This window comes from Mesorhizobium sp. L2C084A000 (assembly GCF_000502875.1).
Taxonomy (GTDB): domain Bacteria; phylum Pseudomonadota; class Alphaproteobacteria; order Rhizobiales; family Rhizobiaceae; genus Mesorhizobium.
In genome coordinates this window covers 1-93,013 of sequence record NZ_AYWX01000017.1, presented here as the reverse complement: position 1 = coordinate 93,013, position 93,013 = coordinate 1, and the positions used below count along the sequence as shown (strand labels likewise).

The 93,013-nt window shown below is 62.9% G+C and carries 86 protein-coding genes, 2 pseudogenes and 1 riboswitch; of the genes and pseudogenes, 39 read left to right on the top strand and 49 right to left on the bottom strand.

The window, feature by feature from the left end; translation table 11 throughout:
• A partial coding sequence (locus X735_RS139370; protein WP_023813670.1) for an autotransporter outer membrane beta-barrel domain-containing protein occupies positions 1-1,022 on the top strand: 1,022 nt, incomplete at its 5' end.
• Positions 1,023-1,074: 52 nt separating this feature from the next.
• Here X735_RS139370 and X735_RS139375 read toward each other — a convergent pair.
• Both X735_RS139375 and X735_RS1000000170330 read right to left on the bottom strand, forming a co-directional pair.
• Positions 1,075-1,698 carry a LysE family translocator gene (locus tag X735_RS139375; RefSeq protein WP_023813669.1) on the bottom strand — a complete coding sequence of 208 codons (624 nt, stop codon included), beginning with the start codon at positions 1,696-1,698 and terminating at the stop codon, positions 1,075-1,077.
• 96 nt (positions 1,699-1,794) lie between these two features.
• Positions 1,795-1,917, bottom strand: coding sequence for a hypothetical protein (locus tag X735_RS1000000170330; protein WP_023813668.1), 123 nt, complete (start codon positions 1,915-1,917; stop codon positions 1,795-1,797).
• A 238-nt stretch (positions 1,918-2,155) separates the two neighbouring features.
• On the opposite strand from X735_RS1000000170330, the gene X735_RS139380 reads away from it, so the two are divergent.
• The 6 genes from X735_RS139380 to X735_RS139405 all read left to right on the top strand — a co-directional run bounded on the left by X735_RS139380 (position 2,156) and on the right by X735_RS139405 (position 8,227).
• Positions 2,156-2,923: a L,D-transpeptidase gene (locus X735_RS139380; protein ID WP_023813667.1), complete on the top strand. Its 768-nt coding sequence runs from the start codon at positions 2,156-2,158 to the stop codon at positions 2,921-2,923.
• Between the two features lie 99 nt (positions 2,924-3,022).
• Entirely contained in the window at positions 3,023-4,189 is a 1,167-nt protein-coding gene (locus X735_RS139385; RefSeq protein WP_023813666.1) for a diphosphate--fructose-6-phosphate 1-phosphotransferase, read from the top strand.
• Between the two features lie 44 nt (positions 4,190-4,233).
• Positions 4,234-4,953 carry an MBL fold metallo-hydrolase gene (locus X735_RS139390; RefSeq protein ID WP_031213707.1) on the top strand — a complete coding sequence of 240 codons (720 nt, stop codon included), beginning with the start codon at positions 4,234-4,236 and terminating at the stop codon, positions 4,951-4,953.
• A 249-nt stretch (positions 4,954-5,202) separates the two neighbouring features.
• Complete coding sequence (locus tag X735_RS139395) at positions 5,203-6,723, top strand: DegQ family serine endoprotease (RefSeq protein WP_023813664.1); 1,521 nt, start codon at positions 5,203-5,205, stop codon at positions 6,721-6,723.
• A gap of 149 nt (positions 6,724-6,872) precedes the next feature.
• A complete protein-coding gene (locus tag X735_RS139400; RefSeq protein WP_023813663.1) occupies positions 6,873-7,484 on the top strand; it encodes a sulfite oxidase-like oxidoreductase in 612 nt (203 codons plus the stop codon).
• Complete coding sequence (locus X735_RS139405; RefSeq protein ID WP_023813662.1) at positions 7,481-8,227, top strand: FAD-binding oxidoreductase; 747 nt, start codon at positions 7,481-7,483, stop codon at positions 8,225-8,227. Before X735_RS139400 ends, X735_RS139405 begins: the two co-directional genes overlap by 4 nt.
• Positions 8,228-8,267: 40 nt before the next feature.
• Here the strand turns inward: X735_RS139405 and X735_RS139410 are convergent, their stop codons facing one another.
• The 8 genes from X735_RS139410 to X735_RS139445 form a co-directional block, all read right to left on the bottom strand.
• On the bottom strand, positions 8,268-9,743 hold the full coding sequence (locus tag X735_RS139410; protein ID WP_023813661.1) for a nucleotidyltransferase family protein: 1,476 nt from the start codon (positions 9,741-9,743) through the stop codon (positions 8,268-8,270).
• Complete coding sequence (locus X735_RS139415; RefSeq protein WP_023813660.1) at positions 9,740-10,417, bottom strand: glycosyltransferase family A protein; 678 nt, start codon at positions 10,415-10,417, stop codon at positions 9,740-9,742. Before X735_RS139415 ends, X735_RS139410 begins: the two co-directional genes overlap by 4 nt.
• Positions 10,417-11,169 carry a glycosyltransferase gene (locus X735_RS139420; RefSeq protein WP_023813659.1) on the bottom strand — a complete coding sequence of 251 codons (753 nt, stop codon included), beginning with the start codon at positions 11,167-11,169 and terminating at the stop codon, positions 10,417-10,419. Before X735_RS139420 ends, X735_RS139415 begins: the two co-directional genes overlap by 1 nt.
• Before the next feature lie 55 nt (positions 11,170-11,224).
• Positions 11,225-11,959 (bottom strand): glycosyltransferase family A protein, encoded by a 735-nt coding sequence (locus X735_RS139425; RefSeq protein WP_081734970.1) that lies wholly within the window; start codon positions 11,957-11,959, stop codon positions 11,225-11,227.
• A gap of 14 nt (positions 11,960-11,973) precedes the next feature.
• Positions 11,974-13,023, bottom strand: coding sequence for a hypothetical protein (locus X735_RS139430; RefSeq protein WP_023813657.1), 1,050 nt, complete (start codon positions 13,021-13,023; stop codon positions 11,974-11,976).
• Between the two features lie 48 nt (positions 13,024-13,071).
• Positions 13,072-13,503 carry a PqqD family protein gene (locus X735_RS139435; RefSeq protein WP_023813656.1) on the bottom strand — a complete coding sequence of 144 codons (432 nt, stop codon included), beginning with the start codon at positions 13,501-13,503 and terminating at the stop codon, positions 13,072-13,074.
• A gap of 129 nt (positions 13,504-13,632) precedes the next feature.
• The gene (locus X735_RS139440) at positions 13,633-14,733 is read right to left on the bottom strand and encodes a hybrid-cluster NAD(P)-dependent oxidoreductase (protein WP_023813655.1); all 1,101 of its coding nucleotides are present in this window, start codon (positions 14,731-14,733) and stop codon (positions 13,633-13,635) included.
• A gap of 25 nt (positions 14,734-14,758) precedes the next feature.
• Complete coding sequence (locus tag X735_RS139445; RefSeq protein ID WP_023813654.1) at positions 14,759-16,006, bottom strand: aromatic ring-hydroxylating dioxygenase subunit alpha; 1,248 nt, start codon at positions 16,004-16,006, stop codon at positions 14,759-14,761.
• Positions 16,007-16,120: 114 nt separating this feature from the next.
• Positions 16,121-16,323, bottom strand: a riboswitch (cobalamin riboswitch).
• 507 nt (positions 16,324-16,830) lie between these two features.
• Here X735_RS139445 and X735_RS139450 point away from each other — a divergent pair.
• The 3 genes from X735_RS139450 to X735_RS139460 all read left to right on the top strand — a co-directional run bounded on the left by X735_RS139450 (position 16,831) and on the right by X735_RS139460 (position 17,606).
• Positions 16,831-17,028: a DUF680 domain-containing protein gene (locus tag X735_RS139450; RefSeq protein ID WP_013528268.1), complete on the top strand. Its 198-nt coding sequence runs from the start codon at positions 16,831-16,833 to the stop codon at positions 17,026-17,028.
• A gap of 71 nt (positions 17,029-17,099) precedes the next feature.
• Complete coding sequence (locus X735_RS139455; protein ID WP_023813653.1) at positions 17,100-17,300, top strand: DUF680 domain-containing protein; 201 nt, start codon at positions 17,100-17,102, stop codon at positions 17,298-17,300.
• A gap of 69 nt (positions 17,301-17,369) precedes the next feature.
• Complete coding sequence (locus X735_RS139460; protein WP_023813652.1) at positions 17,370-17,606, top strand: DUF680 domain-containing protein; 237 nt, start codon at positions 17,370-17,372, stop codon at positions 17,604-17,606.
• Between the two features lie 77 nt (positions 17,607-17,683).
• On the opposite strand, the gene ugpC is transcribed toward X735_RS139460, so the two are convergent.
• The 6 genes from ugpC to X735_RS0135080 all read right to left on the bottom strand — a co-directional run bounded on the left by ugpC (position 17,684) and on the right by X735_RS0135080 (position 24,465).
• On the bottom strand, positions 17,684-18,796 hold the full coding sequence (gene ugpC, locus X735_RS139465; protein ID WP_023813651.1) for a sn-glycerol-3-phosphate ABC transporter ATP-binding protein UgpC: 1,113 nt from the start codon (positions 18,794-18,796) through the stop codon (positions 17,684-17,686).
• 24 nt (positions 18,797-18,820) lie between these two features.
• Positions 18,821-20,485 (bottom strand): alpha-glucosidase family protein, encoded by a 1,665-nt coding sequence (locus X735_RS139470; protein WP_031213706.1) that lies wholly within the window; start codon positions 20,483-20,485, stop codon positions 18,821-18,823.
• A 4-nt stretch (positions 20,486-20,489) separates the two neighbouring features.
• Entirely contained in the window at positions 20,490-21,644 is a 1,155-nt protein-coding gene (locus tag X735_RS139475) for a carbohydrate ABC transporter permease (RefSeq protein ID WP_023813649.1), read from the bottom strand.
• A gap of 1 nt (position 21,645) precedes the next feature.
• Positions 21,646-22,659 carry a sugar ABC transporter permease gene (locus tag X735_RS139480; RefSeq protein WP_023813648.1) on the bottom strand — a complete coding sequence of 338 codons (1,014 nt, stop codon included), beginning with the start codon at positions 22,657-22,659 and terminating at the stop codon, positions 21,646-21,648.
• A gap of 227 nt (positions 22,660-22,886) precedes the next feature.
• Positions 22,887-23,156 (bottom strand): hypothetical protein, encoded by a 270-nt coding sequence (locus X735_RS1000000170020; protein WP_031213705.1) that lies wholly within the window; start codon positions 23,154-23,156, stop codon positions 22,887-22,889.
• A complete protein-coding gene (locus X735_RS0135080; RefSeq protein WP_245273296.1) occupies positions 23,140-24,465 on the bottom strand; it encodes an ABC transporter substrate-binding protein in 1,326 nt (441 codons plus the stop codon). Before X735_RS0135080 ends, X735_RS1000000170020 begins: the two co-directional genes overlap by 17 nt.
• A gap of 361 nt (positions 24,466-24,826) precedes the next feature.
• Between X735_RS0135080 and X735_RS139485 the strand changes: the two genes are divergently transcribed.
• A complete protein-coding gene (locus tag X735_RS139485; RefSeq protein WP_023813647.1) occupies positions 24,827-25,849 on the top strand; it encodes a substrate-binding domain-containing protein in 1,023 nt (340 codons plus the stop codon).
• Positions 25,850-25,881: 32 nt separating this feature from the next.
• Here the strand turns inward: X735_RS139485 and X735_RS139490 are convergent, their stop codons facing one another.
• The 16 genes from X735_RS139490 to puuE all read right to left on the bottom strand — a co-directional run bounded on the left by X735_RS139490 (position 25,882) and on the right by puuE (position 43,020).
• Positions 25,882-27,321 (bottom strand): S8 family serine peptidase, encoded by a 1,440-nt coding sequence (locus X735_RS139490; protein ID WP_023813646.1) that lies wholly within the window; start codon positions 27,319-27,321, stop codon positions 25,882-25,884.
• Entirely contained in the window at positions 27,311-27,979 is a 669-nt protein-coding gene (locus X735_RS139495) for a hypothetical protein (protein ID WP_023813645.1), read from the bottom strand. Before X735_RS139495 ends, X735_RS139490 begins: the two co-directional genes overlap by 11 nt.
• Positions 27,976-28,542 (bottom strand): sigma-70 family RNA polymerase sigma factor, encoded by a 567-nt coding sequence (locus X735_RS139500; protein ID WP_023813644.1) that lies wholly within the window; start codon positions 28,540-28,542, stop codon positions 27,976-27,978. The genes X735_RS139495 and X735_RS139500 overlap by 4 nt, the downstream gene beginning before the upstream one ends.
• 271 nt (positions 28,543-28,813) lie before the next feature.
• Complete coding sequence (locus X735_RS139505) at positions 28,814-29,653, bottom strand: alkaline phosphatase family protein (RefSeq protein WP_023813643.1); 840 nt, start codon at positions 29,651-29,653, stop codon at positions 28,814-28,816.
• A gap of 98 nt (positions 29,654-29,751) precedes the next feature.
• Entirely contained in the window at positions 29,752-31,341 is a 1,590-nt protein-coding gene (locus X735_RS139510) for an ABC transporter substrate-binding protein (RefSeq protein WP_023813642.1), read from the bottom strand.
• Between the two features lie 183 nt (positions 31,342-31,524).
• Positions 31,525-33,180, bottom strand: a complete 1,656-nt coding sequence (locus X735_RS139515) for an ABC transporter ATP-binding protein (RefSeq protein ID WP_023813641.1) — start codon at positions 33,178-33,180, stop codon at positions 31,525-31,527.
• Positions 33,180-34,004, bottom strand: coding sequence for an ABC transporter permease (locus X735_RS139520; RefSeq protein WP_023813640.1), 825 nt, complete (start codon positions 34,002-34,004; stop codon positions 33,180-33,182). The genes X735_RS139515 and X735_RS139520 overlap by 1 nt, the downstream gene beginning before the upstream one ends.
• Before the next feature lie 10 nt (positions 34,005-34,014).
• Positions 34,015-34,974 carry an ABC transporter permease gene (locus X735_RS139525; RefSeq protein WP_023813639.1) on the bottom strand — a complete coding sequence of 320 codons (960 nt, stop codon included), beginning with the start codon at positions 34,972-34,974 and terminating at the stop codon, positions 34,015-34,017.
• A gap of 16 nt (positions 34,975-34,990) precedes the next feature.
• On the bottom strand, positions 34,991-36,577 hold the full coding sequence (locus X735_RS139530) for an ABC transporter substrate-binding protein (RefSeq protein WP_023813638.1): 1,587 nt from the start codon (positions 36,575-36,577) through the stop codon (positions 34,991-34,993).
• A gap of 154 nt (positions 36,578-36,731) precedes the next feature.
• The gene (locus X735_RS139535) at positions 36,732-38,717 is read right to left on the bottom strand and encodes a CocE/NonD family hydrolase (RefSeq protein WP_023813637.1); all 1,986 of its coding nucleotides are present in this window, start codon (positions 38,715-38,717) and stop codon (positions 36,732-36,734) included.
• Positions 38,718-38,796: 79 nt separating this feature from the next.
• Entirely contained in the window at positions 38,797-39,216 is a 420-nt protein-coding gene (locus X735_RS139540) for a type II toxin-antitoxin system MqsA family antitoxin (RefSeq protein WP_050592750.1), read from the bottom strand.
• Positions 39,213-39,518, bottom strand: coding sequence for a type II toxin-antitoxin system MqsR family toxin (locus X735_RS139545; RefSeq protein WP_023813635.1), 306 nt, complete (start codon positions 39,516-39,518; stop codon positions 39,213-39,215). Before X735_RS139545 ends, X735_RS139540 begins: the two co-directional genes overlap by 4 nt.
• Before the next feature lie 60 nt (positions 39,519-39,578).
• Entirely contained in the window at positions 39,579-40,172 is a 594-nt protein-coding gene (locus X735_RS139550) for a nucleoside deaminase (RefSeq protein WP_023813634.1), read from the bottom strand.
• Positions 40,173-40,239: 67 nt separating this feature from the next.
• Positions 40,240-40,731, bottom strand: coding sequence for an ureidoglycolate lyase (locus X735_RS139555; protein ID WP_023813633.1), 492 nt, complete (start codon positions 40,729-40,731; stop codon positions 40,240-40,242).
• The gene (locus X735_RS139560; RefSeq protein ID WP_023813632.1) at positions 40,728-41,591 is read right to left on the bottom strand and encodes a bifunctional allantoicase/(S)-ureidoglycine aminohydrolase; all 864 of its coding nucleotides are present in this window, start codon (positions 41,589-41,591) and stop codon (positions 40,728-40,730) included. Before X735_RS139560 ends, X735_RS139555 begins: the two co-directional genes overlap by 4 nt.
• A gap of 10 nt (positions 41,592-41,601) precedes the next feature.
• Positions 41,602-43,020, bottom strand: coding sequence for an allantoinase PuuE (gene puuE, locus X735_RS139565; protein WP_023813631.1), 1,419 nt, complete (start codon positions 43,018-43,020; stop codon positions 41,602-41,604).
• A gap of 203 nt (positions 43,021-43,223) precedes the next feature.
• Between puuE and uraH the strand changes: the two genes are divergently transcribed.
• From uraH to xdhC, 4 genes are all read left to right on the top strand, one after another.
• Complete coding sequence (gene uraH / locus X735_RS139570) at positions 43,224-43,598, top strand: hydroxyisourate hydrolase (protein ID WP_023813630.1); 375 nt, start codon at positions 43,224-43,226, stop codon at positions 43,596-43,598.
• A 3-nt stretch (positions 43,599-43,601) separates the two neighbouring features.
• The gene (xdhA, locus tag X735_RS139575; protein ID WP_023813629.1) at positions 43,602-45,083 is read left to right on the top strand and encodes a xanthine dehydrogenase small subunit; all 1,482 of its coding nucleotides are present in this window, start codon (positions 43,602-43,604) and stop codon (positions 45,081-45,083) included.
• Positions 45,083-47,434, top strand: coding sequence for a xanthine dehydrogenase molybdopterin binding subunit (gene xdhB / locus X735_RS139580; RefSeq protein WP_023813628.1), 2,352 nt, complete (start codon positions 45,083-45,085; stop codon positions 47,432-47,434). Before xdhA ends, xdhB begins: the two co-directional genes overlap by 1 nt.
• Positions 47,435-47,495: 61 nt before the next feature.
• On the top strand, positions 47,496-48,434 hold the full coding sequence (gene xdhC, locus X735_RS139585; protein WP_023813627.1) for a xanthine dehydrogenase accessory protein XdhC: 939 nt from the start codon (positions 47,496-47,498) through the stop codon (positions 48,432-48,434).
• 19 nt (positions 48,435-48,453) lie between these two features.
• Here the strand turns inward: xdhC and X735_RS139590 are convergent, their stop codons facing one another.
• The 3 genes from X735_RS139590 to X735_RS139600 all read right to left on the bottom strand — a co-directional run bounded on the left by X735_RS139590 (position 48,454) and on the right by X735_RS139600 (position 51,744).
• Entirely contained in the window at positions 48,454-49,707 is a 1,254-nt protein-coding gene (locus X735_RS139590; protein ID WP_023813626.1) for an LLM class flavin-dependent oxidoreductase, read from the bottom strand.
• Positions 49,704-50,720 carry an LLM class flavin-dependent oxidoreductase gene (locus tag X735_RS139595; RefSeq protein WP_031213700.1) on the bottom strand — a complete coding sequence of 339 codons (1,017 nt, stop codon included), beginning with the start codon at positions 50,718-50,720 and terminating at the stop codon, positions 49,704-49,706. The genes X735_RS139590 and X735_RS139595 overlap by 4 nt, the downstream gene beginning before the upstream one ends.
• A 103-nt stretch (positions 50,721-50,823) precedes the next feature.
• Positions 50,824-51,744 (bottom strand): LysR family transcriptional regulator, encoded by a 921-nt coding sequence (locus X735_RS139600; protein WP_023813624.1) that lies wholly within the window; start codon positions 51,742-51,744, stop codon positions 50,824-50,826.
• A gap of 162 nt (positions 51,745-51,906) precedes the next feature.
• On the opposite strand from X735_RS139600, the gene X735_RS139605 reads away from it, so the two are divergent.
• The 4 genes from X735_RS139605 (at position 51,907) to X735_RS139620 (ending at position 56,428) form a co-directional block, all read left to right on the top strand.
• The gene (locus X735_RS139605; protein ID WP_023813623.1) at positions 51,907-53,124 is read left to right on the top strand and encodes a urate hydroxylase PuuD; all 1,218 of its coding nucleotides are present in this window, start codon (positions 51,907-51,909) and stop codon (positions 53,122-53,124) included.
• Between the two features lies 1 nt (position 53,125).
• Positions 53,126-54,442 (top strand): guanine deaminase, encoded by a 1,317-nt coding sequence (gene guaD / locus X735_RS139610; RefSeq protein WP_023813622.1) that lies wholly within the window; start codon positions 53,126-53,128, stop codon positions 54,440-54,442.
• Positions 54,443-54,662: 220 nt separating this feature from the next.
• Positions 54,663-55,166: a heme-degrading domain-containing protein gene (locus tag X735_RS139615; RefSeq protein ID WP_023813621.1), complete on the top strand. Its 504-nt coding sequence runs from the start codon at positions 54,663-54,665 to the stop codon at positions 55,164-55,166.
• A complete protein-coding gene (locus tag X735_RS139620) occupies positions 55,163-56,428 on the top strand; it encodes a glycerate kinase (protein WP_023813620.1) in 1,266 nt (421 codons plus the stop codon). Before X735_RS139615 ends, X735_RS139620 begins: the two co-directional genes overlap by 4 nt.
• Before the next feature lie 63 nt (positions 56,429-56,491).
• On the opposite strand, the gene X735_RS139625 is transcribed toward X735_RS139620, so the two are convergent.
• The 4 genes from X735_RS139625 to X735_RS139640 all read right to left on the bottom strand — a co-directional run bounded on the left by X735_RS139625 (position 56,492) and on the right by X735_RS139640 (position 62,077).
• Positions 56,492-57,955 carry a UdgX family uracil-DNA binding protein gene (locus X735_RS139625; protein ID WP_023813619.1) on the bottom strand — a complete coding sequence of 488 codons (1,464 nt, stop codon included), beginning with the start codon at positions 57,953-57,955 and terminating at the stop codon, positions 56,492-56,494.
• Between the two features lie 2 nt (positions 57,956-57,957).
• Positions 57,958-59,193, bottom strand: a complete 1,236-nt coding sequence (locus tag X735_RS139630) for a putative DNA modification/repair radical SAM protein (RefSeq protein ID WP_023813618.1) — start codon at positions 59,191-59,193, stop codon at positions 57,958-57,960.
• Positions 59,194-59,279: 86 nt separating this feature from the next.
• Positions 59,280-60,665 carry a glutamine synthetase family protein gene (locus tag X735_RS139635; RefSeq protein ID WP_031213699.1) on the bottom strand — a complete coding sequence of 462 codons (1,386 nt, stop codon included), beginning with the start codon at positions 60,663-60,665 and terminating at the stop codon, positions 59,280-59,282.
• Positions 60,666-60,697: 32 nt separating this feature from the next.
• Entirely contained in the window at positions 60,698-62,077 is a 1,380-nt protein-coding gene (locus tag X735_RS139640) for an aspartate aminotransferase family protein (protein WP_023813616.1), read from the bottom strand.
• A 156-nt stretch (positions 62,078-62,233) separates the two neighbouring features.
• On the opposite strand from X735_RS139640, the gene X735_RS139645 reads away from it, so the two are divergent.
• A complete protein-coding gene (locus tag X735_RS139645; protein WP_023813615.1) occupies positions 62,234-62,686 on the top strand; it encodes a hypothetical protein in 453 nt (150 codons plus the stop codon).
• 6 nt (positions 62,687-62,692) lie between these two features.
• Here X735_RS139645 and X735_RS139650 read toward each other — a convergent pair whose 3' ends face one another.
• The 4 genes and pseudogenes from X735_RS139650 to X735_RS139660 all read right to left on the bottom strand — a co-directional run bounded on the left by X735_RS139650 (position 62,693) and on the right by X735_RS139660 (position 65,723).
• Positions 62,693-63,667, bottom strand: a complete 975-nt coding sequence (locus X735_RS139650) for a WD40 repeat domain-containing protein (protein ID WP_023813614.1) — start codon at positions 63,665-63,667, stop codon at positions 62,693-62,695.
• Between the two features lie 107 nt (positions 63,668-63,774).
• A pseudogene (locus tag X735_RS01000000166365) lies at positions 63,775-64,307 on the bottom strand (GNAT family N-acetyltransferase).
• Complete coding sequence (locus tag X735_RS139655; RefSeq protein ID WP_023813613.1) at positions 64,304-64,582, bottom strand: DUF1778 domain-containing protein; 279 nt, start codon at positions 64,580-64,582, stop codon at positions 64,304-64,306. Before X735_RS139655 ends, X735_RS01000000166365 begins: the two are co-directional and overlap by 4 nt.
• Before the next feature lie 88 nt (positions 64,583-64,670).
• Positions 64,671-65,723, bottom strand: coding sequence for a GTP-binding protein (locus X735_RS139660; RefSeq protein WP_023813612.1), 1,053 nt, complete (start codon positions 65,721-65,723; stop codon positions 64,671-64,673).
• Between the two features lie 200 nt (positions 65,724-65,923).
• Here X735_RS139660 and X735_RS139665 point away from each other — a divergent pair, with 200 nt between their 5' ends.
• Both X735_RS139665 and X735_RS139670 read left to right on the top strand, forming a co-directional pair.
• Entirely contained in the window at positions 65,924-66,655 is a 732-nt protein-coding gene (locus tag X735_RS139665; RefSeq protein WP_023813611.1) for an intradiol ring-cleavage dioxygenase, read from the top strand.
• A 215-nt stretch (positions 66,656-66,870) separates the two neighbouring features.
• Complete coding sequence (locus X735_RS139670) at positions 66,871-67,341, top strand: MarR family winged helix-turn-helix transcriptional regulator (protein ID WP_013528223.1); 471 nt, start codon at positions 66,871-66,873, stop codon at positions 67,339-67,341.
• A gap of 24 nt (positions 67,342-67,365) precedes the next feature.
• On the opposite strand, the gene X735_RS139675 is transcribed toward X735_RS139670, so the two are convergent.
• The gene (locus X735_RS139675; RefSeq protein ID WP_023813610.1) at positions 67,366-68,235 is read right to left on the bottom strand and encodes an AraC family transcriptional regulator; all 870 of its coding nucleotides are present in this window, start codon (positions 68,233-68,235) and stop codon (positions 67,366-67,368) included.
• A gap of 48 nt (positions 68,236-68,283) precedes the next feature.
• Here X735_RS139675 and X735_RS139680 point away from each other — a divergent pair, with 48 nt between their 5' ends.
• The 5 genes and pseudogenes from X735_RS139680 to X735_RS139695 all read left to right on the top strand — a co-directional run bounded on the left by X735_RS139680 (position 68,284) and on the right by X735_RS139695 (position 72,226).
• Positions 68,284-68,691 carry a DUF2000 family protein gene (locus tag X735_RS139680; protein WP_023813609.1) on the top strand — a complete coding sequence of 136 codons (408 nt, stop codon included), beginning with the start codon at positions 68,284-68,286 and terminating at the stop codon, positions 68,689-68,691.
• 192 nt (positions 68,692-68,883) lie between these two features.
• Positions 68,884-69,768 carry a DMT family transporter gene (locus X735_RS139685; protein ID WP_032909476.1) on the top strand — a complete coding sequence of 295 codons (885 nt, stop codon included), beginning with the start codon at positions 68,884-68,886 and terminating at the stop codon, positions 69,766-69,768.
• Between the two features lie 77 nt (positions 69,769-69,845).
• Positions 69,846-70,764: pseudogene (locus X735_RS01000000166360) on the top strand (LacI family DNA-binding transcriptional regulator).
• On the top strand, positions 70,761-71,744 hold the full coding sequence (locus X735_RS139690) for a 2-hydroxyacid dehydrogenase (protein WP_023813607.1): 984 nt from the start codon (positions 70,761-70,763) through the stop codon (positions 71,742-71,744). Before X735_RS01000000166360 ends, X735_RS139690 begins: the two are co-directional and overlap by 4 nt.
• Positions 71,745-71,821: 77 nt before the next feature.
• A complete protein-coding gene (locus X735_RS139695; protein ID WP_032909483.1) occupies positions 71,822-72,226 on the top strand; it encodes a hypothetical protein in 405 nt (134 codons plus the stop codon).
• Here the strand turns inward: X735_RS139695 and X735_RS139700 are convergent, their stop codons facing one another.
• Positions 72,227-73,000, bottom strand: coding sequence for a gamma-glutamyl-gamma-aminobutyrate hydrolase family protein (locus X735_RS139700; protein ID WP_023813605.1), 774 nt, complete (start codon positions 72,998-73,000; stop codon positions 72,227-72,229).
• A gap of 263 nt (positions 73,001-73,263) precedes the next feature.
• Here X735_RS139700 and X735_RS139705 point away from each other — a divergent pair, with 263 nt between their 5' ends.
• A complete protein-coding gene (locus X735_RS139705) occupies positions 73,264-74,373 on the top strand; it encodes a TRAP transporter substrate-binding protein (RefSeq protein WP_013528215.1) in 1,110 nt (369 codons plus the stop codon).
• A gap of 85 nt (positions 74,374-74,458) precedes the next feature.
• Here the strand turns inward: X735_RS139705 and X735_RS139710 are convergent, their stop codons facing one another.
• The 4 genes from X735_RS139710 to X735_RS139725 all read right to left on the bottom strand — a co-directional run bounded on the left by X735_RS139710 (position 74,459) and on the right by X735_RS139725 (position 78,967).
• Positions 74,459-75,487, bottom strand: a complete 1,029-nt coding sequence (locus X735_RS139710; RefSeq protein ID WP_023813604.1) for a zinc-dependent alcohol dehydrogenase family protein — start codon at positions 75,485-75,487, stop codon at positions 74,459-74,461.
• An 18-nt stretch (positions 75,488-75,505) separates the two neighbouring features.
• Positions 75,506-77,290, bottom strand: coding sequence for a TRAP transporter large permease subunit (locus tag X735_RS139715; protein WP_023813603.1), 1,785 nt, complete (start codon positions 77,288-77,290; stop codon positions 75,506-75,508).
• Positions 77,287-77,871, bottom strand: coding sequence for a TRAP transporter small permease subunit (locus X735_RS139720; RefSeq protein ID WP_023813602.1), 585 nt, complete (start codon positions 77,869-77,871; stop codon positions 77,287-77,289). Before X735_RS139720 ends, X735_RS139715 begins: the two co-directional genes overlap by 4 nt.
• 190 nt (positions 77,872-78,061) lie before the next feature.
• On the bottom strand, positions 78,062-78,967 hold the full coding sequence (locus tag X735_RS139725; protein ID WP_023813601.1) for a branched-chain amino acid ABC transporter permease: 906 nt from the start codon (positions 78,965-78,967) through the stop codon (positions 78,062-78,064).
• A 148-nt stretch (positions 78,968-79,115) separates the two neighbouring features.
• Between X735_RS139725 and X735_RS139730 the strand changes: the two genes are divergently transcribed.
• The 11 genes from X735_RS139730 (at position 79,116) to X735_RS139775 (ending at position 92,947) form a co-directional block, all read left to right on the top strand.
• Positions 79,116-79,727, top strand: coding sequence for a CGNR zinc finger domain-containing protein (locus tag X735_RS139730; RefSeq protein ID WP_023813600.1), 612 nt, complete (start codon positions 79,116-79,118; stop codon positions 79,725-79,727).
• The gene (locus X735_RS139735; protein WP_023813599.1) at positions 79,720-80,256 is read left to right on the top strand and encodes a hypothetical protein; all 537 of its coding nucleotides are present in this window, start codon (positions 79,720-79,722) and stop codon (positions 80,254-80,256) included. Before X735_RS139730 ends, X735_RS139735 begins: the two co-directional genes overlap by 8 nt.
• 218 nt (positions 80,257-80,474) lie before the next feature.
• A complete protein-coding gene (locus X735_RS139740) occupies positions 80,475-83,969 on the top strand; it encodes an indolepyruvate ferredoxin oxidoreductase family protein (protein WP_023813598.1) in 3,495 nt (1,164 codons plus the stop codon).
• A 144-nt stretch (positions 83,970-84,113) separates the two neighbouring features.
• Positions 84,114-86,426, top strand: coding sequence for an EAL domain-containing protein (locus X735_RS139745; protein ID WP_023813597.1), 2,313 nt, complete (start codon positions 84,114-84,116; stop codon positions 86,424-86,426).
• A gap of 301 nt (positions 86,427-86,727) precedes the next feature.
• Positions 86,728-87,507 (top strand): hypothetical protein, encoded by a 780-nt coding sequence (locus tag X735_RS139750; RefSeq protein WP_023813596.1) that lies wholly within the window; start codon positions 86,728-86,730, stop codon positions 87,505-87,507.
• A 120-nt stretch (positions 87,508-87,627) separates the two neighbouring features.
• The gene (locus X735_RS1000000168140; protein WP_013528205.1) at positions 87,628-87,777 is read left to right on the top strand and encodes a DUF3096 domain-containing protein; all 150 of its coding nucleotides are present in this window, start codon (positions 87,628-87,630) and stop codon (positions 87,775-87,777) included.
• 209 nt (positions 87,778-87,986) lie between these two features.
• On the top strand, positions 87,987-88,211 hold the full coding sequence (locus X735_RS139755; RefSeq protein WP_013528204.1) for an aa3-type cytochrome c oxidase subunit IV: 225 nt from the start codon (positions 87,987-87,989) through the stop codon (positions 88,209-88,211).
• Between the two features lie 85 nt (positions 88,212-88,296).
• Positions 88,297-89,577: a Re/Si-specific NAD(P)(+) transhydrogenase subunit alpha gene (locus X735_RS139760; RefSeq protein ID WP_023813595.1), complete on the top strand. Its 1,281-nt coding sequence runs from the start codon at positions 88,297-88,299 to the stop codon at positions 89,575-89,577.
• Positions 89,574-90,002 carry a proton-translocating transhydrogenase family protein gene (locus tag X735_RS139765; protein ID WP_023813594.1) on the top strand — a complete coding sequence of 143 codons (429 nt, stop codon included), beginning with the start codon at positions 89,574-89,576 and terminating at the stop codon, positions 90,000-90,002. Before X735_RS139760 ends, X735_RS139765 begins: the two co-directional genes overlap by 4 nt.
• 6 nt (positions 90,003-90,008) lie before the next feature.
• Positions 90,009-91,406: an NAD(P)(+) transhydrogenase (Re/Si-specific) subunit beta gene (locus tag X735_RS139770; protein ID WP_023813593.1), complete on the top strand. Its 1,398-nt coding sequence runs from the start codon at positions 90,009-90,011 to the stop codon at positions 91,404-91,406.
• A gap of 131 nt (positions 91,407-91,537) precedes the next feature.
• A complete protein-coding gene (locus X735_RS139775) occupies positions 91,538-92,947 on the top strand; it encodes a hypothetical protein (RefSeq protein ID WP_245273295.1) in 1,410 nt (469 codons plus the stop codon).
• Positions 92,948-93,013: the final 66 nt, after the last annotated feature.

Sequence of the window (93,013 nt, the reverse complement as noted above, 5' to 3'; positions counted from 1 at the left end):
CCCCCCCGCCGCCGCCGGTGGTGCCAACGGAGGTGCCCGACCTACCGACACCAGCGGCGGGCGAGGAGATCCTGCTCTATCGCATCGAGGTTCCGGTCTATTCGGCCTTGCCGCCGGTCGCCGAACATCTGGCGATGACGACGCTCGGCACCTTCCACGAACGGCGCGGCGAGCAGAGCCTGTTGTCGAACACCGAGCTGTCGCCGGTCTGGGGCCGCATCTTCGGTCAGGACAGCAAGATGGCGTATTCAGGAACGGTATCGCCGTCCTTCGACGGCACCCTGTTCGGCCTTCAGGCGGGCTTCGATCTGTTCGGCCGCGAAACCGCGTCGGGCCAGACCGATCGCGCCGGCCTGTTCGTCGCCTATGCCAGCATGAATGGCGACGTGCGCGGCCAGGCGCTGGGCTGGGACAATCTGTCCGTCGGCAGCATGGATATCAACGGCACCAGCGTCGGCGGCTACTGGACCCGGATCGGTCAGGGTGGCTGGTACCTGGACGGCGTCCTCATGGCCACCTTCTTCGGCGGAAACGCAACATCGTCGCGCGACATCGGCATCGATGTCGGCGGGACCGGCATCACCGCTTCGCTGGAAGGCGGCTATCCCATCGCGCTGGGGCAAGGCTGGACGCTTGAACCGCAGGCGCAACTGGTCTGGCAGCAACTGTCGCTCGACGATGCGTCGGACCGCTTTGCTTCGGTTTCCTTTGATACGGACGGCAGCGTGACCGGCCGGCTCGGCGCACGGCTGCAAGGCGAAACAACGATCAATGGCATGGCGCTGCAGCCGTACCTCAAGGCCAACATCTGGCACGATTTCGGCGGCACGAGCCATGTCAATTTCGACACCACCGATATCTCCACCGAGGGCAGATCGACCTCGTTCGAATTCGGTGGCGGTGTGATCGCCAAGGTGACGGACAAGGTCAGCATCTTCGCCACCGGCGACTACACCACCAATCTCGGCGGCGACGAGCGTCGGATCCTCGAAGGCAATCTGGGGTTCAGCGTCAAATGGTAAGGCCGGTCATGACCCCGAAAAACAGTTTCGGGGTCACGGCCAGACAGAGAGCCTAATTGCTGGAACGCATCGCCACCGTGGCGATGCCGGCGCCAACCAGCAGCGTGCCGCCGGTGCGGTTGAAGATGCGGATCGCCTTGGGATTGCGCACCACGTTGCGTGCGCGTGAGGCGATCAGCGCATAGCCGAAAGCATTGGCGAAGGCGAGCGCCAGGAAGGTCGTCTCGAAGATCAGCATCTGCGTCCAGAAATCGGCGTGCCGGTCGAGGAACTGCGGCAGGAAGGCGACGAAGAAGGTGATGCTTTTCGGATTGAGCGCGGTAACCAGCCAGGCGTGTGCCATCATCTTGGCCGAGGAGACCGCGTCGGTGCGCGGTTCGGCTTTCAACGCGCCGCCTGCGCGAAACAGTTTCACGCCGAGATAGATCAGATAGCCGGCGCCGATCAGCTTCAGGATGGTGAAGACGGTCGCCGAAGCCGCCAGCAGCGCGCCGATGCCCAGCATCGACAAGGTCATCGCGGTGAAGTCGCCCAGCGCCACGCCGACGGCCATCGGCAAGGCGGTACGCCAGCCCTGGCCCAGCGCGTAGGACACGACGAGAAGGATGGTCGGACCCGGAATGATGAGGAGGATCGTCGACGCGGCGGCGAAGGCGGCCCAGTTTTCGAAGGACATGCTCGTCTCCTTTGAGCTTAAAGAAGAGGATAAATCCTTAGACCCGGGAGAATGTAAAGAGGCGATTTCCCTGACTGCGCCAGCGGCAGATCGGTGTCAGTTCGCGCCGTTCAGCGTGCTCACAATATCGGCCAGGCTGACATTGGCACCGAGAGCGGTTGCCGCCGCGACAATGGCAGCGGCAAAAAGCTTGATGTCGGTTTTTAAGGTCTTGCACATGGGGGCCCCTCGCTGATGGTTCGAGGAGTAAAAAACGCCGGCGCCGGGAATATGACCCGACCGAGGTCTTTTTGTGCAGCAGCCTTCGTTCAAGCCCAGGCAAGAAGGTCGGACATCGTCAAGGCCATGCGCAAATGCAGGCTGTGCAAGGTCTTCACGCTTTATCAACCATGAATGATGAAAATGCCCGCTATCCGGCCGGACCGTGCTTCCCGCCGACAGCGTAGGGTCTGGGTATATGCGTGAGTTGCCGCAAGGTCTGACGCCGCCGCGAAATGGCGACGCAATCGAAACCGATCATCATCTTTCCCGCCGTGCCATCCTGTCCGGGGCAGGGGCGCTCGCGCTGCTGAGCGCCGCCGGTTGTTCGACCTCGGGCGGGGTGTTGCCGGCGCTCGAGCTCGACGACGTCACCACGGGTTCCGTGCGGCCGTTCCGGCCAAGCATCAGCGTCGACAAGAACATCACCAGCCCCGGCGTCATGTATGCCGGGCTGACCGACGGCGGCTTCAACGTGCCGGAAGTGCCATATCTGAAGGTCAAGCCGGAATTCCGCCGCCAGATCGTCGTCGACACGACAGGCGAGGCACCCGGCACCATCGTCGTCCATCTCAAGGAGCGCATGCTCTATCTCGTCCAGCCGGGTGGCGACGCCATTCGCTACGGCGTCGGCATCGGCAAGGATGGTTTCCGCTGGTCGGGTCGCGCCAACATCCAGTACGGCAGGGAATGGCCGACCTGGACGCCGCCGCCGGAGATGATTGCCCGCAAGCCTGAACTGGTGAAATGGCAAGCCGGACAGCCCGGCGGCCTCACCAATCCGCTCGGCGCGCGTGCCCTCTACATCTACCAGGACGGCAAGGACACCGGCTACCGCATCCACGGCTCGCCCGAATGGTGGAGCATCGGCCAAGCGATGTCGTCGGGCTGCGTGCGCTTGATCAACCAGGACATCATCGACCTCTACAGCCGCGTCTCCAAGAAAAATCCGGTCGTCGTCGTCTGACGCTATGCGGCGTGTTGGCGCCGCTCGAAACTCCCGTTGCGCGATGCGGCAAGACAGGCCAAGGTGCTTTGAAAACCATCGCGCCGGGAGAAATCAAGCATGGCTGGAACGTTTGTCATCGCGCAGGGCGGCGGCCCAACCGCCGTCATCAACCAGACGGTTGTCGGAGCGACGCTGGAGATCCGCAAGCGGCATCCCGGTGCCAAGGTGCTGGGCTCCATCCATGGCGTGCGCGGCATCCGTGACGGCAATTATGTCGACCTTTCCGCCATCCCCGAGGACCGGCTGCGGCTGATTGCCGGCACGCCGAGCGCCGCCCTCGGCTCGACCCGCGACAAGCCCGACGCCGCCTATTGCGATGTCATCCTCAACGGCCTGAAGAAGGCCGGCGCCGACGCCTTCATCTATATCGGCGGCAACGACACGTCGGGTACGCAGCAGATCCTGACCGATGCCGCCGGCGGCTCAATTGCCTTCGTCCATGCGCCAAAAACCATCGACAACGATCTCGAGGAAAACGACCACACGCCGGGCTTCATTTCGGCGGCCGAGTTCGTCGCCGGCGCCTTCCTGTCCGTCGATCTCGATTTTCGTGCGCTGCCCGGCATCTATGTCGGCATCGTCATGGGCCGGCATGCGGGCTTCCTGACCGCGGCCGCGGCCGCCTGGCAGCTCGACGCCGACAGCGGCCCGCACCTCGTCTACGTGCCCGAGCGCCCATTCTCAGCCGCCGGCTTCATCGACGACGTCCGTGCCACGCTCGATCGCCACAAGCGCTGCATCGTCGCCGTTTCGGAAGGCGTCAGCACCGCCGACGGCAAGGCCCTGGTCGAAAGCCTGGTGCCGCCGGACAAGCTCGAGCGCGACGCGCACGGCAACGTCAAATTGTCGGGCAGCGACCTGCCGGCCGCACTCGAGCGCGCGTTGGCGGAAGGCCTGCCGGGCAAGCGGGCCCGCGTCGATGCGCTCGGCTACATGCCGCGCGGCTATATCGGCGCCATCAGCGCGGTCGATGCGCAGGAGGCTTTCGATGCCGGCGCTTTCGCCGTCACCGTCGCCGAACAGGGCGGCGGCTCGGTGGCGCTTCAATATGACGGCACCAGAACGGTGCTGAAAAAGGTGCCGCTCAAGAACGTCGCCGGCAAGACCCGCCACATGCCGGATGACTTCATGAAGCCCGACGTCAATCAGCTGTCGGATGCCGGCATGGCCTATCTCAAGCGGCTGGTGCCGGAAAAGTACAAGGTCGGGAAGCCCTTCGTCTGATGCCCGGCTCAAATTTGATGTCAGGCTCACGCTTGATGCCAGTGATGCCGGGCTGGTTCAGCAGGAGCGTCGTCGACGACAAGACGACGATGCTGACCGAGCCCTTCGTGCATGCCTATGTTCGGGCCAATATCTGGCATCTGCGCGGTCGCGATGCCGACCTGCTCGTCGACACCGGCATGGGCATCTGTCCGCTGGCGCCGCAGATCGAGCCGGCGGACGGCAAGCCGCTGCTGGTCGTCGCCACCCACATCCATCTCGACCATGTCGGCTCGCTGCATGAATTCCCGTTGCGGGCCGGGCCAAGGATGAGCGCGGAACAATTCGAGAGCATGGATGAGGCGGCGACCTACGCCTACATGTTTCATGACCTCGAGGGTGCCGTCTCGAAACTGCCGGCGCCCGGATGGAAGTCGGCCGACTACAGGATCCCGCCCGCGCCCTTGACGCGAACCCTGGACGAGGGCGATGTCGTCGATCTTGGCGACTGGCAATTTCGCGTGCTGCATTTGCCGGGCCATTCACCGGATTCGATCGCGCTGTTCGACGAGGTCGACGGCCTGTTCTTCAGCGGCGATGCCATCTACGACGCCATGCTGATCGACGACCTGCCGGATTCCGACCGAGCCGCCTATGTCAGCACGATGCAGCGCCTGCTCGACTTGCCGATCCGCATCGGTCACGGAGGACACGGACCGAGCTTCGACGGCAAGCGCATGCGCGAGATTGCCACGGCCTATCTCGAGCGAACCGCCGGTGGCTGAGGCTCCAGCGAGGCAGCAAGGCGGGGCCCGACGACTTTGCGACGCTGCCGCCGTGCGGATATTAAATCTTCGTAAGGTCGCCCTAAAACCCTAAATCGGGCGAATCCGCGCCCTAGATGCAAGGCCGTCGATCCGGTTGGCTGCCATGTAGGCGAGACGGGCAATTGCGACCTCGACACGCCGATGACCGATTTTCCCCGCACGGGAGAGGCCACGGCGCTGGATCAACTCTCGCCCGGACAAACGACCATGTCAGATATCCTTCGTAGGCATCGCGTCGCGGCCTTGCTGGGCGCTGCGCTGATCATATCCCCCTTCGTCATGTCTTTCGCCCAAGGCGAGGGCAACACTATTCCGACGACCCAGACGCCTGTCGCCGGCATCACCGCGCCCAATGGCTCGTTCGCACCCATCGTTGCCGCCGACAAGCCGGCGGTGGTGACGGTCACCACCGTCATGAAGGCACAGCCTGAAACGATGAGCGATGCCTCTCCTTTCGACGGCGGCTCGCCTTTCGATGACTATTTCCGCCAGTTCTTCGGTGACCAGGGCATGCCGACGCCCAAGACGCCGCCACAACAGCAACCGCAGCGCGCCGAGGCGCTGGGTTCCGGCTTCATCGTCGGCGCGGATGGTACCATCGTCACCAACAATCACGTCATCGATGGCGCCTCTTCGATCAAGGTTACGCTCGACGACGGCACCGAACTTCCGGCCAAGCTTGTCGGCCGCGATGCCAAGAACGATCTCGCCGTACTCAAGATCAAGTCGGACAAACCCCTGCCGACAGTCAAATGGGGCGATTCCGACAAGCTCATGCCAGGCGACCAGGTGCTGGCCTTCGGCAACCCGTTCGGCATCGGCACCACCGTCACGGCAGGCATCGTCTCGGCGCGCGGCCGTGACCTGCATAGTGGGCCTTTCGACGATTTCATCCAGATCGACGCGCCGATCAACCACGGCAATTCCGGCGGCCCGCTGGTGGATGTCGCCGGCAATGTCGTCGGCATCAACACGGCGATCTATTCACCCAATGGCGGCAGCGTCGGCGTCGGTTTTGCCATTCCGTCGGGCCAGGCCCAGAAGGTGGTCGCCAAGCTGATGAAGGGCGGCTCCATCCAGTACGGCTATATCGGCGTTCAGATCCAGGAGGTGACGCCGGATGTCGCGAGCGCCATCGGGCTCGACCATTCCGGCGGTGCGCTGGTTTCAGAGGTCAACGACGGTTCGCCGGCGGCCAAGGCCGGCATCGAGACGGGTGACGTCATCACCAGCTTTGCCGGGCAGGACGTGAAGGATCCCAAGGACCTGTCGCGGGCGGTCGCAGATGTCGCGCCGGGCGCCCGGGAAACGGTCGATGTCTGGCGCAAAGGCAAGCCGATTCGGATTTCCGTCGATGTCGGCCAAAACAGCGCCGATGCGAGGACCGCGTCGCTGGACGACGGGTCCGACGCGCCGAGCGCCGGGCGCGCTCCGGCGATAGGGCTCGGCTTGATGGATATAACACCCGACATTCGCCAGCAGATGAACCTTGCCGGCAAGCAGCACGGCGCGGTGGTTGCCAGCGTCAACCCCGACAAAGCGGCCGCCGCTTCCGGAATACAGGCCGGCGACATCATCGTTGCCGTCAATCAGGTGCCGGTCAAGAATGCCAGGCAGGTAACCCAGGCGATCGCCTTGGCCGGCAAGTCCGGCAGGAAATCGGTGCTGTTGCTGGTCGAGCGTGGCGACGCTCAAATGTACATCGCGGTGCCTTTCGCCAATGGCTGAGAAATGGCGTTGACGTGCACGCGGAGCGGCAGGTCCATCGGTGACGGTCCCGCCGGTCTCCGCCCGTCAAGATTTAGGTTGCCCGTCACGACATCTTCGAGAACATTGCGTCAGGCCGATAGTGGCCTGATCGCATGGGGATTGCCGCTATGGTCACCCGAGGTTTCTCTTCAGGACGGCGCCCGCCAACCGATGGCGATGCCCGCATCCCGCCAGGCCAGTATCTAGAACAGGGTTTCCCGGTGCTGTCGGCCGGTCCGACGCCGCGCGTGCGTACCGAGGATTGGTCTTTCACGCTGAAACACGGGCCACGCCCGATCAAGAAATGGAACTGGACCGAGTTCAACGCGCTGCCGATGACCAAAATGACACGCGATATCCATTGCGTGACAGCATGGACCAAATTCGACACGCCGTGGCAGGGTGTGCTGGTCGACGATATCCTTGCCGATGCGGGGGTCGAGCCGCCGACCGGCTTCACGTTGGCGCACGCGTTCGACGGCTACACCACCAACGTGCCGGTCACGGATCTCACCGCCGGCAAGGCCATGGTGGCGCTGCTCTACGAAGGCAAGCCGATCACACCGGACCATGGCGGCCCGGCAAGGCTGCTGGTGCCGCATCTTTATTTCTGGAAATCGGCCAAATGGTTGAACGGCCTGCAATTCACCACGCGCGACGAGCCCGGTTTCTGGGAATTGCGCGGCTACCACATCTATGGCGACCCATGGCGCGAGCAGCGCTACACGGATGATCCATGAGCGATGCGGCAGCAGTGCAGTCGCCCTGGCAAACAGCCAGCATCGTCCGCATCGAAAAGCGCACGCCGCGTGTCACCAGCTTCTTTTTCCAGCCGTCTCGGCCCTTCGCCTATCGCGCAGGGCAGCATGTCGACGTCAGGCTAACGGCGCCGGACGGCTATCAGGCGCGCCGCTCCTATTCCATCGCCTCCGCGCCCGAAACGCATGGCGTAATTGAACTGGCGATCGAAAAACTCGACGATGGCGAGGTCTCGCCCTTCTTCCACGAGGTCGCGGCAGTGGGCGATGAAATAGAACTGCGCGGGCCGCTTGGCGGGCATTTCGTCTGGCCCGAGGATGAGAGTGGGCCGCTTGTTCTGGTCGGCGGCGGTTCGGGCGTCGTGCCCTTGATGTCGATGCTCCGCCACCGCGCCGCACGTAATTCAGCGGTGCCCGTCGTCCTGGTCTTTTCGGTCCGGGTCTGGGACGAAGTGATCTTTCATGACGAGCTGATCGTTCTCGATGAGCGCCAGGACGGCTTCGACCTGGTGCTGACACTGACCCGCGAAGCTGCACGCCGTCCAGCCGACTATGCGCGGCGGGTGGACGTCGCGATGATGGTGCAAGCCATGACGCGGCTGCCGGAGCCGCCTGGCATCGCCTTCGTCTGCGGCTCCAACGCCTTCGTTTCCGCGGCCGCCCAGGCACTGATCGATGCCGGCGTTGCAGCCGAAATCATTCGCACCGAACGCTACGGAGTGTGAACCGACGCCGCCTTTCGAGAAAGGTTCGTCGGATTCGCCGTTAGCCAACCGGCGAGAAATCCGCCGACAGCAGCTCGAAGGGTAAGGCGCCATAAGCAGCCACCGTGGCCGCGTCGTTCCATTCACGAAACTGCCGCGACGGTCGCGCCTCTAGCGTCCAGGCAGCTCGCGCGCCGTCGAGCATCACCTTGCCGCGAAAATGCAGCACGCGTTCCCTGCCGGATCGGCTGATGGCCATGGCGCGCAGGCGAGCGATATGCTCGCCACCGTCATTGATCTCCATTTCGATGCGGCGCCGGACCGGCGGAACGCCGATCCTGACGGTGATATCGAGCATCATGTCGCCGGTGGTTTGCGGACAGGCGATGGCCTGCGAAAACATCAGAGGCGCCGATGCTGCTTGCGGCTTGCGCGCGGCCGGTCTGCCGCGCCAAGGTTTGGCGGGTGGCTCCTGTTGCAACCGGCCCTTCTTCCGCTTCAGGCGCAACTGCTTGGCAAGCCCGCGCGACAGCCAGACCAGGCCGCCGAAATCCGTGCGCGGCTTGGCTTGCAGAACCGACGACCAACGCGACAAGCCAGCTCCGTCGGCCATCTCCAAGATTCTGACCATTGTCGATTCCGGCACCGGAATGCCGATCTCGAACGCCAGATAGGATAGCGCCACCGCCGCTGGAACCGCCAAGCCGCGTCTGCCGACGATGTCGAGGAACATGTCCCAATCGACCTCTTCGCCATGGATGGCGACCGCGCAGTCGACAAGCCAGTCGCTGTGGGTGTGGGCGTCGAGGCCGCCATGGGCGATGGCCAGGGCCATGCGATCGGCCGGCGACGGCACGAAGACCGCGACGCCGCTGAATTCGGCTGGGACCGCCCGTTGCCAGATCGCCAGGTCGTCTTCCGCGCTCGTCTGCGACCCGTCATAGCCGAGCTGGTGCAGGTCGATGTCACCGAAACGGCCCTTGAAGAAGTTCATCGACCGCAGCGACGCCAACCGGGTTCGCAGATATTGCGCGCTGACGCCCGAGGCGATCTGCCAGTCGCGGTCGCGCAAGATGTCGAAGACGGCAGCCATGTCGCGCGGGCGCACCAGTATATCGATGTCGTGCGCCACCCGGCCACGCTGCGCCGACGCGTTCAAGGCAATGCGGCTGGCGCCCTTGATCAGCATGATGTCGGCGCCGCCGTCTGCCATCGCCTTCAGCGCCGGTTCGGCCTCGCGCATCGCCATGCGCGACTTCGTCCACAGCATCTTCTGCAGGCCGACGAGGCGCGGATGCGCGGTATGCCCGGCCAGCTTCCTGCCGAACCTGTCGGAGATGGCGGCGAGCAGGCGATGTTCTCGAAACGAGACGAGATCGATGTCGTTCTCGTCCAGCCAGCGCGCGGCGCAGGCAGCGGCTGCGTCCTCGTCGGAGAGCAGCGCCGCCTTTAGCAACAGGTCCAGCTGGCCGGTGGGCCACGACCAGCCATAGTCCGGGAAGCGGCGGCCGATGCGGCGAACGGGCCTGGCGTTCAATTGGAGCCTGCCTTGTTCCGGGCGCGCCGCTGCATGGCGAGCCTTGCGACCTGGAGATAGCCCCGGTCGCGTGCCGGATCGCGGCCGTAGGAAAGGCTGCCCGGACGGATGCGGCGCAATGCAAGCACGTCGTCGAGCATGGCAAGGGCAAGGCCTGCCTCACGAACCCGGGCGATCCAGTCGATCATCTCGCCGCGACCGCCTGGTGGGTCGATGATGGGACCGATGCGTGGCACCACCTCCTGGCGGATCATCATCGTCGTGCGCGACCAGCCAGCTTCACTGGTCGCATCGGGCAAATCGGGGCTGTCGCCGCGAAACGTCCGCCAATGCGTAAAGACGCCCGCTGTCCCGGGATGACGGCCGAGATAGGCCAGCTGCTTTTCGACCTTGTCCGGCAGCCACAAATCGTCGGCATCGAGCGTCGCGATGAGCGGCGTCGAGAGTGCCGCAATGCCACGGGTCGTTGCGCTGCCAGGTCCGGCATTGTCCTGTCGCAGCACCGTCACCGGCAGGTTCATCGCATCGATCACCGCAGCCGTATCGTCGGTTGAACCGTCATCGACCACGACGATGGCCTCCGCCTTTGCCGTCTGGGCCAGAACGGAGTTCAGGGCCGCGCCTATGGTGGCGGCCGCGTTGAAAGCCGGAATGACGACGCCGTAGCCTGCCATCAAAGGAACCGCCACTGCGCGAGATCCTTGAAGTCGAAGATCCCCTCCACCCGGCGCAAGCTGGGATCGGCCTTGCGACGCTTCATCGACTTGTGAATGGCGCGCATGAACTCGCGAAAGGGCACATCGGCTTCCTTGGTCATGTTGCCGGGATGACGCCTGTAATAGAGAGCCACCGTATCGGGCATAACGTATTTTGCCTGGCTCTCAAAGATACGCAACAGATAGTCGGTGTCCTCGGCCTGTTTGAAATCCTCGTCGAAACCACCGGTGCGCTCGATGAGGTCTCGCGCAAAGATCCCGGCGGACAGGTGGATCCCTCGCACGGTTATGGAGTGGCTGTCGGCGGCCGGTTCCAGCGTCTCTCCATCTATCTTGTCTATCAGCGTCATGCGCGAATAGGTCAGGTCGAGGCCCGGATCCTCTTCGAAGCAGGCGAGATCCGCCTTGAAGCGCCCTGTCGGGGAGATGTCGTCCGAATCGAGAAACGACACCAGGCCGGTCTGCGGCAGCAACTGCTTCAGCCCGGCATTGCGCGCCTTGGTGACCCCGCCATTGACCTGCTGGAAAAGACGAATGCACGGGGCGTCGTCGATCAACGACCGCACGACGGCCGCAGAGCCATCGGTCGACCCATCGTCGATGACGATGATGTCGAGATCGATGTCTTCGCGCTGCCTGAGCAGCGAGCGCAGCGCCAGGCCAACGAACTGTTCGCGATTGTAGACCGGCATGATGACGCTCAGCCTCATTGGCGTCTCCAGCAGCGTTCCGGGCTTGGCTGATCCGACCCGATTGTGTCGAGCATCATAGCATTCGCCAATCGGCGGGACTCTTCAATTCGAAGATGCCCTGGACCTCACGCCGTGACGGATCGGCCTTGCGCCGCCGCATCGACTTGTGGATTGCACGCAAATGGTTGCGGACCCTGCCGCTATGCTCCTTGGTGACATTTCCGGCGTGGCGTCGGTAGTAGATCGCGACCGCGTCCAACAATTCGTAGTTCGGTCCCGCCTCGAAAACGCGCAGCAGATAGTCGGTATCCTCAGCCTGCTCGAAATCCTCATCGAACTCGCCCGTCCGGCGGACAAGCCCTCTGCTGAACACGGCGGCGCTCAGCGAAATTCCCCGAAGCGTCATCGTGCGGCTGTCGACTGCCGGTTTCAGCTGCTCATCGTCGATCCGGTCGACCAGCGTCATCAGCGAATAGGTCAGCTCAAGCCCGGGAGTAGCCTCGAAGCGGGCGAGATCGGCCTTGAACCGTCCGGCCAGCGAGATGTCGTCCGAATCCAGGAATGACACGAACTCCGCATCCGGCGGCAGTTGCCGCAGCCCGGCGTTGCGCGCCCTGGCTACGCCCATGTTGGATTGCTGGAACAGTCGGATGCAGGGGTTTTCGCGCATCATCGAGCGCACGGCCTCAGTAGAGCCGTCGGTCGAGCCGTCGTCGATGACGATGATATCGAGATCGGCGGCGTCCCGCTGCCGCACCAGCGAGCGCAATGCCGAAACGACATAGCGCTCACGGTTGTAGACGGGCATTATCACGCTCAGTTTCACGAATCGCCCCGCGCGAGAAAGTCCGCAATCGTGCCGGCTATCTCCTGAGGCTGCGTCCCCAGCGACAGACGATAGCACGGCAGCAGGCGGGTCAGGTCGCTGAAGAAGCGAAAGCCGCTCTCCCGCTCGCCCGGCATCTGCGCTATGCCGGACGGCGCCAAGGCAATCATGGCATCCCTGCGCGACACCGGCACGATTGAACTTGCCTCGCCTCCGCCGATATGTGGCACCACCAGCGCAACGATGTCCAGAGTTTCGGGCACCGGCCGAGGCGCGATGTCATCAATGTGAAAAGTATGCTTGCCTTGCCAGTTGAGCGGACCATGGGCCTTCAGCCGGTGCTTCAGCCCAAGCCGCGCGAACCCCTGGGGATCCTGCTTGAGCGTTGAAAACAACGGGCGGGCAGTCACGCCGTTGGAGAGGTCGACCAGCACATAGTCGTCGCCGACGCTGTCCAACCCGTGGAGAAGGCCGGCGGCGACGGTCCCGGATTTCCCGGCGCCGCCCGCGCCGGCCAACAGCACGCCCTTGCCATTGGTGCCGAGCGTCCCCGCATGGGCCAGCCGCATGCCACGTGCCGCATATTCCCAATGGAGGAAGGGGCGCAGCGGCGCTCCCGGCTCCCACGGTGGAAAGACATCGGCCGAGGCCATCAATTGCACGCCAACGCGACGTTGCGGATCATAGAACTGCCAGAAATCGAGATCGTGGAAATGGTTGCCGCGCAATCCTGCTTCCGCCAGTTGGGTGGCGAAGCCATGCTGCGTGAAGGGTCCCTGGCCCCAACTGGCCGGTACCGCGATGCCGTCAATGCCGGGATGCGCGACGAAGATGCGGCAGATGTCGGCAGGCGTTCGGCTGCCCGGAGCCGTGACAAAGCCATGAGCGAAGGCATCCGCCAACGCGCCGGCACTCACATGCGCGGTCAGATCCAGATGCGGCAAGCCCACCTTGCAAGTCAGTGGATAATGCGCGGCGCTGCTCTCCGCTTGTGCCAGGACATGACGTGCGTAGTCAGCCAGGTTTTCGAGAGTGACTTTCGGCATGATTTGCCTGTTCCGGAGCTGTCCGGCAGCGAGAACCTAGTGGGCGGCTCAGTTGGCCTGCTTTACCGCCGGCCAGCCGAGGGGCTCCTCGACCTCGTGGATGGGATCGACGACGATGAGATCGGCGAGATCATCATGGATATCGACCTTGAGGGGCTCTCTGGCAGCGGCGAGCTGAGCCAGAAATTCGCTGGAAACCGGTCTTGCCACGCCATCGGTTACGGCCGCCAGCAAGCCGAATTCGAGCAATTGTGAAACAAAGCCGTCAATCGCGGCGGCATCGAGGGCGCCAATTCCGGTCGCGGCGCCGACCAGTTCGGAGGCAGGCACGCCGGACGACAGTGCATCCCAAAGCCTGCTGCCTGAATCAGAAAAGCCGAAATATTTGCCCGTGGTCAGGTCAAGAACGACGGCTTCGCCGTCGAAGGATTCAAAGACGATATCCTTGCTGGCAATGGCATAGATGCCGGATTGTCGCATATTTGCTCCCCCGCCGAGCAGGCCGCGGAGATGATCTTCGGGCCTTACGGTCAACCCCACCGTTGCAGGCGTCTAACCATTTGCAGGGTTTTTGGCAAGATGGCGCAGGCTCCGGGCGAGCGCAGCCGGTCACGCTTCGATTTCAAGCGCCGAAAGCGGCTTCGAGCAACAGGCGAGGATAAAGCCGTCCTCGATTTCGTGATCGAGGATGCCGCCATTGTGACTCATCTCGACGTCGCCCGCGACCTTCCTCACCTTGCAGGTGCCGCACAGGCCGAACTCGCAGGCGGCGGGAATCCGCACCCCAGAGGCGCGTGCCGTCTGCAGCACGGTCTGGCCGGCGACGCATTCGGCATCGACATCGGAAAGCGAGAACCGGATTGGTGTCACGGCCTCGACTGCAGCAGCGGCGCCGTCTTCCGCCGGCGGCGAGAACGGCGCCGGGATCTCCTCCACGGCAGGCGCCGCGAAGCTTTCCTGATGGTATTTCGCCATGTCGAAGCCGGCGGCTTCCAGCATGCCGCGCACGGCGCGCATGAAGGGATCGGGGCCGCAGCAGAAGATCTCGCGCTCGCGGAAATCGGGCGCCAGCAATGGCAGCCGGATCGCGTCGATGCGGCCCATATGGCCGAACCAGCCCTCGCGGCTCGACCGCTCCTCGATCATGAAGCCGAGCGACAGGCCGGGCATGCGGCTGCCGAGCAGCTCGAGTTCCTTGCGGAAAATGATCTCTTCCGGGCGGCGCGCGCAGTTGACGAAGCCGACATCGGTCCATGGCGCGCAGTCGTTCAGCCAGCGCAGCATCGACATCATCGGCGTCACGCCGGAGCCGGCCGAAATGAACAGATATTTGGCCGCCGGGTGGCTGTGCAGCGAGAAGTCGCCGGTCGGCCCATAGGCCTTGACGTGCGAACCGGGCGTCAGATGGTCGAACATCCAGCGCGTACCGGTGCTGCCCGCCTGCGCCTTGACCGTCACCGCGATCGAGAACGGCCGCGACGGCGAGGACGACAGCGTGTAGGTGCGCATCAGCGGCCCGTCCGATGTCGGCAATTCCAGCGTCACGAACTGGCCCGGTTTGTAGCGGAACCAGGTCTGGTTGTCGGAGCGGAAGGTGAAGGTCTTCACGTCAGGCGCTTCGTCACTGACGCCGATCACTTCCAGCACCTGCAGCCTGTCGTTCCAGGGCGTCATCTGGTCGAGATGGCGATAGAGGCCAAGGTCCGTCATCGCATTCATCCTCTTGTCCCCTGGGCTAGGCGACGCTGCGCAGGGCCGGCCGGTCGCCTTCTGCAAGGCGCGGTCCGATGAACGACGCGTACCACTCGACGAACTGGATCACGCCGCCCTCATGCAGCTCCGAATAGGGGCCTGGTTCGTAGGCCGGCGACAAGATGCCGAAGGCGTTTTCCTCGACGATGCGACGGTCCTGGTCGTTGGTCTCGGTCCAGACATGGGTGAGCTCAGCGAGATCGTAGTCGACGCCTTCGACCGCATCCTTGTGGACGAGCCATTTTGTCGTCACCGCGGTTTCCGTGGCACTGATCGGCAGCACGCGGAAGGTGACGGCATGGTCGCCGAGGATATGGTTCCAGGTTGTCGGATAATGATAAAGCAGCAAGGAGCCGATGCGGTCGGTTGAAACGCTGTCGGACAGGTTCTTCTGGACCGCCCGTTTTCCCGTCATGGTGTAGCTGACGGCATCGCGCAGCAGCGGCGCGCGGGTGGCGCGGTACTGCCCTGCCGGATCGATGCGGAATTTGCTCGGCAGGCCTGATGCCTCGCATTTGGCCCAGTGCGCGACCATTTCAGGGTCGCTGTCGGCGCCGTTGACGCCGGTCACGGTCGGAGCCTCGGGGAAGGTCTTGCACAGCTCAGGATGATTGGCGGCGCAGTGATAGCACTCGCGGTTGTTTTCCCAGACCAGCTTCCAGTTGCCCTTCTCGACGATCGTGCTCTCGAAGGCGATCTTTGCTTCACGCAACCGGTGCGGCAAAAGATAGGGTTCGATCATCGCCCGCATCGGCGCGAAATCCGCCGGCTCCTTGGCCAGACAGATGAAGATGTAGCCGCCGACGCTCTCGCAGGCGACCGGCTTCAGGCTGAAATCACTCTTGTCGAAACCGTCGGCCATCTGGCGGGCAAACAGCAGGCGGCCGTCCAGCTCATAGGTCCACTGGTGATAGGGGCAGACGAGCTTTGCCGCCGTGCCCTTCTCCGTGTTGCATACACGGCTGCCGCGATGGCGGCAGGAATTGTGGAAGGCGTTGATCTTGCCGTGCTGGTCGCGGACAAGGACCACCGGATAGTCGCCGATCTGCACGGTGATGTAGCTGCCCGGCTTCGGCAGTTCGCAATCATGGCCGATGAACAGCCAGTCGCGATACCAGATCAGCTCCATGTCGAGCTTGAAGTAGTCCGGATCGGTGTAGAAGGGCTGCTCCAGCGAAAAGCCTTGCCGGCGCCCCTTCAGGAGCCTCAGCATGTCGTTGCGGGTATCCATGTCCTGTCCTCGTTTCTAAGGACTGAACTGGTGGTGATGGAGGAAGGATTGAAACGCAGGCCGGCTAGGTGCCAGACATGCGCTATCCACCTCTTGACCGCCCACCGCGATCAGTCGAGTCTAACAATCTCGGGCTGGTTTCCGGGCTCTGGAGTTGTCCTTGCGGACCATCGCGACACCTTCCCAGGCAGTTGCCCAGTGGTCTCCCGTTGCGACTTGAACTCCACCACCGTTGCGGGGGCAGCGCCGGATTCTGACCGGCTTCCCAATTCTCCGCCTCGTCGTCACGAAGCGGCACCTGAGATGGTATGATCTAACCACGATCGGGGGCGCGCCGTCGGCATGAAAACGACATCGTATCCATGCGGCGCGACACGGCCTGCGAACGTTCCCGCAGACCGTCGCGGGCTGAAATCCACCTCCCGGATGACCATTTTGCCGGCTGCGATATCCCCGAATCGGACCCCTTGGCGGGGTCAAAAAAGGTTAACGGTTTCGAAAAGTGACTATTAGCTCGATCTAAAATCGAACCGAACGGTTCGTTTCTGTTGACGGTGCGTGCAGGACGGTGTGAACGCTGGGCCTCTGAAACAGTCAGTGATCCATCCAGCGGTTACACTTAACATGCTGATTTAAAGAAGAAAAATATACCCGTAGATTCCCTTGGCACAATTTCAAGGTGTGGATTCATGGTCCACACGGAACAACTTCGTGATTGGAAAAGGCGGGGTTGCCCTCCCACATCGGGGCTGTCCGAACGACGCGATTTCATTTCCAAGACACGCCGCTAGACGGACGGAAAAAGACGATACTGGAGTACAAAAATGAAAAAGATCATTCTCACTGCCGCAGCCCTTCTGGCCATTTCCGGCAGCGCCTTCGCTGGTAGCGACCACTACGGTTCGAACGCCGCGGCAGCCACTGCTGTCGACAGCTCGTACACCGCTTCGACCAAGAAGTCGGAACCGGCTGCTCAGGCGCCTGCCCAGGGTGCTGACCGCAACCTCTTCGGCAACAACTAACAGCCGATTCCCAGTCGACGGCGGGCTCGCCCGCCGCCCTGGCGAAATTCAGACATTCAGGAGTATTTAAGATGAACAAGATCCTCATTGCTGCCGCCGCCGTTCTGGCCATCTCCGGCAGCGCTTTCGCCGGCAGCGACAACTACGGTTCGAACGGCTCTAACCAGCCTGCCGCCGCAGTGGACCAGTCGTACACGGCTTCCACCAAGACCTCGGAACCGGCTGCCCAGACGCCCGCTCAGGGCAGCGACCGTAACCTCTTCGGTCGCTAACAGCCAATTTCGCAAGCGACGGCAGCTGTGTCTGCCGTCCTGGCGAAATCCAGAATTCAGGAGATTAAAATGAACAAGATCCTTATTGCTGCCGCCGCCGTTCTGGCCATCACCGGCAGCGCGTTCGCCGGCAGCGACAACTTTGGCTCCAATGGCGCCAATCAGCCTGCGGTTACTTCGGTTGACAGCGCGCATACGAGCTCGGTCCGCAACAGCGGTGGCCTCGTCGAGAAGCTGCTCAATTCGTCGGGCGACGTGGAGAAGTCCGCCCCTCAGGGCAGCGACCGGAATCTCTTCGGCCGTTAACAGCCGAAGCTGATCTTCTACAAAAGAGCGGCGGGCCTAGCCCGCCGCTCTTTTTGCGTCCAAGACGCGGTCCTGCCTCAGGCCGCCTTCGCTTCAGCCTCATGAAGGGCAAACGACCGTCCGTCAGCGTCGAAGATATGCAGGTCCTCGCCATTGGCGCTCAGCCGCAACGTCGAACCACGCTTGACCTCGACATTGCCGGGCAGCTTGGTCACCAGCGGCAGGTCGGCGCGACCGATGTCGACATAGACCAGCTGAACCTCGCCGAGCTGCTCGAGATAGTCGACCGTCCCCTCGAACAGATAGTCCGCGCCGCTGGCGATGATCAGGTCCTCCGGCCGCACGCCAAAGCTCACCGCAGCACCCTTCGCCGAAGCAGGCGTTGCGATCGGCACGGTTGCCTTGCGTCCGCCGACATGGCTGACGACGGTCGGATTGCCGGTCTTTTCGATGGTCGCGGGCAGGATGTTCATGGCCGGCGAGCCAATGAACTGGGCAACGAACAGATTGCCGGGCTTCTTGTAGAGATCCATCGGCGTGCCGACCTGCTCGATATGGCCGTCCTTGAGCACCACGATGCGGTCGGCAAGCGTCATCGCCTCGACCTGATCGTGGGTGACGTAGATCATGGTCGTGTTGGGCATCGATTCCTTGAGCTTGGCAATTTCGATGCGGGTGGCGACGCGCAGCGCGGCGTCGAGGTTCGAAAGCGGCTCGTCGAACAGGAACACCTTCGGATTGCGCACGATGGCGCGGCCGATGGCGACGCGCTGGCGCTGGCCGCCTGACATCGCCTTGGGCAGGCGGTCGAGATATTTGGTCAATTGCAGGATCTCGGCGGCCTGACGCACACGGCGGTCGATCTCGGCCTTGTTCTCTTTGCCGATCTTCATCGAGAACGCCATGTTGTCGTAGACGGTCATGTGCGGGTAGAGCGCGTAGGACTGGAACACCATGGCGATGCCGCGCTTCGACGGCGGCACGTCGTTCACCACTTCGCCGGCTATTCTAAGCTCGCCGGAGGTGATTTCCTCGAGCCCGGCGATCGATCTCAGCAATGTCGACTTGCCGCAGCCCGACGGGCCGACGAAGACGATGAACTCGCCCGACTTAATATCGAGGTCGATGCCGTGGAGAATGTTCAGATTGCCGTAGGACTTCTTCACTTGTCTTAGCGTGACATCGGCCATTGGTTTCCTCCAGTGATTGGAAATTCAGTCGAGACGCCCGAACCAGGCGCCGTAGCCGCCAAGCTCGATGGAACCGCTGTTCGCCTGCCCCGAAAATCCGTGCCCGGGCAGAGGTTGCAGCGATCGGCCGCCAAGGTCAACCTTGGCCGGCCCTGCTCCCAGATTGAAGACGCAGACGATCTGCTCGTTGCCTGCGCGGCGCGTGAAGGCGACGGTATCTCCCTCACTTTCGATGAAGGTGATGTCGCCCTTGGCGAGCGCCGGATGGGCACGCCGGAAGGTGAGAAAGCGTCGGTAGTGCTCAAGCAGCGAAGCCTCGTCGCCCTGTTGGACATTGACCGCTTGCGCTAGATGCTTGGCCGGCACCGGCAGCCAGGGCTTTGCTGGGGAGAAGCCGCCATTCTTGGCGCCGCCATCCCACACCATCGGTGTGCGGCAGCCGTCGCGGCCCTTGAATTCCGGCCAGAAGCGGATGCCATAGGGATCCTGCAAATCCTCGAATCGCAGCTCTGCTTCACCGAGCCCAAGCTCCTCGCCCTGATAGATGCAGACCGAACCGCGCAGGGACATCAGCAGCGCCGAGATGACCTTGAGATAGGCGGTCGGGTCGGCCTCATTGGCCGCCCAGCGCGAGGCCGGACGCATCACATCATGGTTAGAAAAGGCCCAGCACGACCAGCCATCGCTGGCGACCTTGCCGAAGGATTCCAGCACCGAGCGGACCTTGCCCGCGCTGATCTTTTCCGGCGCCAGGAAATCGAAGGAGTAGCACATGTGCACGCGCTTGCCGCCGGCGGTGTAGGCGGCAACCACTTCAAGCCCGCGCTGCGAATCGCCGACCTCGCCGACCGCTGCGGTTGCCGGATATTCATCGAGCAGGGCGCGGAACCGTTCGAGGAAGCCGAGGTTCTCGGGGCGGCTCTTGTCGTAGAGATGGTCCTGGTAGTTGTAGGGGTTGACCGCCGGCGCGGTCTGGTCGTTGCGCTCTTCCGGCGGCAGCGGCGGATTGTTTTCCAGGCCCTGGCTGTGGAAGTAGAAATTGATGGTGTCGAGCCGGAAACCATCGACGCCGCGCTCCAGCCAGAAGCGGGTGACGTCGAGCAATGCGTCCTGGACTTCGTGGTTGTGGAAGTTGAGGTCGGGCTGTTCGGCCAGGAAATTGTGCATGTAATATTGCTGGCGACTGGTGTCCCATTGCCAGGCCGAGCCGCCGAAGATCGACAGCCAGTTGTTGGGCGGCGTGCCGTCCGGCCTGGCGTCCGCCCAGACGTACCAGTCGGCTTTCGGGTTGCTGCGGCTCGACCGGCTTTCCTTGAACCATGGGTGGTTGTCGGCGGTGTGCGACAGCACCTCGTCGATCATCACCTTCAAGCCCAGCCTGTGTGCCTCGGCGGTCAGCGCGTCGAAATCGGCCAGCGTGCCGAACATCGGATCGACATCGCAATAGTCTGACACGTCGTAGCCGAAATCCTTCATAGGCGACTTGAAGAACGGCGAAATCCAGATGGCGTCCGCGCCGAGTGCGGCGATGTAGGGGAGGCGGCCTATGATGCCCTTGAGATCACCGATGCCGTCGCCATTCGAGTCCTGATAGCTGCGCGGATAGATCTGGTAGATCACCGCGCCCCGCCACCAGTCGCGATCGATGGCGAGGTCAGGCTTCGAGCTGGCCTTCAAAGCGGATTGCATCGTCTCAGCCTCCTTTCACCGAGCCGGCAAGCAGCCCGCGGACAAAATAGCGCTGCAGCGAGAAGAACACGATCAGCGGCACAATGATGGTCACGAAAGCCGATGTCGTCAGAATCTCCCAGTCGCCGCCGCGCGAGCCCAACAGCGCGTTGAGCTTGGCGGTCAGCACGATCTGGTCTGCCTCTGTACCGAGGAAAACCATCGCCACCAGCAGATCGTTCCATACCCACAGGAACTGGAAGATGGCAAACGAAGCCAGCACCGGGAACGACAGCGGCAAGACGATCTTGACGAAGATCTCGAAATCGCTGGCGCCGTCGATGCGCGCCGATTCCATGATTTCGCGCGGCAAGCCGGCAATGTAGCTGCGCAGCAGGTAGATGGCGAAGGGCAGGCCGAAGCCGGTATGCGCCAGCCAGATGCCGAGATAGGTCTTCGACGGCATGCCGAAGAAAGCGCCGACGCCATTATAGAGTTTCAACAACGGGATCAGCGACATCTGCAATGGCACCACCAGCAGGCCGATGATAACCGCGATCAGCAGCGCCCGGCCGGGAAACCGCATCCAGGCCAGCGCATAGGCGGCAAAGGCGGCGATCAGGATCGGGATGATTGTCGCTGGGATAGTGACGGTCAGCGAATTCATGAATGACCGTCCGATGCCCTCGGAGAACAGCACGGTTCTGTAATTGTCGGTGGTGAATTTCGGCGGCGCCGATGAGGCATAGTAGATGCGCTGGCCGCGATCGCCTTCGAACGCTTTCGGGGACTGCATGATGAAGCTGCCGTCGGCATTGAGTTGCAAGGTCACGCCGTCGCCGAGATCGGCTGTCGTGCCGGAGGTATACTGCGTCGGCGCCGCCGATTTGACGCCGAAGGCGCTGATGTCGCGCTTGGCGCCGTCGCCGAAGATATTGCCTTCGAGGACGAACTTGCCGTCCTTCTCGGCTTGCGCCGAGGCGGGCGGCAGCCGGCCGGCTTCCGTCTGGGTGGAACTGGCGAACGAGTTCCACCATCCCGAGGCGATGATCTGGTTCTTGTCGCGCAGCGACGAGACCAGGATGCCGAGCGTCGGTATGGTCCAGATCGCGACGAAGATGAGCACGGCGATGTGGACGCCAAAGCGGCTGGCGAAGGAATTTCCGGTCGCGACGGCCATCTCAATGTCCTCCCGTCTCTTTGTTCGCCTGGCGGATGTTCCAGACCATGATCGGAATGACCGCGATCATGATGATGATGGCAATGGTGGCGCCGCGGCCGAAATCGCCGCCGCCGCGGAACATCCAGTCGAACATCAGATTGGCCAGCACCTGGCTGTTCCACTGGCCGTTGGTCATGGTCAGCACGATGTCGAACACTTTGAGCACCAGAATGGTGATCGTGGTCCAGACCACGGCGATGGTGCCCCAGATCTGCGGCACCATGATCTTCCAGAAGATCTGGAACGGATTGGCGCCGTCGATGACAGCGGCTTCCAGCGTTTCCTCGGGGATGCCGCGCAGGGCGGAAGACAGGATGACCATGGCAAAGCCGGTCTGGATCCAGATCAGGATGATCATCAGGAAGAAATTGTTCCAGAACGGCAGCGATATCCAGACCTGCGGTTGGCCGCCGAAATGCTGGATGATGGCGTTGAGGATGCCGATCTGCGTCTGGCCTTCGCCCCGATACTCGTAGATGAATTTCCAGATGACGCTGGCGCCGACGAAGGAGATCGCCAGCGGCAGGAAGATCAGGCTCTTGGCGATCGTGCCCCACCAGATCTTGTCGGTGAGCACGGCGATGATCAGCCCGAGGAAGGTGCAAGCTGCCGGCACCACCGCGAGCCAGATGATGTTGTTGAGGATCGAGTTGCGGAACTCGCGATCGCCGAACGCCCATTCATAGTTCGCCAGGCCGACGAAATTGATGCCGCTGCGATCGAGGAACGACAGCCGCAGCGTCTCGACCACCGGATAGATCAGGTAAATGGTGAGGATGATCATCGCCGGACCGACGAACAGCCATGGCCGGACCAGCCCTTGCCGGCGCAGATTGTCGATGGCCGCGGCACCGGCGACGCCGCGTGACGGGAATATCAGGTCGACCAGCCTGTTGGCGCCCCAGAAATAGGCGACGCAACCGCCGACCCCGATGATGATGACAGTTATGGCCGAGAAAATCTGAGCCGCCATGGGTCCCTCTCCCCCTGCGCATGATCCGACAAGGAATGACCTTGGTGACGGGGACCAGGCGCCGATTCAGTTGTTTGGAGCACGTCATCGGCGGTTTGCGCACATTGCCGATCGCGCTTCATGTCAATGCGCTCATGACGAAAGGCTGCGGCACGGGCAGCCGTCGGATCCGGGCCAGTAGGGCCCGGACCCAGTGCGAGAATGGTTGGTCGCTTACGTGCCGGCCGCTACTTGATCGCGTCCCAGCTCTTCTGGATGTCGGTGGCGACGTCCTGCGCCGACTTGCCGCCGACCAGGTCGATCATGCCGGTCCAGAAGGCGCCGGCGCCGATCTTGCCCGGCATCAGGTCGGAACCGTCGAAGCGGAAAGTCGAGGCATTGGCGAGGATTTCGCCCTGCTTCTTCAGCGCGTCGCTGGCATAGGCATCCTTGTTGACCGACTTGAGCGGCGTGACGAAGCCGCCCTGGGCCATCCAGATTTCATGTGCCAGCGGCATTTTCAGGAATTCGATGAACGCGCGTGCACCCTTCGAATCCTTGGTGATCATGGCCAGCGTGCCGGCGCCGAGCACAGGCGTGCCCAGCTCGGGCTTGGATGCATAGGGCGGGAAGTAGAAGAAGTCGGCGTCCTGTCCAACCTTTGTGCCTTCCGGGAAGAAGGTCGGGATGAACGATGCCTNAGCCGCCTTCGGCCATCCAGATCTCGTGGGCGAGCGGCATCTTCAGGAATTCGATGAACGCGCGCGCACTCTTGCTGTCCTTGGTGATCATCGCCAGCGTACCGGCGCCGAGCACGGGCGTGCCCAGTTCAGGCTTGGAGGCATAGGGCGGGAAGTAGAAGAAGTCCGCGTCCTGGCCGACCTTGGTGCCTTCCGGGAAGAAGGTCGGGATGAACGATGCCTGGTGGTGCAGGTAGCATTTCGGCGGCACCGAAAAGAGACCCTTCGGACTGTCGCGGAAATCGGTCGCCGCAACCGCCTTGGCGCCGCCGTCGACCATCTTGTCGTCGGTCGCGATCTTGCCGAATATGTCGATGGCGTTGACCACCGCCGGATCGTTGAACGGAATCTCGTTCTTCACCCATTTGTCGTAGACCTCCGGAGGCTGGGTGCGCAGCATCAGGTCTTCGACCCAGTCGGTCGCCGGCCAGCCGGTGGCGCCGCCGGAGCCGAGGCCGATGCACCATGGCTTGCCGCCATCGGCGATGATCTTCTTTTCGAGATCGGCGAGTTCTTCCTGGGTCTTCGGCACCTTGTAGCCGGCTTCCTCGAAATTATCCGGCGAGTACCAGACCAGCGACTTCACGTCGGCCTTGTAAGGGAAGGCGAAGAAGCCCGGCTTGCCGTCTTTGTCCTTGAAGGTGCCGAGATCGACCCATGACTGGCCGGCGCCATAATTGTCCTTGACCCATTTGGCGGTGTCGTCACCGAGTGGCGTCAAAAGGCCCTTCGATGCCAGATCCTGGATCAGGCCCGGCTGGGGCAGCACGGCGATGTTGGGCGGGCTGCCGGCCTGTGTGTCGATGACGATCTGCTGCTCGTAATTCTCCGAGGAGGAGTATTTGATCTCGACGCCGGTGGCTTCCGAGAAATAGTCGAGAACGCCGCGCACCAGGCCTTCGTCCTCGCCGCGCCACGGCCCGAAGATCGACAGTGTCTCACCCTTGAGGTCGACTTTCTTGAGTTCTTCGTAGTTCGCCCAGTTGAAGCGCTTGTCTTCGCCGGGCTTGAACTTCAGTTCGGCCTGCGCGGGCGCGTTCAGGGCGAACGTGGCAAACGCAGCACCCAGCAAAAGCATTTTCTTCATCGGTATTCCTCCCAGTGGGTCTCACACACCGGACGGAACCTCCATTCCGCCCGCCGACGCCGCAGGACTGTGACTCAGTCGGAAAGGAACCGCAACCTTTCGAAGAGTCTTCCAAAGCGCTTTGGCTTTTTCGATCACGCCATTGAATTGCCAGGAAGTCAAGAGGCTGGCGAATTAATCGATTTAGGTTCGCGCATCTTAACTCCTGAAAGTGCGCTGCAGCATACTATTATGGCGATGCAGCAGCAATTTTTGTTTCAAACACGCCCAAACCGCGTCTATGGTTCGGCTTGTATGGCTCGGCCTCGGTGGCACTTGGGTCGATTCAATTTAAAAGCGCTTTGAGGGAATGGAGACTTTCGTGAACCTCAAGCAGCTCGCCCACATGCTGGCACTTTCGCAAACCACGGTAAGCCGCGCTCTGAACGGCTATCCCGAGGTCAACGAGGAAACGCGCAGGCGTGTCATGGATGCCGCCAAGCGCCATGGCTACCGTCCCAACCCGAGCGCGCGCCGGCTGGCGACCGGCAAGACCGGCATGATCGGCTATGTCCTGCCGACCGGTGCGTCCGTCGACATCGATCCGCATTTCGTCGAGTTCCTGTCCGGTCTTGGCGACTATGCCCGCTCGCACGAGCTCGATCTTGTGCTGTCGCCGGCCGACGCCGACGACCAGGAAACCACCTACCGGCGCATCGTCGCCAACCGGCAGGTCGACGCCGTCTACATCTCCTCGCCGCGGCCCGTTGACCGGCGCGTGGCGCTGGTCAACACGCTCGGCATTCCCTTCATCGTCCATGGCCGCAGTGAGGGCTTCGACTTCGACTATGCTTTTACCGACATCGACAATGAGGGCGCCTTCCACGAAGCGGCCAGGCTGCTGATCCAGCTCGGTCATCGGCGGCTGGCGCTGATCAATGGTGACGACCGCGAGACCTTCGCCATCCATCGAGAACGCGGCGTGCGCCGGGCGCTTGCCGCGAGCGGACTGACATTGAGCGAACGCCATGTCTGCTCGGTCGATATGACCGAGGAGAACGGCTATCGCGCCACCAGGCGCTTGCTGGAAGAGGACGACGCGCCGACCGCGATCGCCTGCTCCAGCCTGATCATGGCGCTGGGCGTCGTGCGTGCGGTGCGCGACCTGGGCCTGAGCATTCCGGGCGACGTGTCGCTGATCGCCCATGACGATGTCTTCCCCTGGCTGAGGCCGGAGAATTTTTCGGTGCCGCTGTCAACGACGCGTTCATCGATCCGTCTGGCCGGCGCCCGTGTCGCCGAGCGGCTGGCGGCACGGATTTCCGGCCTGGAGGAGGGTGCCCGCGGAGAGGTCTGGCCGGTCGACCTGGTGGTTAGGGGATCGGTGGCGGGGGCGCCTGTTTAGAACTGTCTCCCGAAGCGCTGCAAGCGCCGACCTTACTCCTTCGCAGCCCCTGCCGCCTTGATGTCCAGCAGCCCGTAGCCGAAATCATTGTCGCGTCCCTTTGGGCCGAGATCCCTGGCCGTCGCCGCGAGCGCTTTCTCGATGTCGTCGGCCGAACGATCAGGCGCGGCATGGATGAGATTGGCGATGGCGCCACTCACGATCGCCGCCGCAAACGAGGTGCCTGTGACCACGTCCGAACCGCCGCCGCTCGGCGCCACCATCTCGACGCCGGGCGCCGAGATGAAGACATAGGCGCCGCGATTGGCCTGCGGCATCAGCCCATCCTTGGCGTCGGTGGCGGTGACTGCGATGACACCATCGAAGGCCGCCGGATAGCCATAGGGCGCCTTCGGCCCGTTGTTGCCGGCTGCGGCGACCAGCACCATGCCGAGTGCGCGGGCATTGCGGCAGGCGACGCCGAGCAAATCGTTCTTCGGCCCGACGAAGCTCATATTGATGATGCGCACGTCCTGTTCCGCCGCCCAGTCGAGCGCCGACAGGATGACGTCCATGGTCGACTTGCCGCCCTCGAAGGCGCGGGCGTGATAGATTTTTGCGCCCGGCGCCATGCCTTCCAGCACGCCGACGCCGGCGATCAGCCCGTCGATCGACGTGCCGTGATCGCGCTTTTCGATCGGCACGTCGGGCATGGCGTCGAACTGCCCGGCAATGACGCCCGACAGCGCCGGGTTGGTGTCGTCGATGCCGGTGTCGATCACCGCGATGCGAACGTTTTCGCCGCTGGCCTGTTTGGAATCGAGCGCGATATGATCGAACGCATAGTTGACGATGCCGGCGGCCTGCTGCAGCGAATACACATGATTGGGCTCGCGCCGCTGTGTGCGGCCGTCGGCGGCCAGTTGCGCCAGCACGACGCCGACGGGCCGGCCGTCGGGAATGCCGAAGCGCACCAGCGTGGTGCCAAGCAGCCGCGACTGGCGCTGCGAGCGCACCTGCAGGCCGAAGGAGGCGGCGATCTGCTGCACGGCACCGGCATCGCCGTCGACGGTCACCAGCACCTCGTCGGGCACGAAATCGCCGACCACGGCGCGCCGCGGCTGAACGGCGATGAGATCGGTCGGCGAGACGATCGGGCCGCCAGGCGGGGGGCCGGCTTGAGTATCGGCAGGCAGCGTCGCGGGTGCCGGCCGTGGCGTCGGCACAGGGGTCGGAGGCGCCTCCGGGTTGGGAAACAGGTCGACGATCAGCGCCGGCAGGAAGACGGCGCCGGATTGGCCTGCGTCCGATCCGCCCTTTGTGTCATTGCCGTTCTTGGCGCAGTCGGCTCCCGCCGCATTGGTCCCGTCGCGGCAGTCGATTTTGGTCTGGTCTGGATTGGGGTCGTTGGTCTGCGCCGACGCGGGCACGGCGACGATTGTCATCGCCGCCGCAAGGATTGCCGCAAATCGAATGACTGCCTCAGCCGCCATCAACGGGTTTCCTTCCCTCGATCACAGTTTCCGTGAAAGCCTGGGCGGCAACAAGGCCGATTTGCTTGTTGTAGTCGGCAGCGGTCGGGGCCGGAATGCCAAGCCGGAACACGCCGTCGGCGGTCGGTCCGCCGATGATCTTCAGCCCGTTGCTGCCGAGGAAGGCGGATATGTCCGACATGTTGGCATCCGGCTTGAACTTGACCAGGGCGAACGGCATTTTCGCCGGATCGTTTTCCGCGCCGGCAATCTCGAAATCATTGCCTTTGCCGCCTGGTTCGACAAACGACTGCACCATGACCAGGGCCAGCAGAACCGCGGCTGCCGCCCAGGCGACACCGACCGGCACCGCCATGAAGCGGCCCCAGGCCTGCGCCAGCCAGGACGATCCTGCCGGCTTGCGCGCAGGCCCGGCCTCGGCGTCGAGTGCCTTGGCAAAGCGGCTGAGCGCATCGGCCGGCGGCCGGATTGCTTCGTTGGCGGCCGTGGCGCCGGAGAATTCGGCTTCAGCCTCACCAAGGGCGGCAAGTGCGGCCGGATCGCTGGCCAGCCATTCCTCGACCGCTTCCAGATCGGAACCTTCCAGCGAGCCGTTCAGGTAGAACGGCAGCAGCGTTTCCATTTCGTCGCGGCGCGACATCTTTTCAGCGGCGCTCATGGCCACCCCCTGTCGTAACCGGCGGCCTTGAGGGCCTCTCCGAGTTTCTTGCGGGCGTAGAACATCCGGGTCTTGACGGTGGCGACCGGAATGTCGAGCACCTCGCCGATCTCGCTCACCGACTGTCCGTGATAATAGGCAAGATCGATGACGACGCGATGCTCTTCGGGCAAGGTTTCGACGAAGCGCCGCAGGGCGGCGGCCTTGTCTTCCTTCATGGTGACGACTTCCGGCGTGTCGGCGCCGTCGGGCACCGCGGCGGCGGCCTCGTCGTCGATCCAGTCTTCCTTCTTCTTGCGCAGAAAGGACAGCGCCTTGAAACGGGCGATGCCGAGCAGCCATGTCGAGACTTCGGAGCGCCCTTCGAAGCCCGGCGCCTGGCGCCACAGCTCGAGGAAGACTTCGTTGGCGATATCGTCGGCCATCATTTCCGATCCCGTCTGGCGCGTCACGAAGCGGTAGACCCGCGCATGGTGACGCATGAACAGGAGCCGCACGGCGGCACGGTCGCCCTTCGCGACCCGGTCGACGAGAGCGCGATCGGTCTCCGTCGCTGCCGTCATGGCCGGTCGAGCCGCCTGGCTCCTGTCTGCTCTGTCGCTGATCGGTCCAAAAAGGTTCATCCTCCGCCAAGGAATTTTTAGGAGGCTAACCGAAGAGCGGGGCGGTTGCCAGAGCATCCCTTCTCCCCCGTCACTATACGGGGAGAAGGTGCCGGCAGGCGGATGAGGGGCGGCGCCGGCGTTCGCTGTTCATATGCCATGTTGGCGCTGCCCTCATCCTTACCCTCTTCCCGTAAAGGACGGGGAGAGGGGGACGCCAACGGAGCGCTTGTCACCCCAAAAACGGCTTCGCCTTCATCGTCTCCGGTATTGCCACACCCAGCCGGCTCAGCACTGTCGGCGCCAGCTGCAGCTGGTCGAGCAGCGTGTCGGCCTGCGGACCCTTATCTTGTCCAAAATAGTACAGCGCGAAATCCTGCATCTCGTCGTCATGGCCGCCATGATGGCCACGATCGGTCTGGCCGTGATCGGCGGTGACGATCACCTCATAGCCGGCTTCGATCCAGCGCGGCAGGAAGGCCGCCAGCATGCCGTCCATCGCATAGACAGCGTGGTCCATCTCATGGCAGTCGTGGCCGAAGCGGTGCCCCATCGAATCCAGCGTGCAGGTGTGCAGGATGCCGTAGTCGATGCCATGGCGTTTCGTCAGCATCGTCAGTGTCGCGAACAGGTCGACATCGCTCGGCGTCATCTGGTTGCGAAGATTGTAACCGGTCATGGTGTGGAAGCGGCCATGCGTGATCGGCCCGCTTGGCTCGTCGAATTCCATGTCCTCGACCAGGTCGAACGGATAGGCGCGGAAGAACTCCGACCAGTAGGAATGGGTCACCGCCCCCGTCTTGCCGCCTGCCTTGCTGACCTCGGAGAAGATATCGGGCTGCTCGACGCGGAACCGGTTCTCGTTGGAGAGAATCCCGTGCACCTGCGGTGAGACCCCGGTGTGGATCGACGCATAGCAGCAGGCCGAGGTCGACGGCAGCACCGAGCGCATCTTCCAGACGCGCGCCTCGCCCGATTGCACCCAACCTTCGAGATTGCCCATCAGCCGGCGCCAGTTCCGGTAGGGCACGCCATCGAGGATGATCAGCAGAAGCTTGGATTTGAGCGCCATGAGCTGCTCCATGCGGTTGGCGGTTGAAACGGGAACGCCGTGTGCCGTCCCGGGCACACGGCGTTCTTGATAGATGAAATCGGACGATCAGAGTCCGCTCAAGCGTTGAGCCAGCACTCGGCAAGCGCGTAGCCGTCCATCATTTCGCCGATAGGGCTCTTGGCATAGCCGCCGATCTTGTTGGTGGCGGCCGCGTCGATGAACTGGTTGAAGAAGGGCACGATCAGCCCGCCTTCGTCACGCATCATCACTGCCATATCGTGGTAGATCGCCTGGCGCTTGGCCTGGTCGAGCTCGCCGCGCGCGGTAAACAGCATCTTGTCGAATTCCGGCCGCTTGAAGCGCGTGTCGTTCCAGTCGGCGGTCGAGACATAGCCGGTGGAATACATCTGGTCCTGCGTGGCGCGTCCGCCCCAGTAGGAGGGCGAGAAAGGCTGCTTGTTCCAGACCTCCGACCAATAGCCGTCGCCGGGTTCGCGCTTGATCTCGATCTTGATGCCGGCTTTGGCGCAGGACTGCTGATAGAGCTGTGCGGCATCGACGGCGCCCGGGAAGGCGACGTCCGAGGTGCGCAGCACGATCGAGCCGCTGTGGCCTGATTTCTTGTAGGCTGCCGCCGCCTTGTCCGGATCGAACTTGCGCTGCTCGATGTCGGCGGAAAACAGCGGATAGGCCTCGTTGATCGGGAAGTCGTTACCCACCGAGCCATAGCCGCGCAGGATCTTTTCCAGCATCTCGTCGCGGTCCATGGCTAGCTTCAGCGCCATGCGCAGATCGTTGCTGTCGAAGGGGGCGGTGTCGCAGAACATATTGAACGGGTAGTAACCCTTGCCCGAGACGTTCTCGATGGAAACGCCGGCGATGCGCTTGACGAGATCGACGACCTTGGGTTCGACGCGGTTGATCATGTGCACCTGGCCGCCCTGCAAGGCTGCAAGCCGTGCCGTCGCATCATTGATGACGATGATCTCGACCTGGTCGGCATGGCCGGCCTTGTCGCGCAGCCAGTAATTGGCGAAACGCTCGCCGCCATGGCGCACGCCGGGCTGGTTGACGCTAACTTTATAGGGACCGGCGCTGATGCCGGCGTTCGGATCGTCCTTGCCGCCATTCGGCTGGATGGTGAGATGATAGTCGGCCATCAGATAGGGGAAGTCGGCATCGGCGTCGCCGAGCGTGACGATGACCTCCTTGCCGCTCGCCTTGATCCCCTTGATGTTCTTGAGGATGCCGAGTGCTCCGGACTTGGACTTCTCATCCGCATGTCGCTCGATGGTGGCGGCAACATCCTCCGCGCCGACCGTCTTGCCATTGTGGAACTCGATGCCGTCGCGGATCTTGATTGTCCATGTCTTGGCGTCGGCCGAGGCGCCAATCTCCTCGGCAATCAGGTTGACCAGCTTGTTGTCCGGTGTGAGGCGCACGAGATACTCGCCCCAAAGCTTGCCGAAGCTGAAGGTAACCTGGCTGAGGTTCAACGCCGGATCGAGACTGTTGGTGGATTCACCGCCCTGCAGGCCGGCCTTGATGATACCGCCCTTCACCGCCGTCTGGGCAAATGCCTTGCCGGCCAGCGCCGGCATCAGGGCCGCCGATACGCCGAGCGCGGCGGCGCGCCCGAGAAAGGCGCGACGCGATATCCGGCCTTGACCGGCGAGTTCAGCGAGATAATCGAGTTCAGTCTTCATGTCCTACCCCTGTTTAAAAGTCGTGCGAGCGGCGCTTGTCCCGAAGGACGTGTGGCGTTCTAGTGTTGCATCCGGATGACGGTCGCCGGCGCCCCGATGTGGCGGCTTGATCTGACGCGATTTCCAGGGAAGCGCCCTGCATTTCTTCCGGGAGTACTGGTCTCCAGTTTTCCCGGAATTGCTTTAGTTCCCCGCGCTGGCCATGCGCCGTCCCTTGATTGCCTTTTCCAGCCAGCCGATTTCCATCTCTGGAACCGAGGAGAGCAGGAGGTCGGTATAGGCGTCGAAGGGCGGGCTCAGCACCTTGCTCTTGGGGCCATAGCGCACCACTTCGCCGCGATACATCACCGCGATCGAATCGGCGATAGACTTCACCGTCGCGAGGTCATGCGTGATGAACAGATAGGCGACGTTCTCTTCCTTCTGCAGCTCGAGCAGCAGCTCGAGAATGCCGTGTGCCACCAGCGGATCGAGTGCCGAGGTGACCTCGTCGCAGATAATCAACTTGGGCTTGGCGGCAAGTGACCGGGCGATGCAGACGCGTTGCTTCTGGCCGCCGGAAAGCTCGGCCGGGTAGCGATCGGAAAAGCCCTTGCCCATCTCGATCTTGTCGAGCAGTTCGGTAACGCGCCTGTCGCGCTCGCGGCCGCGCATGCCGAAATAGAATTCGAGCGGCCGGCCGATGATGGTGGCGACGGTCTGGCGCGGGTTCATCGCCACATCGGCCATCTGGTAGATCATCTGCAACTGGCGCAGATCCTCCTTCGGCCGGTCGGCCAGCCGGTTGGCCAGCGGACGTCCGTCGAAGGTCACCGTACCCGCTTCGGGTGGCAAAAGCCCGGTGATGGCGCGTGCCAGCGTCGATTTGCCGGAGCCGGACTCGCCGACCACGGCCAGTGTCTGGCCCGGATAGATGTCGACCGAGACGTTCTTCAGCACCTTGATGTCGCTGCGGCCATAGGCGGCGGTGACGTTCTTCACCGACAGGAACGGCGTCGTGCCGGGTTTCTGCTCCTGGTGTTCGATCTCATGCACCGAGACCAACGCATTGGTGTATTCCTGGCGCGGCTCCTTGATGATCTGCCTTGTGCCGCCCCATTCGACCAGCCTTCCATGGCGCAGCACCATGATCTCGTCTGAGACCTGGGCGACGACGGCAAGGTCGTGCGTGATGTAGAGCGCCGCGACATGGGTGTCGCGGATGGCGTCCTTGATCGCCGCCAGCACGTCGATCTGCGTCGTCACGTCGAGCGCCGTGGTCGGCTCGTCGAAGACGATCAGGTCCGGCTCCGAGCACAGCGCCATCGCTGTCATCACGCGCTGCAACTGGCCGCCCGACACCTGGTGCGGAAAGCGCTCGCCGATGGTTTCGGGGTTCGGCAGGCTGAGCTTCTTGAACAGCGCAACCGCGCGCTTCTCGGCCTCGGCACGTGTCGCCGTACCGTGCAGCAGCGTGGCTTCCACCACCTGGTCCATCAGCCGGTGCGCCGGGTTGAAGGCGGCTGCCGCCGATTGCGCGACATAGCAGACCTCGCGGCCGCGTAATTTGCGGAAGCCGTCCTTGCCGCCCTTGAGGATGTCGCGGCCGTTCAGGATCACCTCGCCGCCGGTGATGCGCACGCCACCGCGGCCATAGCCCATCGACGACAGGCCGATGGTCGACTTGCCGGCGCCGGACTCGCCGATCAGGCCGAGCACCTTGCCTTTTTCAAGCGTCAGCGAGACATCGTGCACCAACACGATGTTCTTTGGCGGCTCGCCGGGCGGGAAGACGGTGGCTTCGATACGCAGATTGCGGATGTCGAGCAGCAGGCCTGATTTCGCTTTGGTGTCGGCCATCACCCGCGTCCTCCCTTGAGGCTGGTCGTCCGGTTGAGCACCCAGTCGGCAACCAGGTTGACGGAAATCGCCAACAGTGCGATCGCCGCCGCCGGGATAAGCGCGGCCGCGATGCCGAAGACGATGCCGTCCTTGTTTTCCTTGACCATGCCGCCCCAGTCGGCGTCCGGTGGCTGCACGCCAAGGCCGAGGAACGACAGCGTCGACAGGAACAGCACGGCATAGATGAAGCGCAGGCCGAGTTCCGAAACCAGCGGTGACAGTGCGTTGGGCAGGATCTCACGGAAGATGATCCAGCCGCTGCCCTCACCACGCAGTTTCGCCGCCTCGACATAGTCCATGACGTTGATGTCGACGGCGACCGCGCGCGACAGGCGATAGACGCGGGTCGAATCCAGAATGCCCATCACCAGGATCAGCGTCACCAGGTTGGTCGGTAGCACGGACAGCACGACGAGACCCATGATCAGCGTCGGGATAGACATCAAGAGATCGACGAGGCGCGACAGCAGCGTATCGAACCAGCCGCCGAAGACGGCCGCCGAGAAGCCGAGGATGGCGCCGAGCGAGAATGACAGCGCGGTGGCCAGCACCGCGATGAACAAAGTGATGCGGGCGCCGTAGATCATGCGCGAAAGCAGGTCGCGGCCGAGATTGTCGGTGCCTAGCAAATGAGCAGCCGACATCGGTTCCCAGACATCGCCGACGATTTCGCCATTGCCGTGCGGCGCGATCCAGGGGGCGAAGACCGCCGCCAGGACGAACAATGCCGTCAGCACGATGCCGATCAGAGCGGGGATGGGGATGCGTTTGATATCGAGCATATCCGCCCCCCTATTTCGGATGTCTGAGACGCGGATTGGCGACGATCGCCGCTATGTCCGCAATGATGTTCAGGCTGATATAGACGGCGGCGAAGATCAGGCCGACCGCCTGCACCACCGGAACGTCGCGTTTGGTGACATGGTCGACGAGATACTGCCCCATGCCCGGATAGACGAAGATCACCTCGACCACGACGACGCCGACGATCAGATAGGCGAGGTTGAGCATGACGACGTTGATGATCGGCGCGATGGCATTGGGGAAGGCGTGCTTGCGGATGACGTTGAAGGCCGACAGGCCTTTCAGTTCCGCCGTCTCGACATAGGCCGACTGCATGACATTGAGGATCGCCGCGCGTGTCATGCGCATCATGTGGGCGAGCACGACCAGCGTCAGCGCTGCCGCCGGCAGGGCGATCGCCTGCATGCGCTCGCCAAAAGGCATGCCGTCATAGACGGTCGAGATGCCGGGGAAGATTTGCCATTTCACGGCGAAGAAATAGACCAGCACGTAGCCGATGAAGAACTCGGGAAAGGAGGTCGAGGCCAGCGCCAGCCCGGAGATCAGCTTGTCGACCCAGCCATTGCGATAGCGTACCGCGATCAGGCCGAGGATGATCGCCAGCGGCACGGCGACGATCGCTGCCCAGAAGGCGAGGAACAGCGTGTTCCACAGCCGTCCCTTGATCGACGTGGCGATATCCTGCCCGCTCGACATGGCCGTGCCGAGATCGCCGGTCAGCACGCCGCCCAGCCAATGAAAATACCTGAGATAGGCTGGCTGGTTGAGCCCGAGTTGCTCGCGCAGATTGGCGAGCGACTCCGGTGTCGCCGATTGTCCGAGAATGGCTTGCGCGACGTCGCCGGGCAAGATCTGGGTGCCGGCGAAGATCAGGACCGAAACGGCCAACAAGAGGAGAATGCCCAGCGCAACGCGCTGGGCCACCAGTTTCAAGATGGGTGAGGACATATCCGCAAGGCCAAGCTCAGGCTTCGAGCCAGCACTTCGCCAGCGCGTAACCGTTCATCAGCTCCTGATGTGGATCGTCGACCCAGCCGTCGACCTTGGCGCCGGTAGCGTCGATGAACTGGTTGAACATCGGCAAGATCAGGCCACCTTCGTCGCGGACCAGGACAGCCATGTCATGGTACATCTGCTTGCGCTTGGTCTCGTCTAGCTCGGCGCGCGCGGCCAGCACCATTTTGTCGAAGTCCGGGCGCTTGAAACGCGTGTCGTTCCAGTCGGCGGTCGACAGATAAGCGGTGGAGTACATCTGGTCCTGGGTCGAGCGGCCACCCCAGTAGGAAGCGCAGAAGGGCTGCTTGTTCCAGACCTCGTTCCAATAGCCGTCACCGGGCTCACGCTTGAGCTCGATCTTGATGCCGGCCTTGGCAGCGCTCTGCTGGAAGAGCTGGGAAGCGTCGACGGCGCCCGGGAAAGCGACGTCCGAAGTCCGCAGCAGCACGGCGCCGTCATGGCCCGACTTCTTGAAGTGGAACTTGGCCTTGTCGGGATCGTACTTGCGCTGCTCGATATCAGTGAACAGCGGGTAGGAAGCGTTGATCGGGAAATCGTTGCCGATCGAACCGTAGCCACGCAGGATCTTGTCGAGCATTTCTTCGCGGTCGATGGCCAGCTTCAGGGCCATGCGCAGATCGTTGTTGTCGAAGGGGGCGGTGTTGCAATGCGCGATGAAGACATAGTGGCCAGGACCCGCATGGTTGCGGATGGTCACGCCAGGCAGGCGCTTGATCAGGTCGACGATCTTCGGCTCGACGCGGTTGATCATGTTGACCTGGCCGCCTTGCAGGGCGGCGGTGCGCGCCGTCGCATCGTTGATGACGATGATCTCGATCTGGTCGGCATGGCCCATCTTGTCGCCCTGCCAATAATTGGCGAAACGCTCGCCGCCATGGCGCACGCCGGGCTCATTGGTCGTGACCTTGTAAGGACCGGCCGAGATGCCTGCGTCGGCCTTGTCCTTGCCGCCATTCGGTTGGACGATCAGGTGATAGTCGCTGAGCAAATAGGGCAGATCGGCATTGGCTTCCTTCAGGGTCAGCACGACTTCCTTGCCGCTGGCCTTGATGGTCTCGATGCCCTTCATGTAGCCGAGCGCGCCGGATTTCGACTTCTCGTCGGAATGGCGCTCAAGTGTGGCGGCCACGTCCTCGGCGGTCACCGTCTTGCCGTTGTGGAATTCGACGCCGTCGCGGATCTTCAGCGTCCACACCTTGGCGTCGTCCGACGAGCCGATCTCCTCGGCGATGCGGTTCTCGAGCTTGCCTTCCGGCGAAAGCTCGACAATCAATTCGCCCCACATCTTGCCGAAGGCGAACGGCACCTGAGTCATGAACAGTGCCGGATCAAGGCTGTTGGTGGACTCGCCGCCGACAAGTCCGGCCTTCAGTGTGCCGCCCTTGACCGGACCTGCCGCGCGTGCAGCGCTTGAAAGCAGCGAATTAGCGAAGGGTGCGGAGATACCGAGCGCCGCCGCCCGGCCGAGAAAATCACGACGGCTCAGTTTGCCCGACGCGACACGCCGGCTAAGAAATTCCAGTTCGTTCGACATTTTGAGTTCCTCACTCTGTTGGTTCGACTCTGCGGTCGTTTTTCTTGTTTCTTGTGAGGAGAATAATGACCGCAAGGGAAAGCGGTAAGCAAGACCGAATGCGACATGCCGTGGCGTAAATCGTACGTCGCAATTGGACCAATGAAATCGGCGCTCAAAGAAGCGCGCGCGGCACCTTCTCCTCGAAATTGCGCTCGAAGACGAGCGTTTCGTCCTCATAGGCCTCGATTCTGGCGCTGACGATGAAGTTTTGCGCGTCCGATCGCATTTCGGCTGTCGTTTCGGTGCGTACCGACCATCCGTTTCGCGACAGGGTCTGTGTCCAGTGCGTCTTGCCCGAGGCCGACAGCGGATCGTCGGGATTGATCGTCCAGGTCTCGCGGGCAATGCTGCCATTGGCAAGACCGTGATCGAGATCGCGGACCTCACCGAAATCATCAATGATGAAAAGCGCCACGATTCCCGTCTTTTCGTCACGATCGATATGGCGCTCGGAATTGCTGGCGCGGATCGTCTCCGTTGCCCAGGGAGTGGCACCTTCCGGTTCGGCGAACGCCGCTTCGTCGTCTGTCGCCAGCGGCCGCAGCGGCAAGCGGAGCGTCGCCGCCGACAAGGTCAGCCGGACCGGCTCCGGCGACGGCCAGATGGCAGGCCAATAGGCGTTCGAAACGGCAACACGCAGGTGGTGGCCGGGCGGAACGCGATAGCCGCATTGATCGAGCACGACGCGCACGAACACGGTTTCGCCCGGCACCAGCGCCTCGGGAAATTCATGCGAATTGCGATGCGTCAGATTGAGCACGCCATAGGAAATCAGTTCCGAGGCGCCATCGGGATGCACGTCACAGAGTCGGATCGCAATGTTGGCCTGCGGACGGTCGGAGGACAGCCGCAATTCGACTTCCGGGGCGCCGACGATGTCGATGGCCTGACTGAGTTCCGGCTGGTCGAAACACACCGACAGCGCATCGTCGGGGCGCTGATCGCCTGGCAGTTCGGGGCCGAAGGTGAAGGGAAAATACTCGCCGCCAGCCAAGCCGCAGCTTTGCGGCGAGGCAACGATGGCGGGTTTTTCCGTTGCGGGGATCAGATCGACCGCCTGCGTCTTGATGGTTGGCGAGGGCCATTGCTGCTCGGCAATCCAGCGGCCGGGACGCTCGGGGTGCCAGCGCGCCGGACGCACGCTGTCCATGACATAGGCGCGGTAGGCCGGGTCGGACTCGACACCGGTTTCGACACTCTTGAGCCAGCGGTCCCACCAGCGCAAGGCCTCCTGCAGGAAGCCGATGGCGGGTTTTGGTCCTGCGTAATGCGGGTATTTATGGATCCATGGCCCGATAATGCCCTTGACCGGGGCTTCGATGTTGCTGGCCAGATGCGAGACCGTGTTCCGGTAGCCGTCATGCCAGCCGCCGATCGACAGAACCGCGGCTTTGACGGCGGAAAAATCCTCACAGATCGAGCCGCGCTTCCAGTAGGCATCACGGTGCTGGTGCTTCAGCCACAGCGGCGCCAGGAAGGATTGGTTCTCCAGCCGGGTCAGCCACAGATCGCGCCATCTGTTGTCGCCGGCCAGCAGCGGGTCCGGCGGCCGCGATGAGTAGGACAGCATGGTCGAGGCCCAGCCGAAGTTCTCGATCAGCAGGCAGCCGCCCTTGTAGTGAATGTCGTCGGCGTAGCGGTCGACGGTCGAGCACAAGCTGATCACCGCTTTGAGCGCCGGCGGCTGCTTGGCCGCCACCTGCAGGCAGTTGAAGCCGCCCCAGGAAATGCCCATCATGCCGACATTGCCGTTGCACCAGGGCTGGCTTGCCGCCCAGGCGATGATGTCGCAGGCGTCCTGCAATTCCTGCTCGGAATATTCGTCGTCCATCAGCCCTTCGGAATCGCCATTGCCGCGCATATCGACCCGGATCGAGGCGTAGCCGTGGCCGGCGAAATAGGGATGCGTCAGCTGATCGCGAAAGATGGTGCCGTCGCGCTTGCGGTAGGGCAGATGCTCCAGGATCGCCGGCACTGGATCGTCGCCGGCATCCTCCGGCATCCAGACCCGCGCCGACAGCCGGCAGCCATCCGGCATGACGATGCCCATATCCGGGAACTCGACGACCTTGCGGGGAAATTCGGTGACTGTTTTCATGGCCCGCATAACGCCCCGCGGCGCGACGACTTTCAATCACCATTCGCGACTGGAGCAGCGAAAAATGCGACCTGTGCCGCTACCGCAATTCATCCAGCAGTTCGGGATGTTTTTCCAGCAGCGTCATCAATTGAATGGTCGGGCCACTCGGCTCGATCAGGCCCCTTTCATACTTGTCGAAAGCATTCTCGCCGACCTTGAACAGGGATCCTGCCTCGCGCTGCGACAGATTGAGCTTTGTGCGCATGCGGCGGATGGTTGCCGGGGCCGGCACGCCATCGATCCTCTCCTTGAGGGCGCGTAGTGCGGCATCGACGGCAGCCATGTCGCCTCCGATATGCACACCCTCGTCACCGGATGCTGGATAGTAACCCGGAAGGTCGACAATTATGCTCTCGCCCTTGTACGCCACTGTGAATGGACGCACGTCACGCGTGAGCGTTTCCCCGGTTTCGGGGGAAATCATGGTCCGATTTTCTTCTCTTGTCGCCATGGTCATTTCTCCTTGAACGACATGACCGTGAACTCGGTCACGACATCCGCTTGGAATTTCACGTAGAGGATCAGGTCGCCCACCGGCACGTGATAGGCATCCTGCCAGACCCGGTGATCCGCAAAGGTCGTCATGGATTTCACGAACATTTTCCTCGTCATGCCGCCGATTACCTCGACGACGCCGGCACGGTCGAAGCCAAGGCCTGTGGCATCCCGCAGAGCGGACGTCGTGATCGCCAGCGTATCGACAGACCCGAACGTCGTCTTGATGGCATCAAGATCGTAGGTGGGCCTTCGTTTCTCCATGACGCAATATGCCACCATAAAGGTGGCAATTCAAGGGTGCCCCCCGGTAGGCCGAGAGCCCTAATTCAGCGGGATGTCGTTATCGTCCTTGTTCGCCTGATAGACGCCGGACAGATCATCGTAGCGCGCCGAAATCGCGCCGATGCGTATTTCCAGCCGTTGCCGCTCTACCTCGGGCAACGCTCGCACCAGCATGCGGATAGAAAAGCTCTTCCAGTAGGCATTCTCGGCATTGTAGCCGCCGGGGTCGAGGGTGAAGACCTCTTTCAGGATCTTCAGATCGTGCGGGATGGCAAAACTGTCGCGCGAATCCTCGTGGCTGAACAGATAGTAGAAATTGTCGAAGCCAGTCCAGGTGATCGCCGACAGGCAGAGCGAGCAGGGCTCATGCGTGGCGATGAAGATCGCGTCTTTCGGATCGACGCGCCCCGCCTTCGGCATTTCGTAGAAACGTTTCAGGCAGTGCACCTCGCCGTGCCAGAGCGGGTTTTCCCTCTCGTTGTTGGTCTCGGCCAGCACCAGCGAACGGTCGTCCTTGCGCAGGATCGCCGCGCCGAACAGCTTGTTGCCATGGACAACACCGTCGGCCGTCTTCGGCACGATGTCGTGTTCGATCACGTCGAGCAGGCGGTCGATCAAAGAAATGTCGGTCATTTCAGGCTCTCCTGCTGCATGTCGCCCAAAAGTGCCCCGGTTTTGGGGTAACGACATGCACAAAAAATTAAGGGAGATGGATCTCGTAAGCATGCGAGAAATGGAATTCTTCGAGGTTGGAGCCGTCGCCGCCACGGTCGACAATCAGGAAATCCTGCGCCTCGCCAAGCGGCGTCAACACGCCGTGCCAGAGATTACGGGAATAGTTGATGCCTTGTCCGGGTGCGGTGATGAAGGCACGCGGCTCATCAGGCCCTTGCTCGCCATCATGGCAGACGACGACCAGGAATGGGCGCGGCGACAGCGGGATGAAGGCCTGGCTGCCGAAGGGGTGGCGCTCGACCATGCTCAGCTTCAGCGGCAATTCGTAGGGCGTGCCGCGCACCATCGAGATCAGCACGCGGGCGTTTGGTCCGGTCGCCTCGGCGGTCGCCAGATCGTGGTAGCGCTCGGCCCTGCCGCCATTGATCGGGTAGTGGTTGTCGCCGCCCATATCGATGACGTCGCCGAACGGAGCAAAGCTCTCGCGGGTCAGTGGCCGCGCAATGATCCGCGTCACCGCGTCCGCCCGGGGACACTGGCGCCGCCGAGTTTGGCGTGCCGGTTGACGTCCTTGTAGAGCAGATAGCGGAATTTGCCCGGGCCGCCCGCATAGCAGGCCTGCGGGCAGAAGGCGCGCAGCCACATATAGTCGCCGGCCTCGACCTCGACCCAGTCCTGGTTGAGGCGATAGACCGCTTTGCCTTCCAGCACGTAGAGCCCATGCTCCATGACATGGGTCTCGGCGAAGGGAATGACCGCGCCGGGTTCCAGCGTGACGATGGTCATGTGCATGTCGTGGCGCAAATCGGCCGGATCGACGAACCGCGTCGTCGCCCAGCGGCCTTCGGTGCCGGGCATAGGCGTTGGCGCGATCTCCTGCTCGTTGGTGAAGAAGGCTTCCGGCACATCAAGACCGTCGACCACATCGTAAGCCTTGCGAATCCAGTGGAAGCGCACGTCGGCCTTGCTTTCGTTGCGAACCGTCCAGCCGCTGGCCGGCGGCAGGAAGGCAAAGCCGCCGGGCCGCAAGACATACTTCTTGCCGGCAAGCAGAACCGTCAACTCGCCCTCGACCACGAACAGGGCGCCCTCGGCGCCGGCATCGGGTTCCGGCCGCTCGCTGCCGCCGCTCGGCGCGACCTCGACAATGTATTGCGAGAACGTCTCGGCAAAACCGGATAGCGGTCGCGACAAGATCCAGGCGCGGGTCTTGTCCCAGAACGGCAACGCACTGGTCACGATGTCCTGCATCACACCCCGGGGAATGACGGCATAGGCCTCGGTGAAGACGGCGCGGCCGGTCAGAAGCTCGCTCTGGCCGGGGTGGCCGCCATGTGGTGCGTAATAGGTTCGCTCGGGCATCCTGATCGTATCCATGGGTTCAAACCTATTGCGGAAGCATGTCCTTGAGGCGGAGCAGCGCGATGCGCTCGACCTGTTTGCAGGCGGTTTCGAATTCGACGCCGCGGCTGTTGCCGATGCGCGCCTCGAATTCCGCCAGAATCTCTTGCCTCGTCTTGCCCTTCACCGCGATGATGAAGGGGAAACCGAAAGTGGTGACGTAGGCGGCGTTGAGCTTGGAAAACAGTTCGCGCTCCTTGTCGGTCAGCGCGTCGAGGCCGGCCGAAGCCTGTTCCCTGGTCGATTCCGCCGTCAGCCGTTTGGCCTTGGCAAGTTTGCCGGCAAGGTCGGGATGAGCGTTGAGCACGGAAAGCCGCTCGGTTTCGCTGGCGGACCGGAAGACACGGCAAAGCGCATTGTGCAGGCCGCCTGAAGTGTCATGCGCCGGGCCCAGTTCCAGTTCGTAGGCGCGTTCGGCGATCCAGGGCGAATGCTCGAACACGCCGCCGAAAGTGTGGACGAAGGTCTCGAATTCCATCTTCGAGGGGCGGAGTGCCGCCGGTTGATAAGGATTGACCTCTTGCCAGTGGCGGGCGATGTCGATGCGCCGCGCCAGCCAGACCCTGTCGTGCGACTTCACATAGTCGACGAAGCGCTTCAGCGCCGCCACCCGGCCCGGCCGCCCGACGAGGCGGCAGTGCAGGCCGATGTTCATCATGCGTGGCCGGCCTGCCTTGCCCTCGGCATAGAGCGTGTCGAAGCTGTCCTTCAAATAGGCAAAGAACTGGTCGCCGGAGTTGAAGCCCTGCGGCGTTGCGAACCGCATGTCGTTGGCGTCGAGCGTATAGGGAATGATGAGCTGCGCGCCGCCATCATGCTCGAACCAGTAGGGCAGCTCGTCGTCATAGGTGTCCGACACATAGTCGAAACCGCCTTCTTCCGCCACAATCCGCACTGTGTTGATCGATGTGCGACCCGTATACCAGCCGGTCGGGCGCGCGCCGGTCACTTCGTAGTGCAGCTTGATCGCCGCCTCGAGGTCGCGGCGCTCATCCTCGGCGCTGTGGTCGCGGTAGTCGATCCATCTCAACCCGTGCGAGGCGATCTCCCAGCCGGCTTCCTGCATGGCCGTGACTTGATCCGGCGAACGGGCGAGCGCGGTGGCGACGCCATAGCAGGTGATCGGCACCTCGGCCTCGCTGAACAGCCGCAGCAACCGCCAGAAACCGGCGCGGGCACCGTATTCGTAGATGGATTCCATGTTCCAGTGGCGCTGGCCCACCCAGGGTGCCGCGCCGACGATTTCCGACAGGAAGGCTTCGGACGCCTTGTCGCCATGCAGCACGCAGTTCTCGCCGCCTTCCTCGTAGTTGACGACGAACTGCACGGCGACATGCGCGCCGCCAGGCCATTTCGGGTCCGGCGGATTGACTCCGTAGCCGCGCATGTCTCTGCTGTAACGCATCGTCCCTCCCGCCGGGCATGGCCCGAAGTATGATCAGAATATCGAAAGGGTGCTTCTCGCATTCCCCCGAAAATTTTTGAAAGTGTTTTTGTCGCACTCCGCTCGACCGGGACTTATGCATCGCCTTTAATTGGCGCACAATTCACTGTTGATACTTGATCGTACCGGGCCAATTCGCTCGTACCGGAAATGGGAGGCGGCCAATGGCAGAAACGTCGAATGCCGATGGCGGGCGTCTGACGACCCACGTCCTCGACACGGCGACAGGCAAGCCGGCGGCGGGATTGTCGATCGCGCTTTATCACCTCGAGGGCAAGGCGCGGACACATTTGAAGACCGTTGTCACCAATGCCGACGGCCGTTGTGACAAGCCGCTGCTCGCCGGCGCGGAGTTCCGCCCCGGAGAATACGAACTGGTCTTCGCCGCAGGCGACTATTTGCGCCAGCAGGGGTCGAGCCTGCCGAACCCCGCCTTTCTCGATGTGATACCGATCCGCTTCGGCATGGCCGAACCGCTGCACTACCATGTGCCGCTGCTCGTCTCGCCCTATGGCTATTCGACCTACAGGGGGAGCTGAGGCATGGCCAAAATTAGCATCCGCAATGAAATCCGCTTCATCCTCAACGGCAGGGACGTCGCGCTTTCGTCGGTGGCACCCGACGCGACCCTGCTCGACTGGCTGCGGCTCGACCGGTCGCTGCGCGGCACCAAGGAAGGCTGCGCCGAGGGCGATTGCGGCGCCTGCACCGTGTTGGTCGGCAAGCTCTCGGCCGGCGGGCTGGTCTATGAAAGCGTCAATGCCTGCATCCGTTTCCTCGGCTCGTTGGACGCCACCCATGTCGTGACCGTCGAGCATCTGCGCGGCGTATCAGGCCAACTGCATCCGGTGCAGCAGGCGATGGTCGATTTCCACGGCTCGCAATGCGGCTTCTGCACACCGGGCTTCGTCATGTCGCTCTATGGCCTGTGGATGAAGTCGTCGAATCCCTCGAACGCGGATATCGAAAAGGCCTTGCAAGGCAATCTCTGCCGCTGCACCGGCTACGAGGCGATCATGCGCGCTGCGCATGCCATCTCCAGCTACGGCAAGGCGGTAAAGGATCCGCTGGCCACGGAGCGCAAGGCGATCACCGCGAGGCTCGAGGCCATGCATGACGGCGCCCGGATTGAGATCGGTTCGGCCAAGACGCGGCTGGTCGTGCCGGCCGATGTCGATGATTTCGCCGCCGTGCTGGACAAGGAACCCGGCGCCACCATCGTTGCCGGCTCGACCGATGTCGGCCTCTGGGTGACCAAGCACATGCGCGATATTTCGCCGGCCATTTTCATCGGCAATCTCGACGGACTTTGCACCATCTCGGAAGACAACGGCATCATTTCGATCGGCGCGGGCGTCACCTACACTGATGCCTTCGCGATATTGGCGAAGCGTATCCCGGCGCTGGGGCCGTTGTTCGATCGCATCGGCGGCGAACAGGTGCGCAACATGGGGACCATCGGCGGCAATATCGCCAACGGCTCGCCGATCGGCGACACGCCGCCGCCCTTGATCGCTCTTGGCGCAAGTCTCACCCTGCGCAAGGGCAAGAAGCGGCGCTCGATTCCACTGGAAACCTTCTTCATTGCCTATGGCAAACAGGACCGGCAGCCGGGCGAATTCGTCGAGGCCGTGCACGTTCCGGTTCCGGTCAAGGGCACGAAATTCGCCGTCCACAAAATCACCAAGCGCCGCGATGAGGACATCACCGCGGCCCTCGGCGCCTTCTTCCTGACGCTGGCCAGCGATGGCACGGTCGCGGAGGTGCGCATTGCCTATGGCGGCATGGCGGCGACGCCGAAGCGGGCGTCTTCTGTCGAAAAAGCGCTGCTCGGCAAGCCATGGACGGAGACCACGGTTGACGCGGCGATGGTCGAATATGCCAGGGATTTCACCCCGCTCACCGACATGCGGGCCTCGGCCGAGTATCGTGCGCTCGCGGCGCGCAATCTCTTGCTGCGCTTCTTCGCCGAGACCAGCGGTACCAGGGAGCCGATCCAGGTTTCGAGGCACGAGGCGGCATGATGAACAAGCACGCTCCCCCCAATCTGAAGGCTGAAAAGATCGCCGGCGGCGTTGCCACCGATCAACGCCATGACTCCGCCCACAAGCATGTCAGCGGCACGGCCGTCTATATCGACGACATGCCGGAACCGGCCGGCACGCTGCATGGCTGCCTCGGGCTTTCTGCCGCCACGCATGCCACGATTACCAGCATGGATCTCTCGGCGGTGCGTACAGCGCCCGGTGTTGTCGACGTGCTGACGGCCAAGGATGTGCCGGGCGAGAACGACATTTCGCCGACAGGCCGCCACGACGAGCCGGTGCTGGCCGACGGCAAGGTGCAATTCTATGGCCAGCCAATCTTTTGCGTCATTGCGCAGACGCGCGAGCAGGCGCGTCGCGCCACCAGATTGGCCAAGGTCGAATACAAGGAATTGCCCTTCGTCACCGACATTGGCGCGCTCGATCCGAAGAAGGACAAGGTCGTCACGCCGCCACTGACGCTGAAGCGCGGCGATGCCGCTACAGCGATCCGTCAGGCGCCGCGCCGGCTAAAGGGAAAAATGCGCATCGGCGGCCAGGAACACTTCTATCTCGAAGGCCATATCGCCATGGCCATTCCGGGCGAGGATCAGGACGTCACCATCTATTCCTCGACCCAGCATCCGAGCGAAGTCCAGCACATGGTGAGCCATGCACTCGGCGTGCCGAGCAATGCCATCACGGTGGAGATCCGCCGGATGGGCGGCGGCTTCGGCGGCAAGGAGACGCAAGGCAACCAGTTTGCCGCATTGGCGGCGATCGCCGCGAAGAAACACCATCGCGCCGTGAAGATCCGGCCCGACCGCGACGACGACATGATCGCCACCGGCAAGCGTCACGATTTCCTCGTCGACTACGAAGTCGGCTTCGATGACGAGGGCAACATCCTCGGCGTCGATTTCATGTTCGCGGCGCGCTGCGGTTTTTCGTCGGACCTTTCCGGCCCGGTGACCGATCGCGCACTGTTCCACTGCGACAACACCTATTTCTGGCCGGCGGTGCATGCGCAATCGGCGCCGCTCTACACCAACACCGTGTCGAACACCGCCTTTCGTGGTTTCGGCGGCCCGCAAGGCATGGTCGGCGCCGAGCGCGTCATCGACGAGGTGGCCTTCGCCGTCGGCAAGGATCCACTCGAAATCCGCAAGAAGAATTTTTATGGTACGTCAGACCGCAACATCACGCCCTACCACCAGACGGTCGAGGATAACATCATCCAGCGCATCGTCGCCGAGCTCGAGCAAAGCGCCAGCTATGCGCGGCGCCGGCGTGAGATATCGGCCTTCAACGCCAACAGCCGTTTCATCAAGCGCGGCCTGGCGCTGACGCCGGTCAAGTTCGGCATCTCGTTCACCGCCACGCATTATAACCAGGCCGGCGCGCTGGTGCATGTCTATACCGACGGTTCGGTGCATCTGAACCATGGCGGCACCGAGATGGGGCAGGGCCTCTACGTCAAGGTTGCGCAAGTGGTGGCGGAAGAGTTCCAGATCGACCTCGACCAGGTCAAGATCACCGCGACCACGACCGGCAAGGTGCCGAACACTTCGGCCACGGCAGCGTCGTCCGGCTCCGATCTCAACGGCATGGCGGCGCAAAATGGCGCTCGCCAGATCAAGGACCGGCTGATCGATTTCGCCGCTGAAAAATATCAGGTGCCGCGCGATCAGGTGCTGTTCCTGCCCAACCGGGTGCGCATCGGCAACCAGGAAATCGCCTTCGCCGACCTCATCAAGCAGGCCTATATGGCTCGCATCCAGCTGTCGGCGGCGGGTTTCTACAAGACGCCGAAAATCCACTGGAACCGCGACAAGGGCGAGGGCCGCCCCTTCTATTATTTCGCCTATGGCGCGTCGTGCTCGGAGGTCTCGGTCGACACGCTGACCGGCGAATACATGGTCGAGCGCACCGATATTCTGCATGACTGCGGCCGATCTCTGAATAGCGCCATCGACATCGGCCAGATCGAGGGCGGCTTCATCCAAGGCATGGGCTGGCTGACGACGGAAGAACTGTGGTGGGACGCCAAGGGCCGGCTGCGCACGCACGCGCCATCGACCTACAAGATCCCGCTCGCCTCCGACCGGCCGAAGATATTCAACATCACCTTGGCCGACTGGCCGGAAGCGAGCGAGCCGACCATCCACCGCTCCAAGGCAGTCGGCGAGCCGCCGTTCCCGCTCGGCATGTCGGTGCTGCACGCCCTGTCGGATGCAGTGGCCAGCGTCGCCGACCACAAGATCTGTCCGCGCCTCGATGCTCCTGCAACGCCGGAGCGGGTGCTGATGGCGATCGAGAGGCTGAAGAAAGAGACGAAGGCCGGCGCCTGAATCTGGCAGAATGTGCAATCTGGGCCGAAAAACCTATATTTCCCATTCGGGAATGTGAACCATGAACTCGAAAGTGCAAAGCCTGAAAGCCTTTCTCACCAGCGCCGGCCAGGTTGCCCTGGTCGAAGTGACCGGAACAAAAGGCTCGACGCCACGCGAGAAGGGCGCCTTCATGCTCGTCTCGCAGGCGGCGATCTTTGGCACCATCGGCGGCGGTCAACTCGAATACATGGCGATCGACAAAGCCCGGCAGATGCTTTTCTCCCCCTCAAGGGGGGAGAGAACCCGCGCCGATCCGATCTTACCCGGCGGCTTCGCCGCCACCCTCCCCTCAAGGGGCAGGGAAAGCCGCGCGACCCTCGATGTGCCGCTAGGCCCGGAAATCGGCCAATGCTGCGGCGGGCGCGTCGAAGTGCTGATCCGGCTCGTCGATGCAGCCCTTGCCGCCGATCTGGTTGCGGCTGCGGAAGCCGAGGAGGCGCACCTGCCGCGTGTCTACATCTTCGGCGGCGGCCATGTCGGCCAGGCGCTGGCGTCGACGATCGCACTTCTTCCCGTGCACGGCATCGTCATTGAGACGCGGGCCGAAGCACTGGAAGGCATGCCGGAATCCGTCGAGACCAGGCTGACAGCTATGCCGGAAGCGATGGTGCGAAACGCTCCCGCTGGCGCCGCCTTCGCCATCCTGACCCACGATCATGCGCTGGATTTCCTGATCGTCGCCGAGGCGCTGAAACGCGGCGATGCCGCCTATGTCGGCATGATCGGGTCCAAGACCAAGAAAGCGACGTTCAAGAACTGGTTCCTGAAATCGGCGGACGGCAGCGAGGCGGAATTTGCCCGCCTCGTCTCGCCGATCGGCGGCGCTGCCGTCAAGGACAAGCGCCCGCAAGTCATTGCAGCGCTCGCGGCCGCCGAAATCATGACGGCGCTGGTCATGCACGCCACAGCATCAAATGCCGACCATCAGGTCCCGCACGACAAGGTGATGGTCGGCTAAGCTTGCGCCTCAACGCATCTCATGCCGGCCGCTTCAAGCCCAGATGCTCGCGCAAGGTGCGGCCTTCATAGTCCCTGCGGAACAGGCCGCGCCGCTGCAGTTCCGGCACGACCAGCGTCGCAAAGGCATCAAGTTCGCCGGGGAAATATGACGGCATGACGTTAAAACCGTCGGCCGCGCCACCCTCGAACCGAGCCTGCAGTTCGTCGGCGACTTGGGCCGCAGTGCCGACGATGCGCCAATGGCCACGCGCGCCGGCGAAATGCCGGGCAAGCTGGCGGATGGAGAGGCCGTCGCGGCGCGATTGCTCGATGACCAGCGCCTGCCGGCTTTTCATCCCCTCGCTCTCCGGCAGATCCGGCAGCGGCCCGTCGATCGGGTAGCGCCACAGATCGGAGATGCTGAGATAGCTGGACAGAAGCGCAACGCCGACGTCGTCGGGTATCAGGTCCTGCAATTCCTCGTATTTCTCGCGGGCCTCAGCCTCGGTTTCCGCCACCACTGGCGCGACGCCCGGCATGATCTTGATGTCGTCCGGCTCACGCCCATAAGCGGCCATACGCCCCTTGAGATCGTCGTAGAAGGCCTTCCCTTCCTCGAAGGTCTGCGCCGCCGTGAACACCACATCGGCGGTGCGGGCGGCAAGGTCGCGGCCGACATCCGAGGCGCCGGCCTGGACCATCACCGGCGCGCCCTGCGGCGAACGCGGCAGATCGAGCGGGTCGCGAACCGAAAAGCTCTGGCCGTCGTGGCCGGAGGCGCCGAGCTTGCCGTTCCAGAGCCCGGTGACGACTTCGGCGAATTCACGCGCGCGCTCATAGCGATCGGCATGGGGCTTGAGGCCGGTCGAGCCGAAATTGGCGGCCTCGATGGGGCTGGCCGAGGTGACCAGGTTCCAGCCGGCGCGACCGCCGCTCAGATGGTCGAGCGACAGGAAGGTTCGTGCCAGCCCATAGGGCTCGTTGTAGCTTGTCGAAGCGGTGGAGACGAGACCGATGCGGCTGGTCTGGACGGCAAGCGCCGACAGCAGGCTGATCGGTTCGAAACCGATCGAACGCGAGGTCTGGCTGGCGATGCCGACATTGGCCTCACGCAGGCCGGCGGCGTCCTCGCAGAACACCATGTCGAACTTAGCCGCTTCCGCCGCGCGGGCCAGCTGGATGTAATGGTCGATGTCGATGCCGGCCCTCACATGCGCTTGTGGGTGGCGCCAAGCGGCAATGTGGTGGCCTGTCGCCCAAAGGAAGGCGCCGAGCTTCATCTGGCGGGTCATTGATCACCTCCGCCGGTGAGTCCGAGATGCGAGCGCAACGTTGCGCCGCGATAGCTCTCTCGAAACAGGCCGCGCCGCCTCATCTCCGGCAAAACCAGATCGACGAGATCCTCGAGCGCGGAGAGTTGTGCCGGCATCTGGATGTTGAACCCGTCGCAGCTTTTCGCCCGGAAACCTTTTTCCATGCTGTCGGCAATGGTCGGCTTGGCGGTACCATCGGCGACGAGCGAGATATTCGTCAGAAGCCTCACAGCATTAGGCTCGCGTCCGCAGGTGGCAACGCGGCGCTTCAGCTCCTCATAACGCGCTTTCGCGCCATCGATCGGTCCGTCGTCCAGCAGGATGACATCGGCGGTGCGGGCGGCAATATCCAGGTCTGATACCGACAGGCCCGACAAGACGAGCACCGGTGTGTCCTGCGGCGACCGCGCGATGTTCAGCGGTCCGCGCACGGAGAAGAACTCGCCCTTGTGGTCGAGCAGGTGCATCTTTCCGGGGTCATGGAAGCGGCCTCCGGTTTGGTCGAACAGCAGCGCGTCCGCATCCCAGCCCTGCCACAGACCTTGCACGATGCCGATATATTCCTCACTGCGACGGCGGAAATCGTCAGGCGAAAATCCTTCGGGCCGGCTGAAATTGGCTGCTTCCCGTGGCGCCTGCGCCATGGTCGCGTTCCAGCCACTGCGGCCATGGCTGATGATGTCGAGCGAAGCGAAACGGCGCGCCAGATTGTAGGGTTGGTGGTCAATTGTCGAGGCAGCGGCAACCAGGCCGATCCTGCTTGTGACAGTTGCCAATGCGGCCAGCAAAGTGGTCGCTTCGAAGGGCATCGGACTGTTCGCGGCACCGCCGCCGGAAGCCGGCGCTGAATCGGCAAGCAGCACCATGTCCAGGCCCGCCGCTTCGGCCTTTTGCACTAAACCGGCCAGGCGGCTGAATTCCCGCCCCGGTGATGGATCGGTGGTTCCCGGAAACAGCGAAACGGCAAGATGCATTGTGGCGCCGTTGTCCATCGATGGTCCCTGCAAGACGAAATACCACCTGAACTATGTTCGCCACATCCAGGGATGGCAACCGCTGGCGCTGGGCCAAGCGCCGGTCACGTGCCGGCCAGCATTATTTCCCAGCCAGCAGATCGTTGATCAGCCGCTGGCAGCGCTCGGCCATGAAGTCGAGCAGCAGCCGCACCTTGGGGTCCTGCAGCTTCTTGTGCGGATAGACGGCGGCGAACTGCACCGGCGTCGGCGGCGTGCTGTTTAGGATCACTCTCAGCCGCTGGTCGCGGATGAACGGCTCGACCTCGAAGCGCGGCTTGTTGATGATGCCGCGCCCCGAAAGCGCCCAGCCGGTCAGCACGTCGCCATCGTCGGTGTCGTAGGGCCCGTGCACTTCGAATTTCTGCGGGCCTGTGGGGGTCTGCAGCGTCCACACATATTCGCGCGCGCCGGAATAACGCAGCATCAGGCAGTCGTGCTTCTTGCCGATCAGTTCCTGCGGCTCGATCGGTTCGCCGCGCGCCTCGAGATATTTCGGCGCGGCCACCAGCACGCGCTCGCATTCCATGATGCCGCGCATCCTGAGGCTGGAATCTTCGATGATGCCAAGCCGGAAGGCGACATCGATGCCTTCCTTCATGATGTCGACATTGTGGTCCGAAAGCCTCAGCCTCACCTCGATGTCTGGGTATTTATCGTGAAAATCGGGAATGCCCGAGGCCACCAACCGACGGCCGAGGCCCAAGGGGGCGGTGACGCGGATGGTCCCGCGCGGCTGACCGGAAAGCGCCGAGACCGCGGCTTCCGCTTCGGTGATCGCCTCCAGCACCTGCTTTGCGCCCCCGTAAAAAACCGTGCCGTGCTCGGTCGGCATCAATTGCCGGGTGGTGCGGTTGAACAGACGCACGCCCAGGTGCTTCTCCAACTCCTTGATGCGGTTGGAGGCGACCGCCGGCGAAATCCGCATGTCGCGCCCGGCCGCCGACAGATTGCCGAGTTCGACCACGCGAACGAAGACGGCAATGTTGTCGAGATAGGCCATGCGGTTTAGTGGCTTTCCTGAGGCCGCCTTCGGGCGGCTCCCATCCTGCTGCGTGTGACTACCCTAGTATTTTCCATTTTTTTTTGAAAGTCATCGTGCACCTCGCCTCTTTCCGTTTGCGCTCCAACCCGTAAAGTCGCCCAATCGGCAGGGACGATTTCAATGATGGATTTCGCGATTTTCTGGGACTGGCTGAGTTTTGCCGTGCGCTGGCTGCACGTCATCACCGGCATCGCCTGGATCGGCTCGTCCTTCTACTTCGTCGCGCTCGACCTCGGCCTGCGCCAGCGTCCGGGCATGCCTGCAGGCGCCTTCGGCGAGGAATGGCAGGTGCATGGCGGCGGCTTCTACCACATCCAGAAGTATCTGGTGGCACCAGCCGAAATGCCGGAACACCTGACCTGGTTCAAGTGGGAATCCTACGCCACCTGGCTGTCCGGCTTCGCCATGCTGTGCGTCGTCTATTATGCCGGAGCCGATCTGTTCCTGATCGATCCGAACGTGCTCCCGATGTCGGTGCCTACAGGTATCCTGCTGTCGCTGGCGACGATCGGCGTCGGCTGGGTGGTCTATGATCTTCTGTGCCGCTCGCCGCTGGGAAAAAGCGATACCGGCTTGATGCTGGTGCTCTACTGTGTGCTGGTATTCATCGCCTGGGGGCTGACGCACCTGTTCACCGGCCGCGCCGCATTCCTGCATCTGGGCGCCATCACCGCCACGATCATGTCGGCCAACGTCTTCATGGTCATCATCCCCAACCAGAAGATCGTCGTCGCCGACCTCATCGCCGGCCGCAACCCCGACCCGAAATACGGCAAGATTGCCAAGCAGCGCTCCCTGCACAACAATTATCTGACGCTGCCGGTGCTGTTCCTGATGTTGTCGAACCATTATCCGCTGGCGTTCGGTACTGAGTTCAACTGGGTCATCGCCTCGCTGGTGTTCATCATCGGCGTGCTGATCCGGCACTATTTCAACTCGATCCATGCCCGCAAAGGCAATCCGACCTGGACCTGGATGGCGGCACTCGTCCTGTTCATCGTCATCATCTGGCTGTCGACCGCGCCGAAGGTGCTGACCGGCGAGCCCAAGGAATCGGCGTCGGCGCAAATCTATGTCGCTTCAGCGCATTTCCCGGCCGTGCACGACACCGTGCTCGGCCGCTGCTCGATGTGCCACGCGGCGGAGCCGGTCTATGAGGGCATCTATCATGCGCCCAAGGGCGTGATGCTCGACACCGATGCGGATATCGCCAACCACGCCCGCGAGATCTATCTGCAGGCCGGTCGCAGCCACGCCATGCCGCCCGCCAACGTCAGCCAGATTACCGACAAGGAAAGGGCACTGCTGGTGGCCTGGTTCGAAGGCGCAGGGAGATAGCATGAACTCGACACTTCTGCGCGGCCGCACGCTGTCCTTCGTGCGCTGGCCGCAGACCATCGACGATCATTCCGCCTGGCGTTACGAGGAGGATGGCGGCCTGCTGATCCGCGACGGCCGGATCGTCGCTGCGGGCACCTATGCCGATGTTGAAAAGCAGGCCGGCGAGACGGCGAAGAAAATCGACCACCGGCCGCATCTGCTGCTGCCCGGCTTTATAGATGCCCATGTGCATTTTCCGCAGATGCAGGTCATCGCCTCCTATGGCGCAGAACTGCTCGACTGGTTGAAAACCTACACTTTTCCGGAGGAAACGAAGTTCGCCAACGCCCAGCACGGCCGCCGCATCGCGCGGCTGTTCCTCGACGAAATGGTGCGCCACGGTACAACGACGGTCGCCGCCTACTGCTCGGTGCACAAGGCTTCAGCCGAAGCCTTTTTCGCCGAGTCGCATGACCGCAACATGCTCAACATTGCCGGCAAGGTGATGATGGATCGCAATGCGCCCGACGGCGTGCTCGACACACCGCAATCGGGTTACGACGACACGAAGGCGCTGATCAAGGAATGGCATGGCAAGGGACGGCAGCTTTATGCCATCACGCCGCGCTTCGCCATCACCTCGTCGCCGGAGCAGATGGAGATGGCCGGGACGCTGTGCCGCGAACATCCCGACCTGCACATGCAGACGCATCTGTCGGAAAACCACGCCGAAATCGGTTTCACGCAGGAACTCTACCCGTGGTCGCGCGACTATACCGACGTTTACGAGCACTACGGGCTGTTGGGCAAAAAGAGCCTGTTCGGGCACTGCATCCATCTCTCGGAGCGCGAAGCGGATGCGCTTTCCGACAGTGGCTCGGTGGCGGTGTTCTGCCCGACCTCCAACCTGTTCCTCGGTTCCGGCCTGTTCGACTACCAGCGCTTCCGGCGCCGCGGCAAGCCGGTCCGGATCGCAGCTGCCACCGATGTCGGCGGCGGCACCAACTACTCCATGCTGCGCACCATGGACGAGGGCTACAAGGTGATCGCGCTGAACGGCGAGAAGCTCAACCCGCTCCAGTCCTTCTGGCAGATGACGCGCGGCAATGCCGAGGCACTGTCGGTGGCGGACAAGATCGGCACGCTGGATGAAGGCAGCGATGCCGACATCGTCGTGCTCGACGCCGGGGCGACACCGGCGATGCGGCTCAGAATGGAGACCGTCGAGACGCTGGCGCAGGAACTGTTTCTCCTGCAAACGCTGGGTGACGACCGCACTGTCCGCGAAGTCTATGTGGCGGGGCGGCCAGCGAAGAGCGATATGATCGCGGGGTAAGACCCCCTCACCCGGATTGCCAACTGAATTGCGGAGGGCAATTCGGGGCAATCCGACCTCTCCCCGAGGGGAGAGGAGATCGCCAGCGTCGACGCTTTCCTCTTCTCCCCACCGGGGAGAAGGTGGCCGCGAAGCGGCCGGATGAGGGGGCCGCTCCACGGAAGCTTGACCGAGCGAAGCTTGTCGTACACACGACGTGTGACGATTTCGGAGAAAGAAAATGGCCGTTGCTGACGACATCGCTCTGATCAAGAGACAGGAAGAGACCCTTGTCTTCGCCACCTTCGACGAGGCCGTCGCTTTCAAAGTCGGCTCCGCCATTCGCGATCGTGCAATTGCCGAGAAACTGCCCATCATAGTCGACATCAGGCTGTGGGACCGGCCGCTGTTCTATGTCGCGCTGCCGGGCTCGAATGCTTCCAATCCCGACTGGGCGCGACGCAAGACCAATGTGGTCAAGCGGTTCCTGAGAAGCACCTATCGTATGGTGTTGGAACAGCAGCGCCCGGACCGCAGCTTCAAGATCGGCGAAGGGCTGGATATTGCCGACTACGTGCTGGCCGGCGGTGGCTTTCCGGTGACCGTCAAGGGCGCCGGCGTCATCGGGGTGATCGCCGTCTCCGGACTGCCGGAGCGCGAGGATCACGGCGTCGTCGTCGATGCGCTGTGCGATCATTTGGGCGTCGACAAGCGCGGCCTGGCATTGCCTCGGGACGCCGAATGACCGTGCTCAATCCCAAGGCCTTCCTGACCTCCATCTTCAACGCCGCCGTTGCCGCCGCCGATCCGGAACGAACCATCCGGGATCATCTGCCGGCCAAGCCAAAGGGCCGTACCATCGTCATCGGCGCGGGCAAAGGCTCGGCGCAGATGGCGGCAGCGTTCGAGAAAGTGTGGGCCGGCCCGATCGAAGGGCTGGTCGTCACCCGCTATGGCTATGGCGCGACCTGCGAGCGCATCGAGATCATCGAGGCGGCTCATCCGGTGCCGGACGCTGCCGGTCTGGAAGCCTCGCGGCGCCTGCTCGCCAAGGTCCAGGGGCTGACTGAGGATGACCTAGTGGTGGCGCTGATTTCCGGCGGCGGATCGGCGCTGTTGCCGTCGCCCGCCGGCGGCTTGACGCTGGCCGACGAGATCGCCGTCAATGAGGCGCTGCTCGCCTCGGGTGCGCCGATCGCGGCGATGAACACCATCCGCAAGCACCTTTCCACCATCAAGGGCGGCAGGCTGGCAGCGGCCGCATGGCCGGCCAGGGTGGTGTCGCTGATCGTCTCCGATATTCCCGGCGACAATCCGGCAATGGTCGCCTCCGGCCCAACCGTACCGGATACAGGCAGCCGCGCAGACGCGCTGGCCTCGATATCGGCCTATGGCATGAAACTGCCGGCCTCGGTGATGGCGCATATCAATTCGCCGGCCGCCGATGCGCCAAGCCCGGATGACGAGCGCTTTTCGCGCAACGAGGTGCATTTGATCGCTTCGGCCGGGGTGTCGCTCGAAGCGGCTGTTGCGGAAGCGAAACGGCAAGGCGTTGAAGCCATCATCCTCTCCGATGCGATCGAGGGCGAAGCGCGCGAAGTCGGCGGCGTCCATGCCGCGATCGCGCGCGAAGTGGCGACGCGCAACCGGCCATTTCAAAAGCCGGTGCTGATCCTGTCGGGCGGCGAGACAACCGTGACGCTGCGCGCAAAAGGCAAGGGCGGCCGCAATTCGGAATTCCTGCTGGCCTTCGCCATCGGCATCAATGGCGTCGACGGCATTCACGCGCTGGCCGCCGACACCGACGGCATCGACGGTTCGGAAGACAATGCCGGCGCCTTCGCCGATGGCTCGACCGTATCGCGCATGCGCGCAGCCGGGGTGGACGCCAAGGCTATGCTTGCCGGCAACAATGCCTGGACGGCCTTCAACGCGGTTGGCGATCTTTTCGTACCCGGCCCGACCGGTACGAATGTCAACGATCTCAGGGCAATTCTGATCAGGTAGCTGAAGCAATTCCAGGAAGTGTGAAGCGGTTTTCCGTCTGGAATCGCGCAAAAACAAAACTGATCAGGCGGCCATCAGCCGCTTCACCAGCTTCATATCCTGCAGGAACCGTTCGCGTTCGGCTTCCTTGTCCGCCCGATCGTGGATGCGCAGGATGAAGGAGGGATGGATGGTGATGAACACGCGCAATCCGTCCTCGCGCTCGATCACTTGTCCGCGCATCTTTGTCACCGGGATCGCCTCGCCGAGCAGCGACATCGCCGCTGTCGCGCCGAGTGCCACGGCGAGGTTAGGCTTGATCAGCTCGAATTCTTGGTCGATCCACCAGCGGCAGGCCTGAATCTCACCGGAATTCGGCTTGGAGTGGATGCGGCGCTTGCCGCGCGGCTCGAACTTGAAGTGCTTGACTGCGTTGGTGACATAGACCTTTTGCCGATCGACACCGGCATCGTCCAGGATCGCATCGAACACCTTGCCGGCCGGACCAACGAAAGGTTTGCCGGCGAGATCCTCCTGATCCCCCGGCTGTTCGCCGACGAAGATCACTTTGGCATTGTCGGGGCCCTCACCGAAGACGGTCTGCGTCGCGTCGCGCCAAAGCGGGCAGCGACGGCAGCCTTTCGCTACCTCACGCAACTCGGAAATCGTGCTTGCGGCATCGTCCTCCGCCGTCTCGGCAGGCTGTTGCTTCGGCCAATGCCGTGCCTGCACCTTTGCGTGGTGCGGCGCGGGTGTTGTCGGCATCTTCGCAATCATGTCCTTGGCGGCCTTGTCCGCTCCTGCGATCATGTCTGGAATGAGCGAGGCCTCGGGAAGGTTCCGCCAATATTTCTTTGGCATCTCCCTTTGCATCGCCTTCACCTTCAGCCGCGCCGGGTTGAAGATGTTCTCGAAATAAGTCCGCCAGAGCGCCTCGGTGTCGTCTTGATCAGGCGCATCGCCCTTGGCAGCACCCGGCCCCATCGCCAGCCTTTCGCCATCCCAATCGGCGGAGGCATAGGGCGTCAGGATCGTCCAGCGCATGCCGGTGAAACGCCTGACGAAGAAATCGGCGTTGCGCTCGACGATGAAATGATCCGGCTCGAACCAGGCGACATAGCGCTCATCGGCACCGTCGCCGATTTTTCGGAAGCGCACGAAGGCGTGCATCTTGTGGCTGTCGCGCCGCACCGCCTTTTCCATGGTCTCAAGCCGCCTGGTGTCGGGATCCGACGCGATTTCCAGCAGTTTAGGCTCGTCGCGCAATCGCCAAAGCACTCTGTAGAGAAAGGCAAACCGGCCGGAATCGGAATGGCAGAACGCCGTTTCGGCATGCCCGATGAAGTCGCGCGGCACGACGAGCTGCGCGCCCGCAGGCACTTCAGGCAATTCTGCCTGATCAGAGCCCGGCGCGACATGCCAGCCGACGTCCTCGGGCCTGACCTCATTCAGGGCGAGCCGCCGTGCCGCGTCACGCCAGCCGGCAAAATCCGTCTCGCTGTCGAGCCGAACTCTGTATCTGGCGAGATCGAGTTGCGCCGGCCGCATGATCAAAACAACGATAATTGTTCGCAGGAGTAGGCGATCCTGTCGCGCAGGCCGGCCTTGTCGGTCAGCGCACCAGGTGACCAGCCTTCGGCGATGATGAAGGGCCTGAGCTTGGCGACCGACTGGCAGATCCGTCCGACGTCCTCGAGCCGCATGCGCCGGTGCCGGCGCGTCTCCAAAATCTTCGCCACCACCTTGGTGCCGAGACCCGGCACCCGCAGCAGCGCTTCGCGGTCGGCGCGGTTGATGTCGACCGGAAACTGTCCCCGGTTGCGCAGCGCCCAGGCGAGCTTCGGGTCTATGGCGAGATCGAGCATGCCGTCGCTGCTCCCGGCAAGGATTTCCGGCTGTGAAAACCCATAGAACCGCATCAGCCAGTCGGCCTGATAGAGCCGGTGCTCGCGCATCAGCGGTGGTTTCAGCAAGGGCAGCGACGATGACGAATCCGGAATGGGGCTGAAAGCCGAGTAATAGACGCGCCGCAGATGATAGCTGCCATAGAGCCGCGCGCTGGTGTGAAGGATGCCGTCGTCGGATGTCTTGTCGGCGCCGATGATCATCTGCGTCGACTGACCGCCCGGCACAAAGCGTTCGCGCTTCTTGGTCTTCAAAGTCGGCTCAGCCTTCTCCTCCATCTTCTGGCGCAGCCTGGCCATGGAAAGCCGGATTGTCTCCGGCTTCTTCTCGGGCGCCAGCCGCTTCACGCCCTCATCGGTCGGCAGTTCAACGTTGATCGACAGCCGGTCGGCATAAAGCCCTGCCTTCTCGACCAGTTCCGCCGAACTTTCCGGGATCGTCTTCAGATGGATGTAGCCGGAGAACTTCTCCTCCAAGCGCAGCCGGCGTGCCACCTCGACCATCTCGCCCATGGTCTCGTCCGGTGAGCGGACGACGCCGGAGGACAGGAACAGGCCTTCGATATAGTTGCGCCTGTAGAAATCCATGGTCAGTTTCACCACCTCTTCGATGGTGAAACGGGCGCGCCGCACATTGGACGACGAGCGGTTGATGCAATAGCTGCAATCGTAGATGCAGAAATTGGTCAGCAGGATCTTGAGAAGGGAAATGCAGCGGCCATCCGGCGCGTAGGAATGACAGATGCCCATGCCTTCGGTGGAGCCGATGCCGCCGGATTTCAAGGAATCCTTTTTTGCAGCACCGGAAGAGGCGCAGGAGGCATCGTATTTGGCGGCGTCGGAGAGGATCGCCAGCTTTTCACGGACGGTAAGTGCGCTCATATGTTCATGATACGTTCTGAACAGGAGATCCGCTACCTCATTTGATGGAGGCGGCGAAAAAGTGATCGCCGCCCATCATGAATCCATCAAACCTCGTGCAGATAGAGGTGGTAATCCAGTTCGCTGACCGTGCGTGCCACCCGCAGATACTCGGACTGTTTGATCGCCACGAAGGTCCGGTGCAGGTCCTCGCCGAGCGCGTTCTTCAGGAAGCTGGACGTCCGCGCCGCTTCGATCGCGGCGCGCCAGTCGACAGGCATGGTCGTGCGCGTGACCGCTGCCTCATAGCCGTTGCCGGTCGTTTCGGGGCCCGGATCGAGGCCTTCATCCATGCCCTTGATGATGCCGGCGAGCACGGTCGCGGCGATCAGATAAGGGTTGGCGTCGACGCCGGACGGGCGGTGCTCGATGCGCCGGTTCTTCGCGTCGCCTGCCGGCACGCGTAGCGCCACCGAGCGGTTGTTGACGCCCCAGGTCGGCGCCACCGGCGCATAGGATTGCGAGACGAAACGCCGCCAGGAATTGGCGTGCGGCGCAAACACCAGCATCGATTCCGCCATCGTCTGGATGAGGCCACCAAGCCCCTGCAGCAGCGGCAGCGACCAGCTCTCGCCACCGGCTTCGGCAAAGACGTTTCTTCCGGCCTTGTCCTGCAGCGAGACGTGGAAATGCATGCCCGAGCCGGCATATTTCTCAATCGGCTTGGCCATGAAACAGGCGGTAACGCCATGGCGGCGCGCCTGCGCCCGCACCAGCCGCTTCAGCATGACCAGGTCGTCGGCCGCCCGCATCACGTCCTTGCGGTAGTTCAGCGTCAATTCGTACTGGCCGGGCGCATATTCGGAAATCACCGTCTCGGCCGGAATGCCTTGCGCCTTGGCCGCCGCATAGATGTCGGAAAACAGCGGCTCCATGCCGTGCAGATGATCGACGGAATAGACTTCGGTCTTGCCCGAGACGCGGCCATCGAGAACCGCGCGCGCCGGCTGCACCTTGCCGTCGGCGTCGCGCTCATTGGCCAGCAGGAAGAATTCGAGCTCGAAGGCGCCGGCCGGATAGAGACCCTTGGCCGCCAGGATGTCGACTTGCCGCGCCAGCGCCAGCCGGGGGTCCGACGACATCGGCCGGCCGTCGAGCATGTACATCGCCATCAGCAACTGGCCGCGCGGCGGGCTCGTGCCGTAGAGCGGCACCAGCGTGCCGGGGATCGGCCAGGCGCGTAGGTCGCCGTCGCCGGTAGTCCAGATCAGCCCGGTCTCGTGCACATCCTCGCCGGTGATGTCGAGGCCGAGGATCGAGATCGGCATATGGCGGCCGCCCTCGAAGATGCTTTTCAGCTCATGCCGGCGCACGATCTTGCCACGGCCGACGCCATTGGCGTCGGTCAGCACGATATCGAAGGCTTCGATCTCGGGATGGGCGTCGAGAAAGGCTTGCGCCTCGGCTGACGTCGAGCCCGAAGGTGAGGTCATCATGGCATTGGGGTGGACCATCGCCGCTTGTCTCATGCCGCAAGCTTTGCCGCAACCGCGCCGAAGGCGGTGATCAGCCGGTTGACCTGGGTCCCAGTGGTCGCCGGCGAGATCAGCATCATGTTGTGGAAAGGTGCGATCAGCACGCCGCGATTGACCAGCGCGACATGGATGGCAGCCTCCAGTTCCGGTGCATGCGCCACTTCCGCCTCGGCGCCATTGCGCAGCGGACCGGGCGCACAGATGAACTCGACACGAGCGCCGACGCGCGAAACATGCCAGGGCAGGCGATAGCGATCGATCACGCCGGTTAGCCCGGCATCGAGCCGCCGCGCCAGATGATCCATCCGGTCATAATTCTCCGGCGTCATCACCTCTTCAAGCGTGGCGCGCATCGCTGCGAACTGTAGCGGGTTGGCCGAGAGCGTCGTTCCCATACCGGAATAGCCCGGCTCCTTGGTCCTGTTGTAATCTGCGTAGCGCGAGGCGACGTCGTCACTCATGCCCCATACACTTGCCGGCACACCGCCGGCAATCGGCTTGCCCAGGACGAAGAGGTCCGGGTCGAGGCCATACTTCCTCGTATAGCCGCCGGGGCCGGTCGAGATCGTGTGCGTCTCGTCGATCAGAAGCAGCGTGCCGGCTTGGCGTGTCAGTTTGCGCAGGGCGTCATGGTAACCCGGATCGGCCAGCACCATGCAGGAATTGGTCAGTACCGGCTCGGCGATGACGCAGGCGACGTCCTTATCCCCAAGCGCGGCTTCGAGTGCTGAAATATCGTTGAACTCGATGACCTTGGCCGTGCGGGTCAGGTCGCGGAACTCGCCCGCCAATCCCGGCCGGTTGACGGGCTTGCCGTCGATCAGCCGCACCATCGTCTCGTCGACCGAGCCATGATAGCAGCCGTTGAAGACCAGGATTTTTTCGCGGCCGGTGACGGCACGGGCAACACGCAGCGCAAAGCGGTTGGCGTCGGTCGCCGTCGTCGCGATCTGCCAGAACGGCAGGCCGAAGCGCTGCTGCAGCAGCGGCCCTATGGCCAGCGCATCTTCCGAAGGCAGCATATAGGTCAGGCCGCGTCCGGCCTGGCGGCGGATGGCGCGTGCCACCGGTGGCGGCGAATGGCCGAACATCGAGCCGGTGTCTCCAAGGCAGAAATCGTCGAGCTTGTTTCCGTCGATGTCGGTGATCGTCGCGCCCCTGGCGTTGTCGACCAGGATCGGGAACGGCGTCGGCCAATCGTTCATCCAGTGCATCGGGACTCCGCCGAAGAAGCCGGGCAGGCCGTTGCCGATCTTGGCTTGCGATTTTGGCCGCGCCTTGCGGAAGGCTGCCCCCTCGGTTTCGCGCAAATCGGCAATGCGGTCGCGGCCGATGCCGCCGATGGACGTCTTGGACATATCGCTGTGCATGAAAACCCCTCTGGTCGATCCCTCTTAGCCAATCCGTGTCCGCATCCGCAATTGGCCGCGCATCTGTCCTGCGTTGGCTCAGCCTTTGGCAGCGGCGCTTGACCGTGCTGCCGAAGTCAGCGCCAATATGAGCGGGATTTGAGGTGGAGGGGCAAAATGAGAACGATCATGTGTGTGGCAATGCTTCTGTCGTCGGCTGGCGCTGCCTTTGCGTCGGGCGGCATCTGGTGCTCCACCGAGGACACGGCGGCGACATTCGAGGTCGAGGCAGGCGTCACCAGAGGCATGGGCGGGCCGACCTTCAACTTTCGCGGCAACCTCGAAATTCTGAGCCGGCCTGCCGGCGACAGCCTGCGCAAGACCGTGTTCGAGGATTCCAACCTGACGCAGTACTGGCTCGACGGCAAGGAATTGCGGCTGAACATCTATCGTGAGCACGAGGCCGCGCAAAAGATCAACTCGATCGAACTGACGATCCTGACCAAGACCAGCGACGAAGGCGTCTATGACGGGAGCTATACGCTCTCCATCTACGACGCCGCGGCGGATACGGACCAGGACGGCAAACCGGTTGAAATCAGCGGCAAAGTGTCGTGTGGAGCGGAGTGAGCGGGGTCAGGCCGTGATGTCGATGACGCCGCAATCGCCGGCGGCACTGCCGAAGGCGACACGGCGTTCTTCCTTGTCCCACATCATCGAGGTGATGGAGCCCTTGCCCGGCCGTCGCAACAGCACTTCCTTGGCGTCGGCAAAACGCACCGCCATCACCATGCCGTCATCATAGCCTATGGCGACGACATCCTGGCTCGGATGGCAGGCGACAGCCGTCACCATGGCGTTGCCTCGCGTGCCGAGTTCCAGCGGCGCCTTGCCCATCGGCCCATCCTTGCCCGAAAACGGCCAGACGATCGCCGCCGGCGCGCCGGAACTCGCCAGCCACTTGCCCTTCACGCTCCACGACAGGCTTTTCACCTTGCCGGGATAGCCGGTCATGCGCATGTGCTTGCCGTCGGCGAGCTTCCAGCCGTGCAGCGCGTTTTCCTGCATGGTGGTGACGAGGAAGGCGCCATCCGGCGAGAAGGTGACGCCGGTGTGGGCACCGGCCCATTCGAGTTCCACCGGCTTGCCCTCGGCGGCGGGGAAATGCAGCGTCGCGCCATTGTAGCGGGCAACGCCGAAGCGCATGCCCTTGGGCGAGAAGGCCAGGCCCTCGACCGAACGCGGATGGGTGAATTCCCTGGTCTTGCCGTCGGCGAAGCGCACGAAGGCGGTCTTGCCTGAGGCATAGGCGATGGCGCCTTGCGGCCCGGCGGCAACGCTGGTGATCCACTTCCTGGCGGCGCTTGCCAATTCCGTGGCCTCGCCGCCCGCTTTCACGGCAAACACCTTGCCGTCCTCGCCGCCGGTGATCAGCCGGTCGTTGGCCGCATCATGGAAGGCGGCCAGCAGCCCGTCATTGGCCTGAACTGTCTTGTGGCCATGGTCGAGCCGATGGACGACGCCGTCGGCCATCGCGAAATGCGGCACGTCACCGAGAAAGACGGCGGCGATGCAATGGCCTTCGAGATCAAGCGGGGCGACTGTGGGCATGACTATTCTTATTCACCTGGACGAGATTGTAGAGACAGCCCGGGCGGCTTACTCGACGTTTGCGGTTCCGGCAACCATGAGGTTAGGCAAGTCGCGAGAGGCGGTTGTCAAAGCAGCCCTCTCTCCCGCAGATCGGTTGCGAACGTCGCCAGGGGCATCACCAGGGTCAAATCCGATCCTTGGAGGGGCTCGGCGCCATAACTGGCATACCACCTTGCCGCCCNGCCCGCTCGCTCTTGGCATCGATGATGAGTAGGATGCCGCCGCCCTCGCCGGCAAGCCGTAGGCAGCGCAACGCCGCGGCAGCAAGCAACTGACCGCCGAGCCCTTGCCCTGCGACGGTGCGGTCGGTCGCGAGCCGTGCAAGCTTGAAACCGGAAACCTCGTGTCGCGCCAAGCCTCTCGTCATGGCTTCGGGCACGGTTTCATGGGCGACTGCAGACGGTGCGATCGTATAGAACCCAAGGATACGCTCCGAAGCCGCGTCATCAATCGCACAGAAGGTCTTGGCTGCATTCTGATCGTGGCTCTGTCGCGCGAACCGCCGCAGAAAATCGTTCATTTGCGCGTCGCCGCAATCGAAGGAAGCCCGATCGTGACGTCTCGCAATCGGTTCTTCATGCCAGGACGGAAGCGTCACAGAGTGTCCGGCAAGGCGGCGATCGCGGCCTTGAGCTTGGCGTTGGGTCTTGGCGGGTGTTCCAGTAGATCGAGGATGCGTGAGAAATCGCGACCCGACACCTTCGTCACCTCCGCTGCCTCTATTACGGCCTGCGCCTCGGGCACGACCTTGTCGAGGATAAAGTCGGCCATGTCCTTGTGCGACAGCGCTGCGGCGCGGGAGATCATCGCCTTCTGCTCAGGCGGAATGCGGATTTGGTAGCGCTCGGTCTTGTTGTCGGCTGATCTAGGCATAGGTCACTCCTCGCCGCTAATATCATGTACACATGATATGTGTACATGAAGAGATATTCAACCCGCAACGAGCAGCGCTACGAAGGACCTAGGCCTGGCAGGCGTCAAAGCTCTTCTTCAGCCGCTCGGCGTCGAGTTCACGGCCGATGAACACTAGCCGGCTCTCATGCTTCTCGCCGTCCTTCCAGGCGCGCTGGTGATCGCCCTCGATGATCATGTGCACGCCCTGGATGACATAGCGTTCGTCGTCGCCCTTGAGCGCGATGATGCCTTTCAGCCGCAGGATGTTGGGGCCTTCCATCTGGGTGATCTTCTCGATCCAGGGGAAGAATTTCTTCGGGTCCATCTCGCCGCCGCGCAGCGACACCGACTGCACCGTCACGTCATGGATATCTGAAGCATGAGCGTGATGGTGGTGCCCGTCATGATCGTGGTGGTGGTGATCGTGACCGTCATGATCGTGGTCATGATGATCGTGATCGTCATGCGCCTCGAGGAAATGCGGGTCGTTTTCCAGCGCCCTGGACAGGTCGAAGGCGCCGCGGTCTAGCACCTCGGTCAGCGCGACGCCGGCTCGCGTCGTGCGATGGATCTTCGCCGCCGGATTGATGGCGCGGATCGTTGCCTCGACCTTGGCGAGTTCTTCTGATGTGACGAGGTCGGTCTTGTTGAGCACGACGACGTCGGCGAAGGCGATCTGGTCCTCGGCTTCCCTGGAATCCTTGAGCCGTAACGGCAGATGCTTGGCGTCGACCAGCGCCACCACCGCGTCAAGCCTGGTCTTGGAGCGCACGTCGTCGTCCATGAAGAAGGTCTGCGCCACCGGCACCGGATCGGCGAGCCCGGTGGTCTCGACCACGATGGCGTCGAAGCGGCCTGGCCGGCGCATCAGGCCCTCGACGACACGGATCAGGTCGCCGCGCACCGTGCAGCAGATGCAGCCATTGTTCATCTCGTAGATTTCCTCATCGGATTCCACGATCAGATCATTGTCGATGCCGATTTCGCCGAATTCGTTGACGATAACGGCGTAGCGCTTGCCGTGGTTTTCCGACAGGATGCGGTTGAGCAGCGTCGTCTTGCCGGCGCCGAGATAGCCGGTGAGAACGGTTACGGGGATCTGCGTCTGTGCGTCGCTCATGGCTTGCCTCGAAAGTGCTGGCCTCGAAAATTCGGCCTGAGAAAAAGGGAATGTCGGCTCCATATAGGGTGTGTGCCGGGCTTTTGCACGGGGCAAACCTATGGGCCAAACCGGCTTGCCGACATTGCTGAATTTTCATTGGCGAGAGCCGCTGTGACCGCCTAGATCAGGATACGAGAGGCCAATTCGAGAGGCAAGATATGTCCGGCAAGCCATCCTCCTTCTCAATGAGCCGGCGCCAGGCGCTCGGTTTGATCGCGGTCACCGCCGGCGGTGGTGCCTTCCTGCCCGCCGCCGCGATAGCAGACCAGACTTTACCCTATGCCGGACTGGCCTTGTTCGAAAACGGCGCCGGTGTCTGCACCATTACGCCTGAAGTGACCGAGGGGCCGTTCTATTTCGACCCGAAACTCGAACGTGCGGACGTCACCGAAGGCAAGAAGGGCATAGCCCTTGGCGTTCGGCTGCAGGTTGTCGACGCGGACTGCCGCCCACTTGCCGGCGCCCGCGTCGACATCTGGCATTGCGACGCGCAAGGCGCCTATTCCGGCTATCCCAGACAGGGTGACGACCGCGACGTCGACACGTCGGGCCGGACCTTCCTGCGTGGTTGGCAGAAGACCGATGCAAGCGGCATCGTTTCCTTCGCCACCATCTATCCCGGCTGGTATCGCGGCCGCACCACCCATATCCATTTCAAGATCTTCCCTAACGACAGTTCGGTGATGACCGGACAGTTGTTCTTCCCCGACAGCCTCAGCGAGCAGATATTCACCACAGTCGCGCCCTACAATGACCGACCCGGCAAGCGCGACACCTCGAATGCCGCGGACGGCATCGCCAGGCGGGCCGGACCGCAATCGCAGGCTGCGCTGCGCGAACTGGAGGATGCCTATCAGGCGCTGATGATCGTAGCGGTGAAGCCCGGCTGAGCGGCGGTCACTCCACCACCCTGCTCGCGACGAAAACTCCGGCTGGGAATTCGTTTGTCATCTAACTGAAATAAACATCTGGCATTAGCCACGGCGGACACCACAATGCTTGCCGGCAAAGCTGTTTGAAGCACCGGAATCTTTTTGATCGTCGATTGCCAACCGGCCGGCTGCCTCTATGCTGCCCGCACCGGTACGGCCGAAGAGGGATGACCATGGCCAAGGCGGACAAGACTGCAACAATGAGCCGGCTGCATTCGGCGGCAAGGCTGGCAAGAACGGCGCTGGCTGCCCGGCTTCTGGCGCACGGCTTCTATGCCGGCCAGGACCAGATCATGCTGGCGCTCGACCGTGAAGACGGTCAGACGCCGGGCAATCTTGCCGGACGCCTCGGCGTGCGCCCGCCGACGATCACCAAGACCATCAACCGGCTGCAGGCCCAGGGTTTCCTGGAGAAGCGCGCCTCGGAGGCTGATGCCCGCCAGGCCCATATCTTCCTCACCGATACAGGCCGCGACATCATCCACGCCATCGAGAAATCGGTGAAGAAGACCGAAAAGCAGGCGCTGAAGGGCCTCGACAAGAAGGACCAGAAGTCGCTGTTCAAACTGCTTGCCCGCATCGAGGCCAACCTCTCGAACGAGGAACTGGTGCTCATCGACGACGACGCCGAGTCGGACGACTGACCGGCAGATTGTCGCGGCAGGCGATCAAGCCGCCGCGGCAGAGCCCTGGATCAGCGACGACCAGCGTCCCGGTGTCATGCCGAATGCCTTCTTGAATTGCCTGATAAAATGGCTCTGGTCGCTGAAGCCGGCTTCGACTGCGATCTGTGCCAACGGTTCGCCGGCGGCGATCATCCGCCGCGCGCGCTGAAGCCGGCGCATCACCAGGAAGCGATGCGGACTGGTCGAGAAAGCGGCGCGGAAGTGCCGCGACAAGGCATAGCGGTCGAGCCCGGTTACCGCTTCCAGTTCACCGGAGCGCACCGGCCGGGTCAGGTTTTCCGTAAGATAGTCGCGTGCTAGCGCAGCCGCCCGCCACGCCGTCCTGGTCATCGGCTTCGCCGACTGGCCGCCATGCCGGATCAGGCTTTGCATCAGTTGCGTCAGGAAGTCGTCGACGAACAACTCGTCGAGTTCCTGCTCCAGCGGACCCAGCGCCGAAAGCAGCGTTGCGCAAAAGGCGGCGTCCGTCACCACGCCATCCCTGACAAAAGGCAGCGAAGCGCCGCCAAGGCAGCCGAGCATCAGCGACGGCTCCAGATAGAGCATTCGGTAGCGCAGGCCGTCCTCGGTGCCGGCGCCGCCGTCATGCAACTCGTCGGGATGCAGAACGATGATCTGTCCCGGAAGGCTGTGGCGCGCAGCGCCGAGATAGCGAAACGTCTGCACACCGTGCAGCGTCACCCCGATCGCATAGGTGTCGTGGCGATGCAGGTCGAACGCGCTGCCACGGAAGCGCGCCTCGATCCGCTCCATGCCTGCGGGATCGGGGGCGGAGATGATACGGTTTTCCGCCGCATCGACGCACAAACGTCCAAGACCCTTGAAAGCCTGGCTGTCTAGATCGTGCGACATCGTCTCCTTCAGCCTCGCATTGGGGCACAACCGAATGGCCAATGTCTCATGTTCGATACGAAATTTGCAATCGTGCTCGGGGAAGATCTGCCGGTCTGGCAGAAACTCAACGTCACCGCTTTCCTGACCAGCGGCATCGTCGCGCAGTTTCCCGATATCATCGGTGAACCCTATCGCGACCGCGCCGGCAATCTCTACAACCCGCTGTCGATCCAGCCGGTCATCGTTTTGTCCGCCGACCAGGCAACGTTGGGCGCCATCCACCGGCGCACACTAGAGCGCGGCGTGACCACCTCGCTCTATGTCGAGGAGATGTTTTCGACCGGCTTTGACGCGGCTAACCGTGCCGTCTTCGCCGAATTCGCGCCTGAAGACGCCAAGGTGGTCGGGATCGCGCTTCGCGCCGACAAGAAGCTGGTCGATAAAATCACCAAGGGCGCCCGCATGCACGCCTAGCCAAGGCACTACGCCTGCCGGCGGCTCTTGTTGTGCCAGCAGGCTTTCACCTCGGGGCTGGCGACAATTGCCTTGCCGGGAGCCGGCAATTCCCGCAAAGGTGGGCTTCAGCCCAGCTTCCCACCCGGCCTGCAAGTGAGTGCTCCCCAAAGACATGTAGAAAGCGCGACGCCCCCGGTGGCGATCCTGTGCATGCTTTCCACCTATGTCTGCTTCACCTTCCTCGACACATCAAGCAAATACCTCGTCCTTGCCGGCGTTTCCGTGCTGGTCGTTGCCTGGGTGCGCTTTGCCGTGCATGTGGTGCTGGTCGGCGCGCTGCTGCGCGGCTGGCGCGAACCGGTGCGGTTTCGTCCGGTCAACCTGCCGGCGCATATCTTGCGTGGCGCGTTCCTGTTCGGATCGACCATATTCAATGTCCTGGCGCTCAAATCCCTGCAACTGGCCGAGACAACCTCGATCTATTTCTTCGGGCCGATGGTGATCACGGCGCTGGCCGGTCCGCTGCTTGGCGAGTGGGCCGGCTGGCGGCGCTGGCTGGCGATCCTGGCGGCCTTTGCCGGCGTCCTCATCATCACCCGGCCGGGCGTCGGCGTTTTCGGCATCGGACATCTCTTCGCGCTCGGCTCGATGCTGTCGAACTGCTTCTACGTCATCATGACGCGCCGCATGTCGGCGACCGAGACATCGGAGAGCCTCATCCTGTTTTCGGCGCTGGCGCCGGCGCTGCTGCTGTTGCCCCTGCTGCCGTTTTCGTTTTCCCTGCCGCATGATGGCTGGCACTGGTTCGTGCTGCTGATGCTCGGCGTGTTCGGCGGCGTCGGTCACTGGCTGCTGGTCCAGGCCTACCGGCTGGCGACAACCACGGCTTTGGCGCCCTATCCCTATTCGCAGATGGTGTGGATGATCATTTCCGGCTGGATCGTCTTCAAGCAGTTTCCCGACCGCTGGACATTGGTCGGCGCCGCCATCATCGTCGCCAGCGGTCTCTACATCGTCCATCGCGAGCATAGGCTTCGGCTGCGGAGCCGCGCGGCCTCGGATGTCGAGGCCGAAGCGTTGGCAAAAAAACTTTGATTTGCCCCCGATCGGTGGCATAACGCCGCCTTTAAACAGTTTAGGTCTGGAAGTTCAGGTCCGGGGAGCACACGTCGCTGGCACAAAAAATCAAGCTTTCGACGATCGCGGATGCGCTCGGCGTGTCCACGGCCACGGTCTCGCTGGCGCTGCGCGACAGCCCTCTGGTTGCCGGGACCACCCGTGACCGCATCAAGGAACATGCCCGCGCCATCGGCTATATCTACAACCGACGCGCCGCCAGCCTGCGCACCTCGCGTTCCGGCATTGTCGGCGTCGTCGTCCACGACATCATGAACCCATTCTTCGCCGAGATCCTGCGCTCGATCGAAAGCGAGCTCGACCGCAGCCGGCAGACCTTCATCCTGTCCAATCATTATGATCAGCTCGAAAAGCAGCGCACCTTTATCGATACGCTTTTGCAGCTCGGCGCCGACGGCGTCATCATGTCGCCGGCGATAGGCACGCCGGCTTCCGACATCCTGATGGCCGAGGAGAACGGCCTCCCCNCACAAGCGCATCGCCATGATCGGCGGCACCGACCAGACCTCGACCGGCCGTGACCGCTACCAGGGCTATGTCAACGCGATGGAGGCGGCCGGGCTGGAAGTCAGGCCGTCATGGCGCATCGCCGGCCCACGCACCAAGCAGGCCGGCTTCGAGGCCGCCGGACAGTTCCTGGCGCTGAAGGACAGACCGACGGCTGCCTGCTGCTGGAACGACCTTGTCGCCATCGGCCTGATGAACGGCATTGCCCGTGCCGGCCTTGTGCCCGGCGTAGACATCTCCGTTACCGGCTATGATGACCTTGAGGAAGCGGCGATCGCGACGCCGGCGCTGACCACTGTCTGGAACGGCCAGCGCGAGGTTGGCCGCCGCGCCGCCAGCGCGCTGCTCGACAAGCTCAACGGCCAGACGGTGCGGCCCTCGCAGGAATTGATCAAGCCGGAACTGCATGTGCGTCAGTCGACCGGCAAGCCGGTGGAGCGTGTATGACCAAGGCCGAACAGCTGCAATCCGTCGCCATCCTGGTGCCGGGCGATTTCAACGACCATGCGGTCGACCGCATCAACCGCACGTTCAGGCGTGTCAGAATCGAACGCGCCGATCCGGCGCTCGTCACTGACGAGATGCGCAGTGATGTGCGCGGCATCGCTTCGTTTGCCGGCATCGACGCGGCGATGATGGATGCATTGCCCAACCTCGAACTCATCGCCTCCTTCGGCGTCGGCTATGATTCGGTCGATGTCGTCCATGCCCGAGCGAAGAACATCATGGTCACCAACACGCCCGACGTGTTGACCGAGGAGGTCGCCGACACCACGATCGGGCTGCTGATCAACACCATCCGCGACTTGCCGCGCGCCGAAACCTGGTTGCGTGACGGCAGCTGGGTGCGCAAGGGCAACTATCCGCTGAGCCGGCTGACCTTGCGCGGGCGCAGTGTGGGTATTTTCGGCATGGGCCGCATCGGGCAGGCCATCGCCCGGCGTCTGGAAGCTTTTGGCTTGCCGGTCGCCTACCACAACCGGCGCCGTGTCGAAGGTCTTTCCTACCAGTATCATGCGACCCTGAAAGGGCTTGCAGAAGCCGTCGATACGCTGATTTCGGTGGCGCCGGGGGGAGCCTCGACGGAGAAGGCGGTCAATGCCGAGATCCTGTCGGCGCTTGGCGCCAACGGCGTCTTCGTCAACATCGGCCGTGGCAGCACTGTCGACGAAGCAGCGCTTGCGGCAGCCCTTGTCACCGGCACCATCGCCGCCGCCGGCCTCGACGTCTTTGCCGACGAACCGAACGTGCCCAAGGCGCTGCTCGATGCGCCCAACACCTCGCTACTGCCGCATGTCGGCTCGGCCTCGGACCATACCCGCCGCGCCATGGCGGATCTCTGCGTCGACAATCTGGTCTCCTGGTTCACCGAGCGCCGTCCGCTGACCCCGGTGCCCGAGACGGCGGAAGTCAAGGCGCGAGCTTGAGGCTGCCTCACTTATTAACGTCAGCTTAACCCTTTGGAATCATTCTTCAACCTATCCGTGTACGTGGATGAAGAATGATGAAAGCACTTTCCGCATTGATCGCTGCCGCAGCGCTGTTTGGTGGCATTCAGCTGTTTCATGGCGGCAGCGTGGAAAGCGTGGCCAACGAGGCCGCCCTGTCCAACAGCTACAGGCTGGTCGCCAATGGCGATGAGGCGGTCTGTGCAGTCAGCCGCGGGGCTGAAATTTCGGACGGTTTGTCGCTGCTCACCGTTGCTCCGAAATGCCGCCGGCTCTTGCCGGGCATAGAGCAGGCGAAGTTCTGGCGCGAGCAAAACGACGGCACGGTCGCCTTCAGCGCCAACGGCGTCGATCCGATCGTCACCTTCGCGACTGCCGACGGCGACGGCTACGAATCCTATGCCCCGGCGCTGCCGCTGCTGTCGCTGGCGGCCATAGGCGATAAGAAATCTGGCGACTGATTATTCCGCTGCGGCCCGTGCGCCAGCCTTCGCTGCGGCGTGCAGCCGAACCGCATCGCCGAAGGCACGGAATATCTTCACCGAATTGCTGTCCGACTTGACCCAGTATTCCGGATGCCATTGCACGCCGACGGCGAAGGCGCGGGCGTCGCGCACCGAAACCGCCTCGACTGTGCCGTCGCTGGCGACGGCCTCTATCTGCAGCTTCGAGCCGAGCCGGTCGATCGCCTGGCGGTGCAACGAATTGACCTTGATGTCGCCGGCACCGAACACACCGGCCAGGCAACTGTCGGGTTTGATAGAAATGGTCTGGTGGATGGCGAAGCGTTCGTCCTGCTTGTCGCTCACCGGTGCGCGGTGGTCGAGCGAACCCTCGCGCTCCTGGATCTCGGTGCCGAGCGTGCCGCCCAGCGCCACGTTCAATTCCTGGATGCCGCGGCAGATGGCGAGCAGCGGCACGCCGCGTTCGATCGCCCGCCGGATGAGCGGCAGCGTCGTGGCGTCGCGCGCCGGATCATAGGGGCCATTGGCTTCGCTGGCGTCGCCGCCATAAAGCGAGGGGTGCACATTGGATTTCGAGCCGGTGACCATGACGCCGTCGACCGACGACAGAAGTTCGTCGAAATCGAGCCGGTCGCCGAACGATGGCACCAGCACCGGAAACACGCCGGCGCCGGTGATCGCCGCTTCCAGATATTGTTGTGGGGCTGCATGCCAGGTGTAGTTGTCGAACTGACGGACGTCGGTCGATATGGCGACGAGCGGCTGGTGCATTTTGGCTCTATGTTCCATCTGGGCAAGGATGTCCTGCCTGCAAAATAGGCCATCGCCGGGCATTTTTCCATGCCAAGTTTCAACGTGTCGCATGGGCCACGAAATGGCCTGTTAGACTATAGTTGCAGGGTAGCTGGGCTTCGCCGTCAAATCGGGTCGGCCTGCTGGACTCGACTTCTTGCCCGTGTATTGTCTCGAACGAACCGACAGGGAAACCGAGGATTTCCTGACGTCGGCCTGTTGATCCAAAAGGGAGGAAGTTCATGGATCGTCGTTCATTCATTCGCAAGGCCGGTGTCACCGGCGTCGGTGCCGCGGCGGCGGCGGCCACGCTGGCGGCGCCTGCCATCGCCCAGTCCAATCCCAAGGTGACATGGCGGCTGGCGTCGTCCTTCCCGAAGTCGCTCGATACCATCTATGGCGGCGCCGAGGTGTTCTCGAAGATGCTGTCGGAAGCCACCGACGGCAATTTCCAGATCCAGGTTTTTGCTGCCGGTGAGCTGGTGCCTGGCCTGCAGGCCGCCGACGCCACCACGGCCGGCACGGTCGAGGCCTGCCATACGGTGGCATATTATTACTGGGGCAAGGACCCGACATGGGCGCTCGGTGCGGCGGTTCCCTTTTCGCTCAACGCACGCGGCATGAATGCCTGGCATTACCACGGCGGCGGCATCGACCTGTTCAACGAGTTTCTCGCCACGCAGGGCCTTTTCGGCCTGCCGGGCGGCAACACCGGCGTCCAGATGGGTGGCTGGTTCCGCAAGGAAATCAACACGGTGGCCGACCTTTCCGGCCTCAAGATGCGAATCGGCGGTTTTGCCGGCAAGGTGGTGCAGAAGCTCGGCGTCGTGCCGCAGCAGATCGCCGGCGGTGATATCTATCCCGCGCTGGAGAAGGGCACCATCGACGCGGCCGAATGGGTTGGTCCCTATGACGACGAGAAGCTCGGCTTCTACAAGGTCGCGCCCTATTATTACTATCCCGGCTGGTGGGAGGGCGGCCCGACCGTCCACCTGATGTTCAACAAGGCGAAGTACGAAGAACTTTCGCCGACGTACAAGTCGCTGCTGCACACTGCCGCGCAGGCGGCCGACGCCAACATGCTGCAGAAATACGATTATCTGAACCCTGCGGCGGTGAAGCGACTGGTGGCCGGCGGCGCGAAACTGCGCCCGTTCAGCCAGGAGATCATGGCTGCCTGCTTCGAAAAGGCCAACGAGGTCTATACCGAAATGGAAGCCTCCAACGCCCCGTTCAAGAAGATCTGGGAATCGATCAAGGGCTTCCGCAAGGAGCACTATCTCTGGGCGCAGGTGGCCGAATACAATTACGACACCTTCATGATGGTCCAGCAGCGCAACGGCAAGCTGTAGTCGGCCGGACTTCTGCTCAAAAGCTCTCTGGGCGGAACCTGCTCAGGGAGCTTTTCTGTATATCCCGGGAGGCGAAGCCGGCGGTTCAGCCTCGGCGCGGCACCACCAGAACCTTGACCTCGCCGGGCGCCGGCGGATTAGCGATCACCGCTGCCGCTTCTTCAAGCGACACCTGCCTGGAAATCAGTCTGTCGATCTCGATCGTACCGGAAGCAATGAGTTCGGCGGCGCGGCGATGCGTGTAGGGATTGAGGAAGGAACCGAGCACCTTCAGTTCCCGGAACAGCAGGTCGAACGGCTCGAATTCAGCTTTCACGCCTTGCGGCGTCACGCCGACGATGACGACCGTGCCGCCGGCGCGGGCCAGCCGCATCGACTGCTCGACGGTCTCTCGCACGCCCGCGCATTCGAACACCACGTCGGCTCCGCCCGGCGCCAGGCCGGCTGGCCCGGCGATGGCGTCGACGACATCGGCGGCAGTCGGATCGACCGTCGCTGTCGCGCCGAAATCCCTGGCGAGCGCGCGCCGCGAAGCTTGCCTGGTCGACAGGATGATGGTCGTGGCTCCCGCCAATCTTGCCAGCTGCACGGTGAGCAGGCCGATCACGCCGCCGCCAAGCACGACCACCGAGCTGCCTGGCTTGACCCCGGCAAGGTCGACGCCGTGCAGGCAACAGCCGAGCGGCTCGCAGAAGGCACCGTGCATGGGGTTCAGGCCCGCAGGCAGGACGAAAGCCTGCTTCTGCGGCAAGGCAAGATATTCGGCAAAGCCGCCGTCGCGATGAATGCCGATGGCGCGCAGATTGCTGCAGAGATTGACTTGTCCCGCGTGACAATGCGCGCAACGCCCGCAGGCGATGTTGGGATCGCCGGTGACGCGGTCGCCGATGGCAAAGCCGGAGACGGATTTTCCGATCGCCTCGACGATGCCGGAGAATTCATGGCCGGGCGTCACCGGCGGCGTGCACGGAAACTCGCCGTGAAACAGATGCCGATCCGTGCCGCAGACGCCGCAGGCTTCGATGCGCACCAGTAGCTCATCCGCACCGATGTCAGGCATGTCGACTTCGCGCAGCGTGATGCCGCCCACTGCTTCCAGCCGCACCGCTTTCATGGTTTTGACCATGCCGGTTCAGTTGAAGCTTGGCGGTTGCGACAGGTCAGGCTGTGGCGCTGCCGGCTTTGCCGGTGTCGGATCGCCGAAACTGGGCGGTTGCGAAAGGTCAGGAGCTGCCGGCGCCGTGCCGCTACCAGCGGGCGCCGCTCCATCCGCCGGCGGCGTGCCGAGCGGCGACAGGCCGGGCACCTCCGGCACCTTGTAATCGATGGTTCCCGGATCGACGGTCGTTCCCTTATAGTGCATCACCATTTGCGGAAAGGCGATGGTCAACCCGATCATGATCACCTGGATGCAGACAAAGGGCACGGCGCCCCAATAGATCTGTCCGGTGGTCACCGGCGCGATTTGTTTGCCGGTGAGACGATCGAGATAGGGCACGCGCGCGGCCACCGAACGCAGGTAGAACAGCGCGAAGCCGAAGGGCGGGTGCATGAAGCTGGTCTGCATGTTGACGCCCAGGAGCACGCCGAACCAGATCAGGTCGATGCCGAGCTTGTCGGCGGCGGGCGCCAGCAGCGGTACGATGATGAACGCCAATTCGAAGAAGTCGAGGAAGAAGGCGAGGAAGAAGACGAGCATGTTGACGCCGATCAGGAAGCCGACCTCGCCGCCCGGCAGCGACGTCAAAAGGTGCTCGACCCAGATGTGGCCGTTGACGCCGTAAAAGGTCAGTGAGAACACCCGTGCGCCGATCAGGATGAACAGCACGAAGGAGGACAGCCTTGTCGTCGAGGCCAGCGCCTGCTTGACGACGTCAAGCGACAAGCGCCCCTTGGCCGCCGCCATGAACAAGGCGCCGACCGAGCCCATGGCGCCGCCTTCGGTCGGCGTGGCGATGCCCAGGAAGATGGTGCCCAGCACCAGGAAGATCAGCGCCAGTGGCGGGATCAGCACGATGATCACCTGCTGCGCGAGCCTGGACATCATGTTGAAGTTCAGGCGTTTGTCGGCAATGGCCACGATGTAGATGAACAGCACTCCGGCAGTCGCGCCGAGAATGTCGGCATTGTCGCCATGCGCCGGCGCCAGATAACGATACGCCGCGTAGGAAACCGCTGATGTGACCAGCAAAGCCACCAGCAGCGACATCACGCCATGGCCGAGTGTACGGGCCTCGAGCGGCAGCGCCGGCATCGAGTTCGGCCGGATGATCGACATGATCAGGATGTAGGACATATAGAGGCCGGTGAGCACGAGGCCCGGGATCAGCGCGCCCGCGTACATATCGCCGACCGAGCGGCCGAGCTGGTCGGCAAGCACGATCAGCACCAGCGACGGCGGGATGATCTGGGCAAGCGTGCCGGAGGCGGCGATGACACCGGATGCGAGCCGGCGGTCATAGCCATAGCGCAGCATGATCGGCAGCGAGATCAAGCCCATGGCGATGACGGAAGCCGCCACCACGCCGGTGGTCGCCGCCAAAAGCGCGCCGACGAAGATCACCGCATAGGCAAGGCCGCCGCGGATTGGCCCGAACAGCTGGCCGATCGTGTCGAGCAGGTCTTCGGCCATACCCGATCGCTCGAGCACGATGCCCATGAAGGTGAAGAACGGGATGGCCAGCAGCGTGTCGTTCGACATCACCCGGCTGCCGTAGAAATTATCCGGCAATGCGTGCAGGAGCGGCCAGGCGAGGTTGATCGATCCTCCGGAATAAGGCGACAGCAGCACGCCGATGAAGAAGAACATCAAGCCGTTGGCGGCCAACGAAAAAGCGACGGGGTAGCCGATCAGCAGGAAGATGATCAGCGAGGCGAACATGATCGGCGCCATGTTCTGCGCGATGAACTCCATCACGAGCGCACCTCGTCGGCCAGCGCCTTGGCTTCAAGTTCGGCCTGCTCATGCACCGATATGAAGGGATTGGGGTCGTCCATGTCTCCGCGCATGATGGCGATCTTCTTGATGATTTCGGAGATGCCCTGCAGCGCGAGCAGGAAAAAACCGATGAGCAGGATGGCCTTGGCCGGCCAGATGATCAGACCGCCGGAATTGTTGGACATCTCGCCGCTGCGAAACGACAGCGACACATAGGGCACGAAATAGATCACCATCAGCGTCACGAACGGCATCAGGAAGAAGACATGCCCGAGCAGGTCGATCCAGTGCTGCACGCGGCGTGAAAACAGGCCGTAGACGACGTCGATGCGGATATGTTCGTTCTGTTTCAGCGTATAGGCGGCGGCCAGCATGAAGGCGGCGCCGAACAGATACCACTGCAGCTCGAGCCAGGCGTTCGAGGATATGTCGAACACCTTGCGGATAATGGCGTTGGCGGCGCTCACCAGGACCGCCAGCAGGATCAGCCACGATATCCATTTGCCGATGAATTCGTTGGCGCGATCAATAGTCCTGGATAGAGCGAGCAGCCCTGCCATGCATTTCCTCCCTTGTACCGGAGGCGTGCCGGCTCCCCCCTTTTTTGTCCGTCACGCCGCGTGGTCCAACGGTATGCCGCGCGTGGACTGACGGGTCAACAAGCATAGAGGCAGCAAATATCATCGCATGGCAGACAGTGCCCGATACCGGCGATCTGCCCTGGCGTCATGCAACCAAAGTCTGACCTTTTCAGGCGATTTTGCCGGTGTCGCGGCCGGCGCCGATCAGGATCAGCGTCGTGACCAGGAACAGATACATCCACGCGTCGCGCCACTCGACCGGGAAATAGCCGGCCCACAGCGATTCGGCCATGCCGAAGGCGGCCGCGCCGAGTGCTGCGCGCGGTGGCGAGAGATAGCCGCCGACCGCCGTCACGAACAGGATTTTCAGCCCGTAGACGAGGCCCGACCCGAAGCTGACATTGCCGTAATAGAGCCCGGCCATGACACCGGCCAGCGCGGCGCAGAAGCCGCCGAACAGCACCGCGTGCCGGAACACCGCGCGTACGTCGACGCCGCACATCGCGGCTGCCTTTGGGTCGTCGGAGACGGCACGCCAGCGCCGGCCGAAGCTCGACCGGGCAAAAGCCCGGCTGGCCAGCGCGATTGCCGCCACCACCACGGCGCAGTCGATGATCTGGATGAGCGTCAGCGTTGCCTTGAAGGTCGCGCCCTGCGCGAAAACGATGGGCTGCGCCAGCATCGGCGGCAGCCACAGATCATGCGTGTCGGCGGCGATGCGGCTCGCTTCGGACAGCAGCAGCAGGATGCCGAGCGTCGTCACCACGATTGCATTGGGCGTGCGATCGGCCAAAGGTTCGAAGACACTGCGCGACAGCACGTGGCTGATCAGCGCGGCATAGAGGAACGCAGCGACGACGCCGAGCGCCACCGCCGCCAGCAGCGTCAGCCACAGCACCTGATAGCCGAAGGCCGCGGTCAGGATCATCGTCTGGCCGCAAAAGGCGAACAATGCGCCATAGGCGAGATTGGTGCGGTGCAGGATGCCGTTGGTCAGCACATAACCAAAGGCGAGCAGCGCATAAAGCGCGCCCGAATGCAGCCCGTTCAGCACCTGCTGGAAGAAATAGAGCATGCAAAACCTCGAAGCATGCCGCCCAAAAGTGCGAAGCGGTTCTGGCCAACGACATGCTCAAAAGGCTGCGGAGACCGCCGCATCCCGGAGTGAGGTTGCATCGCTGAATCTAACTTGTCAAATACGATTTATCGGTTAGATTTTTGGCATGACGGTATCCTGGACCCCGCATCGCTTCACCGGCGGCCTGCTTGCGCTCGACACGGCGAACACCGTCGTGTTGCGCGGCGATCCGGAGCGGACGTTTGACCGTTTCGACGATCCGGCCGAGATTGCCCGCTTCGCCGACGCGGCGAGCCGCTTTCGCGCCGCCGAACTTGGCGACAGGCCGCTGGCGGTATCCTCGGCGGTGGTGATCGCGCCCGTCGTGCTGTCGATCCGCGAGGCGACGGACCGGCTGTTTCGTGATGCGGCGTCGAAGGGCGCGGTTGCCACCACTGATCTGCCCGGATTCCTGAGAGCCTGCGCCGATGGCCTTGCCGGCAGCCGGACCGAGATCGGTGCGCCGGGGAGGCCGTTCGGTGATCCCCTGACGCCGATCGCCTTCGAGGCGGCACTGGCGGTTTCGGCGTTGTCGCTTCTGCGCGACGACACAGTCGCGAGGCTCAGGATCTGTCCCAACTGCACCTGGCTGTTCGTCGACAGAAGCCGCAATTCCAGCCGCCTTTGGTGCGACATGGCGGTGTGCGGCAACAGGCAGAAGGCAAGCCGTCACTATCGTCGCCGTCGCATCGCGGAAAATGAGGTCAGGAATGCGTAACGGCCTTTCCCGTTCGATCCTTGTCGGCGCGGCACTCGTCGCGGCCGTTGCGCTCGGCGCCTGCCGCGATACCGGCAGCGACGAAGGCAAGCTGTTCGAGATTTCCGGCAAGATATTCGTCTTCAACTACCGCCTCGCCAGGGCGACCTATGTCGTGACGCTGCGGCCGCTGAAGCCGATGGGAGAGGGCCAGGTGGCGGTCGCCAGCTTCCAGGATCCCGCCGGCGGCGCACCTCTGGTGGTCGAGCAGAAGGTCTGGCCAAAGCTCGACAAGGTGACGCTGGAGAGCCCGGCACTGACCTGCGTCGTCAAGAACAAGCCCTATGCGATTGCCATCAGCATCAAGGGCGCCGACGGCGCGGTCCTGCAGAAGATCGACACCACGCTGATGTCGACGGAAGACCAGTCGATCCTGCCCGATCGGCCGCTGGTCATCGACCAGCTCTACACCGCCAATCCCGATCTCGTCGGCCATCCCGACGGCAAGCTGCCGGGCGAACCGAAGCCGGATTGCTCGAAGGGCGGCTGACGCGTCTTGGCCATCCGGGCCGCAGCTGAAATTTTCGTGCGCCGGGCAATGTCCGCGGACCGTTTCATACCCTATTCAGGATGGCCGCGGACTGTTCGTTGCGCGTTGCCTGGCATCTGCGATTTTGTTTGACCTGCCTTGCAAGGGGAGAAAGGATGCGTCATCCGACCCCGACGTTGGCTGCCTGCCCCGCGTGGCCTCCGCAGAGGAAATGCCTGATGACGCTGCACGACGTCGCGCTCGACGACAAGTTCGATCTCGCAAAGGAGCGCATCTTCCTGTCCGGCGCGCAGGCGGTCATCCGCATGCTGCTGATGCAGCGCGAGCGCGATCGCCGCGCCGGCTTGAACACGGCCGGCTTTGTCTCCGGCTATCGCGGTTCGCCGCTCGGCGGCCTCGACATGCAGCTGTGGAAGGCGAAGAAACAGCTCGCCCAGGCTGACATCGTCTTCCAGCCGGGTCTCAACGAGGAGCTTGCCGCCACCGCTTGCTGGGGCGCGCAGCAGACGGAACTGCTGGGCGAGGGCACCCATGACGGTGTCTTTTCGGTCTGGTACGGCAAGGGGCCGGGCGTTGACCGCTCAGGCGACGTGTTCCGCCATGCCAATCTCGCCGGCTCGTCGAAGCATGGCGGCGTGCTCGCTCTGATGGGCGACGACCATATGGCCGAATCCTCGACCAATGCGCACGCCACCGAATTCCTGTTCGTCGACACGATGGTGCCGATCCTCAACCCGGCCGGCGTCCAGGAGATCATCGACTACGGGCTCTACGGCTTCGCCATGTCGCGCTTTGCCGGCACATGGGCGGCGATCAAATGCGTCAAGGACAACATCGAATCGACCGCCTCGGTCGATGCCGCGCTCGAGCGGCTGAACATCGTCGTGCCCGAGTTCGACATGCCGCCTGGCGGTCTCAACATCCGTCACGAGATCGACATGCTCGGCCAGGAGGAGCGGCTGCATGAGCACAAGCGCGCCGCGGCCTCCGCCTTCATCCTTGCCAACGGGCTGAACCGCATCGTCTATTCGGGCGGCCGCAACCCGAAGATCGGCATCATCACGCTGGGCAAGAGCTACCTCGATGTCCGCCAGGCGCTGGACGATATCGGCATTGACGAGGCGGCCGCCAACCGCATCGGCGTGCGGCTGTTCAAGGTCGGCTGCCCCTGGCCGCTCGACCTGCATCACATCGCCGATTTCGCCCAAGGCCTCGACACCATTGTCGTCGTCGAGGAGAAGCGCTCGCTGATCGAGGTGCAGTTGCGCGAAAGCCTTTATGGCACCGCCACCCAACCAGTCATTATCGGCAAGAAGGACGAGCGCGGCGAATGGTTGTTTCCGGCCAAGGGCGCGCTCGATCCCAACGAGATCGCCATCGCGCTTGGCGAGAGGATCGTCAGGACCATCGGCCCGTCCGAAGAGATTTCGGCGCGGGTGGCAAAACTGCGCCAGTTCCAGGCAATGCTCACCGAGGCCACCGACATCGGCTCGCGCACGCCGTTCTTCTGTTCCGGTTGCCCCCACAATTCGTCCACCAAGGTGCCGGACGGCTCTATCGCCGCGGCCGGCATCGGTTGCCATTTCATGGCGCTGTGGATGGACCGCAACACCGTCGGCTTCACGGCCATGGGCGGCGAGGGCGCGCAATGGGTCGGCCAGGCGCCGTTCTCCAAGCGCGAGCACATCTTCCAGAATCTTGGCGACGGCACCTACAACCATTCCGGTACGCTGGCGATCCGCTTCGCGCTGTCGAGCGACGCCAACATCACCTACAAGATCCTCTACAACGACGCCGTCGCCATGACCGGCGGCCAGCCGCACGAAGGCGGCCTGACCGTCGACATGATCGCCAGGCAGGTGCGCGCCGAAGGCGTCGACCGCATCGCCATCGTCACCGATGAGCCCGGCAAATATGCCGGCAAGGCGGAATTCCCGGCCGGCGCCACCATCCATCACCGCGACGACCTCGATCTCGTCCAGCGCGAGCTGCGCGAGGTCAAGGGCGTTTCGGTGCTGCTCTACGACCAGACCTGCGCCGCCGAAAAGCGCCGTCGCCGCAAGCGCGGCACCTTCCCCGATCCCGACAAGCGGGTCTTCATCAACGAACTGGTCTGCGAAGGCTGCGGCGATTGCGGCGTGCAGTCGAACTGCGTCTCGATCCAGCCGGTCGAGACCGAATTTGGCCGCAAGCGCAAGATCGACCAGTCGAGCTGCAACAAGGATTTCTCCTGCGTCAACGGCTTCTGCCCGTCCTTCGTCACCGTGCACGGCGCTAAGATCCGCAAGGCCGAGGGCCTTGCCGGCAAGGCCGATCCGCTGGAAGGCGTGCCCGTGCCGGCGCAATTCCCGCTTGGCGAGCAGGGCTGGGCGGCGATCATCGATGGCGTCGGCGGCACCGGCGTCGTCACCGTCGGTGCGGTGCTTGGCATGGCGGCGCATCTCGAGGACAAGGGCTGCGGCATGATCGACATGGCCGGCCTCGCCCAGAAGGGTGGCTCGGTGTTCACGCATGTCCGCATCGCCCGCACCCCGGACGACATCCATGCCATCCGCGTTTCGGCCGGCAAGGCCGATCTGGTGCTTGGCTGCGATCTCGTCGTGTCGGGCGCCAAGAAGGTGCTGACCGCTGTGCGCGAGGGCCACACCATCTTCGTCGCCAACACCGCCGAGATCATGCCCGGCGAATTCGCCCGCTCGGCCGATTTTTCGTTGCCGACAGAGCGGCTGAAAAAGGCGATCCGCGCGGCAGCGGGCGACGACAAGGCGCATTTCTTCGACGCCACCCGCACCGCCACGGCACTTTTCGGCAATTCGCTCGGCGCCAACATGTTCATGCTCGGCTTTGCCTTCCAGCACGGCGGCCTGCCATTGTCGGCCGAGGCCGTCGAAAAGGCGATCGAGCTCAACGGCGAAGCCGTGGCGATGAACATCGCCGCTTTCCGCTGGGGACGTCGTGCTGCCTATCAGCCGGATTTCGTGCGCCGGCTCGTTGCCCAGCCGGGTCCGGCCGTGGCTGGAAAGGCCGACCAGGCCACGGATATCGCCGAGACGCTGGACGACATCATTGCCCGCCGCGTCGCCTTCCTAACCGCCTATCAGAATACGGCCTACGGCAAGCGTTATGCCGAAAAGCTGGCCGTTTTGCGCGCCGCCGAAGCGAAGGCCGTGCCGGGTTCGACTGCGGTGGCGCAGGCAGCCGCCAGGAACCTGTTCAAGCTGATGGCGATCAAGGACGAATACGAGGTGGCGCGTCTTTACACGGACGGCTCTTTCGTCGCCGAACTTGGAAAACAGTTCCAGAGCTATGAAAAGCTCGAATTCCACCTCGCTCCGCCGATCATGGGCCGTCGTGGCAATGACGGCAGCCCGAGGAAATCAAGCTTCGGTCCGTGGATGATGAAGGGCTTTCGGGTTCTGGCGGCGATGAAGGGCCTGCGCGGCACCGCCTTCGACCTGTTCGGCTACACCGCCGAACGGCGCATGGAGCGGCAGCTGCTGGCGCGGTACGAGGCGGATCTGGAGCTCATCGCCGGATCGCTGGCCCCGGCCAGGGTCGATGCGGCGGCTGCATTGGCTTCGGTGCCTGCCCTCATTCGCGGCTACGGCCACGTCCGTCGAGCCAGCGCCGACAAGGCTTCGAGCGAACGCCAAAGGCTGCTCGAACGCCTGTCGAGTACGCCGGCGCGGCCCGAACTTCAGGCCGCCGAATGATCGATACGCCTTGTTTACCTGAACGACAGTTTCCTTGCTTTCCGTTACGTCACTCGGCTTGACGGCAGGAGCGCGGGGGTCTCTCTAAATCTTTCTTAAGGCGGATGTGGCACTGCTTGGCTCCCCAGGGTTGGGATTCAGGCGTTGAATCTGAGAAAAAAGAACGAGATTCCGGTCGACGTCTACATTCCGTTCGTGGAAACCTTGTTTCGCGACGGGCTGACGCTTTCGATCGGCATTCTCGCGCAGACTTTCCTGATCGGCCTTGTCTGGTGGAAGAACGGCGATCCGCGGTATTTGCTGGTCGCCATCTCGATGGTTCTCGTCGGTGTGTTCCGCATGAGAAACTTTCGAAAATACAACAGCATGCCTTCGCCGACGACCTGGGAAGAAGCGCACAAGCGTGAGAATGACTACATTCTCTATGGCTCCCTGCATGGCTTGACGCTTGGCGCCTTCTGCCTGCTCGGCATCTATTTCGCGCGCGACGGTTTCGCCGAAATCGCCTCCGTTTGCCTGACGCTTGCGACGGCGACCTCCATCGCCGGCCGCAACTACGGCTCGCCACGCATGGTCACCATCCTGACCATTGCCTTGACCTGGCCGATCTCGCTGGGCTTCCTGCTGCGCGGCGACATCTACCATGTCCTCCTCGGGCTCCTGTCGGCGCCGTTCCTGTTCGCCATCCGGAAATTCGCCAACACCGTACGCGATGTGCTTTTTGCGGCCGTCTCGGAAGAAAAGAAGGCCAACCGCATCGCCCAGCGCTTCAACCGGGCGCTCAACACCATGTCGCACGGCCTTGTCATGCTCGGCCCGGACGGCCGCGTCGCGGTGGCCAATGCCGAGGCCGCGCATCTGATGTCGCTCAAGTCGCCCGATGCGCTGCTCGGCCGGTCGATCCATGGTCTGTTGATGCGCGGTGTCGCCGGCGGCATGCTGGCGCCCAAGGATTGCCGCTACATCGAGGCCCAGCTGACGCGTGCCCTGCGCGAGGGCCGCGACCGCAAGGTGCTGGTTTCCCTCGCCAACGGCCAGCATTATGAGTTCTCGGCTCGCGAAGGCAGCCAGGAACTGGGCGTCATCACCTTCGAGGACGTCACCGCCCGTGTCGAGGCGGAAGACAAGATCCGCTTCATGGCACGTTACGACAACCTCACCGGCCTGCCCAACCGCGCCTATTTCCATGAACTGGTCGGCGAGGCCATGGTATCAGGCGATCGCGATCGTCTCTGCGGCCTGGCGGTGCTCGACCTCGACGATTTCAAGAGCGTCAACGACACGCTTGGTCATCCGATCGGCGACGGCTTGATCTATGCCGTTGCCGAGCGGCTTGCCGCCATTGCCAGGCAAGATATCACGGTCAGCCGTTTCGGTGGCGACGAGTTCATGATCTTCTTCGACCGCGTCGAGGATGAGAGCCATCTGACAAGCCAGCTCGACGAGATTTTCGCCGGCCTGCAAGGGGAAGTCGACGTTGCCGGTCACGGGCTGCGCATCCAGGCCAGCGGCGGCGCGGTACTGTCGCGGGTCAAGGATACCGATGTCGACGCCATGATCGTCAAGGCGGACCTGGCGCTCTACAAGGCCAAGGAGCTCGGCAAGAACAGCTGGCGGCTGTTCGAAGCCTCGATGGATGCCGCTTTCCGTAACCGTCAGCTGATGAAGGCGGATCTGCGCACAGCCGTGGAAAGCAAGAGCCTGCGGGTGGTCTATCAGCCGATCGTGGCGATGAGCACCATGCGCATCGCCAGCTGCGAGGCGCTGTGCCGGTGGGATCATCCCGATCTCGGGCCGATCTCGCCCAGCATCTTCATTCCACTGGCCGAGGAAATGGGCATCATTTCCGAGATCAGCACCTTCGTGCTGCAGGCAGCCTGCGCCGAATGCGCCAAATGGCCCGACCAGACCAGCGTCTCGGTCAATCTCTCCGCCAAGGATTTCCGCAGCCGCGATGTCATCCAGAAGGTTCGCGATGCGTTGGCCGGCACCGGCCTCGCCGCCAGCCGGCTCGAGATCGAGGTCACCGAAACGGCGCTGCTCGACGACAAGTCGCTGACGCGCCAGTATATCGAGGAGCTGAAGCAGCTTGGCGTGCGCATCGCGCTCGACGATTTCGGCACCGGCTATTCGAGCCTGAGCTACCTGCACAAGCTGCCGCTCGACAAGATCAAGATCGACCGCTCGTTCCTGATGGACGTTACCCAGAATCCCCGTTCGCTCGAGCTGCTCAAGGGCATCGTCAACCTGTCGCGGCCGCTGGGGCTTTCGGTGACCGTCGAAGGGGTCGAGACCTTCGAACAGCTCAAGATACTGGCGCTGCAGGTCAAGCCTGATCTTGTCCAGGGGTTCCTGTTCGGTTCGGCGCTCAGCGCTTCCGGCATCGAGACGATGTCGAACACCGTATGGCCCTTCGCCAAGGATATCAGGACCGCCAAAAAGGCGGTACGTCGCTGATTTGCGGCGTATGGCGCATGGTGCCCAGGCACTGAGAGCCCATCCCTGTTTCCTTCAAGAGGCTCGAGGTTTCCCTGCACGTCGCGGGCCATGCCAAAATTTCCGCCGCTTCCCGTCATGTTCGAGATATGCTCTTTCCCCGTCGCGACGCAGAAAATCAAGAAAAGCACTAGTTTAGTCTTATTTTAGCAATCGTTAACCTTAACGACTGGTAAACGGGCTGCTTCCCATTTTCATCTTTTACATCCCAGGACCCTGTCGTAGTGTCGGATCGCGGCGGCAATGTACGGGGATTGAGTTGATGATTGTGCAGTTGAGTTCGCTTCGTCCCGTGACGGGCGAGGACGGCAAGGACACCGCCGACACCATGTCCAGCTTCGCCCGCAACGTCTCGGCGATGCTTGAGCGGACAGAGTACCGCCGCTGCGACAAGGGCGAAGATCTCGAGGACATCTTCCGCCTCCGCTACAAGTCATATCGCTCGAACGATATGGTTCCCGACAACGAAAACCATACCATTCACGATGAGCTCGACGAGGCACCGAATGTCTACCGCTTCGGAGTCTATATCGACCAGGAACTCGTCAGCACGCTGCGTATCCATCACGTCACCTTGGCGACGCCGATGTCGCCTTCCACCAAGGCCTTTGGCGACATCGTCATGCCGATGCTTCGTGACGGGCTGAGCTTCATCTGCCCCAGCCGTTTTGCGTCCGATCCCGAATGGTCGCGCGTCTACCCGCAGATTCCTTACTTGACCCTGCGGCTGGCCGGCATGGCGTGCTTCCATTTCAACGCGCCCTACTGCCTGTCGACCATTCGTGAGGATCACGCCGGCTTCTACAAGCGTATCTACTACTCGGAGAAGATCAGCGAGTCGCGCGCCTATCCGGGCGTTTTCAACAAGGTCGTGCTCTACCGCGCCGACGTCAACGCCATCCGCGAGCGGTCCTTCTCACGGTTCCCGTTCTTCCGCTCGACGCCAATGGAACAGCGCATGCTGTTCGATACGCCGCATGTCGGAGAACTCGCGCCGCTGACCATCCTGCCCACGGCAAAGTACTATCACGAAGCCGCCTGATACGGCAGGATTCACACGATTTTGCAGGGCCGACAGGGAGCCTTTTGGCGACTTCGGCGTTCTGGGTGCGGCCACGAGCAGCGCTCCGGGTCGATTCTGAAGTTTTTGAGGGAACCCGTCATGACCATTTCCACACTTGCGCTCACCCCGCTCATCTCGCTGATCGCCGGCGTGCTGATCCTGGTCATGCCAAGGCTGTTGAACTACATCGTCGCGCTCTATCTGATCGTCGTCGGGTTGCTCGGGCTATTTCCGCATCTAGCCGGCTGAGGCGCCGGCTTAGGCCACGCAAGCGTCCGCCTTCGGAGCATCTTTCCGCATCAAGCACCGGAATCCAGCGATTGGACTCCGTCGCGCGTCGGCAGCCGGCTTCAACCTTTCTTTGAGGCAGTTGTCGGTTGTTGTGCGGCAATAGCGCCATTGCTCTCGGCCCGGCTTTTCGCTATGTGCCTGAAAGATGTCTTCGAAGGGGTATTCCTATGGCTGATCATTCGCCGACCGGTCCTGTCGAACTGGGCGCGAAGATGGACTATGCCGAGCATGACCGCACCTATGCGGGCTTCCTCGCGCTGGCCAAGTACGGCTCGCTGTTTTGCGGCGCCCTGCTCCTGGCGATGGCCTTCGGCTTCTTCGCGGGCGGCTTCTTCTCGGCGACCATTCTGTTCGTGCTGATTCTGGCTGTCGGCGCCTTTATCCTCCGATAGATTTTTCCGACACCTTGTCCATGGCGCCGCCGCGAGGCCGGCCGGCGTCTTGCGGGAAATAGCTTCCGGCCGAAAGGATCATGCGGTGGGACAGACGGTTTTCATCCCTCGTGAGCTCGATGCCAACGAGCCGCGCGTCGCGGCTTCGCCCGATACGGTGAAACGGCTGGCGGCGCTGGGCTTCGACGTCATCGTCGAGGCCGGTGCCGGTCTGAAATCGCGCATCATCGATGCCGACTATGCGAGCGCCGGCGCTGCCATCGGCAAGGTCTCCGATGTCGCCAAGGCCGATGTGGTGCTGAAGGTGCGTCGGCCTGATAATGCCGAGCTGAAGAGCTACAAGCCTGGCGCGGCTGTGATCGCCATCATGGACCCCTACGGCAACGATGCCGCCGTGGCAGCCTTTGCCAAGGCCGGCGTCACCGCTTTCTCGATGGAATTCATGCCGCGTATCACCCGGGCGCAGTCGATGGACGTCTTGTCCTCGCAGGCCAATTTGGCCGGCTATCAGGCGGTGATCGACGGGGCTTCGGAATATGATCGCGCGCTGCCGATGATGATGACGGCGGCGGGCACGGTGCCGGCGGCGAAGGTCTTCATCATGGGCGTCGGCGTTGCCGGCCTGCAGGCGATCGCCACCGCGCGGCGTCTGGGCGCGGTCGTCACCGCCACCGACGTTCGCCCCGCCGCCAAGGAACAGGTCGCCTCGCTCGGCGCAAAGTTCCTTGCGGTCGAGGACGAGGAATTCAAGGCGGCCGAAACGGCCGGCGGCTACGCCAAGGAAATGTCGAAGGAATATCAGGCCAAGCAGGCGGCACTCACATCAGAGCACATCGCCAAGCAGGATATCGTCATCACCACCGCGCTTATTCCCGGCCGGCCGGCGCCCAAGCTGGTATCGGCGGCGATGGTCGCTTCGATGAAGCCGGGCTCGGTTCTCGTCGATCTGGCGGTCGAGCGCGGCGGCAATGTCGAGGGCGCTGTACCGGGCCAGGTGGTGACAACGGCCAATGGGGTAAAAATCGTCGGCCACCTCAATGTGCCCGGCCGCATCGCGGCGTCAGCCTCGCTGCTTTATGCCAGAAACCTGTTTGCCTTCCTGGAAACGCTGGTCGACAAGACGACCAAGACGCTTGCCATCAACCGCGACGACGATCTGGTCAAGGCGACGATGCTGACCGATGGCGGCAAGGTGGTTCATCCGGCTTTCGTGAAAGCCGATCAGCAGCCGCCAAAGGGCCAATATGTTGAGCCTGCCGTCATCCCGGCCAAGACCATGGTCGCCGACGCTTCGCCCAAGAAAGCCGCGCCCAAGAAGGCGGCCGCCTCCAAGTCGCCCTCGTCGAAGCCGAAAGGGATCGCGTGATGGACCAGACCCTGCAGAAAGCCCTGGACCAGCTCGACCAGGCTTCCGCCGCCGTCCGGCTGGCGGTGCAAAACATGGCGACCGCGCCTGGTGGTGCAGACGCTGCGGGTGATGCTGCGCATGCGCTCTCCGGGGGCGCCATCGATCCCTTCGTCTTCCGCTTCGCCATCTTCGTCCTGGCGATCTTCGTCGGCTACTACGTCGTCTGGTCGGTGACCCCCGCACTGCACACGCCGCTGATGGCCGTCACCAACGCCATCTCCTCGGTCATCGTCGTCGGCGCGCTGCTTGCCGTCGGCATCGCCGCCTCCGGCATTGCCGCGGGCTTCGGCTTCGTCGCGCTGATGCTGGTGTCGGTCAACATCTTCGGCGGCTTCCTCGTCACCCAGCGCATGCTGGCCATGTACAAGAAGAAGGACAAGTAGAGCGCCATGAACGCCAACTTCGCGTCCTTCCTCTATCTCGTCTCCGGCGTTCTGTTCATCATGGCGCTGCGCGGCCTGTCGCATCCGACCACCAGTCGCCAGGGCAATCTCTATGGCATGATCGGCATGGGCATCGCCATCGCCACCACGCTGGCGCCGGCAACCCCGTCAGCGGGCCGCTTCGGCCTCATCGTGCTCGGCCTTGCCATTGGCGGCGGCGTCGGCGCCGTCACCGCGCGGCGCATCGCCATGACCTCGATGCCGCAACTGGTCGCCGCCTTCCACTCGCTGGTCGGCCTCGCCGCCGTCATGGTGGCGGCCGCCGCCATCTATGCGCCGGAAAGTTTTGGCATCGGCACGGATGGTGACATCCACGCCCAGGCGCTGATCGAGATGAGCCTTGGCGTCGCCATCGGCGCCATCACCTTCACCGGCTCGGTCATCGCCTTCCTCAAGCTCGATGGCCGCATGTCGGGCAAGCCGATCATGATCGGCGGACGCCACTTCATCAACGCGGCACTTGCCATCGCGCTCGTCGTGCTGATCGTGCTGCTGGTCACCACGGAATCGAAGCTGGTCTTCTGGCTGATCGTTGTCGCCTCGCTGGTGCTCGGCATCCTGCTGATCATCCCGATCGGTGGCGCCGACATGCCGGTCGTCGTCTCGATGCTCAACTCCTATTCGGGCTGGGCAGCTGCGGCCCTCGGCTTCACGCTCGGCAATCTGGCGCTGATCATCACCGGTGCGCTGGTCGGCTCATCCGGCGCGATCCTGTCCTACATCATGTGCAAGGGCATGAACCGAAGCTTCATCTCCGTCATTCTCGGCGGCTTCGGCGGCGAGACGGCAGCTCAGGCCGACGACGGCATCGAACGCACGGTCAAGCAGGGCTCGGCCGACGACGCCGCCTATCTGATGATGAACGCCCAGAAAGTCATCATCGTGCCGGGCTACGGCATGGCGGTTGCCCAGGCGCAGCACGCGCTGCGCGAAATGGCCGACAAGCTCAAGGCCAATGGCGTCGACGTGAAGTACGCCATTCACCCGGTCGCCGGCCGCATGCCCGGCCACATGAACGTGCTGCTCGCCGAAGCCAATGTGCCCTACGACGAAGTGTTCGAGCTCGAGGACATCAACTCCGAGTTCGCGCAGGCCGACGTTGCTTATGTCATCGGCGCCAACGACGTCACCAACCCGTCCGCGCGCGACGACAAGTCCTCACCCATCTACGGCATGCCGATCCTCGATGTCGACAAGGCCCGCACCTGCCTGTTCGTCAAGCGCTCGCTCGGCTCCGGCTATGCCGGCATCGACAACACGCTGTTCTACAAGGACGGCACCATGATGTTGCTCGGCGATGCCAAGAAAATGACCGAAGAGATCGTCAAGGCGATGGACCACTGATCGGCGATCACTTGAGACACGCCAAGGAACGCCCGGCTCGCGTCGGGCTTTTTCTTGGCTTGATGGCGATTTCCAGGCTACGATGAAGAATTCCCGTCTCGCTGGCGGGATTGTCGTCAACGGAGACGTTGGTGCCCGACCCCATCATCGCACCGCCGCCCGTCGGAAAACCGCCGCGCAAGCCTGGCCAGGCGGTGGTGATCGTGCATGGCATGGGCGAACAGCGGCCGATGGATACGCTGCGCGGCTTTGTCAGCGCCGTCTGGAGCCATGACCCCAGTCGCGCGCCGTTTTATGCCCATGTCGCCGATCCGGCCGACCCCGCCGGCGCGAAGATCAACCAGAGCTGGATCACACCCGACAGCCGGACCAATTCATACGAACTTCGCCGGATCACCACGCCTTACGATGTCGATGGCCGCCGCACCGATTTCTACGAGCTCTACTGGGCCGACATCACGCAGGGCACGACGCGGGGCCGACTTGCCGCCTGGGTGACAAACCTGCTGTGGCGCAAGCCCGCCGACATACCACCCGACGCCCGAAAGCTCTATCTGGTCACGCTTCTGGCCGTCATCATCGTTCTGGTCGCGGCTCTCGCGCTTGCGACGTCGGTTTGGCAGCAGCAAATTTCGTGGACCGTCGGCGCGCTCGTCACCATCCTGGCCTCGTTCGTCATCTGGTCAGTGGATCGTTTTGGCCTTCCCTATTTCGGCGATGTCGCGGCCTATGTGCGCGCTGAAGCTGCAACCGTCGAGAAGCGGGCTCTGATCCGCAGCCGTGGTCTGAAGCTGCTGAAGTGTCTGATGATGGACGATACCTACGATCGCATCGTGCTGGTCTCGCACAGCCTCGGGTCGATGATCGCCTATGACCTGCTGCAGATCTTGTGGGCCGATTTCAGGCCCCGAAAACTGGAGGCCATCCGCGACAAGGCGAAACTGAAGGCGATCCACGCCATCGACAAGGCGACGCTCGTCGCCGGCTCGGCATGGCCCGGCAGCCTGGACGATCTTGCCGGCTTCAGGCGCCATCAGTGGGAACTCTATCGCCAACTGCGCACCAAGGACGACAACCATGGGCCTTGGAAGATCAGCGATTTCGTCACGCTTGGCAGCCCGCTGACCCACAGCGAATTTCTGGTGACGCACAATCTCGCCGAATTCAGACGCGGCATCGCCGAGCGTCTGTTCTCGGCATGTCCGCCGGTCGCCGAGGGAGCGGCGGCCGGTGGCACATTGCTTTATCAGGAAGGGCGCAACCGTTCTTCGGGCAAGCCGCAGCGCGCGGTGCATCATGGCGCGGTGTTTGCTGCGACGCGCTGGACCAATATCTTCGACCGCGGCAACGGTTGGCTGACGGGGGATCCGATCTCCGGGCCGATGGCGGAGAATTTCGGCCCGGGCGTGGAGAACATCCAGGTCGAGCTACGCGGTTGCCTCGGCCGTGTCTTCACCCACACGCTGTACTGGTCGTTGACGGCGACCGGTGTCGAGGTCGGCGATCGGCCGCGCTCGCATCTAGAGCGATTCCTATTTTGAGAGAATCGTAGGATTCCCAAAGCCGGATGTTTGTGATTCAAGATGCTGGCTGGATTGGAGGCCAGC

Coding starts and splice junctions, on each gene's coding strand:
- X735_RS139395 (WP_023813664.1), top strand. CDS start 5,203: ATGTCAGATATCCTTCGTAGGCATCGCGTCGCGGCCTTGCTGGGCGCT.
- xdhA (WP_023813629.1), top strand. CDS start 43,602: ATGGCCAAAATTAGCATCCGCAATGAAATCCGCTTCATCCTCAACGGC.
- X735_RS139445 (WP_023813654.1), bottom strand. CDS start 16,006: ATGGATACCCGCAACGACATGCTGAGGCTCCTGAAGGGGCGCCGGCAA.
- puuE (WP_023813631.1), bottom strand. CDS start 43,020: ATGCGTTACAGCAGAGACATGCGCGGCTACGGAGTCAATCCGCCGGAC.
- X735_RS139725 (WP_023813601.1), bottom strand. CDS start 78,967: ATGCTCTATTTCTTCCAGCAGGTGCTGAACGGGCTGCATTCGGGCGCG.
- X735_RS139415 (WP_023813660.1), bottom strand. CDS start 10,417: ATGGCAGGCTACGGCGTCGTCATTCCGGCTTTCAACGCGGCCGCCACC.
- X735_RS139680 (WP_023813609.1), top strand. CDS start 68,284: ATGTTCGATACGAAATTTGCAATCGTGCTCGGGGAAGATCTGCCGGTC.
- X735_RS139685 (WP_032909476.1), top strand. CDS start 68,884: ATGCTTTCCACCTATGTCTGCTTCACCTTCCTCGACACATCAAGCAAA.
- X735_RS139550 (WP_023813634.1), bottom strand. CDS start 40,172: ATGACCGACATTTCTTTGATCGACCGCCTGCTCGACGTGATCGAACAC.
- X735_RS139385 (WP_023813666.1), top strand. CDS start 3,023: ATGGCTGGAACGTTTGTCATCGCGCAGGGCGGCGGCCCAACCGCCGTC.
- X735_RS139735 (WP_023813599.1), top strand. CDS start 79,720: ATGCGTAACGGCCTTTCCCGTTCGATCCTTGTCGGCGCGGCACTCGTC.
- X735_RS139605 (WP_023813623.1), top strand. CDS start 51,907: ATGATGGATTTCGCGATTTTCTGGGACTGGCTGAGTTTTGCCGTGCGC.
- X735_RS139535 (WP_023813637.1), bottom strand. CDS start 38,717: ATGAAAACAGTCACCGAATTTCCCCGCAAGGTCGTCGAGTTCCCGGAT.
- X735_RS1000000168140 (WP_013528205.1), top strand. CDS start 87,628: ATGACCATTTCCACACTTGCGCTCACCCCGCTCATCTCGCTGATCGCC.
- X735_RS139435 (WP_023813656.1), bottom strand. CDS start 13,503: ATGCGACAATCCGGCATCTATGCCATTGCCAGCAAGGATATCGTCTTT.
- uraH (WP_023813630.1), top strand. CDS start 43,224: ATGGCAGAAACGTCGAATGCCGATGGCGGGCGTCTGACGACCCACGTC.
- X735_RS139460 (WP_023813652.1), top strand. CDS start 17,370: ATGAACAAGATCCTTATTGCTGCCGCCGCCGTTCTGGCCATCACCGGC.
- X735_RS139730 (WP_023813600.1), top strand. CDS start 79,116: ATGACGGTATCCTGGACCCCGCATCGCTTCACCGGCGGCCTGCTTGCG.
- X735_RS139500 (WP_023813644.1), bottom strand. CDS start 28,542: ATGACGGCAGCGACGGAGACCGATCGCGCTCTCGTCGACCGGGTCGCG.
- X735_RS1000000170020 (WP_031213705.1), bottom strand. CDS start 23,156: ATGCCGCTGGCACATGAAATCTGGATGGCCCAGGGCGGCTTCGTCACG.
- X735_RS139705 (WP_013528215.1), top strand. CDS start 73,264: ATGGATCGTCGTTCATTCATTCGCAAGGCCGGTGTCACCGGCGTCGGT.
- X735_RS139600 (WP_023813624.1), bottom strand. CDS start 51,744: ATGGCCTATCTCGACAACATTGCCGTCTTCGTTCGCGTGGTCGAACTC.
- X735_RS139595 (WP_031213700.1), bottom strand. CDS start 50,720: ATGGACAACGGCGCCACAATGCATCTTGCCGTTTCGCTGTTTCCGGGA.
- X735_RS139450 (WP_013528268.1), top strand. CDS start 16,831: ATGAAAAAGATCATTCTCACTGCCGCAGCCCTTCTGGCCATTTCCGGC.
- X735_RS139650 (WP_023813614.1), bottom strand. CDS start 63,667: ATGCCCACAGTCGCCCCGCTTGATCTCGAAGGCCATTGCATCGCCGCC.
- X735_RS139470 (WP_031213706.1), bottom strand. CDS start 20,485: ATGCAATCCGCTTTGAAGGCCAGCTCGAAGCCTGACCTCGCCATCGAT.
- X735_RS139660 (WP_023813612.1), bottom strand. CDS start 65,723: ATGAGCGACGCACAGACGCAGATCCCCGTAACCGTTCTCACCGGCTAT.
- X735_RS139755 (WP_013528204.1), top strand. CDS start 87,987: ATGGCTGATCATTCGCCGACCGGTCCTGTCGAACTGGGCGCGAAGATG.
- X735_RS139515 (WP_023813641.1), bottom strand. CDS start 33,180: ATGGCCGACACCAAAGCGAAATCAGGCCTGCTGCTCGACATCCGCAAT.
- X735_RS139615 (WP_023813621.1), top strand. CDS start 54,663: ATGGCCGTTGCTGACGACATCGCTCTGATCAAGAGACAGGAAGAGACC.
- X735_RS139625 (WP_023813619.1), bottom strand. CDS start 57,955: ATGCGGCCGGCGCAACTCGATCTCGCCAGATACAGAGTTCGGCTCGAC.
- X735_RS139495 (WP_023813645.1), bottom strand. CDS start 27,979: ATGAGCGCCGCTGAAAAGATGTCGCGCCGCGACGAAATGGAAACGCTG.
- X735_RS139670 (WP_013528223.1), top strand. CDS start 66,871: ATGGCCAAGGCGGACAAGACTGCAACAATGAGCCGGCTGCATTCGGCG.
- X735_RS139620 (WP_023813620.1), top strand. CDS start 55,163: ATGACCGTGCTCAATCCCAAGGCCTTCCTGACCTCCATCTTCAACGCC.
- guaD (WP_023813622.1), top strand. CDS start 53,126: ATGAACTCGACACTTCTGCGCGGCCGCACGCTGTCCTTCGTGCGCTGG.
- X735_RS139590 (WP_023813626.1), bottom strand. CDS start 49,707: ATGACCCGCCAGATGAAGCTCGGCGCCTTCCTTTGGGCGACAGGCCAC.
- X735_RS139475 (WP_023813649.1), bottom strand. CDS start 21,644: ATGGCCGTCGCGACCGGAAATTCCTTCGCCAGCCGCTTTGGCGTCCAC.
- X735_RS139380 (WP_023813667.1), top strand. CDS start 2,156: ATGCGTGAGTTGCCGCAAGGTCTGACGCCGCCGCGAAATGGCGACGCA.
- X735_RS139480 (WP_023813648.1), bottom strand. CDS start 22,659: ATGGCGGCTCAGATTTTCTCGGCCATAACTGTCATCATCATCGGGGTC.
- X735_RS139425 (WP_081734970.1), bottom strand. CDS start 11,959: ATGCCCGTCTACAACCGTGAGCGCTATGTCGTTTCGGCATTGCGCTCG.
- X735_RS139375 (WP_023813669.1), bottom strand. CDS start 1,698: ATGTCCTTCGAAAACTGGGCCGCCTTCGCCGCCGCGTCGACGATCCTC.
- X735_RS139440 (WP_023813655.1), bottom strand. CDS start 14,733: ATGACGGACCTTGGCCTCTATCGCCATCTCGACCAGATGACGCCCTGG.
- X735_RS139700 (WP_023813605.1), bottom strand. CDS start 73,000: ATGCACCAGCCGCTCGTCGCCATATCGACCGACGTCCGTCAGTTCGAC.
- X735_RS1000000170330 (WP_023813668.1), bottom strand. CDS start 1,917: ATGTGCAAGACCTTAAAAACCGACATCAAGCTTTTTGCCGCTGCCATT.
- X735_RS139520 (WP_023813640.1), bottom strand. CDS start 34,004: ATGCTCGATATCAAACGCATCCCCATCCCCGCTCTGATCGGCATCGTG.
- X735_RS139510 (WP_023813642.1), bottom strand. CDS start 31,341: ATGAAGACTGAACTCGATTATCTCGCTGAACTCGCCGGTCAAGGCCGG.
- X735_RS139635 (WP_031213699.1), bottom strand. CDS start 60,665: ATGACCTCACCTTCGGGCTCGACGTCAGCCGAGGCGCAAGCCTTTCTC.
- X735_RS139530 (WP_023813638.1), bottom strand. CDS start 36,577: ATGTCGAACGAACTGGAATTTCTTAGCCGGCGTGTCGCGTCGGGCAAA.
- X735_RS139655 (WP_023813613.1), bottom strand. CDS start 64,582: ATGCCTAGATCAGCCGACAACAAGACCGAGCGCTACCAAATCCGCATT.
- X735_RS139455 (WP_023813653.1), top strand. CDS start 17,100: ATGAACAAGATCCTCATTGCTGCCGCCGCCGTTCTGGCCATCTCCGGC.
- xdhB (WP_023813628.1), top strand. CDS start 45,083: ATGAACAAGCACGCTCCCCCCAATCTGAAGGCTGAAAAGATCGCCGGC.
- X735_RS139525 (WP_023813639.1), bottom strand. CDS start 34,974: ATGTCCTCACCCATCTTGAAACTGGTGGCCCAGCGCGTTGCGCTGGGC.
- ugpC (WP_023813651.1), bottom strand. CDS start 18,796: ATGGCCGATGTCACGCTAAGACAAGTGAAGAAGTCCTACGGCAATCTG.
- X735_RS139400 (WP_023813663.1), top strand. CDS start 6,873: ATGGTCACCCGAGGTTTCTCTTCAGGACGGCGCCCGCCAACCGATGGC.
- X735_RS139630 (WP_023813618.1), bottom strand. CDS start 59,193: ATGAGCGCACTTACCGTCCGTGAAAAGCTGGCGATCCTCTCCGACGCC.
- X735_RS139505 (WP_023813643.1), bottom strand. CDS start 29,653: ATGGCGCTCAAATCCAAGCTTCTGCTGATCATCCTCGATGGCGTGCCC.
- X735_RS139640 (WP_023813616.1), bottom strand. CDS start 62,077: ATGCACAGCGATATGTCCAAGACGTCCATCGGCGGCATCGGCCGCGAC.
- X735_RS139430 (WP_023813657.1), bottom strand. CDS start 13,023: ATGCCGAAAGTCACTCTCGAAAACCTGGCTGACTACGCACGTCATGTC.
- X735_RS139665 (WP_023813611.1), top strand. CDS start 65,924: ATGTCCGGCAAGCCATCCTCCTTCTCAATGAGCCGGCGCCAGGCGCTC.
- X735_RS139490 (WP_023813646.1), bottom strand. CDS start 27,321: ATGGCGGCTGAGGCAGTCATTCGATTTGCGGCAATCCTTGCGGCGGCG.
- X735_RS139695 (WP_032909483.1), top strand. CDS start 71,822: ATGAAAGCACTTTCCGCATTGATCGCTGCCGCAGCGCTGTTTGGTGGC.
- X735_RS139690 (WP_023813607.1), top strand. CDS start 70,761: ATGACCAAGGCCGAACAGCTGCAATCCGTCGCCATCCTGGTGCCGGGC.
- X735_RS139545 (WP_023813635.1), bottom strand. CDS start 39,518: ATGGAGAAACGAAGGCCCACCTACGATCTTGATGCCATCAAGACGACG.
- xdhC (WP_023813627.1), top strand. CDS start 47,496: ATGAACTCGAAAGTGCAAAGCCTGAAAGCCTTTCTCACCAGCGCCGGC.
- X735_RS139420 (WP_023813659.1), bottom strand. CDS start 11,169: ATGAGGCTGAGCGTCATCATGCCGGTCTACAATCGCGAACAGTTCGTT.
- X735_RS139740 (WP_023813598.1), top strand. CDS start 80,475: ATGACGCTGCACGACGTCGCGCTCGACGACAAGTTCGATCTCGCAAAG.
- X735_RS139710 (WP_023813604.1), bottom strand. CDS start 75,487: ATGAAAGCGGTGCGGCTGGAAGCAGTGGGCGGCATCACGCTGCGCGAA.
- X735_RS139750 (WP_023813596.1), top strand. CDS start 86,728: ATGATTGTGCAGTTGAGTTCGCTTCGTCCCGTGACGGGCGAGGACGGC.
- X735_RS139675 (WP_023813610.1), bottom strand. CDS start 68,235: ATGTCGCACGATCTAGACAGCCAGGCTTTCAAGGGTCTTGGACGTTTG.
- X735_RS139405 (WP_023813662.1), top strand. CDS start 7,481: ATGAGCGATGCGGCAGCAGTGCAGTCGCCCTGGCAAACAGCCAGCATC.
- X735_RS139390 (WP_031213707.1), top strand. CDS start 4,234: ATGCCGGGCTGGTTCAGCAGGAGCGTCGTCGACGACAAGACGACGATG.
- X735_RS139645 (WP_023813615.1), top strand. CDS start 62,234: ATGAGAACGATCATGTGTGTGGCAATGCTTCTGTCGTCGGCTGGCGCT.
- X735_RS139770 (WP_023813593.1), top strand. CDS start 90,009: ATGAACGCCAACTTCGCGTCCTTCCTCTATCTCGTCTCCGGCGTTCTG.
- X735_RS139560 (WP_023813632.1), bottom strand. CDS start 41,591: ATGGATACGATCAGGATGCCCGAGCGAACCTATTACGCACCACATGGC.
- X735_RS139540 (WP_050592750.1), bottom strand. CDS start 39,216: ATGACCATGGCGACAAGAGAAGAAAATCGGACCATGATTTCCCCCGAA.
- X735_RS139720 (WP_023813602.1), bottom strand. CDS start 77,871: ATGGCAGGGCTGCTCGCTCTATCCAGGACTATTGATCGCGCCAACGAA.